Origin of the sequence: Duncaniella muricolitica, from assembly GCF_910574735.1 — a bacterium.
Lineage (GTDB): Bacteria > Bacteroidota > Bacteroidia > Bacteroidales > Muribaculaceae > Duncaniella > Duncaniella muricolitica.
Genome location: NZ_CAJTCF010000003.1, coordinates 1 through 104270, shown reverse-complemented (window position 1 = coordinate 104270; position 104270 = coordinate 1). Strand labels below are relative to the sequence as shown.

Below are 104270 nucleotides of genomic sequence, written 5' to 3'. Positions count from 1 at the left end.
CAACCCGACGCAGACCTGAAAATAATGCTCGCCGATGCATCTGAATCGCCGCCGGAAGAAACTGAAAACTGATAAGGGGGCTTGTCCTATACAAAAAGTTAGCCCAACTTCTATATTTCAAGAAGTTGGACTCGACTTTTTATGGTTTAGCGGACAGTAATAAAAAAGAAAAGACCGGCGAAGCAAAACGCCTCGTCGGTCGAAAGGGGTTGGGAAAGAAAACAGGGGGCCGCGATTTCAAAAACCTTTTCCCTTCATGCGCTCGTAGGTCTGCGAAAGACCTTTGTCGATGATGTCAATCTTGAACTGCACCATGGAGCGCAGAGGAACATCGTCAGGCACGAAAGGCACAAGAGTTTGAATAACCTCGTCGATGTTATTATAGCCAGTGTCCTCGACCTCGCCCAATAGTTTGCCACGGAAATATGCGCCGCCGCGGACAAGGTGCTTTGCCGAGAAACGAAACAGGCCGTCTTCCGGATCTTTCTTCTCGCTCTCGGTGGCCGAGTAAAAAATCAGATCAACAACACGCTCATTCAATCTCCATGCAGGGGAGAAGTCAAGTTTGAGATAACCGCGCGTCACCTCGTGGCCGCTTGCATGGTTCATGGCAAAGGCCACTTCGCTAATGGTCGCGCCGCAATCATTCTGTGCTATCGTTCCCCAAGTGTGGCGGAACGTGTAGACGCAATAGCGGTCGTCGCCTGTAATGCCTATGCTCTCGCAAATTTTCTTGATTCCGCTGTTGGCATTACTGCCGAGGCTGTCCGAATTGCGGTAACGCTTGTGGAAGCTGAACAGGAATGGGTCATCTTCGCCGGTGGCATACTTGTCAAACAACGGCAACAGGATGGACGGCACTCGCATTTCGATGTAGGCGTTATCCGCCCTGAACTTCTTGGTCTTCGCCCGACGGTAGTGTATGATGCCGTCGTGGTAGTCCGACTTCTTCAGGTGGTAGAGGTCAACTGTGTTGATACCGGCGAGACACAACACCATCATGGCCACATCGCGGCCAACTTCCTCTAACGGTGCTTTCATCTTGCTTTCAGGTATAGGCGCAGAGAAGAATGCCCGCGCTGCCTGTGGTGTGATCGCAAGTTTCTCCGGCCTGTCCGCTTCGGGTATCTTGACTTTGCCCCACGGGTTAGTCTTGATGCGGATCACGCTATTGTCGTAGTCGTTGTATTCTTCCATCGCCGCCTTGAACACCTGACGCAGACAAATGGGGTACATCTCCTTTGCCCTGCGAGTCGTTGCCAACGTCTTCAACCACTCGTTGACAAACGACGACGTGAGCTGCGAGAACATCACCGCCGTTGTGCCGGCGTAGCGTTCCAGATGATTCAACGCCATTTCATAATTTCGGGCGTTGCGCTTTTGCCCGCGCTGCACCATGCGGTCAATGTGCTGTCGGGCGTAGTCGCTGAAGCTGATGTCGGCCTCTCCCGATTTCAGGTAGGCCACGATGTCGTTCACACTCCAGCACTCGGTATCGATCTTGTTAAGAGCCTCAACAAACTCTATGATTTTTCGTGAGCAATACTGCAACACGTATGGGTCTTCAATCTCGCCTGAGCGAGAGAGGACACTATCCCTGACAAACTTGTCGGTCGGGATGTAGGCCAATTTGCGACGGTGGGCCACTCGGATATACACCGGGTAGAAACCGTCCTTTCGTTTGGCCTTGACGATAGCTTTGAAAGTTGCCATGTTCCAATTGGTTTAATGGGTTAAAAGTGGGGTGTTCTGCTCATGTTTAGGTAAATCACTGATAACTCGATTATTCCTTTGGGAAACGACTTGGGAAACGCTGGGAAACATACCCCTAAAATTCGGGAAACTTTTGGGAAACATTTCCGTATAAACTGCACGGAAATCGTGTAAAACCGTGTCAAAATAATAGGCGGTAGACCCTGAATGTCAAGAGTCTACCGCCTAATTATCTGGTTATTAGGCTGTTTGCTCAGTCCTCAATAGCAGCCTGCGCCGCCAATAGAATTAAGTGATATTGACCCACTTGTCGAGTATGTTGAATTTTTGTTAGATTTAGAATTTACGTCCCATGCGTTTTAAGTCCGTGCAAGCGTCTACAAGGAAGTAGTAAATACCTACGGCGTGCTCGTTAGCGAATGACATTGCCCACTCGCTAAACTTTTGCTCTATCCCGGTCTTGGGGTCGGTGTAATCAGTTTCCCACAGGTCGGCGAGGTCTGCATTTACCTCATTGGGGGTGTTGCCGAGTGCGTCTACCACCTCGGCAGGGTATTCTTCAATCAAACCCTTGCTCCAATCTCCAAACTCGGAGCCGGGATTGAGTAGCAGATACTCAAATGCGGCGTCTTTGAGTTCGTCCATGAGTGGCTCTGTTTCGTTATATGGGTATTCTCTGTTCATATCTTTGCTTGAATTATGCCCAAATTTGGGCGTTAGGAGCGCGTACAATCACTTTCTCCTCTATCGGTGGAGTTTATCATCTGAGCCAACAAAAGCGGCCTATTGGGCCGTTACAGCCCGTATTTGTATTTATCACGTCTATCCAACACTTTGCGCATAGTTTCAAGAGTTTTATGAAGAGCTTCTTCTTGTTCCCATGTTTCGGGAATGAGTTTCTCTCTGAATGCCTCATTTAACGCAACAATACATAGCATCAACTCTCTTTCGTTTTCTTCGTATTGTTCGATTTGAATTCTTAAATCATTTAGTTCACTCATTTGCCACGCTCAATAAGTAAGTCAATCATCTTGTCTTTCGTTCTGGACAGCTCCGCAGTGATTTCTTCATTTTTGACACGAAGTTCCTCAATTTCTTTCTTCATTGATTTACGCTCAGCCTCCCATGCTTTCTTTTCACCTTGCAGGTCTTGAATTTGTTGCTGCAAATTCTTGATTCTCTCTTTAAGAACAGCATCGCCAATTAGCACCTCAGAATCCTCTGCATAAATACCATCAGGAGAAAAGAAGTTGCCTTTTGTAGTTGCCGGTACCATCATGCTACCGATACCCGATTTTACCCATTCAACTGAGAGGTTATGTGCGTGACAAATTTTCCCAATGGTCTTATCGGTAATCTTTTGCTTCCCTTCCAACATCTTTCCGAAGTTGGAGGGGTCTATGTTTGCTTTGCTTGCAAAGGCATTTTGCGTGGCATTAAGCACTGCTATCGCCTCTTTCAAGCGTTCTACCATATCATTCATACCTTGGTATTACTGTTAATAATTATTAAAATTTCACACTTTGTTTGGTAGTACCGTGGTAATACCATATATTTGCAGTGTAATTCTAATGTCGTAGCGTTGTAACTCGCTTAGATTAAGAAGCAAAGATAACAAATTCTACTCAAAAAATACCAAGTAAGATGACAGAAAATTGCTACCTCGTGAAAAAGGTGTCTATCACAGATACTCTGCGAAACATCCCAGTAGGGAAACCTGTACTCTTTGATTGTCGGGAAGCCGGTCCTATGGCTTCAGCTAAAGCGGCTGTAAGTCGATTAAATGGTTCGGCAAACAAAGAGGTATATTCCATTTCAAGCAAAGACAACGGAGCGACTTACGAAATCCTACGTTCAGAATAACTAAAAAAGACATCAATCATGAAAAAAGTAACTATCACTCTCGCACTCGTGGCCGCGCTTCTCACCGGCTGCAAATCTAACAAGGTCGCTCTTGAACAGCTCCGCGCCGATGTGTCGTGGTCGGCTTTCTGTGCCGCTCGTGGCTACGACATCAACGACAACACTTATCCTGTCATCAATGAGTATCTCGATACTTGGTGTGGTTCGGTTGATGAAGAGGCCGCTCTCATCGAAGCAGGAGTAGAACCCTATTAAATCTCACAGCCATGAATAAGACAATTTCAATACTCCGTATCTTGATAATCTTTGCGCTCTGCGGTTTCGCATTCCTGTTTCTCTTCGGCGAAGAGCAGGACGAAAACCTGCTGACATGGACTCTCCGCTTCATCTGCGACAAGGCTCTCGCCATCGGCGCATGCTTTGTTATCGCCCGGCTCTACAAACGTTGGAGTAAGATTGACCCTTGGTTTATCGCATACGACAAAATGTGTGACGAGGTGATGGACAAACCTAACCCATCTCAACTCTAATATCAATGCCTCCAACAGTACACATACAATTCTCTGACAGGCTCGTCAGCTATGAAACATTCATGACCGACCTTACAGCACGGTTGGCACGAGTGATTAAGAGCGATGCAGCCGACCCGGAGTATATCTCCCAACGCACGGCCTATTCAATCTTCGGACGCAAGAATGTTGACCGTTGGAGGCGCACAGGAAAGGTAAAGCCCTCCAAACGTCCGGGCAAGGTTGAATACTGCATGGCAGACCTACGCCTCCTTCAGAGAACAGAACAGGATTACCTCAACCAATAAGACAGATACAATGGATTACGCAATATACAAGACCAATGACGGCAAGAATCCTCGTGTTATTTACCGCTTCACGCAGGAGGCTTGCAATCACAGGGCGAAACTCGCCGCGAAAGCGAAACTCAATGAAATGTGGCTACGCGTTACCGACAGGCTTGACTATTTCCAGAATGCCGAAGGAAATGACAACGAGTTTTCCTATGACCACCCCACAAGCATAAATACATCAGAGCGGATACGCTTTTACATAGCAAAGCTCTGACGGCTCAGCCTCTCGGTGTGTCGGTCGCACTACAGATTTTGGTTCTGTCGGAGGGGGTTCGATTCCCTCAGAGGCTACAAGTAGCGGTAGTTGCTACATGATTGATAACCTCGGAGGCTGCGCTGTCAGCCTAAGCCAAAGTGCAGCCTCCATTTTTCAATCAAGCAATCCGCAAATGTTTAACAATTTAACTCCATCAATCATGGGCAACCTACAACTGACGGTTGAGGAAATCAACCAACTCAAGCCGCTCGAAATAGTCGAGCATCCTGTCGTGCGTGAGCGCTTCATATTTATCTACGACAAACTTTGGGGCAACGGTGAAGCCGCTTATGAGCGTGAAAGTATCTACTTCAACAAGGCTCTCCGCGACAACGACAAGGGCAAACTGCAACGCGCCACACCGTTCAGCATCTTCACGGCATTCATTGACCTTGCCGTGTGTGGCCTCTCACTTGAACCCGGCACACGCGCACTCGCATACCTCATGGGGCGTAACGTCAATGTCGGCACCAAAGAAAGACCTCAATGGGAGGGTCGCTGCGTCCTCACCGTGTCGGCCTACGGCGAACTTGTGATGCGTACTCGTGACGGTCAAATACGTCATGCCGACAATCCTGTACTCGTCTACGACAATGACGAATTTTCATTCAAGGACATTGACGGTCGCAAATCTGTGTCTTACACCTGTAACCTACCTCACACCGGCCACAACATCATTGCTTGCTACCTGCGTATCACTCGCGCCGATAGTTCTATCGACTACTCAGTGATGTACCCCGAAGATTGGTGCCGCCTCGCCGGTTACTCGCAGAAGCAGAACCGAGGTGTCGCCAACGAACTCTACGGCATGGACGCTAACGGTGTTGTCCACATCGACCCCGGCTTCCTCATGGCCAAGTGTATCAAACACGCTTTCAAGTCTTACCCGAAAGTGCGCATCGGTCGCGGCACCGAACTACAATCACAACAGGTAGACGAACCGGCTCAGCTTTCCGATGAGGAAATCTACGGAGTAGACCCCGACACCGGCGAAGTCCTCGACAATGCTCCCGAACCTGCGCCTCAGCCATTCGGTAACAACGAGCCTCCACAGGGCGTAACTGTAAACACTGATGATGAGGAAGGCTTCTGAAAGCAACATCAAGCCTTGCAGTGGGTGTCCGCTTGTGCGTAACACTCTCAACGGACACTATTGCACTCGGCTTGGTATCATCACCGAATACGCTAAAACAAAACCGTGTAACCCATAAATATATCAATCATGGCAGATAACACCCAAGCATTAACAATCTTCGAGCAGAAAAACGTGCAGACCCTTGCCGAACTCGCTCCACAGTCGTACCGCGAGAACCAATTATCTCATACCCGGTGCCTTGAAGTAGGCAGCGCCCTGTTGCTCCGGGTAAAAAAGGAGGGCATGACAGACGCTCTCGATATAGAGATAGCCAAGTTCATCGAAAAAGCAAAGCTGACCGTCAAGAAGATGAACGGCAAGCGCACTCCTGTTACGCAGCTCTTTGACCAAATCCGTAAGGTCTACACCTCAATGGAGAATGATGTAGACCCCACCAAAGCAGACTCAATCCCCAATCAACTGCAAGCCCACCGCAATGCCTATGCCAAGAAAAAGCATGAGGAGGAGGATCGCCGCCGCCGCGAAGATGCCGCTCGACAGGCAAAGGAGAATGCCAAAATTCGCTATCGCGCTGATGTCAATGACGACTATGTAAGCCAGTTCAACGCTCTTGTCAATAAGAGCATCAACGAGCTTACCGACATGGATAAGCAGATAAGCCTCGACAATTACGAGATTGTCTACGATGGCATCAAGAATTTCAGTTGCGAACTTCCTGCAACATGGTGTCAGACGGTAATAAGCGGCGCACATCGTCCTGTCGAACTTACCCCGGACGAATGCCGCGCTATACAAGCCAACGTGATGGCCGGCCTCGTCAATCGCTTCAAGGAGCAATTCCCTTTTGAGGTGCAAAGCATACGCGATGATATTCTCGACCGTATGCCCTCAAAGAAAAAGGAGCTTGAGCGCATCGCCAAATCGTCAGCCGAGGAAGCCGCCCGCATCAAGGCCGAAATGGAGGCTAAGGAACGCGCTGAGGCCGCTCGTAAGGAAAAGGAACGCGCTGAGCGAGAGAAACAGGAAGCCGCTGAAAAGCAGCTTGCCGCAAAGAAACAGGAAATGGACGGTCTTTTCGGCGCACAGGTCGCTACACCTGTGGCATATCAGCCTAAGACACAGGTTAAGAAAAAGGTGGTTATCAATTCTGCCGAGGACATCATGAAGATTGTTGCTTTTTGGTGGTCACAAGAGGGCTGCACAAAGACCTTAGAAGAACTCTGCAAGGAGTTTAAGAAGCAAATCACCTTTGCCAATACCGCCGCAAACTCCAAAGACAACGCTATGTTCATCGCTGATGTCCAATACGAGGACGAGGTTAAAGCCAAGTAACCATGAGCCAAAACCCGGACGCATATTACAGCCGTACAGAGGTCAGCAACTCTGACCTCACGGCTCTAAAGAACCTCTTACACCCAGTGCCTATGCCGCCGGGTGTAAAGGAGGCCGCGTTTCGCTTCGGCAATCTCGTGGACGCGATAATCACCGAGCCGGAGCGAGTGAACTACTACCAACTGACGGTAGATGATGAGCAATACACCGATGATGAGTTTCGCCATGCAAAGGAAATGTATCGCTCCCTGCGTATGACTGCTCGGCATGACCCCTTTCTCGCAAAGGTGTTGGCTGAAGCCGAAACACAGCGCTACATGGTCAATCAAGCACAGCCGTTTGAGTATGGTGGCTTCCCTTTCACGCTCGATACGCGCTGTAAGTGGGATTGGTGGCTTGACCTCTACAAATTTGGTGGCGACCTCAAAACCTGTTCAGCCGCAACACAAAAGGAATTTGACGATGCAGTTGATTTCTTCGATTGGGACAGGAGCCGGGCATGGTATATGGACATCGCACATTCCGACTGCGATTTCATCTATGCCATCAGCAAAAAGAACTGCAACGTATTTACCACACGCATACGCAGGGACGACCCGGTGTATCTCCGTGGCAGAGATAAGTATCTTGAATTAGCATTTCAATATTGGTGCCTCGCATTATGAATAAAGTAAAAGTTATAGTTCAGTTCTCTGGAGGAAAGGACTCACAAGCCTGTCTAATAAAAGCTTGTGAAGACTTCGGGGCTAATAACGTCACGGCTGTTTTCTGTGATACCAGGTGGGAGCATGAGCAAACATATTCTCATGTAAAGGAGGTAGCATCTAAACTTGGTGTCGACCTTATAATACTCAAAAATGAGTCTGTTGATGGTATGTACGGATTGTGCAAACGAATGAAATGGTTTCCCGATTCGCAAAATCGCATGTGTACTGTGCAATTAAAAATATGGCCAATGATAGACTGGATTCTTGAACAAAATAAGCATCTTGTCATAATTCAAGGTATCCGTGCAAAAGAAAGCGCAGAACGAGCAAAATTTAATGTTGAGTGCTCGTATTTCAGTGAATATTTTGATGACACCCACAAAAAACGCTTGTATAGGAAGCGAGATGTAAAAGAGTGGTGCAAAACTCACGATGCATCAGTTTTACGCCCTATCTTTCATTGGACTGCTCAACAAGTTATCGACTACATTCTGTCTCATGGTCAACGCCCGAATCCCTTATACGAACGCGGAGCGTCAAGGGTTGGCTGTTTCCCTTGCATTTTTGCGAGACTGAGCGAAATAAAAATAGTTGCACGCGATGAACGATACAAACAACGTGTGATAGACCTTGAAAATGAAGTGAACCTATCACACGATAAAGGTAAAGAGGCATCATTCTTCTGCAAAGGGAAAATCCCAGCAAGGTTCTGCATTCAGAATAGTAATGGAGCACCAACATTCGCAGAGATTTCTGATTATGTACTTCGGAATGAAAACCAACCGACACTATGGGACGATACTGAGCCAATAATGTCTTGTGTGTCCTTGTATCATGGACTGTGTGAATAATAACAATATGAAAGAGTTAAAACATAACCTCCGAGTAGAGCCATACGAGTACCAACGTGAGGGTATTCTGTTCGGCCTCGAACGTCACCGCCTGTTAATTGGTGACGAGCCGGGGCTTGGTAAGACGTTGCAGTCTATCGGCATTGTCGATACTGCCTCAGCTTACCCCTGTTTGGTAATCTGCCCCTCCTCGCTGAAAATAAATTGGCAGCGTGAGTTTGAGAAGTTCACCGACAAAAAGGCTCTTGTGCTTGACAATGCCACTCGCACATCGTGGCCGTATCTCCTCGGCATGGGTATGTTCCATGTTGCTATTGTCAATTATGAGAGTCTGAAAAAGTTCTTTGTGTGGGACATCAAGGGCGGCAAAACATTCACGCTCAAAGATGTTGTATTCAACCGCGACATCAACATCTTCAAGTCCGTTATCATGGACGAGTCTCACCGGCTCAAAGACCCCACGGCACAGCAAACAATGTTCACTCGTGGCATTGTCGAGGGTAAGGAGTGGCGCATATTGCTCTCCGGCACCCCGGTTGTCAATCACGCGCAAGACCTCGTTGCACAACTCGCCATCATGGGGCGACTGCTCTCTGACTTCGGTGGCCGTGGCAAATTCCTTGCCGACTACGGAGAGAATGAAAATCTATCCGAGTTGTCCGACAAACTGTATGATACCTGTATGATACGGCGAGAGAAAGCAAAGGTGCTGACGCAGCTCCCCGACAAAACGCGAACCGACCTCTACGTTGAAATATCCAACCGCGATGAATACGACCTCGCTGCCGCCGACCTCGCCGCCTATCTGCGCGAATACACCGAGTGTACCGACCGCGACATCCGGCGCAAAATGCGCATGGAGGCTCTGGTAAAGTTCATGACCCTGCGCTCCCTCGCTTCCAAAGGTAAGGTAAAACAGGCAACAGACTTTATACGCAATTTCCTTGCCAATGGCAAGCCTTTGATTGTGTTCTGCTCACTCAAAGAGATTGTCAAGGCTTTGCAAAAGCAATTCCCCGATGCCGTCCGTGTCACCGGCGATGATAGCCTTGCCGAGAAACAGGCTGCTGTCGATGCGTTTCAGTCCGGCGAAGCTCAGTTGATAATCTGCTCCATCAAAGCTGCCGGTGTCGGTCTGACACTCACAGCGTCCTCTAATGTGGCCTTTGTGGAATTTCCGTGGACGTATGCCGACTGCTGTCAGTGCGAAGACCGCGCCCACCGCATCGGCCAAAAGAATAACGTGACCTGCTATTACCTCATTGGCCGTAGCACTATTGACCCGGTTCTCTACAATATCATTCACAAAAAGCGGAGCATTGCCAATCAGATAATGGCCTCCGATGATGATATACCGACCGACAAGATGTATTTCGATGAACTTGTAAAATCTTTCCTCGACTATGGTTGAAATCAGCAATTCAGATATTGAGCGCATAATGTCCTGCCTCGATATTGCCATAGAGCATTAAAGTCATTGAACGGTCTGCGCAACAGCACCCACGCTTGGGCAATAGGCCAACTTAAAGATAAAATAAATCGAAAACTTAAAAAACAACATTCAAAATCGACTAATCATGACAAAGAATGACATCGCAGTTGAACTCTGCAAGCGTATTCCCGACCTGCCGAAATCTACGGCTCTCCATGTCGTAGACGGTGTGACGGACATTCTCTCGGACGCTTTCGACCGTGGCGAAAACGTCTATCTCCGTGGCTTCGGCACGATGGAAGTTAAAACCACAAAGGAGAAAAAGGCTCGTAACATCAACGCAGGTACTACGGTTGTAGTTCCGGCACAGCGTATCGTGAAATTCAAACTCAGTAATCAACTCAAAAATCGCATGAACAATGGCACAGTGGATTGAAGTAAAAGTCCGTTACGAGAAGCTGACGGAAACAGGCAAGTCCGTAAAGGTAACCGACCCCTATCTCGTTGATGCGCTCTCCTGCACAGAGGCTGAGGCTCGTGTCGTTGAGGAGATAACTCCATTCTGCAACGACTTCAACGTTCTCAATGTCGGCAAAACCAAAATCTCTGAAATCTTTTGGAGCGAGGGCGGCGACAAGTTCTATAAGGTCAAGGTCAATTTCATAACCATAGACGAGAAAACAGCGGCAGAAAAAAGGAGTGCCTCTTATATCCTCGTGCAAGCCTCCAACTTTGCTGAAGCTCTCGCCAACTTCAACGAAGGTATGCGAGGAACACTGGCCGACTATGAGATTGAGGGTATCAACGAAACAAAGATTGTTGATGTCTACAAGTACAAAGTCCCGGAGGAGGCACAGAACACCGCTGAGGAAGTGGCCGAAAAGGTGGCCGCTGACAAAGGTGTGCAACGCGCTGCAAGGAATTTCCGCAATGCGGTGCCGGATGGTACAAAGGTATCAATGTCGGTTCACGGTGCCGACGGCACGGTTATCCCGGAAACAGTCATTGTCGATAAATCCAAACCAAAGGACGATGACGATTGACGAATTTAAGGCATTGCGCGTTGCACCGGCCACAAAAAAACGCAACAAGTATGGTGCAAAGAAGTCCGGCGGCTACGACTCCAAAAAGGAACATAGCAGAGCCAACGAACTGAAGCTGATGCAACGCGCCGGCCTTATCTCTAATCTCCGTGAGCAAGTAAAGTATGTGCTTATCCCTGCGCAACGCGACACTGCCGGCAATCTCTTGGAAAGGGAGTGTGCCTATTATGCCGATTTTGTCTACAGCAAAGACGGTAAGACCGTTGTCGAGGATACAAAGGGAGTCCGCACAAAAGAGTATAAAATCAAACGAAAATTGATGCTCCATGTCCACGGAATATCAATCGTAGAAATTTAATCAATACGGCTATGGCACGAATAGCAAAATCGGGGCTTGAGTATTTCCCTTTTGATATAGACTTCTTTCAAGACATACGCATTCGCAAGTTAATCAAGCGTCAAGGTGGTAAAGCTGTTACAGTATATGCTCTCCTGCTCTGTCTTATCTACAAGAATGGGTACTTCATGCAGTGGGACGATGAGTTGCCTTTCATTGGCTCGGAAATGTCGGGCTTTGAGGAGGCTTATGTATTGGAGGTTATTAAAAACTGCCTGACGTTGGGGTTATTCGATAAAAATATGTATGACACGGAACAGGTCTTAACATCTAAGGGTATTCAAGTGCGCTATTGCAATATTCAGCGCCTCAACAAACGTATGAGCCGGATTGATAAATACTCTTTGTTGGACGAGCCTCAGCAAAGGACTACAGCAAGCAAACCTAAAACGAAACAGCCAAAAGCGGCGAAGCCGGTCACACCACAGGCACCTGCGCAGGTTACACCCGTGCCTCCGGCTCCGACCAAAACAAATAATACGGAGTGGCTTCGTGAGTTTTTTGCCAATGGGCAGAGTGAAAACTTACAAATGCTTTGCAAGAACTTCGGATTAGGTTATGGCGAGATAGGTATATTGCGCTCATTGGCAGAGGCTGTCGTAGCTGAATGGGAGCTGTCAAAAACTCAACATAGAGATTACAGCGATTGGTCGCGTCACCTTATATCGGCCATGAGGATTAAAAACCGCGACACAGTATCAAATACAAATAACCAACCCTCAACACCTGCTCCGACTGATTACACATTTGGCGGTGGGTTTGGAGGCCAAGACGTTTGATTATGTTACAGAAGATTGGAGATAGTTTGCCGGATTGGATAACGCAACAAAACGCATATCGTCAAGAACGAGAGGAGCGTGAGTTGCAAGCCAAGATGGAGCAAGACCACGCCCGCCGTATGGCCGCTGAGCCTAAAACCGAGGAGGAGCGCCAACGCGCCGAACTCGCACGGATTGGTGTGTCGGCTGTTGATAACGTGATTAGACGTGTCATGAATGATGTGCGAAAAGCAGAACAGAAACGGCAGCTTCTTGAAATCCCGGAGGTGTATAAAGCCCACTCTCGTCTGCTTTTGCAGATAGCAAACAAGGTTCTTGCTTACCAACATCGTGAGTTTGTGATTGATGATAACAACCGTGACGTACTGCGCTTTCTCCTGCTGTATTTCAACAATTGTCCTTTGGCTGAGGAGGTCTTTCCGGGTCGTGGGTACAAGTTGCACAAACACATTATGCTTCACGGCAATGTCGGCACCGGCAAAACCCTGTTGATGGAGATATTCTCTGAATACCTGCGCTACACCGAAAACCCGAACTTCTTCCACAACCTATCGGTCACGCAAATGATAAACTACTATACTTTGCACAACAACCTCGACCGATACACATTCAATGAGGAGGAAAACAAGGGCTTCCAATGTAAGCCGGTTAATATCTGCCTCAACGACATCGGGGTTCAGACTACCACCTTTTACGGCATGGATACAAAGGTGCTGACCGATGAATTTCTCCATGCACGAAATGAAATTTGGTCGCAGTTCCACCTCAAGGCACACGTCACTACCAATCTTTCTATTGAGCAGCTCAAAGAAAAGTATAAGGACGGCTTCGGGCGACTGATTGACCGCTTCAAAACATACAACGTAATACCCATCGGTGGCAAAAGCCGAAGATAAAATAATAGTAAAATATGAATGACGAAACTCTGAACACCGCTATCGACATCAAAAAGCAGATAGCGTATGTAGAAAAAATCTTAGCAAATATTGAGAGAGGCAAATTTGTCGAAATCATGTTTGCCAATGCCGGATGTTGCTGCGCATCCTCATGCTGTGAACTACTCACTGACGAGGAAGTAGACAGGTATAGAAAGGATATTGCAGAAGCTGTCCGCATCAAGGCACAGGCTCGGCTCGAAGCTCTCCAAACTGAATACAACAACCTCTAAAATAATATCAACAATGACAGCAATTACAACTATCGCCATCATATTGGCACTCTTTCTCGGTGCGGCTATCGTAATAGCCATGCGCAAACACTATGCCGCAGAACATCTGCGCTTAAAGGTCAAGAGCCTCAACGCAAAAATACAGGGCTATCGTGGCTCTGCTAACGATTGCTTTGCACTATACAGCGTTAAGCGCATCGACAATGTAGAATGTAAGTATCACGGCTATTGGGCTGTGTGTCGCTCCTCTATCTGTGAGGGTGGCCTTTATCAAACCTGCATCAAGGTGTTCACTGATGAAGATGATGACTTCAATAAACGTGAGGCCGAGGAGCTGAGTGAAATGCTTAACTCAAAATAAATACGGCATGGACAGCAAAATGACTCCCGAATACAAGGTTATCAGTGAACAGGTTGAGAAAATTATAAAAGGGTCTAATCTTCCCGAAGTGCAGAAATATTCGCTGTTGGCCGGTTGCATGACTAAGGTCGCCCATGAATATAACGGTACTAATTTCGAGGCTATAAAAGTAAAGCTCGCTCTCGTTAGCAAGACTATGTTGAACGCGGTGGAGAAAGCAGAACAAATCTTCGGTAAATTCAAAAAATAACATTATGCAAAAGAAAAAATGTGAAATCTGTGGGGAAATGGTTCCCCAATGCGATATGTCAAAATCCTACAAACACCGCTGTAAAAAGTGTGTGGCCGACATGAACGTGCCAATCGCCATGCCGAAAAGCAGAAACAGGAAGTTCACGACAACGAGCCTCACACTCTCGACCCTGCCACACCTTACGGTAAGCCGGTATGTACCGAAGTCCCGAAGATGAACGACAAGGAGTTTGACGAAATCATTCAGCTTGCCATTCAGACCTATGGCAAAGAGGCACAAACTCGAATGTTGTTCGAGGAAATGGCCGAACTTCAGAACGCACTATGCAAACTATCTCGTGGCCGTGGTACTGTCAGCGATGTTTGCGAGGAGATTGCAGATGTAATGATTATGTGCTTCCAAATGGCACAAATCTATGGCCCAAAAAGTGTAGAACAAATGGCGAACTTCAAGATGCACCGATTGAAAGAACGACTTAACCATATTGAGAAATGAGTGTGCATAAACCAATCCTTAACGCTTGCTGTGGTGGCAAGATGTTCTACTTCGACAAGAACGACCCTCGTGTTCTGTTCCAAGACATTCGCGAGGTTAAAACAACCCTTTGCGATGGACGGAAGTTTGAAGTCAAACCCGATGTGCAAGCCGACTTCACGAGTATGCCATATCCCGACAATCATTTCAGAATGGTAGTATTTGACCCTCCGCATCTATTACGGAATGTCGGTAAGTCCAAAATGGCAGATATGTACGGAAGCCTCAATGAGAAAGCGCAGCCAACAGGTTATCAGCATATCAAGTATGGCGCACTTTATTCTGATTGGCGAGATATGTTAAGAAGAGGCTTTGCAGAATGTTTCCGAGTGCTTATGCCCGGAGGTTTCCTAATCTTCAAATGGAATGAAACCGATATTAGGGTGTCCGAAGTGTTGAAACTTACCGACCAAAAGCCAATCTTCGGGCATATATCCGGCAAACGAGCAAACACCCATTGGATTTGCTTTATGAAAGGGATATAACGATGAAGCAACTATTATACATCGACCTATTCTGCGGTGCCGGCGGTACATCTACAGGTGTCAATAGCGCACGACTGCATGATGAGCCGTGTGCAGATGTAATCGCTTGTGTCAATCATGATGCAAAGGCGATAGCCTCTCATGCGGCCAATCACCCCAACGCATTGCATTTCACGGAGGACATACGCACGTTGGAGTTATCTCCTCTGATTTCTCACATTGCAGAGTGTCGTAAAGACAACCAGGAGGCTCTTATCGTTCTGTGGGCTTCCCTCGAATGTACTAACTTCAGTAAAGCGAAAGGAGGCCAACCACGCGATGCAGACAGCCGCACACTTGCTGAGCATCTTTTTCGCTACATTGAGGCAATCGACCCCGATTATATTCAGATTGAAAATGTCGAGGAGTTTATGTCTTGGGGGTCTCTTGACGAAAATGGCCGTCCGTTGTCAAAAGACCGTGGCCGGTGCTATGTTCGGTGGATTAACAAGGTGAAACGGTATGGATACAATTACGAATACCGCATAATGAATGCCGCCGACTATGGTGCATACACTTCTCGCAAACGCTTCTTCGGGATTTTCGCAAAGTATGGTTTGCCGATAGTGTTCCCCGAACCTACGCATAGCAAAACCGGCGAGGCCGGACTGTTCAACGATACTCAGAAGTGGAAGCCTGTGCGTGATGTTCTTGACTTTGAAGATGAGGGCAAATCAATCTTTTCTCGCGAAAAGCCTCTGTCTGAAAAGACACTTGAGCGTATCTATGCTGGACTTATAAAGTTCGTGGCCGGTGGAAAATCCGCTTTCATGGTAAAGTACAACAGCGTTAATCAGAAAACAGGAAAATATGTGCCTCCCTCTCTTGATAGTCCATGCCCCACGGTAGCAACGCAAGGCCGTCTTGCACTTGCTTCGGTAGCTTTCTTGTCTAAACAGTTTGGAGGTGCGCCGGAGGGTAAGAACATATCTGTAGAAGAACCTGCAGGTACTATTACGACAATAGACCATCACGCATTTGTATCCGTTCATTATGGTAATGGGTTTAATACTTCATGCGATGCTCCTGCGGCAACACTCACAGCAAAGGATAAAATGGCACTTGTACAAGCCGAAAGATTTGTCGTTAATTATCGCTTCAACAATACGGGGCACTCCATTGAAGAACCAGCACCTACTATTTGCACAGTTGGGCAGATTGGTGTTGCTTCTTGTAAGTTCATTGCAAACGAGTATTCCGGCGGAGGTCAACTATCAAGCATTGAACAACCGAACCCAGCTGTATTAACCAATCCGAAGCAGAAACTTATTACGGTTAAGCAACATTATCTGATGAACCCTCAATTTACATCACCCGGCGGTTCTGTGGACTCTCCATGTTTCACACTTATTGCTAAGATGGACAAACGTCCGCCGTATCTTATAGCGACCGAAACAGGTGATATTATGATTGAAATTTTGGATACAGATAGTCCTATTGCAATGAAAATAAAAGAGTTTATGGTAATGTATGGAATAATCGACATCAAGATGAGAATGTTGAAGATACCCGAACTCAAAAAAATAATGGGCTTCCCTGAAGATTATGTGCTTATCGGTACACAGGCAGACCAAAAGAAATTCATCGGAAATGCTGTAGAGGTAACAATCGCTCGTGCATGGTGTGAGGCTCTATGCTGTGAATTAGAAAAACATCTTAAAAAAGAAATAGTATAAAATTAACAAACGAGTATTCTTTGAAAACTCTCCCACAACTTAAAGTGGGCACCTTAATCATTAAAACTAATTTTGCCAATGATGAAAAGTATATTGCCCAACTCGCGTAAGCACGACATATCATTCCATGCCTCCGGCAAGATTGATATATCAGCACATATCGCCAAGAAGCTGTCACTTGCTCCCGGTGATGTGATTGACATCGCGCAGGGGTGTGGCGAAATGTATCTATATGTTAAACTCCGCTCCGGCAATTATGCCGGCCGGCACGATGGTCGAGTGTGGGCGACTGCTAACGGTAAGGGAACATTCCGCACTTGCTCTAAGGCTTTGGCGACCGCCATGCTTGTGGCCGCAGGTGTCAATGATAGACTGCGCTGTCCGTGCGGTATGGAGATTGAACGTGACAACACCAAGTACATAACAATCATATACCGTTGCTCACTATGATTAAAGATATTAAATACAACGGCTACACATCTCAACCGTCCGACTACGAATGCTCGGACGGTCAGCTTGCAACATCGCTCAATCTCATCAGCGAGGACAGCCAATTGAAGCCACTTCTGCAACCGATACCAACATCTATTGGCCTGTCTGCTTCTCAAAAGGCTGTCTACATTCACGGAACATCGGCATACAAGCACTATATCCTTTTGGAAGGAAAAACGGTTAGTTGGCTCGACAACTCAACCTATGGAGATACGGCCTCAACACCAACTGTCCTACGCTCTTTCTCCGGGGTTGATATTTATCAGTTCAGCTCTATTGGTAATACCTTGCTCATTCTCTGTTCTGACGGTATGCACTATTTCCTTTGGAAAGGTGACACGTCCGGCTATTTGTATCTCGGCACCTCCATGCCCGAATGTTCACTTTCGTTTGGTTTGCAAGGTGAAATGAAACGAACAGACGAGTTTACCATAAACTACAGCATACACAAGAACAATATCTTTTCTGAGTTTGACGATACTCAGAAAACCAATATCACCAATCAAGTCTTAGCCAAGATAAACAAATTCATTGCTGAGGAGTCTACACAGAAAGGCAAATTCATATATCCTTTCTTCGTAAGATATGCGTATCGCCTGTATGACGGTTCTCTGACCCGGCATTCAGCACCTATCCTTATGATATGTAGCTCCGAGAATACACCTCGTGTATTTTGGTTCAATCTTCATGGCAAAGACGACACATATACAAGTGCTGTTCTTCGTGTCGTTGCTCCTGTGCATACTCTCGACTACGCGCTTAAATCTGACTTAAACTCGCTTAAAAATTGGAGCGACATTATTAAGTCGGTGGATATATTCATTTCCAAACCTATCTATACATATGACCAAAACGGACAATGCGAAAAGTTTATCAATGGCGGTGAGGACTTATCGAGCTTCAGCGTCTGCAAGCACACAAACCAAGCTGCAAGCACGACAACATACCCTCTGCGCTATCAGAAAAACAACTTTGGCAAACTCTATGCATTTACTTTTACCCCTAATAATCTTTCTTTGCGACCCGGAGGCGTGTTGGTGACTCCCAAACGTAGTGCAGACGCAGTTAAGGAAGATATACGCAGTTGTTCGCAATTCTATTTCCTGCATAGCATACGTGTTGAGGAACTTAAAACAGGACGTACCATTATACCGGTTAAGGAGGACTATCTACAATCGCTTGTAACTCGTGAGGTAATGACTGACGATTACGACAGCCACGATAAAATAATACCGCATCAAGCGTTTGCCTACAACTCTCGCCTTAATCTCTCAGGTGTAAAAAAGCAGTTGTTTCAAGGTTTCGATGGTTTTTCTTTATTCAATTATTCGGACGGATATGTTGCTCATTGGTCCGATGCGCCACCAACAACTATTGATAGAACTGTCGGTGTATTGGTGGCCGTCTACATCAAGCAAGACGGCAAGGACATCATTGTATATGGCACTTCCGGCTCTTGTGGGCATGAGGCTCCGTTACTGTTCTTTTATTATCCGAATGTCAATGCGTATAAGGCGGTGATTATCCGTACAGATTATTTCGATATGGCGCACCTTGTTGTCCCGTTGGAGCCTCACGGCTTTCTCAATGGCTCGTTCTACTTCGGAGGTTGGGACGAACCTGCCGGAGTTTCACAAGGTAGACCGCCGCAATCATCAATTGCAGACCGCACTATTGATGTGTTCAATAAGGTCTATACGTCCGAGGTGAATAATCCGTATATCTTCCCGTTGCTCGGCATAAATACCGTGGGCACCGGGCGCATTATGGCAATATCGACAGCGGCCAAAGCTCTCTCTGAGGGTCAGTTCGGACAATTCCCACTATACGCCTTTACTGATGAAGGCGTTTGGGCTTTGGAAGTATCATCTACCGGATCATATTCCGCTCGACAGCCTATTACGCGCGATGTTATTCTTGAAAATACTGAGCCTCTACAAATGGATAGTGCGGTTCTCTTTGCAACCGACCGAGGCATTATGCTTATATCCGGCTCACAGACTCAATGTATAACCGATGTAATCAATGCGGAGGAACCGTTCAACGTCCTGCAACTTCCCGGCATGGATAAATTACACTCCATGCTTGGCCATGATGCAGACACTTGTCTGCCGACTGCTCCGTTCTTGGATTTTATTTCCGAATGTGGTATGCTCTATGACTATGTGCATCAACGTGTGATTGTCTATAATCCCAATTACACTTACGCATACGTCTACTCTCTAAAATCAAAGGAATGGGGCATGATGTATTCCACCATTGAGGCCGGTATCAATTCTTACCCGGAGGCATTGGCTGTAGACCATAATGGGGCGCTGTTGAATTTCTCGGCCATGCAAGGAGTGGAAACAAAAGGTTTGCTCGTTACTCGTCCGCTCAAACTCGAAACACCCGACATTCTCAAAACAATGGACACGGTAATTCAGCGAGGACACTTTCAGAAAGGCAATGTGCAAGCCGTCCTCTATGGCTCTCGCGACCTCTACAATTGGCACTTGGTATGGTCGAGCAAAGACCATTACTTGCGCGGCTTCCATGGCACACCTTACAAGTATTTCCGTATCGCGTGTGTCACTTCGCTGTCAGCAACAGAGAGCCTGTTCGGAGCCTCGTTGCAGTTTACTCCACGTCAGACCAATCAACCAAGATAACATAGGTTTTAGTTTTAGGTAGAAAAGATTGTTATTAACAAGAGAGCCGGGGCGCGTGATGCGTCTCGGCTCTCGTCCTTGTCGGGATAGTTCCAGGTTGCCCCGGCAAGTAATACGTTAGAATGGGTGCGAGGGTCGCCTCAGCACTCCTGTACGGCTGTTCTTGATGCTGTTGATTTCCTCCTGCGCCTCCAACGCTTTTTCAAGCCAGTTACGCGCGGCTTCGGGGTGCGTGATGCTCAACCAATCATATATCACACGAGTTACCATAAACTCATGGATTAGTTTGTTGAGCAGGTGCAGGGTGGTTCGTGACATCGTGGCCGGCACTTTCATGACGATTTGGTAATCTTCGGGTGTCCACATTCGGTCACAAATAACTTCGTCGTCAATCGGCTCCTGCTTTGTGTAGGGATAAAGCATTTCAACGGCTGCGGCATGAACGACCCCTAAAATGCGGTTCACCCTATCGACATTGCCCTCCTCGCCGATTTCAACGAGGGTGTGCTGTGCGTGTTGGTTTTCCTCGCCCCACACATGCCCCTCGATATAGGCATAGTTCTTTATGTCGTAAAGCAACTGCGCACGATGAAACACCAACGTCACATTCTTTGTGGCCTTGCTGTCCCCGGCATCTGAATTATAGCAGTCCTCGCTGCAACCGATATGATACATGGCTTAATCGTTATAAGTGGGACGTGTCGGCCTTTCGCGCTTGTACAGGGCTTGCTTGGCTCGGTCGAGTGCATCGGTGGCAAGGTTGGAGTAGTTCTGCGCGTCATTCGGGGAGGTGATTACAAACCACTCCGAAAGAGTGCGGTCTACAATATACTCGTGGAGCATACCGCCAAGGCTGTCACATGCCGAGTTGTTGAAATTTGAGGGGAGCAAGAAAACAAGCTGTAGCTTTCCTCCGTCCTCGACCGTCTTGTTTATGCGGTTATTGGAGGTAGAACCGTCCTCATGCAAATACTCTCCGAGTTCCACTTTCAGATGGGAGAAAGCATTGCTGATGGCACGGAGTATCTGATAAGCGTGTTCATCGTCCTCACTCGCTTGCATATACGCAGTGGCACGGTAGTCCTTGCCTTCTGCGTTTCGCGCTTGGCCTGTAAGATGCGACTTGTTCATCACGTCAAACTTGATTTCTTTCGACTCAAGCGTTACTGTAATGGTCTTTTTCTGTTCCATTGTGATGTATTATTTATTAGTTTAATCATCGTAGGTGGGACGTGTCGGCTTTTTCTTATACACGGCCTTGCGGTGAATATCGTCAAGGAGAGTGCTTGCTTTGTCAGCATAATCACCGGCTTCTCCTTTGTTTGTGTAGACGTACCACTTGGCTACTATGCTCTGCACGAAATAACTGAACAGGCTGAGTCGCATACTCGGCAACAGAGCCTCGTCAAAGGATTTAGACACATCAAGCCTCAATTCGTAATGCTGCCTTTGCAAAATGGGAGGAAGTGCGGCAGAATTGGGTGCTATGGGGTCTACAGGGAGAACAGGGTCTACAGGTGGTGTGACGATAGTATCACGCACCATTCCCTCAAAAGTGACAAGGCCGATAAGTTCTTGGCAGATGTCCGCTCGGCTTTCCTCCCAAAATCTTTCAAGGTGGTTCTCATCCTCATCAACAGTAGATATGCGGTGCAGAGCATTTTCGTCATTGTCCATCTTGCCGCCGGTGTAGGCGGTGGTGACTGCAATCTCCTGCATCACATCTTCCTTATTGATTGATAGTGTTATCTCCATGTCAAAAACTGATTATTGAATAAGTTACTCCGACACCTATATACGGCTGAAAGCCCTTTGCCCCATAGCCATAACCGGCTGTTATTCCTATGTGCCAACGCTTGGGAGGCTTCCATTCTCGTTTGGTGATAATTGTTGTTGGTGCAAATACTCTGATGCTGTCGAGCCGTGGGTCTACCGGGCCGCTCACCCATGCTTCATAAGTGCTGTCGGCATAGTGTCGTTGTGTTATCGGGAGTTCCACGATTGCGCTGTCTTGGCTACATCGGGGTTCGCCTCCGGCGCCGACGCCATAAACGGTAGAGTGAATTATGCTGTCCTCACAAATACTGTCCTTGTCGTCACGTTGTCGAGGTTCGCCTCCTACACCTCCACCGAGGAAACGATATGTCGGTAGAGTATAACGGTGTGTGCCTAACGCCAACTCCGACTGCGGCATCGGTGCGTAGTACGGAATGGTGTCCACGGTCGTTTCCTTTGTTTCCGTCACGGTGCCGGGCGGCTTCTCCGTGCGGTCTTTGCCGATGATGAACCCGGCAAGGAATGCTGTCAGTCCTGCAAGTGCTAACAGGATATAGTGTTTCGTTTTCATGACTTGTTGATGTTAGAGTTTGAGGCCGTCTGCTGTGGGTTCAATGGTAGAACCTGTAGAGGGGTCTTTACTTGACGGATAAGGGTTGTCACAGTTCAGACGTTTCAAATCCATGCCGAGCCACATTACACCCTCTTGGAGTTTGGTAATGGCAAGGCTGCGCTCACGAGAGGCAGGCAGTTCCTTAACTCTTTGGACAATCTCGTCAATGTCTTTACGCAGTTGTTTATTAGCAACTATTTCCGTTTCTCTGTTCAGGATTTGATAGTGTTGATGTACTGAATGATTGAATTGACGTGCAGGGTTACTATCGCCTGTTTGCCCTCCTCGGAAAGCAGAAACTTCACCTCCTCCTCATTGTCTTGGAAAAGGTTCTCGGTCAGAACCGCCGGACAAATGGTGTCGCGTGTCATTGCGAGGGATTGAACCCAATATTTTTCGGGCGGCACACAACGGTTGCCCATAAGCCCCATGTCGGTGGCATTCTCCGTGAAGATTTGGGCAAGTCGTTTGGAGTTGGAAGATGCGTTCTTGCTGACCATGACGGAAAAGCCGGAAGCAGAATGCCATTGGCCGTCTGCCCCTGCCGCATTATTGTGTATTGACACAAGCACTACGTTCTTGGTGCCGAGTTTTTGCGCCCAACCATTGGCCTTGCGCACACGTTCTTTCAGAGGTGTATCGGTTTTCTCCGGCACAAGAAGTATAGTATCAATGCCGCGAAGCGTCAATTCCCTGCTTACGCGCTGAGCAATCTCGCGGCAATAGACGTATTCTTTCAGACGATTGTCGGGACTATGCTTGCCGCCGGTGATGGGCGGGTCGCCATGTCCGTTGTCGAGTAATACTTTCATATTCTATGTGAGTTAATGATGCGCTGAGTCGTTATTACTTGCGCTCAATAGGTCAAATATCCTCTGAGCGTCTTTTTTGTCTACTGCCGCGATGATGTCATTGAGTATTTTAGGCACATCACTCATGTGACTCTTTCGCCGGTTCGCGTGTTCAAACATACTCTTCGCTTCAACGACAATAAGCCCGGCACCGAACAGCACGGCCACAAAGGGCATGATGTAGAACGAAAAGAATATACCGAGGCAGTCCACGAGAAAGCCAATCATGATAAATCGCCAATACTCACTCATCTTGGCAATGGTAACTCTCAACTTGTGGGAGTGTACGCGCTGATGCGTCTTTTTCGCCGTGTGTACTCCGTCCCAAAGGTCGAGCATAATAGCTGCTATCACCAATATGCACACGGCAAGGAACACCCCAACGAACAGGTAGAGTTTGTTAAGTGGTACGATTGTTCCCATGTCTGTGTTGTGTTATGGTTTATTCGATGAGGTTGCTGGCGATGTCATGCCATGTGTAGTAGTTGGCAAGGAAAGCAAAGACGGCACCCACAAGGCAACCGACAATATCCCATGCCAAATCCCACACGCAGAAATGATTTCCTTTCTGTTTGCTGTCTTTTACCTCTTTGTAGATGCCGAAAGCGAAAGCCACGGCAAAGGCAATGACGGCGGCAATGATTGCCGAGGAAAAATGAATGAACGACACAAGCACACCGATAAAGGCGGCGATTACGAACTCACAGAAGACGTGGAGCTTCTTGTCGCTCCCGGTCTTGTCATTGCAAATTTTCTTTGTCATGATAATTAACATTTGGTTTATACTATGCAAAGGTAGGCCGTAGTCGGTTCTCGCTCTCGTTATCTTTTGAGTTAGACAAAAAGAGAGCCACGGCTGCGCAGTCCGTGGCTCTTAATCGCATTATATGAAATCCTAACTTAGCGTTCAAAATCCAAACGTGGCTGGGGTAAGGTCGTCTTTTTCATTCCAACCTGCGGCCAGTGTGTTATTAACGTGTTGTGCGGCGAGTTTACTGAATGCCGCAAACTCCTCCTCGCTGACAAAGGTGTAATAGATAGGCTTGCCGTTGGAGTCCTCGTTTATCTTTACCGTGCGAGGATATGCTTCTGAGGTGAGCCTCTCCATCATCATAAAGTTGCGTTGGTTTTCGTCAGACAACCATACGCGCATACCATTCCATATAAAACCGTTTATAATAGTTTCTTTGGTATGCTCGTTGATAGCTTCAACCAACACAGCCTCCACCTCCTCCCATGTAGGTTTATGGTCAAAGGTATAGCGATACTCATAAGTACCTCCATGCTCATCGGAGTATAGTCCGTAAAAGAGCGTAAAAGTTCTGCGGCCTACTTTTTGTAAGCCGTCCTGCCTTACCGGTGTGCCGTAAATCTTATTCATATGGCAAAGGTAACGCTGTATTCCGCGATTGTATCTTTATCTTTTGGGCTTATGTAAATTTTGGCAACGTCTTTCCGTCATAGTAGTCCATGACAATAGTTGTTTCAAAAGGAAATCCGTCCTCGATGTCACTTATTTGGTCGAGGATATTCTGCATCTCCTTGCTTGCCGTGAAAAACTTGTTGAACGTACCGTCCGCAATATTGCGGAAACTTACAAGGTAGCGACCATCGCCGTGTGCAGTTGTGAGGTCTGCCTCGTAATCGTGTATCTCAATCGGTGTATTCGCTATGCTACGAATTGGAACAACCTTGCCCGGAAAACGCTTTTTGCCGTCCTCCGGCTTCCATTGTGAAATGCTTGGAGCCTTCCGGTCCCGTGGAGGTCGCCTAAGCGACACTCCACTTTGTAAGGTTATTGTCATTTTTCGGCTTTCCAAACTTGCCGTGTGAGGCCTATTTGCTATTGCCGAGGCTCATACCCTTCGCGGAATGCGGTGACAATCTCGTTGTCTTGCAGGGTCACACGATTTAACCTTAGTAAGTTCAGACGAGCGCCGTAGTTCGTGTTCGAGTTCGAGCAAGCGTTATTCGCGTTCGCATAAGCGAGGCCGCTGTTCGCATTCGAATTGTTGCCCGACCGCAAAACAACGCGGCTGTGAGGGTAGTCCGCCTTTATTTCATTTTACATAAGTGGTCGCGCAATCTCCACTTTGAGTCCAAGCGCGTCCATGATACGGAAGAAAAGTCCAACTCCGGGTTCAATCGCACCTTTCTCAATACGTGAAATATAGGTTTTGTCTGTGCCTACTTTCTTGGCAAGGTCACTCTGAGTCATTCGCTCCTGTTTCCTTGCATCAAGAATAATCTGACCAACACAATAAGCGTAAGCCTCACGATGGAAAGCATCACGTTCGGGTGTACCGACCTTTCCGTATTTCTCATCAAGTATGGCATCGAAGCTGCCAATGTTACTTTTTGTCTGCATAATACTCCTTTTTTAGTTTCAAAGCCATGTTGATTTCCGACTCCGGTGCTTTTTGTGTTTTTTTCTGATAGCCATTCAGAAGCATCACTATGTTGCCTTCATCGAAAATGAAAAATGCCCGGTAAATATTGCCGTTATGCGATGCACGGATTTCATACACGCCATCACGGATGAACTTCACGAACCTTTCATTAACACGCTCTTGTATTTTGAGCATTCCAAGAACATAATCAATTTTCTTCTGCGCCCCTGCTTCAAGAGCACGGTAGAAAGAGATGAAATAGTCCTTATAAAACAATATCTTCCGTTCTGATTTCATAACGCAAAGTTACAACAAAAAGTTGATATATCAATCAACTTTGCCGAATTATTTTTCAATCACGACTCGCTTACGCGAGATTGAAAGGTGCAGAGCTGGGGCTATGCCCCAGCTCTGCACCAAACGAAAAGGACGAGCGGCGAGAAGTCGCTGTTACGAGAGTACGATTAGTCGCCCTCGGAAGGCCAGACGAGCGCCGAAGTGCGTGTACGAGTACGAGCAAGCGTAATTCGCGAACGCACAAGCGAGGCCGCTGCTCGCACCCGAACCGTGGCCCGACCGTGAAACAACGCGGCTGCGAGAATGGGTGTACCAATAACCTGCGCAGAACGAAACAATATATTGGCTTGTGTCGCCGATGGTGCGCGAGGGTAGCACATCACATTTTGCTCCGTGAACGAGGCGTACAACACAGTTACCGCCGCCGGAGGTGAGGCATTGTACGATGCGTTCCTTACCTGTAATCGGGTTGAAGATATGCGCGACACCGTCAATCGGGAATGATGCAACCTCAACGCCTTTGTTCTTGAAAAACTCTTTGAAAGAAGTCACATTGAGCGCGATGTTGTCCATCCATTCCGAGTCGCAACCAACATAGCCTTTAATACCGAGTATTGAGTTCCACACATTACCGCTACTCTGTGTGTCGGCCATGCCTATGTTATCGGCTTGGTTGAGGAGTCCGTCATGCTGTCCTCGACCGACAATGCTCTGTTCATCACTATGACCATTCAATGCCCACCACAAGATTGAAGTTTCCTTGTGCTGCTCATAATCTTGGAGCTGATAGCCTTTACCTCTGAGCCGTGCAAGGTTTTGGAAATCTTTCATGCAGTAGTTGATTGTACCTGTAGGTAGCTCTATAGCGTTACCTTCATCATCATAAAGCCAGTTTGGATTTATAGTCGATGTGCCGGTGCCTCTGCGTGAACGGCCACTGCTGATACTTCGGGGTAGGCCGAGGCCGTCAATGGTAATCGGGTATGTACCGAACACCGAACCGTTCTCAATTTCCTCGTTGAGAGCTTTAGGAGATTTAATTTCTGTCCATTCCGGCTCAATGGCTTCAATACTTTCGCTATCCACCGTGTGAACCTCGCTCTCATCAAGGTCTTTGAATGTGGTAAAGTAGAACCACTTCGCGCCCTGCGGCACTTTTTCAAATATGTAACTGCCAATTGTGAAGTCGAAGTTGGTATTACTTACTGCCATTTGGAACACTCCGACAACATTGCCGTCTGCATCAGTGAATACACAGCCCATTGTCTGATTGTTCATGCCCGGCCAACGCACCTGCTTCATGCCCTCAACATCTACGCGGTATACATTGACATTTGAGCCTTGCCCAAGGAGGTCTGCCACATTCATGCCGACAGTGGTGTCTGCATCGACATACACACCTTGACTTTCTGAATACAAAAGGTCGTCGAGGCGGTGTATGTTTCTGACGTTAGCCGTTGATAGCGGCTCGTTGTCACAACTTGACCACACATAGTATTTGTCTTGGTTCTTGTAGTCGTTTACACCCTTGTACCATCCATGCCCGAGTAAGTGCATGATGTCGTAACCGGCACCGGCCACGTCTGCAAGGTCAATCTCGCTGCCGTCAAGCATGAAATTGAAGTTGGCACGGCTGAGGCGGCGCAGTTCAAGACGCTGTGCTTTGGCATTGTAGTCTGCTCGGCAAGCCCATGTGTTTTCAAAGATGCGCAATGGGTGTCCCGACCGCTTATAGGCAGCGGAGAACAAAGCACCGGTGAGGTTATCGAGGTTGCCCCATTTTTCACCCGGTGCATCTACCACATCTGAACATTTCACCAATGAGAACTGCGAGTTGTAGAGGTCAAGCGCAGGGAAGTAGGCTTTAAGGCTGTTAAGACCTGCCACTCCGTCCACATCGTTATCTTCTATCAACTCTGCCAATATCCAACGACCTGTGAGGCCGGAGCATTGTTTGCCGATACCTTCAACGGTTTTGTCGGCGGCAATGTCGTTGCCGTTCTCATCGAGGCCGAAAGCATTGGTCGCTTTCAACGAGCGCAGAATTTCAACACTTGCGGTGATGTTCACATCGCGTAGGCCGATACTCTTGATATGTCCTGCTTCGGCTACGATGTTCTTAATCATAGCCATTGCATCAATCTTCGGGCAACCGCTAATCATGAGCTTGGTTACATTGCTCAGTCCTGCAATCGTCAGCCCTCCCGGATAAGAGAGATTAGGAAGATTGACAAGAGAGATTTCGGTCATGGTATCTGGCAGTTCCAACACGCTAACGGGCGATGTCTCAGCAACGGAGCAGTTTTGCAGAGGTGTTCCTGTTGCTCTGATTATCTCTAATCGAGGACAGGTGCTTGCATCAATGCTTGCTACGGTTGTGTTGCGCACATCAAGCTCTCGCAGGAACGGCAGAGAGCCGAGGGGCATTGAGCTGATAGGTACGGCGGAGCCGATTGAAACGTCTTGTCGGTTCTCGCTACCGATTACAATCTTCTCGGCGAGAGTCATTACTTGGAAGTTGAAGCTGCTGTCAAGGCTTATCTCACTAAGGTCTATCTCTGCAATTCGGTCGGCTTGGTAGATGTATAACAGAGCATACTCCGTGTGACTGAACTTGGTAAAGTAATGTTCCTGTCCTGCTTCGAGGAACACAACCTCGTCAAGTTGTCCGCTTGCATCGTGGCCGACACCAAAGTAGCCGGTCTTTGCGGCCACTATGCGGATACGTGCATTGCTGCTTGCGCACGATGTACGACCGCTCAATACTCCGCTGAAGAATTGGCCTGTTTGATAGTAGCCGTCACGGATGCGCCAACGCTGTTCAATGAACTGCGGCAGAGCTGTAAGCCCCAAACCTTGCAGAGCATAGAAGTATATATCATCGCTTTTGACAACGCTTTCAATATACTTGCGTTCTCCGTCATAGGAAGATATGAGCTTCTTCCAAAATTTCAGACGCTTCTCTACAAAGAAATACTGCGCACCCTCCGGAGAGAACGGTATCATGTCTACACCGTCCACGTTGGTCTTTGCTGAGCGCATTGCGGCCGCAACTGTTTCGAGTGAAAGTTGCTGATTTCCGCTGTGTGTCGCATCAAGATAGACGGTAGGCACAATTGCCACGTTGTTGAACAGGATTGAACCGTAACCGGCATACGGATTGACGTAGTTGTCGTCCGTCATACGGTTGGGGTCTGCTTCCGGGTCTACGGTGCAACCACCGTCATTGTCCTTACCGTTGCAGGTGTCGCAGTCATAGACCTTGTTGAGATACATTCTAACCGCGTGTTCGGCAGAATAGACACCATTGGTAACGCTCTGACCGTCCTCCAAGAACCACATTGGTTGCATATTCTTGGCGCGTTGGTCGGTAGCGGCAAGGTAGTCGGTAAACAGCGTGTAGGCATAGAGGCTCTGAGGTGATGCGTACTGCCACAGGTCGTTTTTCCAATTATTTACCTTTGTCGTGTTCTCGACAATCTGCCAACGGTTTTCTTTGCCATCAACAGCGGCAATCATGTCGCAGTCATGGCAGAACCTCAGCATACGGAATAGTTCGTAAGGTACTTTTCTACCATACGCAAGGTCAATCTGCAATTGGTCGTCATCGACCATGCATTCAAAGTATTGTGTCCACTTCGGGAATGTATCCGCCGAAACGTCACCGCTATTAACGAGCTTCTGAACCCAAGAGGATTTATCGGCCTCCATTTTCATCATGTCGTCAATACTCGACACACCTTTCCACCAACAGAAACCTTGATAGGACAGCAGCTCAAAGCCGACTACCGGGTTCAACACATCGCCGGTAACAACCCATTGGCCGCCGACCTGCTTCATGGAGCCGGTGCTACGTTGCCATGCTGTACCGTTGTGGCGCATAAACGCATAGTCACGTCCGCAGTATTGGCTGAGCAGGTAGACAGCATCGGTGTCTAATCCCTCAGTCGTCTTAAAACGCGCTTCAATCTGCGAGAGCGTTTCATCACGGCGACCAAAGAACTCTATGAAGTCGCCATAGTTAAGACAGCCCTTGTTATAGCCAGGGGTGTCTTTGAAACCGAGTGCAAGCTGTTCGCCTTTGTCCTCTTTCCAATTGCCCTTTGCGTGGAACCACGCATCGGTAAGCTGTTCATTGGTGGAGCGGAAAGCGGCAATTGGGTGGTTCTTGGTGGAGTGGTCCATCTTGCAACCCTCAATGTGCAGGTCGCCTTTGGTGAACGTACCGTCATAGGCTCTTTGTGCAGGTGTCTGATAGGCGCTGCCCATAGCCTTGAACGTGTTGTTCATCATGTCGCACACACCACAGTCATTGGCATTGCTACTGTCGGAGTAATCTACCTTGACGGTAATAATCTGTACCGGGATTGCATCGGGACGCACAAGCACAAAGTTCTTTGCGGCAAGGGCAATGGCTTTGCGCCCAAGTTCTGTGTTCTCGTTGGGGTTAAGAAGCGTGATGACAATCTTGTCGGCCTTATTCACCGGCTTGTTGAGATAGAAGCGGTCATTCTTGATAGGTCGTTTAGCTGATGTCGTTCCCTGTCTGCGCCATTGAACATTTGTAGCCTTGAAGTTCAGCTCCGGGTATTCGGGGTTGAAGTAGAAAAGCGTACAGGTGAATTTTGTGGAGGTGTTGGTATCTCCGTCAAACTCATCAAACACTTTCTGCGGCGCAACTACAACATAGTACGGCATACCCTTAGCTTTTAGTTTGTCGAGGCTCGGACGGTTGATTGTGTCAAGAACATCTTCGCTCTCAAACTCGGCTATCATCGCATTTACATCGGTCAGTTTGGCAAGGTAGTTATTGAATGCTTGCGACCACTCATAGTAGCTCTCGTATGCCATGACGTAGTAGAGATAAAAGTCACCCTCTCTACCGTCAAGCATGATGGGGGTATTCTGAGAGATTGCATTTTGTCCGGGGATATAACCCAAACAAGCGACCTCCTCACCATTGAGATACATCTTGATTGTGGAATACTTTTCGCTTCCTCGTTGGATTGCCCTGCTTGCAGGTTCAACGACCACGGCCATTGTGATTTTCTCCTTACTGCGGAACTTGCGCTCTTGCCGCTGATGCTTCACACCTTTGGCGCAGTATATGCCGGCCACGTTGCCTTTCACATAGAAGCCGGTGCCGGTGGCAGGGTCATAGGAGTGCATGAGCAATGCGTCCTTGTCCTTGATGTTGTCAGTAGCAAAGGAGAATTGGATTGCATTACCCGCGCTTTCGTTGGTCTGCTTGGAGTAGAGATAGTAAGGGATTGTAGCCCTCATGTTCTCCGCGATACGGAAAGCGTTTTGACCGAGATAGGAAACGAAGCCATTTGTGCGCCAATTTGCGCCGGTGACGGCCATTGTCACACCCTTGTCGGTAATCGTCTTGTCCACGTCCGCATTTGTGCGCAGGGCAAAGTCATAGCCGAATGCGGCACCGCTCTTAATCTGCACATCAATTGCGCTTCCGTCTACCGTGACAACTATCGGATGGCTATTGCCTGTGTGAACTTTGCCGTTGGCCTCAGTCCATCTGCCTTCAGCAATAAACTCGATGTTATCGCCGTTGGTATATCCCTGTATCTGATACTTAACGGAATAGGTCGAGGACGAAGCGGCATTGAACGTCTGAATTGTTTCACCGTTGGCCTTTACTGACACCTGCGTGTTTCCGCTTACACTTGCCGCTGTGTATGCGGCCACTTGTAGATTTGCGGTGTCATAGAGCGCAACAGTACTGTTCAATTCATCGTCAAAGGTCTTTGCATCGTAGTGGATAGAAACAATCGGCTCGGTTGTCTTTGAGCTATCCACACACATGATAGACGTGTAGACGTAGTTGCCGGTTACTTTTGCTTGAGGTGCGTAGCCATGAATACGGAGCAGGTAAGAGCCATGTTGCATTTTCTCACCACCGCCAAGAACATTGCTCGGATTGATGCTGATGTCCTGCGAGAATGTTTTCTGAATGTTCGCACGGCCAAGTTCGCGCCATTCTCCATCCCAAAGGATTTCAATGATAGCGTCAATACCACCACCTGTTCCACCGAGTGTATTGCGAGGGAATATGTAGAAGCTGTTAAGAGTTGTCATACCTGCACCTGCCGACACACGACACTCATGCAGGGCTTTGGAGATTTCAACAGTCACGTCTACGCAGTTCACACTAACGTCTACGCGGCGCACATTGCCCTCTTGGTCTTTTACAGCCACAACAAAGCTGCGCTGTCCGGCTCCGTCAAACCAATCAGTAAAATCAACCGAGAACTTAAAATCTTGGAGAGTGGCCGAACTACGTTCGTTGGTGAGGATTTCTGTTTTAAGCAATACACCTGTGTTGGCATCGCTCACAGAAATTTCGGTGATGTTATTGACAACTTCCTCCTCGCCCATGCGCGTTACGCTTCGGGCAGCGAAACGGCCTACAATCTTGCCTCCGGCGGCTCCATAGATTGTCTGACTCTCAAATCTGACAGCGAATGAGGTTGCATCGGTGCTTCCACCTCCACCGCCGAGAGGAACTGTAAGAGGACTACCGATTGGCTTGCGTTTGGCATTGACCGGCTGATAGGTCTTGGAATTGCCGTCCTCGCTGAAACTTTCCTCGAAGTCTACGATTATACGCTCGTATGCGCCGCCGGTACTGAAAGCGTCCGTGCCTCCATCGGTCGGCACATCGTTGGCAACGAGGTCGGTGCCGCCACCGCCGAAGTCTTTCCATGCCTCGGCATTGTCAGCACTCGCTTTGTCAAGAAGTTGCTTGGCTTCCCAAACGTGTTCACCTGCATTGATGCAATATGTGATTACAAGGCCGTCCTTGAAGTAGTCGATACCTTTGCTATCACACAGCTTACGCAAGGCGGCGACGGCGCTCAGTAGAGAATACTCGCTACTGCCGGTCTGCTCCTTGCAGAGTTCATTGATGTTGAGAATTGTTTCTTCTCCTGCACTCTGTCCGGCTACATCAAGCCAATTGTCAAGATTGGCATAACTGTCTGCATCATCGCTGAGGCCGATGTATTGGAATGTGCGCCAACCTTTGGCACTTGCGGCAAAGGTTATTTGCACACCAATACTTACAGCACCTTTCGCAATGGCATATTCGATTGCACTCTGCTTGGTGTCGTATGTCGGAGGATTGGAGGGTAGCTCATCGCCGTTGGCAAGTCGGGCGGCTGTTACGTTGTAGCAATTGCCAATAGACGAACCGTTGCCGAAGGCTTTCCAATTATCATCCGCGCCAATGCCGTTGTCTGGGTCATTGCCCACAAATTGCATAGCTTTCCAACCGACTTCACTATCAAGATATGTAACAACGCTACCAGGTTTAATTACTTCTGTAACGTTATCAAGGTATGTTGCGACATCGGAGAATGTCATACTGCCGGTTGTTTCAAACAGCTCGTTGATATTGACAAATGTGGTAATTGAAAATGCCTTTTTCAGCCGCTCGATATTTCCCGCGTTTAGTTTGCCTTTATCCCCGGGATAAGCCGTTGAGGAGGTTTCACCAAGAGCAAGGTCAGTTCCGGTAACTACCATTTTGCTACCGCTCCAACGATATGACTTGTTGTTGGTCTTGTCTACATACAACTTGTCGCTTGCAGGTATCCTGCCGTTTAACGAATTTTCGCCGAAAGAGTCTGCATTATACCAATTGCTGTAATAATTGGCTGTAATGTCTAATCTGTGAGGTTTTGCTATAAAGCAGCCTGTAACGCTGTTAAACATCACATCTACCTCTCCCGTAATTGACTGAGCTTCGGGTGTCGCAACAATAGTCACAAAACCGTCAAATTCTTTGACATCATCCATCGCACCAGGTATGAAGCGAGTTGGAATGAGGCCATTGTCGCCAATGGGGGCTATGCCTCCTGGTAGACCTTTGCTGTCAGTAATGGATTTGATTGCGGCTGCGTTCTTGGATATGGAGGAGTCATGTACATCAACACGACCTTTTAGTGTCGCGATATTGCCTGTGTTGGTGTTTATACCATTGCCGAGTGTTGTCTGCTGTGTCTTTATACCGCTGATTTCAGTGTCGTGTGCATCAACTCGCTTTTCAAGACTTTCGTGCTGACCGCGCAAAGTAGACAAATCCTCTCGGAGATTATCAACCTGTTCATTGTCCACAACAATCTCATAAAGTTTGTTGATAGGCTCACACACCCAATCACCACCACTGCCGACATACATTCTGAACAGAGCCTTGCCCTGCTGAACGGTCAGTTCGAGGTCTGCAATGTCTTTGTCCGATGCGGAAACACCGGCAAACCAACCGTCATGCGGTTGCGGGTAAGCTTCGCGCAGGGCAGCAACGGACGCAAACAATCCTTTGTTCACACCCTTGATGTTCTTTGCTTCAAGCCAACCCTCAACTATTAGGTCGTGGCCTATACGGGCATTGCCCTGAATGTTGGCATCGCCTCCGGCCGATACATTGCGCCCAACCGCAAGATCACCGTCTATTTGTTTTGTTGGAATTGAACTCATTGTAGTGCTGTTTTAGAAATTTCGGAGAGCGCCGATGATTTCTCGGACTCGCCTAATGTGAGTAATACTAATGACGCGGCAGCATAAACCACGGCTGTGTAACAGCGTTCACAGATGTCTATACCCTCATCGCGGTCTATTTTCGGATAAGGGAGATACTGCGCTCGGCGCACATACGCTCTTTCGCTTTTGCAGGAGTAGAACTCCAACGCGCGGCCTTCGGGTCGTATCGTGATTACGCAGACCGGCTTTTGTGCTGTGCCTCGCAGTGCTTTTATGCGCTGACGTTGCAATGCATATTCGGGGTCTGTGGTGCTTATTGCCGTGAATACAGCTTTCTCCCAATCGCTCATTTCAAAGACGATAAGGCGCATGAAGTCATGCGGCAACAGAACCCAACCGCTTTCGAGGTCGCCCCAATATATGGCATCGCCGAAATTGTGACCCTGTTCCAAAAGGTATGTCGGTGCGTTTGTATGCACTCTAACAACAGCTTCCAAAATCTTGCTTCTCACAATATCGTCAAGCGCAAGAGTGTCTATGTCGTCAGTCTGCAACAACTGCTCACTCGTCATATTTTGGTCGAGGCATACGCGCACATCGCGCATTACATCGTGAATGTTATATACCATAGCGTCATGTAGTTTATTCTTCTACGCTTTCGCTCTCGGTGCTTTCGCCGCCGTTAAGGGTGTCGAACTTTGCTGCGCCAACGAACTTAACACCATGCTCTGATGCGGCTTTCTGCGCGGCATCGTAGGAGCGGACTTTGTAGGAAGAAATGTTGAATTGCTCTTGCAGGTATGCCTGTGCGTCTTGGAGGCAGCTTGCTTCAACGATTGTGAGGCCGTCTGCCGCCTCATCGTTTGCGACTTCTTCGGCTGACGCTGTTGCTTCCTCGGCGGATTGTTCTGCTTCGGGGACAGGAGCCGGTGCAAGGCTTTTGGCCTCCTCGACTTTGGCCTCAACCTCGGCAGGTGCAGGCGCAGGAGCTTCGGGAGTCGGAGCGACTGTTTGGGGTTTAGGTGCCGGTGCTTTGGGCTTCGCAACATCGGGCAATGCGGTTCTGCGCAAAAGAATGATGCGACCTTCCTTGAAATAGGTGCTTTGCTCAATCACTTTCTGAATGAAAGGATTGGCCGTGGTGTACTCGGCAGGAGTAACACCATACGAAGTAAGCGCTCCGCCGGTGAAATGTACCCTTACAGTAGCGGCTCCGGCTTTAATCTGTGCGACCCAATCAACAAGTCGGGGTGCGCCATAAGTGATTTTTTCCATTGTCTTATATGGGGTTTGAGATTTGTTGAATGAAAAAAGTGGCGGTAAGGCGTTGGCCGCCCTCCGCCACTTTTCCTGTTTAATTTGATGATACGGGTTAGTCTGCGATGATTTCACCTGTGAACTCTACCCAACCGCCTGTTTCACCCTTGTACTGCCACATCTGACCGTTCTGTGCGGCGGCATTGATGCCGGGGCAGTCCTGTGTGAGCAGATATACGCGGCCTTCAACGAGGTCGGCACCGGCAGGAGCTTCTTCGCTCTCCCAAATGGTGTAGGTGGTGGCACCGGCATTTGCCTTTTCGCCCTCACCGTCAATCCAAATGTGACAAGCACCTTTGAGTGCGAGGCCGTCCCACACAACGATACCCTTGCGAGTAGCTTCTTCGCCCTCCACACGGTCGTTGAACTCGTGCTGCTGCGAGTAGATGTAGTGGACGAGGCGGTCTTCGCCTATGAGGGCGCCGGAGTTGGAATAGCCGAGAGTGTCAAGAGTAGGCTCACGCTTGATGTCGATGTCGCCGAACACGGTGTGAATGCTTGTGACAGTCCAACCGATAGGGTTCGTCTTGGTGACAATCTGAATTTCCTTGTGCTTGCTGAAGTCGATGCACTGCAATTCTTCAAGGAGGTTCTTACCTGCAAGGAGCAGGGCGGTCTTGGGAACATCTTCGCCGGTGAAATACATCTTGGCAAGGGCAATGAGCTTCTCGTAAGTCCATGAACCTGCGTGCTGCAGTTCGCGCTTGAACTGCCAACGGATACCCTCGGTGAAGTAAACCATCTGTTCGCCGAGCTTGGGCACCTTGACAGGGAGCTTGCCTTTGATACCCGTCCACAGGGTGCGATTGCCGGCACGCTTGAAATTGAGGATTGCCTGTTCTGCGATGAGGCTCTGCGTGAACGGAATGTGCTTCTTCTGTGCCTCGAAGTAGTCGGAAACAACTTGGTTCATGCCACGCTTCTGAAGATATACAATAGAGGGGCGAGGCACGATGAGGTCGGGGTCTACTTCTTTCTGCGTTTCATACATCGCATTGGCGAGAAGTTTCACCTTTGAACCGGCAGGAATAGCAGGAGTTGTGCAGAAAGCATCGGTCTCGTTTGTTTTCGGACCATTGACTGCACGAACTACGGGGTTGTCGGTGGTTGTGTCACGGCCTGTAACAAAGAGCATGAGGCTCTTGCCGGGGGTAACGGTCTTGCCATCGGGAGCATAGCCGTCCACATCGGGGACGAGAAGTGTGTGATAGTCGCGCGGAATGTTTTGGTCGCTTGCCGCAAGGGGAAGTACGAACTGAGCCTTTGAACTTGCTGCGACTGCGGTGTCCGTTGTGAGGGAGCTGCGCTGTTCGTCAATCATGAAGTGTTCAACTTCGGGGCTGTTGACCTTGACTTTCTTTGCTTTGAGCATAAGCGACATGAGTGCCGTGTCCTCGCTTTGGAAGCGGAACAGTTGGTCGTCAATGTCTGTTTCTACGAGATTGCCTGGTGCTATGCCGCCTGTTGCGCCCGCTACAGTGCTGACGGTAGTGGCTTGACCCGGTGCTTGGGACTGCACCCCGGCTGTGCCGGGAGAGGTGGGAACTGCCGCTCCCGAACCTACAGTTACGTTTTCGATTTCTGCCATAGCGTTATAAAATTAAATGTAAATTGTCTATTTATCGGTTGATACTATGTTACCCGGCTTGATGCCGCCTGTTGCTGATGCAAGATTGCTGACGGTTGTCGCGCATCCCGGAAGCTGCGTTTTCAGTCCTGCACTACCTTTGGTGGGTTGCAGAGGCTTTTCGACAAATTTGATATGTTCACCCATTATCGCGCTCCGTCTGCAATGTCAAAGATTGAACCTTTATCACGAGAGGGCGCAGGTGCATTGTTGGCTCCGCCCAAAGTCGGAGTGCCGTCACCGCGCTTAGGCTTGCGAAGCTTTGCCTCAGCTTTGGCATTCTTGCCTCTGATTTCGCCCTCCTCACTTGCGGCGGCGATGTCTGCATCGTGATTGATAGCTTTGAGAGCCATGTCGATTGTTTCGGGTTTGATGATACCGATTACAGCGTCATTCGTAACCTCCTTAATCCAATCGGCGGCAGCGTCTATCTGCTCATCGGTAAGACCGAGTTCCTGCTGTTTCTGCTCAAGCATAGCAAGGGTGGCTTTCATATTCTTTTCCCACTCCTCTTCAAGTCCTTTCTGCTTGGCCATGCGGTCGATGTATTCTTTGTTGCTTGCAGAATACTCGTCCATCTTTGCAGGGTCATCGAGCATTTCCTTTACACCGTCAATGCCGATACGGTTAATGAGTGACGTCCACGGGTCTTTGCCCTGCGCCATGTCCGTAATGAACTGAGCGCTGTGGGGGTCATTCGCAAGCATATCAGTCAGCTTGCGTTCGCGCTCCTCGTAGCCCGATAACTTGTTGTCATATTCGTCATAATCGTCACTGATTTGGCCGAATAAGGCTTCATCATCGGCATACTCTCTGTCGGGGTATTTCTTTTTCAGTCGTTCGCCAAATTGGTCACGTCTGCTCTTAACTTGCTTTTCCTCAGCCATAGTTTCAAATTGATGTTACATGGGTGTTTAATCTATGGCAAAGTTAAGGGTGTTAAATGGGTCGGCATCGTTATCTTTTGAGTTGCTATGTTGTATCTTTGTATTGAGTTTAATACCTTAAAGTGCAGCGCAATGAAGTCCTTCGGAAGTGTTTTGGCCTTTACTCGCGAACGCAATGCAGCGTTGCTAAAGGCATATCGAGAGCAGGTAGATGCAGCGAGTTTTGTTCGGTTGAACGAAATCGGCGAGAAGATTGTTAATTCTCCTTCTCCCCGGTTTTGGGTATCAGAGGAACGTGCGGCTGCGGTGGTGTCTGCTATTATGCGAGGGAAGCCGGTGTTGGAAACGATGCGCCCGACAAAACGAGAAATGTTTGAGGAGATACACCGCAGGGTAATGGCTCTAAAAGAACAGCACCCCGATTGGCACCTGTGTCAGTTGGTCTTTAATGTTGTCAATTCTCCCGCACCCAAATTCTATATGGAGGTTTCATCAGCACTTGAAAGGTTATTCAAAATCCGCAACGGCTGGTACGACAATGGAAAAGGAAATTACAGTTTCTAACATAGTCGCTGAGAATGACAAGCGCCGCGATGAGATGTTTTCGCGGTTCAATCCTATCACCGGCGAGGGTTCTGTCGGTAAACGTGTCTTTGTGCATATACAGGACTTTCCCATGCAGTCACAATGGTTACCTGCTTCAATGGCAGAAAATACACTTGTCAAGGCACTGATAAAGAACAATGGTATAGACGGCCTCCTGCGCAATGATATGGGAGTTGATGAGCCGACTCAAGAGGACAGGGAGGCCGTTATCAATACTTTTGTTAGACTCCGCTCATTGCATGATTTTCCATTTTGGGCTGCGACTTTCGTCTACATCAAAAACAAGGAGGTCGGTCAGCCCGACTGTCTTTTCCGTTTGTCATACCCTCAACGTAGGTTCGTTGAGATGCTTGAACGTATGAGGCTTGCAGAAAAGCCAATACGAATAATTCTGCTCAAAGCACGACAATGGGGAGGCTCTACAACATCACAGCTTTATATGGCATGGTTGCAACTCATTCATCGCACCGGCCTCAACTCTCTAATCATATCCAACTATAACAAAGGTTCTGAAACAATCAAGGGTATGTTCAAGAAGATGATTGAGGCTTACCCTGTGTCGATGCTCCATGAGGCAGGAGATACATACTCCGAGAACGAGGAAAAACTTGTCGGTGTAGGTCGCTCCGGCCTTACTCAGCTTGTGCCACAACGTAACGCAACAATTTCAATAGGCTCTGCCGAGTCGCCGGACTCATGTCGTGGTGGTGACTATGCTCTTGTGCATCTTTCTGAGGTCGGTTTGTGGAAAGCGACTGACGGCAAAAAGCCGGAGGATATTGTGCGCTCTGCCTGTTCGGGTGTCCTGTATCGACCTTATACGATGATTGTATATGAAAGCACGGCCAACGGTGTAGGTAATTTCTTCCATAACGAGTATGTTGCAGCCAAAGACCCGGAAATTAAATCTCAGTTTGAGCCTCTGTTTATTTCGTGGTTTGACATCGAGCTGTACCAACTTCCATTTGAGAATAAGGAGGAGTTATATAAGTTTGCTACATGGTTGTACGACAATAGGCTGAACGGCTCTGCGCCCTCAGACCGCGAGGAGTGTGGCAAGTATCTTTGGTGGTTGTGGGAGATTGGTGCTACATTGGAGGGCATTCATTGGTATGTTGAGGAACGAGCAAAGTATCACGACCACGGTTCAATGGCTTCCGAATATCCGTCTGATGATGTAGAGGCATTTGTAAACTCCGGCTCTGCTGTATTCGACAAGTATTGTGTGGAGGCTCTGCGGCCGACTACAAAGAAGCCTCCTCGCTATGTGGGCGACATATATGCGCACGGCGATGAGGGCGAGGACGCTCTGCGCGATTTGCGGTTCAAGGCCGATGCACAGGGTATGTTGTGGGTTTGGAATTTGCCCGACCCTGTTAATCCTAATGACCCGGAGGAGGTGACAAACCGCTACCTTACTGTCGTGGACGTTGGCGGTCGCTCCAATAAGGCCGACTGGTCTGTGATTGTGGTATTCGACCGTCTGTTGATGATGGACGGTGGCAAACCGTCTGTTGTCGCTCAATGGTACGGCCACATTGATATGGACTTGTTGGCATGGAAAGCTGCTCAGATAGCTGCGTTCTACGACAACTCCCTGCTCGTCATTGAAAGTAATACGCTCGAAACACACGATAAGGAGCGCAACGTGGACGGCGACCAATCCACGGCTATACTCAATCAGATAAAAGACATCTATCCAAACCTGTATGCTCGCAAGCAATCAGAGGACGCGATTGTTCAAGGCTTGCCTGTTCGTTATGGCTTCCACACTAATGTTGCCACTAAGCCGATGATTATCTCAACGCTTGTGAAGGTTATACGTGAGGGTCTTTATATTGAGCGTGACAAGCGTTGTATTGACGAGTTTTTGAACTATGAGAAGAAGCCTAACGGTTCTTTCGGAGCAAAGGCCGGTACTCATGACGACTTGCTTATGACACGAGCAATAGGCCTGCACATCTGTTTCTATGAAATGGAACTGCCGCAAGTCGTAACTCGCGGCAGCAACAATCTGAAATATGTTCCTAAAGTTGTATCGGCGGCTTCATTCTAACCTATGCGGTTTGCGCTTGTGGCTGACCTCCGCGCATGGCACCTTGCAGTTGGTTTACGGCATTCATATTTGCGCCCTGCTGTGCCTGTGCTATAAGTTGAGGTGATACACCCTCCGGCACCTGTCCGGCTTCCAACTGCTCTTTCTGCGATTGGATAGACTGCAACAACTCGTCTGCGAATGGGAAATTTCCGGCTTGTAGAAGTTGCTCCAACGAGATTGCTTGCTGTTGCCACAACTGCATAAGGAAGTCGTTTGCCATAGCGCGATAAGCAGGTGTCGCGGTACTCGGCACGATTGAAAGGTCAAACTCAACATCGCGGATTTTTCGGGGGTCATACTCAATCTGAGTGCCTACGCGACCGGCAATGTTGAATACTCTCTTTTGGTCGTAGAACTGCTGCATATTCTTAACGTCCTTATATGCGGCATCGCGCACAAACTCGCTGAACGTGTCGAGCAGGTCAAGCAACGATGTGGTTGCATTCTGTGTCTGCTGATTGTAGAGCGCCGCAGACATTCCTGCATATCCGGGTTTGCCTTGCAATGCTCCATTCACACCCGATATGTCCTCAAAGAATTTGAGTTGTAAGTTGAGCAATTCGTTAATGCCGATATTGGTAGAGTTGGCTTGAACCTGTTGAGGCAGGTCACGGTGGTTCTTTGACGGAGTGTAGACAATAACACCATCGTGGCGGCTCCACATATCTGCAAAGTCCTCCGGCGACATTCCTTTTGGAATACAGTCGCTCGGTATCATCAACACACCTTTGGCCGATGCTCTCATAATCCAATCGTAGAGGGTTATGAGGCGGTTGGTGTATCGCTGTTGGTCGATTACATCACTGACAAACGAATGTATCTCGCCGTCAATGAAAGGATATGCCTTGAAAACGTATGGGTGGCTCTTGTGGTCGTATGGTGTTTCTCCCTCTTTCAGAATATCGCCAAATGGTGTGAGGTAGTAATAATACCAAAAAGAGTCCATAAACCACTCGGCACGGATTAGTGGAATATCTTCCTGCGGCATACCTGCTGCCAACCCCTGCATGATGCGCTGTGTGTTTTCTTCCACTACCATTTCTTTATAATCCTCAAGCTCAATCTTGAATATATCGCCGTTGTTATAGTCATGACACCAATAGCGAGGTTTTGTTTCTTTGCGCCATACCTCAATCACACGGCACCGGCTTTCATCACGCGGCACAAGAAAATCCATTTCCGGGGACTGAGAGTAACCGAACTGTTCCCACGCTTGTGTCAGAACAATCTTTTCTCTTGCAGAACGGTATATCTGTGCGAGTTTCGCATAATCGGTGGGGGATTTGGCGAACTCATGACACACATCCTCGAAGCTGACATCATGTATTTCTCCTACGCAGGAACAATCCCATGTGCGGAAATCGCGCATATTGTTGTCGATGAAAAAGTTGTTGGGCTGAACATATTCCGTCCAACAATCTTCTTTGTCATTCATGCGACCGAACCATTTGCGGTGAACAATCATACCGGAGATTAAAAACTCCTCCATAGTTCGCGCATACAACTCGGTCATGCGGTTGAGCTGCATATTATATTGTAATACCGTGGACATCGTTTCAGCTAATTTCTGTTCGTCACGGTCACGCGCATAACAGGTCGGCTCTGTCGCTTGACTTCGATACACACCGATAACATTACGCACAAGTCGGCGTATGAGGTTATTCTTCAGCGGTATGTTGCCCTGCTTCATAATGTACTGCTCCTCGGTCATCTTCACTCCGTTCACACAAACTATGTCGCTCCATTGGTCGCCGTAGTTATATCGCTTATTCCGCTCTCGTTCACGGCGAAAGCGGTGCATATTTTGATATAGGGTTTGTGCTTGCAACAGAACATCAGTAGCCCTGCGCATATCATCGCCCTGCGCCTGTGCCCTTGCGATACTATCCATATCTTCAACACTCGCAGGGCGAACTTTGCTTAATCTGTTCAGTTTTATTGCCATGTCTTATTCGGTGAATGTATCGGTGGCAACCTTTAGCTCGCTGCCAACTTGTTTGCAGCAAAGTTACTCACCACCGATACATCTTGAACTTTATCTGTTGAATTACATTGCAGCCTTTTGAACCAATTCCTTTTTCAGACTGTCTGCACGCTCTCTCAATTGGACGGAGAATTCTTCATTTTGGGATTGTTTAATGGCGTTTTCGATTCTGTTTATCTGAAGCATGTAACTACGCAGCATCATATGCCGTTGTCCCTGCTCACTCTCCAGCCACTTCGAGATTTTACCTGCTGCTCCCAGCACACTATCCTGTCGTGCGTTTTCGCAAAGCTTGCGATAATATTGCTGGGAGTCCTCATACTCCGTGCGGAGCTTGAAGTATTCATTGCTGAACCTGCGCTCGACGGCTCTTTCATCGGAACTCTGCAGGAACTTGCGCACGACAGGTACATTGCGCAACTCCCTCGCGTCTTCGTTCCACAGCATGGATATGGTCTTGCCAAAGCCATTTACAGTTTTTCCAACACCGCCGGAATATGATTCAAGAAGATGCTCTACAATAGCGGGATTGATGTCACCGCTATACCAGTGCTGAGGATATGAGGTAACTCCGAACTCATCGGTTGTGGCACCGGCTTCCGACAGCATCTTGGAAACATCCACAAGTAATCCGTTAGTACCTTTGTACGCCTTGCTCCACTCCGGGTCATTCTCATTCCAAGGAGTCTTTTTGTATATGGGCTTGCCGAAGTAATCGACATTGCGTTCTACCTGCACCAGCGGCTGCACAATTGTCGGCGCGAAGTTCACCAGATTGTCGCCACCGTTGCCGGTCCAGTCTATCGGCATTATCCCGCTGAATGACTCAACCCCTTTCAGCACGGCATCCTCGGTTGTCTCCTTGCCATTCATGGTGCTGTAGGCTATTTCGCCTATCCCGTAGAATGGTCTCAGCTCATGCGCTATCGGAATCGTGAGCCACTTCTTCGTAAATGGTACATAGATGCATATGTTGTTGCGGCGCACCCATTCGGGAAGATTCCAATAGTCATCTTCCTCATCTCCGAACAGCGAGGCAAATATGGCCGATACCATCGGAACAAGGAATCCTGCCGACAAGAACGATGCCATCGCGACTGATGACTTGACCGGATTGTTCTTTACAAGACGTCCGGCATTTGCCATAGCCTGCATACATGCGTTGAAGAACACATAGAGGAAGTTGAGCTGACGTGCGCCCCATGCCCCGCTGCCTTTTCTGTTGAAGTTCACGGTTATCTCCTTTGCGTCGCTGATGCTCCGGCTGATGGTTCTGCCGCTCTGTCGGGAGGTCATGTAAACTCCGAAACGTGTTGTATCCTCGGCTGCGCGGTTCATGAACTCAACGCCGTTCCAAAAACTTCTCCACGCTTTCTTAGGCAAATGTTCGACCCCGCCCTGCGCTTCCCGGAGGAACCGCTGCATCTCTTTCTTGACTTTATCGACCGTGTTCAGCTGCGTAAAGCCGGTCTCTCCGCCATTACGCAGGAACTCCTTGAAATACCGCTCTATGTCCACATTGTCATCAAGTATGCCTTTTTCCCACTTGGATAGGAGACGAGGCAGTGAAGCCTTGGCGAGAATGTTCGTTATGTTCCATGCATACTTACGGGCATAACGCGCATCCTCTTTTATAGTTACAGCCGTACCGGCAAACATAAGGTCTCGCGAGAGATTGCCGACAATAAATTCGGGATTCCATGTCGTGAACGCCCTTGACATAAAGTTCTTGACTTCCTGTGCGAGCTGCGCTATTTTTGTCTTTTCTCCCGCATCGGGATTCAACATGCCGTTGATGGCGCGGGCCGCTCTCGGGTCTCCATTGACATAGATGCAGAATTCCTCGCCGTTTCGCTTCACCTTGACCATATGCTGCGCGGGTTCGCTTTGAACGGTATTCAGTCCGAGTTGCAGACCTGCGCAGCGTTTTGTGGCATCGCCGACAGATTCCAGCGCAAGCATGTCGGCCTCATGCTGTTTGACAATCGCATCGACTAAGTCTGCGTCCGCATCCGCAGGTATGACAGGATTGTCGGGCAACCATGAGCCGTCAGCCTGTCTGACATACCACTGCTTGTTGACGGTAAGCAGGTCGGTCTGGTGATTCAATGCGAGGTTGAGGAATCTCTGCTTCATTATGTTGCGGTTGGCTTCCATGATTGTTCGTTGCGCGTCAGTGACTATCGTGGCAAACGGGTCATCGGCGACACTGCTGCGCCCATAGGCTTTCATCAGTGCCGAACCAAGTCCGTATCCACCGCCCGTATACTCGTACACATCTGCTGCGACTGTCTCTTCCCAGCCCTTGAGCGGGATGTAGTTCTTATACTGTGTGCGGATGGTGTCATACATATCTCTGCTCAACAGTCCGCTGGTGTAGCGGGTGGTAAGCATCGCTTTTGTCGCGGCATTGACGGTCTTCCATAGCGAGGATGTGTCAACTGCCGCCTCGTAGGCTCTCACCATCTGAGCGGCCGCAATTTCCGCATCTGCCACGTCCTGTTCGCCTGTGAGGGCAGTAAGACCGGCGTAGTCGGTAGCGTCAGCCTTGTCGGAGTCTACGCCGTTGGCAATTGCCTGTGCACGCATAAACGCATTGCGTTCAAGACCATGTTTTGCCAAGACATAGTCAATCAGCTCTCCATACTTCCGCTTATGTTCTTTGCCGCTGCATATTTCCGCAATAGCATCGAACATTGGCTTCATATACTCACGCTTGTATTCCTCTTCACCGCTCTTGTTTCGGCTGCTCAGCTGATTCTCGTACTCATACGCATCTTCGTGAGACTCAATCTCGCTGCCGGTTTCATGGCTCACGGCCTCCTGCAGAACACGCAGGGAGCGCATGCCGTCCATATACGCCTCATGAAGCTGCGCGGCATGGTTTGTCCTCTTCTCGGCTCTCTTGTCGCCGGGATTCTCCTTCTTCCTGGTACGCACGCGCTCGTCATACTCCCTGCGCGCGGCTCCGTTCGAGACGGTTCGGAAACGCAAATCATCATCTGTGAGCGGATTCTCAAAATTTTTTATTACCTTTGCAGCATCTTCAAGGACTTGCCTGTCTATTTCCTGCTGAACCGGTTGTGACGCTGAGGAGAGATAGGCAAGTCCTTTTGATTTGTCTACCCATCTCAACGTATGATTGTTTACAATAGGCTCCACGATATTCTTGAAATCCCTTCCATGAAATGAGCGCACGTCATTCACCTCCAGATACGCGTCCCCGTTCTGCATCTGTCTCTTCAACTCAATAGCGACACACACGTTTTTCCCGGTTCGGTCTTTCATGTCGGTCAATACTCCGATAGTATCCTCGCTGCGTTGGAAAATAAATATCGGGGAGGCCAAGTGGTTTGGCATATTCATTATTGCGGACACATCCACATCATGCTTCTTCTCAGAGCCTTTTCGGATTACACGTTGACGCATTACGATAGGCAGGTTAGGCAGGAAGTTGCGCATCGCGCCTCGCGGATAACCAAGATGAAGAATTTCATGAGGTTTCATCTCGCCATTCTGATAGCGGGTAAGTTCTTCGTTGAATCGCTTGTTGGCCACTTCGATATTCGCATATCCCTCACGTTCCCATACGCTTTCTATTCGGTCAAGCCCTAACTCCTCACGCTTGGCCGCATCACGAGCCATGTCCACATAGTCGCCTTTGGTACGCAGCTTCTCATGGCTTCGCCACAGCATATAGCGGAGTTCGTTGTCACCGAGTTTTACCCACTTCGGGAGCTTCAACGAGCCGAGGAATTTATTGATAGCCTCTAAGACTTTGGCTTTGAGCTTCACCCAAATGCCGCGTTCGGCTTTGGTGAAGTCCTCAAAACCTTTCTCGCTCATACGACCGAACATCTCATCAACGGCCACACGGCGGTGGTGTTCATACTCTTTGCCCGGCTCGTTCACAAAGCGGCGAGTAGCGTCCTCCTCGACCTGCTGTTTCAAATCGTCTTTGAGGTGATTGTAGATTTCATCGCAGAAAGCATCGTAGTTTTCTTCTCCAATCATTTCTCGCAGACCTTTGTGTGCTACAACCTCATGGAACACCGTTTCTGCAACGTCCTCGACATTCGCATTATTGGGGAGGACAATTACAACCTCGCCGGTTGCAGGGTCGTAGAAACCCTTGCTCCTGCGCATACGCGCCTGTCGCTCGGAATTGTCGTTTGTCAGCTCTTTAGTATCAGTCACAATGCGAATGGGAGTGTTGAATTTCTTCGACATTCTTTCAGCATGGCTGCTTTTGGCTTCGGGTGAAGTCTGAGCCATCTCCTGCTGACGTGCATTGATGCGCTCAATCTCCTGGTCGGTCACATATTCAGCCTTGCCAAAATCTGCTTCGTCTGTAACTGTGCCGGTGGCCTCCTCGCTGATTGCAACACCGAGGCGCTCCAATTCGGTTCGGAGTTGAGGCTGTACGACATTGTAAGGAATAGCAATGTCGGTGCCGTCAAGCTGTGCGGCAATCATCTGTGCGACCTCACGGAAAGGCACGATGCGCACAGGGCGGTCGTAGCGAGTGAGGATTACACGGCGAGGTCTGCCGAGTTCGGCCAACTGGCCGCTAACGCTGCCGCTATGCCATGAGATTTCACCTACTGCGTCCTTAGCCATGTGTGCGCGATAACCGCTTGTCAGTTCACTCTCCGGCACCTCGACCTCAACGGTCACAAGGTTGGGGCGAATGTATGCAGCTGAGAATTGGTCGTTGAGGACTGTGCGCGAAGTATGCGCATAAGGATTGTAGGCTACGGTGAGTGTACCTTTGCCGAGTCCTTTGTCAATAACGACATAACCCTGTTCAACACCGTCACGGCCAATCTTCGTGCCTTTGATGATTTCGGGGTGTTCCTCGCTCTGTTCCGGCACTCCAAGTCTGATTTCGGGAGTTGTCTTGCCGCCTACCTTTGTCGCCATAGGAGAGTAGAGTCGGCCGTCAATAACCTGCATAGTGCGGTATGCCTTGACGGTCTTGCCCTCTGCGAACTCTGTAAGAATAGCATCGTCCTCAACCTCACGGTAACGTATTTCGCTATCCGGCGATGCTCCATACTCGCTGCCCGGCTCATACAACAGGCCGTCATCTTTGGCGCTCCTTGTGTTGTTACCCTCAACGTTTACCACATCAAGCAGTGTCGTACCACCAACCTTGTTGAGATTGTCTTTCAAGTTGCGGTATGCAACCATCTTGGAGCCTTCGTGTGTGAAGTCGCCGTAAAGTATTGCAGACTCTCCACCGAACTGAATGACACGCTCGGATATGTATCGGGCAATTTCGTCTGATTTAGTAGGTAACTTGGTGAATGGAGTGTGGATATTGCCGACAATTCTCCCTGCTCGTGAGAGTATGATAAATGACATCTTTGCTCGGTCGCCCATGCGCTGCGAGTTGAGAAATTTGGCAACATCTTCCGAACCGCGAACCAACGGCTGTGCCATGGGGTCGTAGTCCGGGGCGAAAATCTGCTTGTCTAATGTGTGGACGGTGAGCGCATTTTCTTTTTCGGGTGTGCGCTTCTCGCCTGTGCCGGAGTTGTTGTTGGTGTCGAAGGTGCCGTATTTGCCTGTCTTGAGGTTGATGATTACTCCATGTACCGGTACTTTTGATATATCGGCAATCTTTCTGAGCATCTGAACGTCCTGCGGCGAACACATGAGGTTGCCGCCCGGATGATTATGTACGAAGTAAACTTGGTCGGGCTGAATGCGGTTGTATGCGAGTGAAGCGGTAGGAATATCAACCATTGTGGCGGTGAATGTTCCCATGCCGAGTTCAACTACCGTAGGTTTACCGTCCTTAACGAGAACGACAAACGAATGTTCCTTTGCAGCATCTTCGAGAGCCGAGAATATAAACGCAACATCATCGGCGCTCTCAATCTTCTCTCCACTTGTGAAATTGAAAGAACCGCTTTCTATGAATACTCGCTCTATAAGGCTGAACTCACCGGCTTCTTTGTCTAATCGACTATTATGTCGGTTGAGGCCGGTATCACCTTGCCGTTGTAGGTCGTTGGCTCCGCTCCGCATACCGACTTCATTGCCTCCTGCATTTTCTCCGCTGAAGTCAAAGTCGAATAAGCCGCCGTAACCTTCGGCATTTTCGGAGGTGTAGTTGATTGTTTTTCCGTCTTGCGTTTCATATCTGCTTGCAAAGTTAGCATTTTCTTCTGAATATGACGCAATAGGCTCACTCGCGGCATCTTCGCTATCCTCTTCGGTCAGTTCGATGTTAGAAGCGGCCTCTACCTCTTTGTCCAATTCTGCATACTTGGCCTCCTTAGCCTCCATTTCCGCTTTCATCAAGTCCTCGTATTCACTGAGTTTTTCCTCAGCTTTGGCGAGTTCCTCGGTGAATTTGAATGGAACACCGTCACGCGCTGATATGGATTGCAGTTCTGCGTTGTTGCGCTCGATTGAACGCTCCGCAGCTTCAATGCGCCCACGGAAGTCCTCGCCGCTAACAACATCATTCAAGATTTCTGTTACAGCATTCTTAATGACATTGCCCTTTACCGGCATGGCTTCTATTCCGAGTTCGGGACACGAGTAGGTCATTTTTGCAGGAGCGGAGTAGAACAAATCGCCCTGCTGACCTTGCTTTGTTTCCCTATTGATTTCGGTGTGAACATGGAAATTGAAGCCTCCAACGGAGATAGTGATGTCGGACGTTGCCGGACGAGAGGAGTAGCCCGATTTGCGGACTTGCTCTTGCAGTTCGGCCTTGCGTTTGTTCTGCTCGGTAAAGAAGTCCTCCATTGCCTCAACTGAGGGATAAGAGAGTTTGTCAACAGTTATGTCGCCAACCGTGGCGGCCTCAACCTTTTCAAGATAAGACTTGTTTTCGGCGATGCGCTTCTCTGCCTCTTTGTTCTGCCCGGCTATCTGACGCTTGCGGTTGTGGATATAGGTTTGGTCGGCCTCCCACGATTTGCGCTGTGCAGTCAGTTTGCGAACCTCTTTCTCAATCTGATTTTTCAGCATGGCATACTCGGAGCCGGAGAGCTGTGCGGTGATGTCGCCAAACAGGTCTTGGTCCTCCTCCAATGCACGGTTTTCCATTGAGTTCTCCATGAGCTGCTTGCCATTCATGATGCTGTCGGCAATCGCACCTTTGGTTTTCAGACGCTGATAGGCTGTAACGTCAAGGCTGTCCTCCACACCGAAACGAAGTATACGAACAGGAATGCCCCATTCATTGTGCAGGTTACCCTGTCGCAGAATACGGCCAATTCGCTGAGTGTAGTCCATAGGTCGATTAGGTGCATCAAGGTGGATAAGCGTATGGAGGCGCTCTTGAATGTTCACACCTGTACCGAGTGTTAATGTACTGCCCATGATGACACGAACCTCACCGGCATTCACTCTGCTGAAGATTTCGAGCTTTTTGTTTACAGTCATCCCCGATTTCATCACGACAATCTGCTCCTCTGGCACACCTGCAGATATGAGTTTCTTGCGAATATCCTCATAGAGATTAAAGCCGGAAACCTTGTTTTGGTAGTTGTCGGCAAAGATAGCAACGGTGCCGTTGTAGTCTTTGGTTTCTTCGAGGGTGCGAAGTGTCTGACGCACGGCCTCATTGGTCTTGCTGTTGGGGTCGTCCTCCGCATCTGACTGAACGAGTCGAGCATCAACGGCGGCGGCTTTGGCAATACGGTACATCACAAGGGGAATATGACTGTTCTCTTTCTTCTCCTTGCCGCTCATATTATCGTAAGCGTCAAGTTGCTCCTTGACAAACTTCATGATAGAGCGCAGTGCGCGTGTCTGAGGCAGGAAGATGTCTTGTGCTTTGCCGCCCTCCATTTGAGGTATCTTGTCACTTACACCTCCGGCCTCGCGTGTCAGCACGGTGTCGGCCACGGTAGACCAAATGCGCACAAGTTCGGGCAGGTTTACATATCCTGCAAAGCGATTGTTCTCTTTATACTTGCCGCTTGTGGAAAACTCCAACATATGTTGCAGGTTGCCAAAGTTACGTACAAAATCATCGAAGTAATAAATGCCGTAGTCTTTCATCACATCGGCCGGCATAAGATAGCGCATGAACGTCCATATCTCTGCGGCGGTGTTGGAGATAGGTGTGCCGGTCGCAAAAACAACATTCTTGCCGCCGGTCTTTTCAAGAACGGACTGTGTTTTGAGGAACACTCCCTGCGACTTCTTACTGAAAGACGGGTCTACACCTTTCACACCGCGCTGCATGGCGGTGGCAAAGCCGAGGTGCTTGTACTCGTGAGCCTCATCGACAAGGATAGCATCAATGCCCATGCTGTCGAAGTCCTCGACATCATCAGTAGCACGGTCGAGCATTTCCCTCGCTTTAACTTCTGCATTCTGTCGGGTCACTGCGGCTTTCTTAGCGTCCTTTTCTTTCTTTTTGTCGGTGGCTCCACCGTTGGCAAGTTGGCTGATTTCGTCTTTCAGCTTCTCAATCTCACGCTCGGCGGCACGAACAATCATGCTCCTTCCGTCCGGGTCTGCATCTTTCATCTGGTCAAGCACAAGCAATTTTTCCTCAATCTTGTCTTGGATAAATTGCGTCTGACGCTCAACGCTATCGGGAATACGCTCGAATACGGATTGAGGCACGACAATCATGTCCCAATCATTGAACTTGATTTTGGCATAGAAAGCCTTGCGACCCTCTGCGTTGCGGTCTGCATCTTCAAGGGTCAGCACTTTGGCATTAGGATAGAGAGCCTTTGCACTTGCTACAAATTGGCCTACGGTGGCATTCTGCACCACAATCATAGGCTTGCGGGCAGTACCGAGGCGGCGCATCTCCATTGCTGTTGTAATGAGGGTGTATGTCTTGCCGGTGCCGACCTCGTGAGCCAACAATACAGGCTGTGTCGTTGCGCGGATTACGGCCTTTGCTTGGTGCGGACGTAGACGGAACGGACGACCGCCTACCATTGTGGCGGCTCCGCCGAAATGCTCCGGCACAAATTCATCGGGAATTGACTTAGGCACGGAGTTGTTGAACTTCTCATTGTAGACTTCCTCCATGCGCATAGACAACTCCGGGTCGTTCTGCATCTGTTCACGCGCCCAATCCTTAAAGTCCTGTCGTATCTCATCAACCTTTGTTGCGCAAGCGGTTGTGGCCGCAGCATCGGTTTCGGTTGTAGTGGTGCCGTCACTATTCTTGGTGGTCTTGCTGACGGTGATTGTCTTGTTGGTGATTGCCGCCTCAATGAGCTTGTGGCCGGGGATAAGGATACCGAGGCTTTCACTACGAATGCCCATTTCCTTATTCTTAGGCTCGTCAGTCCAATACGGTTCACTCATGTGCCATGTACCACCGGCATTAGTAAGACGGACGTTTAAGTCGGTGCGCTCCTTGACAAAACGCTCATAGAGCTTCGGGTCTACCCATGACGAGCCAAGAGTAAACTCGATAAGATGCGCAGGGATATTCATAGGCACAACGGCCTCCAATGCTTTGATGTTGGCATCGTATGCACCGTTGGCGGCTTCGTTGGCTTCTCTTGCTTGGCGCAGCTTCTCACGGACGTTGCCACTAAGGTATTCATACGACACCTCCATTTGGCCGGTTGTCGGGTTCTCGAAGCCTAATCCGCTCTCGATAATTTCCTGCTTGACATCGGCCTGTGACTTGCCTAACTGTGAGGCGAGATATTCCGGGTCGATGCGGCCATACTTGTAGAGGCTTGCAATGATACCGTCCTTGACGTTTTTCGGAGCGGGTTCGCTTTCCTTTTCAACAACACGGCGACTGAAGATGTCGGTCTTGCCGTAGGTCTTAATCTTCGTGCCGTCCTTGCTGCCTTTTTCGGAGTAGGTTTCAAGAGCCACAATGCTTGAAAAATCAACATCATTGCGCAACCATGCAAGATTGTTGTTCTTGTTTAGGTTGCCATATCGGGCTACAAAGGTGTCGTATGCGCTGTTGAGGCGGTCGAGAAGCGGTTGCAGTCCTGCATCATCGTTATGCTCCGTCTGATATTTCAGCACATCGGCCAAAGCGTTTTTAAGGTCGGTGTAATCGGCAAAGCATTGTTCTTTGGTGCGTCCCTTGATTTTGTTCTTATTGAACGTCAGAGGTACGGCACGGCCCATTCGGGCTACACACAGGTTGCCCTCGGAGTCAGTTACCATGCTGCCCTCCTTTACTCCCTCTCCCAGAGCCTCATTGATTTGTGAGGTCTGCTCGGCGGCTTTGCCCTGCTCCTTGCTCCAATCCATTTCAGCAAGATGCTGAACCCATGCCGCTAAACGTGCGGGTTGGTCGGCGGTACGAGTTGGGAATAATCCAATAGATGTAGGTCGGTAGGTGTCGCCCTGCTCAAAGCCAAAGAACATTTCACCGCCCATGTGTTCGGGGTGTTCAATGAAATAGCGATTGACGTAAAGAGGCAGGTCTTTGGTCTTACCTCGTACATCCGTGAATGTCACGGTTCTCGCAGGTGTCACGGTGCTTACGTCTATGGCGTTTGCACTCTTGCGGCCATTTACGCGCTTTCGTATTACAATGATGTCAGATGTGGCGGCGGTGCCTCCGAATGTCTGATTATTCATTCGGAATACCCCTACAACATCGGCGTTGCCCTCTTTATCGCCGATAAGCCAGTTGCGCAGCTTCTGGGATTTGTCGAGGGTGCCGCTTGACGTAATGAAGATACCTATACCTCCATCGCGCAGTTTGCGAACATTCTTTGCAATGCAGAAATCATGGATGTCGCGGAATTTCTTAGAAAGGTCGCTGTCGCCGCTTTCGTCCATAACATGAAGCCCGGTAACGAAAGGAACATTGGTAATGGCAAGGTCCACGCTGCCGTTGGCGATGCGTGTTTTCTCAAAGCCTTGGACCTCCACTTGTGCGTCCGGGTAGAGCAACGACAGGATGCCGCCGGTGGTATTGTCAATCTCCACGGCGTGAATATTACTGCGCTCGCTGATGTCAGTAGGCATTAAGCCTATGATATTGCCAATACCTGCAGAACCTTCAACAATGTTGCCTCCCTTGAATCCGAGAGCCTTTGCAATATCCCACATAGCATCAATGACAGGTGCCGGTGTGTAGTATGCGCTGTTGCGGCTCATCACGGCTGCTTCGTATTCCTCGGGGGTCAGTATCTCGCGGAGGCGTTTGTTGATAGGATTGGGCGACCAAGCATTGCCCTCATTGAAAGCGGAGCCAAGACCGCCCCAACCACTATACCTGCGGAGTATGGCCATCTCCTGCGGTGTGGCCGTGGCTCCTGTGGCAAGCAGTTTCTTTGCAAGCTCAATGGCGGCGATGTTAGCATCTATGCGCGCCTTTTCTCCTTTGGGAGCATAATCAACACCACGCTCGGCATGGTTATTGCGTGTGTTCCTGGGTGTGGTTACACCTCGCTCGCTCTGATGCTGTCCAGATACTCCTGCGCCTCTGCCGGTGTCAGACACAGAATGCTCTCCACTACGCTGAGCCACTCTTCCTCCGTCAGTTCGCTCAACTTCATGTTTTGCGCCCTCTCCCAACGGTTCATTATGTCGCGGTTGCTGTCCCCCTCGCCCGGCTGTTTCGGGGCGAGCTTGTACGTCAGTTTTCTCATGTGAATTATTTTTTGGAGTTGTTGAATTATTCTCTGCCTCACGCTGCTTTGCGAGTTCGGCCTCTACTTCCGGGGTAACGGTGAAAGGCGACTCTCCGCGCTCCAACATATCGGCCATATCCTTGACGAACTGAGCGGAGTCCTGTTTAGGCTCGGCCTCGTCAAACAGACCGCCGAATAAATCATTCATCGGCTGTTCATCGGGTATGCGTGATTTCTTTGGGGCTTTTAACTTGGCGACACGTTCAGCCATTTGCACCATATCCTCGCCCGGTTGAGGTGTAAGAGGAGTTGCAGGTTTGACCACATCTTCGGGGAGGTAATTGCGGGCCTCGCGGCGAATGGCCGTAAGCAGTTCATCATAGGTGACATTGGAGGCTGCCCAACAATTACGCCCTATGCGTTCAAATGAAACATATCCTTTTTCATCTGGCCACTCAACACGGTACATTATTCTATCCGTTTTTAGATTATCTCCTCGTCTACGTGAGTCTTGCTCTGCAACCGGTTCAAGACCGATATACATCTTGAGATGTCTGCCTTCGTTAAGTGGCAGGGTTATATAAATTTCCCCACCTGCAGGTGCAAGATTTGCTCGAACAGTTGTACCTTTCTTTACGTTCTTTCGCCCAAGAGGTGTTGTAGCACTCGTAACTTTGATGTCAATTCCAAGGTCTTTAACAATCTGTTTGGCAAGATTGGTAGCGTCTGATACAGCTTTTTTCTCTGCTGTCAGCATATAACCATAACTCTCATGGAATTTGGAGTCATCTTCCACTGCCTCATAGTAGCCGAGGAGGGCAAGTTGCTTATTGACATCCTCTATTTCTTTGTCGAGGTCACGAGAGAGTCTTTCGGCATCTTGCTCAGTTGTTGCAACTTCGAGTTCACTTTCGACTTTGCTTGCAACAGCCTCTGCTTTGTCTGCAATAGCTTCTGTATCTGCTGATGTTTCGTCAGCCTCTTTTTTTCTTTGCTCATTTCGTTGGTCTTTGAGGGTTTGAATTATTTGGTCGGTATGCTGCTGTGAGCTTTGCTCATCAACAATATGCTGAGAGGTGGCGATGATATCTTTGGCTCCGGGCTTGTCGAAATTATAAACGTCAAAAGCCTTGACTGTCTTTCGGTCGTCCATTTCCTCATCCCATCCGAGTTCTATCACCTCCTCCATGTTCTGCGCGGCGGCATAGAGAGATTTGAGGTGAGGACGCATATCATCGAAGATGTCGGGCAGCTCGTCTATCATCGCCTCGCAGTAGTCGGCAAAGGAGCGTAAACCGCCTTTCATCATAAGATATGTCATACGCGTACCCATGCGCAAGACTTCTGCATCCATTTGTTTGGGCTGTGGTTTGCCATAACCCTCGGCACTCTCCTGTACTATATCATCACCTTTGCCGAAATGGTTGCGGAGGTTGTCACGCAGGTTGTTAAACTCGTCTGCGTCCTCATCGCTAATCCATCTGCGTTTTTTCGGTTTGGTCTGTGTAGGTTCTACCGGATCGGCATGGTCGCTCAATTTGGTTTCTCCTTTAGTAGATAGGTCGGCCATGACACCTTCAACGTTGACACGATTGACAGGCGCTTTCTTTGGCTTATCGCTTGCAGGTTTTTCCATGTCTGCAAGCGACAGCGGAGCCTCGTCTGCAACCTCGTCCTCGCTCTTGCCGACAATATCCTTGGCAAAGGCTTTCGCATCGTCGGCACTACGGAGCATCCAACCGCGCGTTTCACGGTCGTACCAACCTTTGAGAGCTTTGGCTTTCGCACGTAAGGTGGACAATTCCTCTTTGGAGAAATCGCGGTCAAAGGTCACAAGGTATGTGTCAAGCGTCTTGCCCTGCTTGTTGGTGTAGGGCTTAGGCTCGACTTTATAACCCTCGCCGGTGATAGCGGCGGCAGGTTGTGTCGGTTGCTCAACAGGAGCTTCGTCTGTGATTTTGCTGACGGTGGAATAATCGGCGAACGGTTTAGTCTTGCGGTGGCTCGACTGTACCCATTTGTTGAAGTCCTCGATATTAGTTTCGGAAATTCGCAGTCCGGGGTGCGTCTGTCCCCATGTAGCATCATAGTTGGCAAGGTAGGCGCTCATGGCCTCGTCCTTATTGTTGAAGCCAAGCATAACCTTGTGTTCATCGAATGAGCCGTCTGTATTGGTTTGGTCTACGACATACACCTTGCGGCCATTCCACATATCCATGTTCTCATGCAGGAACACATCTATATGGTCGCCGTCAACACCCTCTGTACCTTTGATGTAGCCGTAGGTGTTGGCCATAGTGGTACTCCATTCCTTACCATCTGCATCAATACCTTTGCGGACGCTGCCAGCAGGGTTCTCGATTGTGATGTCAAACTCGCCAATGGTAATATGGCCTTTCTTATAATTTCCTGCCTCAGCTTGCGCCGGAGTAGGCTCGGTGTTCACCTCGGCAGATGCGGCCTCAACTGCGGCCTGTACCGTTGCAGGTGCGGCATCTGTGGATTGAGGTGTTTCGCCCTCTACTGCTTCGACTCCTGCTGTGCTGCTATCATCTGAAGCTCCTGCTCCACTGTCGGACGGTTCTGTTCCTGTCGGAGTTTGTTCTCCGCTTGCAGGTGGTTCATTGCCTCGGAGTTCCCCTCCTTGGCTAACTTGATTGCGGAGAGCCACATCAGCACCTCCATTTGCGACATCGTTGTTTCCATTCTTCGCCGGTTGATATTCAAAGTTTAATACTTGGTTAATGACTTCCGCAAGCGGATACTCGGTTGTGTCGGCCTCATCAAAGAGGGTCGCGGCCTTTTTCCCTTGTGCAAGGTCGTACATTTGATTGAAATAGGACGCGATTGTCGCTTGCGACATATCGGTTGCCTTATACATAGCGGCCAAATGCAACGCAAAGTTACTAAAATTATCGGCCGGCATATAATGCTCAAATCTATCATCAAGGGCTATCGTTTGTTTGAAAGCTTCAACGGCTTTCAAAACCTCCTCCTTTTTCTTTGCGTTGGCAAATGTGGGGTCGGACATCAGTTGATTGTAGACAATAATAGAGGCTTGGATTTCGGGTAACATCTTACCGGCGAAAGGCGAGTCCATATCACGGAATGCCGTTGCGAGGATTGCGCGTTGTGCCTTGGCCGGAAGTTTGTCAAACATTTCTTCCAACTGCTGTGATGCACCCTTGAATACTGCTTGATAGAGAACTTTCTGCAAGTCGTTCTTGGCCTCGGCTGTGAGATTGCTCTTACTATCAAACGCAGATTGGAATTGAGTATTGCTGATAGCGCCTACTTGGTTCATCCATTTCATAACCTCAGTACCGTTGCGGTCTACGAGTTGGCCGAAAGACACATCTTCTTCGCCACTGCTGAGCAACATATTGGCAAACGTCCGCATATTGTCGCCGAGTGTTTGGGCAACATTCTTAGGCTTGATACGCTCGATGCCGCCACTCTCGGTGTCCTGTGCGGTCATTTGGCCAAGACGGATAGCCTCAGCATCATCGACATCGAGCATATTGACGAGGACAGGGTTCTGCATGGCGTTCACGGCCTCTGGGTCAATGCCAAATTGCTCTGCGTTGTCAATGAGGTACTGTTTATAGGTCTGCTGCTGTTGAGGCAGGTTGCTCTGCCACAGGTAACGGAGTGCATCAGAGCGGTTGTTGCCTTGAATGACCTCGCCACGAGTATTGACAGTAGGAGCGCCGGTATATGCCGTTACGCTGCCGGTGATTTCTTTCGGACGAATACCCTCAGCCATTTCCTTTGCAGCGAACATAGATACAGCCTCAGCACGATTTTTGGGTTGTGCCTCCTCAATAAAGAACATGGGGTTGCGCTGTCCTTGCACATGGGAGGGTTGCAACTGCGAAGCCTCAATGACAGCGACACGGCCTTTGGGTAAGTCTTTCTGAGAGAACTTGACATCGACTTCATTGCCGACAACACCCTGCACAGGTTCTTGACGAGTGAACATCTGGCCGCTGAAACGGCGCACACCTCGCTTACGGGCATTTTCGGGGGTGTCCATGTGCCATTCGGGAATACCCTCCAATGCCTCGCGTTCAAGTCGTGCGGCTTCTTCTCGTGCCTCTCTCTCGGCTTTCTCAGCCTCAGCACGTTCAGCGGCAAGCCTACGAGCCTCGACCTCCTGCTGTGAGCGGATTGCACTCTGACGAGCGTTTTCAACTCCGGCCATGCGCTGCCACTGCTCATATTCGGCTTGTGCCTTTGTGAGTTCAGCGGTGTTGGCTTTCTTTGATGCAAGTATCTCAGTCGGGGTCTTGCCTTTGGGTTTGAGCTTCTGTGCTTTCTCAAAAGCCTTGCGTTTCTCCTCGACCATTGTGTCGGCAATCTCTTTGGCTGTGGCCGCATCGCCCTCAGAAAACTCAACAAGAGCGTCCCAACCTACTTCCGGGCTTTCGGCCTGTTCAAAGATAGGTTCGTTCTTCTCATTACGAGGAATGCGTTGCAGAGGTGTAGGCTCTGCCTGTGCTGTCAAGTCGGGCTGAGATACATTATCTACCTGCGGAGCTTCGTTAGTAGCAGGGGCAGGAACGACAACATTTCCATCATCGACAGATTGCTGTACGTTTTCAATAGGAATTTCAGTTTTGGGAACGGTTTCCGTGATATTTACACCTGTTTCCATAGGATTGAGGGTTGTTTCCTCAGTTTTGGGAACGGTTTCAGCGTCTACGGGAACAAGTTGTTGCTCCATAGCCCTGCGCTGTTGCTCGTACTCGTATGCCTCAAGCATACCTCTACCGAAGTCGGTCAGTCTTTCGGCATCGGTGCGCAACTCGCTTATTTTGGCAGTCAGTTCACTATCTGAAATCCCCTGCGTTTCATCTATACCAAAAGAATATCCCTTGTCATAGTCCTCAACATTGGCTACACCTTCTTGGGTCGGCCTGTTGGGGTCTACGGGTTGAGGTTCGGCAGGTTGAGGCTGTTTCACTTCCTGCGGCTCATCGGGAGTGTATTCAGAGAGAATGTTGTCAAGTTCATGCTCTGATGCGTAGTGGAGATGTTGCAGGTCGCCCTCAACATAATACTCGTGGTTGCCGTTTTCATCGACAAAGCCGGTAAGGACACCGCGTGTTTCCGTGCCGTCAGAGTTGCGTATCTTGATTTGGCCTGTTGTGTACTTTGGTTGAGGCTCGGCCGGTGTTTCGGCTTCGGGTGCAACATTATCTTGCGGCACTTCAACCTCAGCAGGATAGCCCTCATAAGACAGAATAGCATCGGGGGACACCATTTCAACCTTACCTGTTTCGAGGTCACGAACGACAATAGAGGCATCGCTACGTTCATTGTCAATCATTGTGCCGTCCTCCATCATAACGACACGGCCACTCAATACCTCAACAGGGCGGTCTTGGTATTTCATGACGGCACGGCCAACAGGCTTCTGTTCGCCTCCGGGCTGATGCGGGTCGTATTCGGGTGTTGTGGGATTATCGAAACGAGGGTCAATAGGTGCATCGTTTGTGGGTGTCGTTGCTTCGGGTTCGTCAGTCAGAAGTTTCTGATTGGTGATGTCCTCGGCTTCTGCGTCCTCAACAGTATTACGCTCTTTGGCATTTTTGGGGATAAGCTCATCAAGATATTCATCAATGGCGGTTTGCTCAGCTATTGTGCGGCGGTTGGCCTCTTTGCGGATTGCATTGTCGATGTCCACACCATATTTGTCATTGATGCGGCCTCTCATGTTGTCGGTAACACTTGTTTCCTCAAATTCGCCCATTGCCTCAGTTACCTTCCGGAGAATGTTCTGCTGAGCCTCGTCAAACTGCTTGTCGCCGCCACGAAGGTTGTTGCGCCGTGCTTCTTCACAGGTACGGTAAACCTCAACCATATCCCAACCGTTTTCAGCGGCAACGGTGCGGCAAGCCTCCTGCAAACGGTTCTCAAAGTCGGCAGTCTGTTGATAGCGTTCGCCGATTTCTATGTGGTTCAGCTCTGTTTGACGTTTGATGCGCTCCAATTCAAGGTCTGCGGCCTTGCGGCTCTTGAACGAACGAGAAGTGATTACACCATTGGCACCCTGCGACTCTACAATAAAGCCTCCCTCGCCGTCCTCGATGAGTTCACCTTTCATAACGGTAGACTCAGGGAGCTTGCGCCCGGTGGCATAGTAATACATCTTGGCTCTTGCAGCCTCGCTGATACGAGGGTCGGTTACCATGTCTGTAAGACGGCTGACGATTTCGGGAGCATTTGCGGTAATAAGTTCACCTTTTGTCGCATCGCCGGTACGCTCTGCGCTCTCAACGAGTTCACGCAGGTCGCCATAGCCATGTTTGCTAAGTTCTGCCGCCTCGTCCTTTGTAAGTGACAATCCACCGTCAGAGGGAGCGTCCATGCGCTGACGCAGACGGCTCTCGAAGTCTAAGCGGTTCTTGCGGCCATTGGTCGGGCTGTCAAACGAGGCTTTGAGGTCGCCGAGGACGTTGCCGGCACTCTTTATCATGTGCTTGGCCTTGAAGCCAACCATCATAGCCATGTTGTCAGTCCACACGTCCATAGCATCGCGATTGCCCTCAATCCATTCGGGAACGGAGAAGATTGTACCCTCAAGCATTGTGGCGCCGGAGTAGACTCCTGCACGTTCCATTACCTTTAAGCCGGTGCTTGATGTGCTGCGCACAAGTTTGTCGGCCACATTACCCGATACAGGAGTAAGCCAACCGATAGCACCACCCATGAGAAAACCATGCGCAGCTTGACCTGCAACAGCGGAGGCAGAGTAGCCCTCGTTGAGGTATCGGCCAGTATCGTCCTGTCCGACAATGTGACCGCCATGCGCAAATTGGGTTTCCATTTCTTTAATGCCCTCAAATGTGCCAAAGTTGGCAGCACCTCCGGCGATACCACCGATAACGCGACCTGTCATTGAGGTTGCAAACTGACGTGTAGCGGCATTGGTGACTGCGGCAGTAGCTCCGCGACCTGCGAGGACACGACCACCGGCCCACATTGCACCACGAGTTGCCATACCTCCGACACCTGCGGACATCCATGTAGTCGGGTCAAGAGCGAAGCCTGTAACCGTACCTGCAACATCAAGTATTTTGTGACCGTCTTGGCGATATTGTTCATTCGCTGCCTCATACGCGGCCATATCGCCTGTTTTCTTCACACGATTAACCGCTATGCCTTTGGCGATATTCGTAACTAAATTCATATCGCCAACCTTGCGCATGAAGTATTCAAGATTGCTCTTAGGTAAGTTCTTTTCTACAGCAAGGTGATACATTCGCAAATCTGACTGCTGTCGGGCAAACTCTTTGGCTTTTCCATACAGCACAAGGTCATCAACACCGGGATTGCGGCGGCGCAGCATCTGATAGCAATCGTCTATAAGAGATTTCTGACCCTCCTCGCCAAGATTGTTCCACGCATTATCCATTAGGACATTCATGTCATGGGTAGTCAATCTATCGGTGAAGTTGTCAACGGTTTCCACTTGCTTAAAGGCAACCGCATCAGTACTGTTCATCGCAAAATTCTGCACATTGAAATTGGCTGCTTCGCGATTGCGCTCTGCCTTTGCATTGTAGGCGCTCTCTGCGGCCGACCATGCCTGTTCTGCTGCGTTTTCCCCCTCGGCAGGATTATGACGTTGCCACAGATACGAAAGTTTTTCGTCAAACTCACGCTGTAAACGCTGTTCCTTTGAACGCTTACCTGCTTCCGTGTTGTTTTCCCACCAATTATGATACTCGGTGTTAGCGTGGCTCTGCTCCATTCGGGTGCCGACACGCTCACCCTGTGTAGTGTAATAGTGGGTTTCCATTTTGCCGGTCTGAGGATTAAACTCACGCTCACCCATAAATGCACCGGGGCGATTGCCTTTCTCGATACCCTCCATACGCTGCTTGAACTCCTCGCCCTGCTTTTTAAGTCGGGCATTAGCTTCGTCCATCTGCATTTGGAAAGCTCGTTGTTGCATAGGAGTAGGCTTCCAACCCTCCGGCTGTGCCGGTTGAGAGGAAGTCTGAACTGTGGGCTGTACCGATGCTTGCTGAGCCGTGTTGTCGGTCACAGGCTTAACGGTCGATGTCGTCTGCTGAGGTTGTGCCTGTGCTTGAGGTTGCGCAGGTGGAGGAGTGACAGCGCCGATGTCCTGTGAAAACGTATCGAAGTCGGGGAGAGAGTAAGCCCCCTGCATTTGGAAAGCTCGTTGTTGCATAGGAGTAGGCTTCCAACCCTCCGGCTGTGCCGGTTGAGAGGAAGTCTGAACTGTGGGCTGTACCGATGCTTGCTGAGCCGTGTTGTCGGTCACAGGCTTAACGGTCGATGTCGTCTGCTGAGGTTGTGCCTGTGCTTGAGGTTGCGCAGGTGGAGGAGTGACAGCGCCGATGTCCTGCGAAAACGTATCGAAGTCGGGGAGAGAGTAAGCCTGTTGCATATTATTGTAGAACCGCTTGCGCTTCTCCTCGTCCCTCATGTCCTGTTGGAATGTATCAAAGTCGGGCAATGAAAAATGTTTCAAGCCATTCTGATACAATCTGCGTAAATTGTCGTTGGGATTAGCCATATTATATGATAATGATGTCGGGTTAATAACCTGCTGGTTTATTGCCTACCTCCAAACCTGCAACCTGCTTGATTGCGTTCTGCGTGGCCGGAGAGCTTTCTACATTCGCACCGATGGCGATAAGCATAGCCTCTGTTGTCGGTTGCTTGTAGCCAACTACGACGCCATCTCGCACAATTGGATCACCCTGTACCTTCTCGCGAACCTCCGGGGATAGAGTGTGATAAATGCGCGATACGGTCTGAGCGTTGAGTTTGTCGAGCGTCAATGTCACATTGCCGTTGCCCGAACCGAGGTTGAAAGTCATTTGACCCTCTTTCAAAGAATGGGCAAGGCGCTGTGACTCCATGTTGATACGCGCTCTCTCGTTGGCCGCACTGACATTGAACTGACGAACACTCTCCTTGAACTGACGCTCCCAACGCTGACCTTCTTCTTCGTGCCATTCTCCCTGTCGGTCGAAGTTGGCTTGCCATTGACGCACACGCTCGTCATAATCCTTATTACGGAATGCAACATCATCGGCACGGTCTTGGCGACCTGCGTCAAATGCTCGGTCTTGTCGGGCGAGGGTCTGTTCAGTCTGCCATGCCTGTAAGCCTCGCTGTTTGTCGGCATCTTTCATCTTGCCGATAGTGAGAGCATATTGCAGATACTTATCGGCATCGGCATCGCGCTGCGCCTTTTCCTTGTCGAAACGCTCCTTAGCCTTAGCCGACATTCCCTCTTTGGGATTATACATATTCGGGGCATAGTGATGAGTGAAGATAAGGTTGGCAACAGATTGAGCTGCGTCCGACACTCCGCTGATAATGCCCTCTATCTTTTGCTTACGGCGCAACTTCTTCAGTTCCTCCTCCGACAAAGGCTTAAATTCGGCCATGCGCTTTTCAAGCTGCGGTATAAGCTCCTCATAACTGCTTGCCGAGTATTCAGCCGGGATAGTCGTTGATATTGGGGTCGAGGTCGTAACCTTTGTGGAGGTAACAGAAGATGAACTACCACCTGCCGGGGGCGGAGTGCCACCACCGGCAGGTGCCGAACCCGCAGGAGCAGCCGGCTGTTCATTGCTGACAACTGTTGTCCGAGGGGCTATAATGGGTTTGTTAGAGTCTACCATAGTTAGAATACGCTTGCCATTGCAGAACCGGCTTGTGCTACACCTTGCACTGCTTGCGCGGTGTTCTGAGCCTTTGCCTGTTCAAGATTATTAAGTTTGTCGTTGAGTTCCTGCTTTGTCTGCATATACTGCGACTCGATTTGGTCTTTACGGCGCTCACCATTAACAGCTATCTGCGATGTTGCATCTGCGAGAGCTTGATTATTGGCTGCTTTAGCCGCCGCAATACTTTCCTCACTACTCCCCATGACCGCCGCTGAACCTGCGGCAGCTTGGTTTCGTTGTCGAATATTCTCATTAGTCATAGTAAGGATACGTTGTGCATCTGCACGTTGTGTCGCGTCCTCATTATATCGGCGGTCATACCAATTTTGGTTTTCTTTCATCTGACCCTCGATATTTCGCTGGACCTTTTTCATTGCCTTTGAAGCGCTGATACCACCGAAAATACTTGCTCCGATACCTAACGCTCCTCCGATTGCGCTGCCTACCATATCTGTACGTTTTTATAGATTACTTACTTGTAGCTTGTTTAGCAAGGTCGATAATGCCTAAATTGGCTACATCCTTTTCTTGCTCTTCCTTATCGGCACCGGGCGCTGTGGGTGTATCTGTTGTAGCTTCTTCTTTCTCCGGCTCTTTGACCTTTTCCTTCTCTACAACTTTTTCTTTCACGACTTTCTGAGGCGCAGACGAGCCGCCATCAGTCCAACTCCCTTGATTGGCAGTAAGCTCCATTTGAGTTTTCATGCCATCATGAAGTCTATCCATAGCTTTGTCGCCCTGTCGCTCTTTCTCTTGTATAAGTTGTAGAGCGGATGAGATGATACCTCCACCTTGACCGCCCATGCCTCCTGCTGCTTGCATCATTGTTTGGGAGAATTAAAAAGTTATAATTATGGAGCAAAGGTAAACCCATACCTTTGTATCGTAACTTTAACTTATTAGTCACATGGCACAAGGAAGAAAAACAGGTGGCCGACAGAAAGGCACACCCAACAAACCAAACCCGCTCAAAGAGCGCCTGCGCGCCCATTCCACCGCCTACTTTGAGCCGAAGGTTCAGACCAATGCGGACGGCTCTCCGCGCACGCTGGAGTTCAGGGATAAGGATGGATTATTGTATAACACGGTCGTATTGGCAGACGCGGACGGAAATCCGCTCGTCATTTCCGATTTCGACTTAGACATGATGATGATGGAACCCAAAGACCGCGCAACAATACAGGAGAAGCTGCTGCGCTACCATACGCCGCAGATGCAGTCCGTATCAGCAGAGGTGTCGCTGGCCGGAGAAATCACCACAACGATTGAGCAGCGTCTTAAAGACCTCGCCGCTGACAACGACAACTGACCGCCTCCATCTATTTTCATCTACTTTTAGATTCCATGCCGGGCCCCGCAGCTCGGCATTATTCATTTCCGAAATTGTTTCCCCATTTATTGCTATTTCTTCCCCAATTATATATATTCTTTCGGAAGATTGGTGCATTTCTTCCCCAACAATTCTTATTTCTTCCGAAGTTATTCCCATTCTTTCCGAAATAATCCCTATTCTTTCCGAAATTAATGGCATAAATTCCCTTTTTGATTTTTTATTGCAAAAACGTTGAAAAACAAGGTGTTTTTTACTCCTCAAAAACGGCACTTTTTGACCATTTTTCGGGCAAAATTCCTTCCCCATTTATTAGAATAACTTCCGAAGTTATTGCTATTTCTTCCGAAGTTATTCTAATTCTTTCGGAAGTTATTGCTATAAATTCCGAAAACTTCGGAAGAAAAGGGCATTTCTTCCGAAACCTTTCTTTTGATAAAAGAAAAAGAAATATATAAAATATTTCTATAAAAGGGAATATATCTCGTCGATACGCGCGCGTACATATACGCGAGGAAATTTTTTCTTTTTTTTGAGGCTTCGCCAATCAGATGGCAGGAGGGAGAAAAAGAAAAAGTTGCGCGAAAAAGAAAAAGAGCCACGCCGATGACGGCGAGGCTCAAAAGATAAAGTTCAAAAGTCTGTGGAGCAGGTTACCTTTGCCGTTGAAATTTCAAATTCATCAAGTCATGACATTTTCAGAAATCAAAACCATTGTCGGCACGTCCGATGTGAAAATCAAGTCTTCTTCATTCCGCTATTCGGAACTCTACGCTCTTGTAGAGAAAGTCGCTACATACGAGAAGGGTATTCTTACCATTGTCGTTGAAGACGGAACCCTAAATTATTCAGAAATCAATACGCTGTCCACGAAAGGAGGACGATATGTGTCATTTGACCTTACCGGATATTAAAACCCTTTGCCCTTCTGGTGCTCGTAAACGTATACTTTGCCATTGTCGAGGTTGACAATCTTGAACTGCACCATCGAGCGGTCTGGGATGTCGGCAGGGAATTTCGCAACCAACGCCTGTGTGACCTCCTCGATGTTTGAATAGCCGATGTCCTCAAAGTTGGCCAGACACTTGCCTTGAAAAAATGCCGCCGCACGGATGAGCATCTTTGGCGAAAGACGGAACAGCCCTTCTTCCTCCGGCTTCTCCTGCGCCACGCGCCGCGAGGTCGCATCGCTGAAGAAGATAAAATCAATTACTTTCTCGTTCAACTCCCATGCCGGTGTGAAGTCGGGGCGCACATATCCGCGAGTGATTGTGTAACCGTGCGAGTGGTTCATCGCAAAGCCAACCTCCGCGAGTGTGGCCCCGCAGTCGTTCTGCGCTGTGGTCGCCCATGTGTGACGGAACGTATAGACACAGTAACGTTTTTTCGGGTCGGTCATTCCCATTTCCTCACAGATTTTCTTGATGCCTGTGTTCACATTGGCGCAAAAACTGTCTGAGGTTGAGAAGCGGTCGCAGAACCGAAACAGCCTGTCGGTGTGTTCACCGGCTCTGTATTTCTCAAACAGAGGTTTGATTACCTCCGGCACTCGCATTTCGATGTATGCGTCATCGGTTCGGGTCCGGGTTGTCTTGGCTCGTTTGTAGTGGATTATGCCGCCGTGGTAGTCTTCTTTGCACAGGTTGAAAATGTCAATCGTGTTCATGCCGGCCAAACATAGTGACATCATGGCCACATCACGGCCTAACTCCGGCAGGGGGTCAATCATCTTCGACTCCGGCAGCGGTGCCGCAAAGAATGCCCTGCAAGCCTCAGCGGTGATTGCTTTCTTATTAGGCCTGTCGGCAGCAGGTATCTTAACTTTACCCCACGGATTGGTCTTTACCCGGATTATGCCGTTGTCGTAGTCGTTCAGTTCATCAATGGCCGCACGGAAAATCTGACGGATGCAAATCGGGTACATCTCTTTGGCTCTCGCGGTGCCGCTCAGAGTGGCGACCCACTTGTTTACGTTTATCGAGGTGAGCTGCGCGAACTTTACTTTGGTCGTACCGAAGTATCGCTCCATGTGTTGGAGTGCGAGTTGGTAATTTTTCGCGTTGCGCTCCTGCCCTCGGTCAATCATACGGTCAATGTGCTTTCGGGCATAGTCCGAGAATACCAAATCCTCGTTCAAATTCTTCAGAAACTCTGCAACTTGTCTCGCGTTCCACGCAGAAATATCTTGGCGATTTAACGCATCGAGCCAATTAACGATTTGCGTAGATAACGGTTTGAGGACAAACGGGTCGATAACTTCCATCGAGGATGACAAGCCTTTTCCGCTTACTACTTTGTCAGTCGGTAAATATACCGATTTGCCATTGTGAGCGACCCGGATATAAACCGAGTAGCACCCGTCCTTTCTTTTGCGCTGCTTGTTTACGCAGACTGTCAGTATTGCCATATTATTTTCTTGTTTAGAATTATATCATGCAATTATTTCTGTTGAATTCATGTTGAATCGACCGTTTGATAGACGTGTGGATTTTGTTGAATTTTCGCGGTTCAATCGTACACACTATCGTGTTCAAATGCACATACCCCTTAAAAATACTTTAGGCGGTATGCTCTTGTTTATCAGAACATACCGCCTAAGTGGCTTATTTTAAGTATCTATCTCTTAGTCTTCGATGGCAGCCTGCGCCGCTGCTACGCGGGCGATGGGCACGCGGAAGGGGGAGCAGGATACGTAGTTCATGCCGAGCTTGGCGCAGAACTTGACTGATGAGGGTTCGCCGCCGTGCTCGCCGCAGATGCCTACCTTGAGGTCGGGGTTGGTGGCGCGTCCTTTCTCTACACCCATCTTCACGAGCTGGCCTACACCTTCCTGGTCGAGTACTTCGAAGGGGTCGGTCTTGATGATGCCGTGCTCTTTGTAGAATTTGAGGAATTTGGGCGCGTCGTCACGCGAGAAGCCGAATGTCATCTGGGTGAGGTCGTTGGTACCGAAAGAGAAGAACTCGGCTACCTCGGCAATCTGGTTGGCAACGAGGGCTGCACGAGGTACCTCAATCATTGTGCCTACTTTGTAGGCTACGCTGTGGCCTGTTTCCTCAAATACTTTGGTGGCTGTGGCGTGGATGATGTTGGCCTGGTTCTGAATCTCCTTGAGTGAGCCTACGAGGGGAATCATGATTTCGGGATGTACGTCAATGCCGCGGGCCTTGACTGCGAGGGCAGCTTCGATGATGGCGCGTGACTGCATTTCGGTAATTTCGGGGTATGTGATGCCGAGACGGCAGCCGCGGTGTCCGAGCATGGGGTTGAACTCTTCGAGTGAGTCAACTTTGGCTTTTACTTCTTCGAGTGTGATGCCCATCTGCTCGGCGAGCTCTTTCTGAGTGGCTGTCTGATGGGGTACGAACTCGTGCAACGGGGGATCGAGGAGACGTATGGTGACTCCGTAGCCGTCCATAGCTTCGAAGATGCCTTCAAAGTCGCCGCGCTGCATGGGGAGGAGTTTGGCGAGTGCGAGACGACGGCCTTCGACGTCGCTTGCGAGAATCATTTCGCGTACGGCTTTGATGCGGTCGCCTTCGAAGAACATGTGTTCGGTGCGGCAGAGACCGATGCCCTGTGCGCCGAATGCGCGTGCCTGCTTGGCGTCGCGGGGGGTATCGGCGTTGGTGCGTACGAGTGTCTTGGTGTATTTTGCGGCAAAGTTCATTACCTGACCGAAGTCGCCTCCGAGTTCGGGCATAACTGTGGGCACCTGGCCGTCATATACTTCACCGGTCGAGCCGTTGAGTGAAATCCAGTCGCCTTCTTTGTATGTCTTGCCGGCCATTTCTACGGTCTTGGCTTTGTAGTCTACGCGGATTTCACCTGCGCCTGATACGCAGCATTTGCCCATACCGCGAGCTACTACGGCTGCGTGAGAGGTCATGCCGCCACGCATGGTGAGGATGCCCTGTGCTACGGCCATACCGCGGAGGTCTTCGGGTGAGGTCTCGATACGTACGAGTATGACTTTGCGTTTTTTCTCTGACCAGGCTTCGGCTTCTTCGGCTGAGAATACTATCTGGCCGGTGGCTGCACCGGGTGATGCGGGAAGGCCTTTGGCAACGACGTTGGCGCGCTTGAGGGCTGCTTTGTCGAAGACGGGATGGAGGAGCTCGTCGAGTTTCTGGGGCTCCATGCGGTTGAGCACGGTCTTCTCGTCGATTTCGCCTTCACGGAAGAGGTCCATGGCTATCTTGACCATGGCTGCGCCTGTGCGCTTGCCGTTACGGGTCTGGAGCATCCAGAGCTTGCCGTCCTGGATGGTGAACTCCATGTCCTGCATGTCTTTGTAGTAGGCTTCGAGCTTATGTGCGATGGCGATAAGTTCGGCAGCGCATACGGGCATTGACTCTTCGAGCGAGGGATATTTCTCGGCACGGGTCTCTTCGCTGATGCCCTGGAGGACGGCCCAGCGACGTGAGCCTTCGATTGTGATCTGCTGGGGTGTACGGATACCGGCTACGACGTCTTCGCCCTGGGCATTGATGAGGTATTCGCCGTTAAACATGTTTTCGCCGGTGGCTGCATCGCGGCTGAATGCCACGCCGGTGGCAGAGTTGTTGCCCATGTTGCCGTAGACCATAGCCTGTACGTTGACGGCTGTACCCCATTCTTCGGGTATCTGGTTCATGCGGCGGTAGAGGATGGCGCGCTCGTTCATCCAACTGTCAAACACGGCGCAGATGCCGCCCCAGAGCTGTTCCCATGCGTTGTCGGGGAAGTCTTTGCCGGTAAATTCCTTCACGGCGGCCTTGAAGAGCTTAACGAGGTCCTGGAGGTCTTCTACATCGAGCTCGGTGTCAAGCTTGACGCCCTTGGCCTCTTTTTTCTTGTCCATGATTTCCTCGAAGGGGTCGATGTCGGTCTTCGATTTGGGCTTCATGCCGAGCACTACGTCACCGTACATCTGTACGAAACGACGGTAGCTGTCCCATGCGAAGCGGGGATTGCCGCTCTTTTCGGCGAGCGATGCTACGGTGGCGTCGTTCATGCCGAGGTTGAGCACTGTGTCCATCATGCCGGGCATGGATGCGCGGGCTCCCGAGCGCACTGATACAAGGAGGGGGTTGGTGGGATCGTTGAATTTCTTGCCGGTAAGCTCCTCAACGTGGGCTATAGCGGCTTCTACTTCTTTGGTAAGGTTCTTGACCACTTCGTCGCGACCATACTGAGTATATTCGGTACATACTTCGGTGGTAATGGTGAAGCCCGGAGGTACAGGCATGCCCAGCAGGTTCATCTCAGCAAGGTTGGCACCTTTGCCGCCAAGGAGATTGCGCATTGAGGCATTACCCTCGGCTTTACCATCTCCAAATGTATAAACTCTTTTCATTTTGTGGTGGTTAAAAAATGTATATTAGATATTGATATTATAAACTGTGTATCGGGTGTTGTAGCAAGGAAATTTCTGAATTACCTTGCAAAGATAAAAAATTTTTGTTCAGAAATCAAGGTATTTGGTCTTCTTTTGCTGAAATTATACTTTTTACATGAGATTTGGATGTTTCAGGTCATGGAGTGGTATGTGGCGAGACCTATGATTGGGGTGGCTGTGATGTTGCCAATGTGGCCGCCTTTATCATTGACGGCTTTTTCGATATGATGCCTGAAGTGAAGTGCGATGGAGCCGACGAGGTGGATCGGAAGTTCTGGAAACGCCGTGTAGTTCATGAGATTGTATGTCACATAGCGTGAAAATTCGTCGTAAAGAAATGTCGATATTTCGGGAATATGGGCGTTTTCGGCTATGAACGGGGCAAATGATGCAAGAAAGGCGTTGGGGCGCGGGGTGCGGTATACGCGGGTGATTATGTCAGGTATGTCGAGGTGAAATCTTGCCTCAAACAGTTGTTTAAGACGGGTCGGAAACTGGTTTTTGAGTAGCATGCCGAGAAAGCGTCGTCCTAATACGGCTCCGCTCCCCTCGTCGCCGAGTATGTAGCCGAGGGGAGAGACGTTGGCTGTAATCTCTTTACCGTCATATAGGCATGAGTTAGAGCCGGTCCCGAGTATGCCCACTATGCCGGGGGTGTCTCCACATACAGCTCTCGCGGCTCCGAGCATGTCGCTGTTGATGTGTATCTCGGCCTGTGGAAATATGCCGGCCAACTGTGAGCCGACTCTAAGGCATGCCTGTGGAGTGGCGCATCCGGCACCATAATAGTGGATTTGTCTGGCCATGGTATGTGACGGGTCCATGGCGGGATGTGACGATATGAGTGTACGGAGTTCGTCGTCTCCGCCTGTCAGAGCATTATATCCGTTGGCCAGATCGAGATGCAGGGTAGGGGAGTCTGACGAGATGATGGCGACCGAGGTCTTGGTGCTTCCGCAATCAAAAATTATTTTCATTGGTAAAGATAATATTTTGTTGAGGCTTCTTTAAACCGTGATGCGTCTTTATCCCAAAATTCTTTCATGTCGGCCACTTTATAATGGGTGGAAAAGAGTCGTCTGACTTCTGGAGAGCCGCACACCTGGTCAAACATCTTGAGCCGGGATGCCTGGGCTGATGTGAAGGCCTTGTGGTTGGGATATAGGGCCGCCAGTTCCTGCATAATATAAAATTGTATAATTGACAGTGGTGCTGTGGCTCGCTCGCGGACATAGATCTGTATGCCTCCGAGGTTTTCGCCTTTGAACATCGTGTAGAAAGGTTTGAAATAAATAGGTCTGAACTCCACTCCGTCAAGACCTATAGCGTTGAGGCGGTCGGAGAGTGCGGTTGCGTCAATCCATGGAGCACCTGTGAGGCTAAACGGCAGTGTGTAGCCGACTCCGATGGATACATAGTCCAATTCTCCCATGATGCCGGTGGCAGGATAAAGCAGTGCCGCGTCGGTAGTGGGTATGTGGGGTGACGGGAGCACCCACGGCATGCCTGTGTCGGCAAATGTCATGTCACGATGCCACCCTTCCATCGGGATTACTGTCAAGTCGACTTTTTTTTGCCCTGTAAGTCCGTTGGCGTTGAGATATGTGGCCAGCTCGCCCGGTGTGAGCCCGTAGATATAAGGGATGGGGTATTGTCCGACAAACGATTCACGGCCTTTCTCCACAATGTTACCTTCGACACGTCGGCCTCCGAGCGGGTTGGGGCGGTCGAGCACGATAAATTCTTTGCCGTCGCGAGCGGCGGCCTCCATGGCGAGTCCCATTGTGGAAATGAATGTGTAGCTGCGGCATCCGATGTCCTGGATGTCATAGACGAGCACGTCGATGTCGCGAAGCATTTCGGGGGTGGGCTTGCGTGTGCGGCCGTGCAGTGAGTACACGGGTATGCCCGTCTTCTTGTCGACATCATTGGCTACAGAGGCTCCGGCCACATGGTTGCCGCGCACACCGTGTTCCGGCGCAAATAGTGCGGTGAGTTTTACATCGGGAGCTTCGGCCAGAATATCGATGGTAGAGCGCATGTCGTTGTCAATTCCTGTGGGGTTGGTAATCAGTCCGACCCGCTTTCCGGCCAGTTGCCTGAATCCGTTGTCACGCAGGACTTCTATGCCGGGTTTTACTACCATCTGTACAGTTGACGCAGTAACTGGCGGGGTGACATTATGTTCGGTCGTCACGTCAGAGGGTTGATTGGAGCATGACATGGCGGTCATGAGAAGCGAAAGGCCCAGAAGGGATGTCAACATTTTCATAAACGTTTTTGTATGTCGGGTTATTCCGATTATAACCGCGACACAAGGTGGATGGTTCAATTTTTCTTACCGAAAGCGGGATTGATTTTAAGCAAGTGTGACACCGCGATGGTGGCTATGCAGCATATCATTGTCCATATGAAGAAGTAGCGGTAGCCGATGGTGTCCTGTATCCATCCGGCGGCCATGCCGGGGAGCATCATGCCGAGGGCCATAAAGCCTGTGCATATGCTGTAATGGGCCGTGGAGAATTTGCCCTCGGAAAAATATATGAGATATAGCATATAGGCGGTAAAGCCGAATCCGTAGCCGAACTGTTCGATAAATACACAGGCGTTAATGGTAAGTAGACCCGGTGATGTGGCCCAACTGAGATAGACAAACGTAAGACATGTCAGCGACATGCTCCATGCCATTGGTCTGAGCCAATAGTTGAGACCACGGCGCGCGGCTACGAGACCGCCGGCGATGCCTCCGAGTGTGAGACCTATTATGCCTATGGTGCCGTATACGATGCCTACTTCCGAGGTTGACAGGCCGAGTCCGCCGGCCGATACTGGGTCGAGGAGAAACGGGTTGATGAGTTTGACGAGCTGAGCTTCGGGAAGTCGGTAGAGAAGCATAAAGAGTATGGCTGTCCCTGCCTGTTTTTTACGGAAGAATGCTGCGAATACATGGACAAATTCGTCAAGTATTTCCTTTGTGTCGTGTCTGGTGGCCGAGCTGTTGTTTTCTACTTTCGGGAGAGCCCATGTGTGGTAGAGGGCGAAAGACAGAAACAAACCCGAGAGCAACACAAACACTGCGCTCCATGCGAGCGGAATATTATCTGTGTGCTCTTCGATGATTCCGGCCACCACCACAAGCGCGCCTTGGCCTATTACGGAGGCTATGCGGTAGAACGTGGAACGGATGCCTACATAGAATGATTGCTCGTGGGGTGTGAGTGCGAGCATATAATAACCGTCTGCGGCAATGTCATGTGTCGCTGATATGAAGGCGACAAGCCAGAATATGGCCAGTGTGAGACTGAAAAAAATGGTGTGGGCAGTGTAAAGGCGATGCCGGCAAATGTCAGAGCTACAAGCCACTGTGTGGCCAGCACCCAGCGACGCTTGGTGGAGAAGATGTCGACAAAAGGACTCCAGAACGGTTTGATGACCCATGGCAGATAGAGCCAGCCGGTGTAGAGGGCTATGTCGGTGTTGGAGATGCCGAGGCGTTTGTACATTATGACCGACAGCGTCATCACGGCGATGTAAGGTATGCCTTGGGCGAAATAGAGGGTCGGGACCCAGGCCCAGGGCGAGCGTTTGGCCGGTCGGGTGGTTGGGATAGTCTTGTCCATAGGTCAGTAGATTTTTACTATTGATGCTCCGGGATAATAATGTTGTAATATTTCCTCGTGGCTGTGGCCCTTTTCGCCCATCACGGCCGCGCCTATCTGACACAGGCCCACTCCGTGGCCCCATCCGGCCCCGTGCAGAGTGAAAGCATCGGGCAGTGTGCTGTCTGAGTCGAAGTGTCGCTCGACCACGAAGGCCGAGCTAAGCAGGTGTGACTCGGATAGGGTGCGTCGTATCATAAGTTCCTTGCCTATGACCACCGAGCGTAATGTGCCGACTATCTGGAGCTTTACAATGCGGCCCGAGCTGCCACGCTGCAAGGGGATGAGGTCGATGACTTCTCCAACACCAAGGCCCGAGCGTGACTCTATTAGTGCCGACAGTTGTTGACGAGAATAGTGCTGTGTCCATCGGTAAAAGTCGTTGCGCTCGAGATCATATCTGTTGAGCACTTGCGACAATGTGTGGCGGTCGGCACTGTTGCAGAACGATGTTGGTGATGCCATAATCCATTTGCCGGCTTCCTCCTCGTTGGTCAGGTCGGGATATTTTGTGGACTCTATATAGTCACGCCGCGGGATGAGGTAGGGGTGAGGTGTGTCATCCCAGCATGATTCAAATCGCTCGAACACGCCTCCGCAACATTTGGAGAAGCGTGCGTCACACAGTTTATCGGCATGCATGAGCACCAAGCCTCGGGTGTCGGCCACAGCTCCGGCCGCAATGCAGCCTGACACGCGTCCTATGCCCTGATAACGCTGGCAGTGATCGTCGGCGCATACGTCAAACAGCGAATGGTCTTCATGGTCCCACCAGCGTATTATCTCCTCGTTGTCGGTCGAGGCGGAGAGAGGTTTGCGGTAGGATGCGGAGTTTTTGCTTTGCATCTGTTTGAGCAACCAAGATCTTGATATTACCGAATGGGCGCGCAGAAGCGGGATTGACGAGGTGTCTTTCATCTCGCTTGATATGACTGATATGAGATAATCTTCAACTTTGACCACGTTGATGGCGATAATCTTTCCGTTGTCGATTATGAGTTTAAGCGAGCCTCGGAAACGTTGGTTCTCTTTTCGCTCCCAGTGGAAGTCTACACCAATGGTGACTCCTTCCAGCTCGAAGGTGTCGCCATCGTAGGAGGAAGGCGTAAATTCTATGGTCGTGTATACTCTGTTATTCCATAGGATACCAAGCCCCGACTCCGCAATCTCCACAGAGTGATGTCCGGTGACAACTTTTTCATCGGAAGTGGAGAAGATGCCTGTCAACTCGAAGTCTACGGTTGTGCCTGACAGGATGCCTATGGTTACATAAGGTTCTTTCATTCGGATATTGTCTTTATGAATCCTGTAATTTCGGCGGTAGTATAACCAACCTCGTCATATATAAGTTGTATTGTCTGTTCGTCAAGTCGGTCATAGTCTTCATGGCGAGAGGTGATGAATTTGCCCATCATCTCAAGCGAGGCCGGGCTGATGAGCATCCGGTCGCTTTCGCTGCCATAGCATGACGGTCGGTGACTCTTGCGGGGGATGATGACTATGCGGGTTGTCTTTCCCATCTTAAAGGCCACGACATTCATCATTGGTTCGTGCCCTTCACCCTTTGGCATTGAAGATGTGACGAGATCAAACATAGGCATTATGTCGGCATCATCTTTTATCTCAAGGATGAAGTGACCGTAGGCAGCCATGTTGGGCTTGGGAATATAGAGACGGCTTTTCCCGATATGGCAGATTTCAGTCATGTATTGGGCGGTGCGCATGAAGTTGGCACTTTCATGGATGTCGACAGCCTGAAAGTGCATGTGGTCGGGTGCGGATGCTCCGCATTTCGGACCGTTATAAAAAATGCAGCAGTCAGGAAGAATGCGTGTGAGCCTGGCCATGTCAAGTATGCGTTCGCCAAGGTGCTGAGGAGTGTGGTCGCGGTTTACGATAGTGAAATGTATGTCAGACGCCGGATAGGGATTCACCAGTATCTTGTAATCTCCCCAGTTGACATGGCTCTGCTCTGCCGGACGGGCGTTGTCACACAGGAAGCATGGCCGTCGGCCGTCGGCTATTGCTTTAAGGTCGGCCGAAAGTGATGCTTTGCGATAGTTAAGGAGTATTTTGCTCCCCTCCCAGAAGACGTCGGAGAAAAATATTTTATCATATGGCGATTCGTCATAGATGGCATAGTTGTCACTGAGCAGCTTCCATTCGTTAAGCTGGCTGTCGAAGAGTGTGTTAATGTCATCCTGAATGGGGATCAGCGTGTTTTTTTTAGCCATTCTATGCGGGTTTTGAGTTCGAGAGTACGTATTGAATCCTTGTAGTAGTTGTTTTGGTTGATTCGGTCACGGCTGAGGGAATGGTCGGTGTTGTCCTCCCAGCGTCGGCACAGATAGAGTGATTCATATATGCGGCCTATGTGGTATTGCCGGCTTATGGCAAGCCCCATTGCATAGTCTTCACCATAACATGTGTCGGGAAACTCGATGTTGCGGGCTATCGGTGTGTAAAATGCACGGGGAGCCCCGAGTCCGTTGATGCGCAGGGCGTTGTTGGCCCCGTTTTCGTCGGTCCATTCGGCATGGTCGATGAGTCCCGGAGGGAGTATGTTGCGGTTGAAATCTGTGAGGGTATATGACCCGATGACCATGGCGCACTGCTCGGAAAGGAATTTGTCGACAACCTTTTGGAGTGTCTTGGGCGAGATGTACAGATCGTCACTGTCAAGTTGCACGGCAAAACGTCCGCAATGTTCTGACTGAAGTGCCAGATTCCAGCACCCTCCGATGCCGATATAAGGGTAGGGGAGTGAAGAGGTGTCGATTATGTGTAGACGGGGTGAGCCGGACGCGATTTCGGTAAGAATTTCGGATGTCGCGTCAGAGCTGCGGTTGTCGACGACGATTATATTGAAGTCAAAGTCGGTCTGTTGGCCGAGGGCTGAATGTACGGCGTCGGAAATGGTACGTTCACGGTTTCTGACAGGTATGATTACACTTGCTTCCACAGGAAAGGTCCCTTCCGATACATTGATTTTGTTTCGTCGGAATGGTGGGATATAGCCTCCGATTTTGATGAGATGGTCGGTGACAGCTTGCTCCAGTTCTATTTGTGATTCACGGTTTTTAGGGTCGACGTAGGCAAAGTGGGCGGCTTCGCCGTCAATATCCGTAGCTTTTCTGCTTGTGCTGTACAGCGGCTCCGGACAATAGGCCGGCATTCCCATTCGGGTAAGGCCGAGTCGCAGGCTATACCACCCGGCAGCTTCATACTCTTTGTCAGTATTATCGAGAATCTCTCTCATGCACCGTGTGCGTATCATGACAACTTTCCCAAAATCAAAGTCATCGCGTAAAGCTCCTGCCTGAAAAGGTATAAGCCGATGTAACGCACCGTTGTCAATATAATCACTATAGGCAAACGGAGAGTCTGACATATCAAGTATCTGTCGCATGCGGTCATAGCCGCCGAGATTGAATTCGATAAGTTCATCAGTCAGATTTACGAGTGTATATTTGTCGTCTGATATTATTTTACGGAGTGAATATGTTGATAGGCGGGAGTGGGGGGTATTTGCTTTTTCCATTGCAAGAGGTGTGATTGGGTGGATGGTTGAGATGGTGGTGGTTAAGGATGACAAATGTATTGGCCTCTAAGATTTTCTGCGGCGGGTGCGACGGGTTTCGGGCTCGTTGAGTTTTGCCGGGTCTCTCATGAATAGTGGCATGCCGTTGACGGTATATGCCTCGGATGAGAGCGAAATTTCTTCAGGGGCTATGAGTGTTCCGGCAAATACTTTTATGGAGTCTTGAGCCGACAGGTGTCGGGGCTGTAATGTCAGAAAGGCCATGATCTGCTTCATAAGCTTGAGTCTGTCGGACGGGTCGGTTATGGTCTCGAACGGGAATCCGAGCACAACAGCCTTGTGGGTAGTCGATGACATGGCCGTGCCGGCAGGATAGTCATTTTCACAATAACGCAGGATGACGGCTCCGTCTGACGGCTGGGCCGGTATAAACGATTCGGGCGATTCGACAGCATAACATTCGGATGACAGTTGCTGATTAAAGCCGAACTTAAGATGTCCGTTAAATTGGGCATATTTCGAGTTGACTTCCTTTACCATACCGGTGACAGTGGCTTTTGACTGTCGCCAGTCGATGCCGAGGACACTGTGGCCAAACGCCCTGTCGGCTTGTGATACGGATGGCATGCTGAAAGGATTGTCAAAAAGATCTTGGCCTATGTAGCTGCCGCTGACAAGGAGTGCGCTACCTGCATCGGAAAGCTCGGTGAGACGTTGCTTGAGCTCGGCCGTGAATGGCTTGTAGCGGGTAGCTGACGATGCCCCGGCTGTAATCTCTTTCTGCTTGCCGAGTATGAGATCTATGATGCGCGGAGAGTCGGTCGATTTGACAAAGGCATCAAAGCTTTGGGAGATGAATGAGTGTCCGGCACTTTTGATAGCAGTCCCATGGACATATGCAAAGTCAAAAGTGTTGCCGGCTATAACCATTGTCTCATGCGTTGCACGGCTTGCGCCATGACCCGGAGCATCGTTGGATTTCCACGGTTCACCGAGGCGAAACTCGGTCTGCGCTCCTGTGAAAAGTACATCGCTGATGTAGGGAACGCCAAGGTCGTCCTCATAATCAAATCCTACATTTCCGTCGCGATACACCTCTGACGGACCTGACACGCGTGTGAAACCGTTGACGATTGTGACTTGTGGCATTTCTCCCGACATATGGCATAGAGCGAGCACTTCCGATGGAAAGCTGCGTCCTCCGTCATTGGCCGCGACAATCATATAGCTGTATATACGGCTGTCCTCGGGCGCGACAGTGATAGAGCAGTCGTCGATAATGGCGAGCTCTGTAAAGGCTCCGTCATCTACGCGCTCATAGACGATATAATATTCGGCTTTGGCGGTCGGTTCGAGCGGGTCGGGGGTAGGGGACCAGCTAAGTGTATAGTCTCCGTCTGATCCTGCGATAGAAAACTCCTTGACAGGTAAGGGCGCGACAATATAGGGTGTGCCTTCGGTCTGATGCAGATATTTTAGCATACCTTTATATATGGCGCGGCATACGTGAAACCTGAAATTAGGATCGAGCCCATAACGCATGTCGGCAAAATTCTGATGGCTCAGAAGTTCAAGGAGCATTGCCGGGACCTGTGGCTCGCGGGCTTCGTGATATTGCTTGTCACGTAGTTTGCGTCGTGTCCAGTTTGGATCATATAGACTCCAGATATCATCTATTATCTGATTGGTGACCGTATTGGCGTATGTCAGAGCCGTTTTTCGGCTTTTGCCATTTCCGAGAGTCCCTCCGGCTGTGGAGACAATGGGCAGTGTGCCGACGGTGGTTACATCGTCATCGGTTGTGCCAGCATCGGTGTGTAGTGCAAACGACAGGTCGACCGGAATACCGAGTCCGTTGTGCCCCGGAAGCGATTTTGAGCCTCCAGCAAGATAGTTGACCCACATTCCTCGTGACTTGTAGTCATCTTCATAATCGTTTTCACCTCCTGTTATGGAATAAACGCTTGACGGTATGCCGGCCCATTGGAGCCAGTAACGTGCTCCTTCGGTGAAGCGCGGATAGCCGCTTGTCGAAGCTGTGTCACCTGAGCCGCGTTGGATATTGCCTTGACCTCCGCCTATCTTGATAGCATCGGCTGTCACTACTTTGCCGTCCTCTTCCGAGACGTTCAGCAACTCTACTACGGGTGATGAGCCTTTGGCAAATGGAAATGTACCGAGATATACCCATGTGCCGCCACCCATGGTCTGGTTGACCTGAAACTCTTCGACACCACGCAATGATTTAACTCTATAACGGGCGTCACGCGCGCTTTCAGGAAGAGAGGCATAGCTGACATAGAGGGCATATTCGCCTTGCTCGGGAATGTCGGCTGTCCATATGGCTGATGAAGCCTTGTCAATATCCTTGATTGTCGGGATTTTGCGCAGGGACCCATGCATAAACGGGTTGGATGTGCCTGTAAATATGTCGGACTTATAGGCAAATCCACGCTTGTTTTCAGCGGTCGACCATGCCTTGCTTCCATTCTTTTCTGAATAACCGTTTTGGGCCAAGCCTCCGTCTGCATCAACGATTACCTCGATATTTGATGTATCTCGCTCGCGCGGCATCAAGACATAAGCCCCGGCATTTTCAAGCATAGGCACAAGATACGGATAAACATAGCTAACGGAGTACAGGTCTTCGACAGTACCCATGAGTCGTCCTCGCTGCCATTGCCAGCGGTCCTCGTTTGCGTCGTAATACCGGCCATGGCTTGCCCACAGCGCAATGTTTTTGCCGTCAAGTCCGGCCGGAGCTTCGGGAGTGTCAAGACGTACGACAAACGGACCCGAGGTACGTGGCTCAGCCTTTACAGTCTTGCTCGTCTTGGCTTGACGGGCTGTCTTCTTAGGTTTGCGCGTGGCCGCCGGACTTGTAATGGCCGTCACGAGCAATATTATGATGAGGGTTACGTAATGTTTCATTGGATTGGGTGACGTGTACGTCGCGAGTTGTTATATTATATATAGGTGAAAACAATTCGCGGACGTTTTTGGGACTCGCCGTTGACATAATTTTCACAACTGACGGTCATGATGCCAAAAATCGTGAAAATATATTTGACTGATTATATGTTTAGGGCGATGGGGAGCAGGCTTAGTAGCCTTTGCGGTATTTTTCATCATTCTCATCCTCAAGGATTGAGAGATATGACGCATAGCGGGACTGGGCTATAAGATTGTCGTCAAGAGCTTGTTTGACGGCACATCCTGGCTCGTGGGTATGTGTGCAGTTGCTGTAACGACACTCGGCTCCATAGCGGAATATTTCAGGGAAATAGTGGCCTACTTCATGTTTGTCAAACTCAAGAGTGCCGAACCCCTTTACTCCGGGAGTATCGATGATATATGTACCTTCGGGCATATCAGGGACGGCAAACATCTCTGAGAAAGTCGTTGTATGCATACCCGTATCATGTATATATGATATTTCTGCAGTCGCTAAGTCGGCACCCGGTATAAGGTCATTTATGAGAGTGGATTTTCCCACACCCGAATTTCCGGAGAAAAGAGTGACTTTGCCCGAGAGAGTCTCCCTAAGCTGTTCGATGCCGTCGCCGGTGAGAGCCGAAAGCACACACACCTTATATCCGATAGATTCGTAAAGATACTTCACAGCCTCAAGATACTCAAGAGCCTCGGGATCATCGGCAAGCAGGTCAACCTTATTTATGACAATAACAGCCGGGACACGATAAGCCTCGGCCGTAGCAAGAAAGCGGTCAATGAAAGTCGTGGAAGTGGTAGGGTGAAACAGTGTAACCACAAGGCACACCTGGTCAAGATTGGCCGCAAGAATGTGAGCTTGCTTTGACAGATTGCTTGAGCGACGTATTATATAATTACGACGAGGTTCCACCGATATTATATATGGTGTGTCACTCCCGCCGGCTGTCTCGGTAAGAGAAACGATATCGCCAACAGCCACAGGATTTGTGGTGCGAATACCTTTCAGACGGAAATTTCCTTTTATTTTGCACGAGAGATCCCGTCCGTCTTCGGTACGGACCAAATAATTGCTCCCGGTATTTTTGATAACAATTCCTTTCATAAGGTACAAATTTAGGCAATTCCAATAAAATACCCCTATGTTTTGGGGCCTAAAAGCAGAAAATTTAGAAAAAATCACGAAAATTTTGCAAAATACTTGCAGGATTCAAAAATATGCCTTACCTTTGCACTGCTTTTAAGGAAAAACGCTTCTGAGCCTTAAACAAGCTCAACAAACATAGAGCAGATATCCTCCAAAAGCAGGATTCGCTAGCTCAGCTGGTAGAGCACAACACTTTTAATGTTGGGGTCCTGGGTTCGAGCCCCAGGCGGATCACTAAAGGGTCACTTTTCAGTGGCCCTTTTTTCGTGTCCGTAAGTGACTGATGTGCAAGTGTTAGCAATTTTATAAAATCTTGATTTAGAAAGATTTAGCACAAACCGTATTTCCTGCCGATAGCCAAAGTTAGCATTTGTTAGTTCGGAATTAGCACATTATCTTTGGTACAGATTTCGTGAATGTACCACAAAAAAGTACCACAAATGTACCAGCTTTTCCAACAAATATCAGCCGTTGTCTCCTGCCCCGGTCTTGCCATAGCGACCGGAGCCTGTTTAGAGTGCCAACTCTCTGATATTTGCTATTTTGTGCTAAATGTTTCCAAAAGATTCGGGGCGTGCAACAGCCTCGTTGTTGGATGCGTTGAAATGGTATGTGGTACACGTGTGGTACATTTCCCGGAATTTGTGGTACACGCTTTTTCGTGTACCACATCACGAGAAATTTGAATGTATCATTCTTAAAATCTTTTACTTATGGCAGGAATACCACAGATCAAGATTGTTTTCGACCGCCGCAAGAAGGCATCGGCCGTCAACCCCGGCACCGTGGAGATTGAGGTGTCGTACAACCGTGAGCGCGTCCGTCTCTCCACCGGCGTGGCTGTACTCAAGCAGCAGTGGAACGGCAAGGAGGTGGTCAACCACCCTCAGGCCGACCATCTGAACGAGCAGATACGCCGTGTCTATGACGGTCTGCATGAGAAGATGTCGTCCATAGCCTCGACAAAGGGCGAATACGACCTGTCGCTTCTCAAAAAGGTCAAGAAAACGAAGTTGCAGGGTTCGTCGGCAAGTTTTCTCGACTGGCTGGAGGAACGTATCGACATGCGCCCGGTCACGGAGTCAACACGCAAGCAGCACAAGGTGATGCTCAAATGCCTGCGCGACTTCGGGCTGATACGCTTCTTCAGCGACCTCACCCCAAAGAACATCAGATTATGGGACGATTTCATACGCAAGCGTGTGACAGCCCAGGCATCGGTTCACGGCTATCACAAACGCCTCAAACCCTATATCGTGGAGGCGATACAGTTTGAGAAGCTGGAGTCCAACCCATACGACGGCATGAGGATTTCGCGTGGAAAATCGGAGGGCATAAAATTCCTTACCGAAGAGGAACGTGATCGCGTGGAAGCCCTTGAACTCTACGGCATGACCGAGAAAGTGCGCGATATGTTTATCTTCTCATGCTACACAGGGCTGGCGTACTCCGACCTTGTGAAGATCAAGAAGTCGGACGTGTTCAGGCAGGGCGAGGACTACTGCATACGAGACAAGCGTATGAAAACCGGTATGCCCTATACGATTGTGCTGTTGCCTAAGGCGATAGCCATATTGAAAAAGTACAACTACAACCTCAATCTGATGAGCAACCAGAAATGCAACGACCAGTTGAAGATAATCGCCAACCTTGCCAGTCTGCACATCAACCTGACAATGCACGTAGGCCGCCACACGTTTGCAACGTGGGCGTTGACAAAAGGCGTGGGTATCGAGACTGTGAGCAAGATGCTCGCCCACTCCAACGTGGCAATGACCGAGAAATACGCCCATGTGCTTCAGACGAGCGTCATACAGGGCTTCGGTAAACTTAAATAATCTCTACCTTAACATGGGTGCAGCCGTCACTTCTTCCGGGAGGTGGCGGCTTTCTCTTTTGCAGACAGTTCAGAGCGTAGCCGTTCTATCTCCTTCGCCTGTTCATCAATCCTCTTTTCCAGACGTTCAAGCCGGTTATTCATCGGCCCCATGAAGGCCGTCATGTTCTTTATGATCTCAGCCATGTCAGCGAGGATATATGAGAAGCGGTCCATCTGCGGCGGCTCCGGATCCGCTTCCGGCTGTCGTGGAACTGTCTCCTGTATCATGTTCCCATTCCCGTTCCATATCCAATCGAAACTCAGGGGCTGGTATATGCTGCACAGGCTTTTGACAAAGCGTTCCGTCACTTTGGATTTGCCGGTTATCACCTGTGACACGACACTGGGATTGTAGCCCATCTTTTCCGCAATGACACGGTTGGAGTTGAACAGCCTGTTGTCTTTCAGCCATTCCATCGCCTGTCTCACCCTATTTCTTATGTTGTCCATAAACTCATGTTTATATTTTATAATAAATTTGATTAGGTATTTCCAATAATAACACTTCAAACAATCATTTAGTACAATTAGTTTGTTAGTGTTAATGCAACTACCTAATTTAGATTAATTATTTCTAATTGCAAAGATAATCATTTTTCTAAACATAGCTAATGGTTGCTAAAAGAAAAAATGTCAAACAGCTTATAAAACGGATACGACTATGAGTGAAGACAGACGCATAACAATGAGGCTCACAAGGATTGAGAACACCCTTGAAGAGATAAAGCGGAACATCACCGCACCGGTGCCTCCCGACAGAAAGATAACCGTGCGTGAGGCGGCGGAGATCATGCACTGTTCAGACCAGCGTGTACGCGACGCGATACATGACGGCTCCCTGAAAGCGGAGCGTAACGGGCGGCGTTTTTTCCTCTCTCTTTACGATGTGAGGGAGCGTGCCGGATACGCAACACTTGAAAAAAAACGGCAGACCTGATTCATTTAATCTTAAAGGACGAAATTATGACTACACAACAGATCAAAGAGATTGACTCCAAGTGTCTTAACGACTATCTCGCCACGCTACCCCATACTGACCACCGTTTTTTCGTGACAGCGGTAGTAAGAGCCTGCGGAGAAGGCATCAAACGCAAGACATTCTATAACTGGAAAGCCGGATGCTGCTGCATACCCTCCTTCTGCAAGAAAGAGATAGAGAGGATTGCCGGATGTGTGGTGTTCCCGAAGGAACTATATGTGACAGACCGCGATGTTGACACTCCAAGCGGAAAAGCCTGAGGCATACGCACAACTCCAATATATATGTACCCCAAGAATATAAACAGCCGAAATGAACCGTTCATGGATACCCGTAATGCACTATCTCCGCGACGTGGAATGGCTCTACTCCGAGAGCCGGATGGTACATCTCTGGCTGGAGATACTTTTCCGCGTGCATAGAGCCAAAGGCACATATCCCATAAAAGGCACGACAATAGACATCCTGCCCGGTCAGTTCGTGGCCTCGACACGAAAACTGGCCGCCTCAATCGGAGCGGACAAAGATACAGTAGGAAGATACATGAGGATTTTTGAGGCGCAGAAGTGGATACGGCGACTTGAAATAGGCAACGCGACATTATACACGGTGCTTGTCATGGATCAGATACCCGGCTTTTCAATCATGGCTCCATCGGATACAACGGCTATCGGGGCTTCTTCAGAAGCTCAATCCCCCACAAATGGGGACACTTCTTCCGACACTGTTGGGGACACCTTTGGGGACATATATTATATAGATAATAATATAAATAAAAATTCTCTCTCCCCCGCGCGTGAAGGAGAAGTTTTTGAAATTTTTTCAAAGGATACGGCTTCGCTCGACGAAATAGCCGGAGCCTTGCACTGCGAAAGGAAGATACTTGAAAATATGCTTCCTGACTTTTTTCAGGAGTGCAGGATCAAGAAAAAGAATCATCAGACCGTGCAGGAGTGCAAGGATCATTTTTTCAACTGGGCCCGCGCCCGATTAGAACGAGAACGGAACAATGGCATACCCAAAGAAAATAAACCCGGCGGAAGCCGTCAGGGAAATCAGAGAGGCCGCAGAACGCCGATCAAACCGAACTGTGGACTTATCGAGGATTAGCGAATACAAGACACTTTTCATGCAGTGTGCCGTTGCTGTCTGCCCGGGCTTCACAGTGAGGGAAGAAATGAAACCGGCATACAACGACATCGTTCACTGGGCGGTGATGGACTATGACGGCAACCTTGATCCGGACAAGGGGCTTCTTATTTGGGGCGACATAGGTACGGGCAAATCCACCATGCTGAAAATCATCAGGGAGTTCTGCTCCCTTGTGAGGCCGCACATCGAGGGCAACCGGTATTATTTCCGGATAGACAACGTGATTGATGTATGCGCCGCTTACGCCGATGAGTCAATATACGGAGGCTACCGGGGCATCAGGCAGTATATCGACAGTCCAAGACAGGCGTTTGACGAACTTGGCAGCGAGACATTGCCGACAGGAAGGTACGGCAACTTCGAGAATGTTATGCAGTACATCTTCCAGTCACGCTACGACAACCGCTACCACCAGTTCACCCATGCCACCACCAACTTCACAATCGACCAGATACAGGAGGCCTATGGCGAGAGGATATATGACCGCTTCAAGGAGATGTTCAATTTCGTCGCCTTGCGAGGAAAGACATTCAGGATAAACACTCAAAAGAACATGGAAAAATGAAAGACAACGTACAACCTACACCCATAGATTGGGAACAGCGGAAATATGACCTTGCGGTCGCGCTGTATTATCACGACATTCGGTTGTCGGATGTCGTGACTCCGGAGAACCGTCTTACAAGGTGGCCAGCGCATATCAGCCTCTCCGCAGAGATGGCAGTGGAAGCCGCCGAAGTTTTCATAAACGCATACCGCCGGCAGGCGGTGATGGAAAGTGGGGAGAAAAGCCATGCGCCCTGATTTTCACAGGATAGTCCCCGATTTGCTATATTCGGTGATGGCGGCAAGAAAATTGCTCGGCATAAGCCATACAACGATTTACGAATACATGAGGCAATCGCCCCCGGTACTCCCATACCGCCGCTCGGAAAACGGCTGGCACAGGCTGATACTCGGAAGCGACATAATTTTCCTGCTCGACCACCCGCAGGTCAAGCGGGGAAGAAAACGGAAGAACCGATAAAACGGCACTGTCAGTTCCAGAGATACCACGGCGAGGGGCGCGGAGCGGCGAAGGCTTCGGAGAGGTCGATGGCGAGTAGCCATGCCCGGGTGCGTATGCCGTCCATGTCGGAGAGTGTTTGGGCATATCGGCTCTCTCCGGCACCCGAAATCCGGCACCACTGCCGCGCGAAGATGTCGGGTTGGAAAGCGTCGATGAACGACAGTATGTCGTCCACCAGCGAAGTCGGTTTGCTACCGGTCATGTCGGCTGAGAAGCAGAACGGCACTCCGCTCTCGGTATTCCGCCGGAAATCGAAAGAGGTGATGTTTCCGTCTCTCACATTGGCGGTCACACTCCAGCCGCATTGTGCGGCAACTTGGATTATGGTTTGTAAAATCATGTCAGTACACGTTTATGTCTGCCACGTCCGGCATGGAGGTGGCAGACCGAATTTTTCGGTAATGTCAGCCGTGGCACAACACCACGGCTGACGTGTTCGGTCAATCATAAAGGCGGTTCAAGAAGTCTTGAAGCCTCTCATCGCTTATTTGCCCTATGGGGCATGGGGTGAAATACGGCATTTGTATCACTCGGATAATGCCGAAGCCTTGTTTGCGATAGTCAAGTTCGACATCGGCAAGTTCTTTGAGCGACACATAGCCGTATTCATCTTCGCCGAGTCCGACCACTATGCAGTAAAGGATTGTATCGTCTCCCTCTTTGCCTCCTTCAAGCACAAACCAACAGATATTTCCGATAGTGAATATCGCCACGCACACGGCATTTCTCTCCTTGCCGTCCTGCGAGTACAGAGGATAGTCCTTTATGGCTTCCTCAAATTTCGGTGTCAACAGTCTGTTCATAGTCAGTCAAATTCAATTTCATCTTCGTAAAGTTCAATCCTCGCGCCACTGCTTACCTCGATGATGAAGCGGTAGCCGTTCAGTCCTACGATTGTGCCACGGTGGTAGCCTCGCCACGGTGTCAGCAACTCGCACTGGCGTCCGTATTCGGGAAAATCGGTGTCGTTCATACGCTTTTATCCTTTAGTTCCTTATATTCGGGGTCATAGATTTCATCGCCGTTCATCAGTGTGTCGTACATCATCGCCGCTCTCCGGGCTGTCGTTTCGTTCCGCTCGTCATAATAGCCGGTGCGGTAGTTGACAGCGAGCTGACGGATATAAGCCACGCACACCTTGAAAGCCTGCGACTGCAAATAGCGGTGTATTGTGGCGAGTGCCTTTCCTGTGTTGGTTGCGGATTGCATTTTGCCGTTGACAAAGTTGTCAAACGCCACGACAAATTCCTTGTCGTTGTTGGATATTGCTATTCCGTTATAATTTTCCATGTTCTTATGATTTAGATTGTTGCCTGATTGTAGATTGAGGGTTCGGAGGTCACGTTGTAGATGTAGTTGCCACAGCGTACCAAAAGGCAGTTCTCGCCATAGTAGAGTTTTTTCATGCCCCTAATGGAGCCGGAGCGGTGGAAATTTGGGAACTGCCCGATATTGAGCCGTTTGCCCTCTGCTACTTTCATTCTTTTTACTCGCATAGTCATTTGATGTTTGAGCGTTTGAGTTAATTTTCTCCCTTTTGTTTGAAGCTCTTTGAGCTTCTCCGGCAGGGCTGGCCGTTTTTCGTGCTGTTCCACGACTGCGGCCATAAAGGGAGGATAAGGCAAGTGTGTAGTCAGCGGCAAGCGAGGGATACCCAAATTGTTTGAGGCACGAGAAGAATTTGTGGAGGCTCACGAGTGCGGACGCCGACCACAAGCGTAGCGTCACTTGACGGTCCTCCCGGACGCAGTAACTTCGCACGCCAAAACGCCTGTCCCTGCCGAGGCTCAAAATCTTCAAGGGAAAGAACCGGCCACCTTTGACCGTTGCCGTTTCAAAGTGCCAGCCTTGAAGCGGCCACAGTCATCGTTTGCAGACAGATATTCCAAAGAGAGGCGACAACGCGAGAGTCGAGCGAAGGCTTGCCCTCGCTTTGCTCTGGCGTTGTCGCCGCCTCCGGCTTCAGCCGGGCATCATATCCAAAATCAGAACTGCCCGAAGCTGAATCGGTGTGCAGCACGGAATCAGTCGGGCAACCGATAAACAGCACAAGGCGATGTGCCGTGTTTGTGGATCCGCGGGCCACTGACACGGCTTATCGCCTGAATTATCACATCATTTGGACGCAAGCGGTGGTGATAAGGTTGTGTGAGGTAATACGCCCGGCGCACTGCCTCACGCTCCTGTCGCCACAGCGTCTTATATTAATTCCCTGACCGCTCCATTATTTTGATGACATTGATTTTTGGAACATGAATAAAAGTTTATCTTTTTCGTTCATGCGGATATTATCAGAATAACCGCCTTTTGTTATTTGATACCCGCATGGCTTAACCATAAAAACACCTAAGCCCTTAGTGTATGAACTTACTTCTGAGGCATAGTCTTTACTTGTATTTAATGGAACTTTCCCTTTAATATGACACCACTCATTATTGCAACTGATGTCTTCAATCTCAGACATCATTTTTTGCAAATCTGTAATAGCTTTGGAACTCGCCTCCTGGGGTATCTGCAACTCAAAACAGAGCATCGGTTCGAGAATGTCCACACCTGACTGTTGCAAAGCCAGCCTGAAGACATAGGGGGTCAGCTGTCTGAAATCAGCAGGTGTGCTTACCGGGCTATAATACTCGGCTTGAGTGAAAGTTACTTTCAGATCTGTAACTTCCCAACCATGTAACCCCGATTGGCAAGACATACGAATCCCTTCAAAAACGGCGTTTTGAAAAGAATGGTTCAGATAACCATAGGAGATGTCACTTTCGATTTGCAACCCTGTCCCTAACGGTAAGGGTTCGAGAGTCAGCCCTATTGTGGCCCAGTAAGGGTTGGGTGGTACTTCAATCTGAATAATCTTATTGACCTTTTTTACAGGTCGTTCTTTGTAGATAGTCTTGATCTCATCAAAATGGACCTTGACGGAAAACCGTTCTTCCAGCAATGTCTGTATGATTTCCTTTTGGGTCAAACCATATAACGAGATTTCCAATTCATCGCTATATGAGTTTATGGAAAAGGACAAAGACGGGTCTTCAATCCACAATGTATTCAGAGCGGATATAACCTTGCTTCTCTCTTCGGGCTTGTCTGGCCGGACGGAGGATTTGAGGGCGGGATGCTGATGGGATAATCCTTGAATCAAACAAGGCTTAACACCTAAATAATCTCCGATTCGAAAATCTTCCATATCCTCTACAATCGCGATATCATTGGCACCCACTTCATCAAAATTTATCTCTCTGCCCTGATAAATAGTCTTTAGATTTTTAATCTTGATGGATTTTTCCGAATCGTTGATTCTTACGACGTCTCGAAGTCTCAGACTTCCGTCAATTATTTTTAGAAAACTTCTTTTATGTCCTTTGGGATCATGCTCTATCTTATAGAGATAAGCTGAAAGTCTGTTTGAGACTGATTCCGGAGGAAGTATAAAAGAAGTGATGGCGTCCATCAACTCATTGATGCCGATATTGAACATTGCTGATCCATGTAGCACCGGATAGACTTTGGCTTTTGCCACAAGAGCGATTATCGTATTCCAATAATCAGCCGGTGAAATTTCGCTATCCGACAAATATCGTTCTAATATATCGTCGTCATGGTTGCATACAAATTCTTTGTATTCTTCCTTTATATATGTTTGGGAGCAAACCGGATAAACCGATCCATCGGTAACAGTTTGCATAAACAGGACATCTTGAGACAGATTTGCTTTTATATCCAGATACAAACGCTCCAAATTCACACCGGCACGGTCAATCTTATTGATAAATATAATTGTCGGGATTTGCAGCTTATGTAAAGTATTGAACAGCAACTTTGTCTGCGCCTGTATGCCTTCCTTTGCGGATAAGATGAGGACTGCCCCATCAAGCATTTTGAATGTCCGCTCCACTTCCGCAATAAAATCCATGTGTCCCGGAGTGTCAATGATATTGCATTTCACTCCATTCCAGATAATAGATGTCGTAGAAGCCCGGACAGTAATTCCTCTACGTTTCTCTATATCCATAGAGTCTGTTATGGTGTCACCATTATCCACGCGGCCGCACTTTTCCGTTGCTCCGCTGGCAAACAGCAGATTCTCGGTTACGGAAGTTTTTCCTGCATCAATGTGAGCAAGAATTCCTAAATTTATAATATTCATTTGGATTAAGCAATAATATACTGCATTAGATGCGTTGTCGGAACGCACCTTTTAATACCTCCTCGTAGCATGAGAGAGCTACAGGATTCCTAACTCGTGTTGGTATGTATATTATTACTGCCGCATGGTGACCACAAAATTAGTTATTTTTTTCCACCCCAACAAATTATAGCCGGAATTATTTCGCAGATTATTTCCGCAGATAACAGCTAATCATGCTAAGACTATAAGTTCCCTACTCACGCCTGGTACTTTATAGTTTTCCATAGAGGCGGCTTTTGTGAGGTGACGAGCAAAAGCCGCCCCGCGTAGTTGCAGGACGGCTTGGTGGTCGTTATGACATTCCGGGACTGGAAACCATTTGGATTTTCAGTCAAACCATTCGGGGTTGCTCTCTCTGAGTATTGCGACAAGTTCGTTGTCGGGGAGCTTCAAATCATTTTCGGAGGTATAGTAGAAGATTTCTTCATCGACACGCTCCGCTTCCTTGTCGGCGAAGCCGTTGCATTTGTCGGTGATTGGATAAGGCATAAGTGCGTCAAGCAATTCCAGTCCACCGATAATAAGGCTCTCGCCCTCGTTGCTTGTCACGATACGGCAGGTATAGTCCGTACTCTTGTAGTTGATTTCAGTCGTTGTCATATCTTGATTGTTTTTGCCACTGCGCCATTGGTGCTGACGCAGTGGCTATTGATTATTCCGTTGATTAAAAGGTCATTACATGGCAGTCAGTGACCTCGGCAGGTAGTCCGAAAGCAGGGAAATGAGAGAAATATGGGTTGCTCTCTCCCTCTGCTTCGGAAGCGGTGGTGACGGTCTGCACTTTGTTGTCGGCATACCATTTGTCAATCATCGCAATTTCATCGTCAGTCAACCCTGTCGGGTCTCCGTTGATTAGATAGCATAACGCCCATGTTGGGATAGGCTCGATAAAGAACTCCATGACTGTATGTTTTTAGTTGTGATACCCTAATATTGCTCCGATGTATAGTCTATCGCCCTTTTTCAGTCGGGCGATAATATCCATTAGGTCAGCGGAGCGTTCAGCCGTGCCTGTACCTCCATAGAACTCGGTCACGAAAAGAGCGTCAACGCCAAGCGGATTGATAATGGCTTTTTTCAGTTGCCCTATTGGTCCGTTCCATTTCATCACGTTTGCAGGGGTAAGTTCGGCAGAGATAGCCTTGATGTTGTCGAAATGGGATTTCCGCCAAATTGCGAAGCCACCATTGTAGGTAAGGGCGTTTTCATCGGTGGACGTAAACATACCTTTCGGCAGGATATGTTCAAGAAGAAAACGGATGTCGAATTTGCGTCCGTCCTCGGAGTTTTCGCACACATAGGATATAGAGGCGTTTTCTCCTGCCACAATACGGTCGATGTTCAGATAGTCGTTCTCGGCTATCGGCTCGGTGCTGATTTGATAAATAGTGCTGTGCATAGTCTTTTTGATGTTTGAGCGTTTTATACTACGGTTTAATTCTTGTGGTCTTGCCAATTTTTGTGTCGGGGTGAACCGGAAACTCCCAGTTTACTTCATCATCAGGAAGTGAGGAATGTATGTCACTGCCTATAACCAATCCGCAGTGTTTTTCAACATACTCCCTTGCCTGTGCCGCGTTTTCAGCCTCTATGTCGAAGAAGCCACTGAATATGTACTCTGTTCTGACTCTGAATTGTGCCATTGTTTTTTGAGTTTTGAGTTAATTTTCTCCCTTTTGTTTGAAGCTCTTTGAGCTTCTCCGGCAGGGCTGGCCGTTTTTCGTGCAGTCCCACAACTGCGGCCATAAGGGAGGATAAGGCAAGTGTGTAGTCTGCGGCAAGCGAGGGATACCCATTTTTTTCGGAATTGAGGGAGAAATAAACGATTGAGTGAGAGCAGAACAAAATTTATTTTGGTATGCCGAGCGTGAGTTTATTGCGCAATGCGAAAAAATGTGGAGGCTCACGAGTGCGGACGCCGACCACAAGCGTAGCGTCACTTGACGTTCCTCCCGGACGCAGTAACTTCGCACGCCAAAACGCCAGTCCCTGCCGAGGCTCAAAATCTTCAAGGGAAAGAACCGGCCACCGTTGACCCTTGCCGTTTCAAAGTGCCAGCCTTGAAGCGGCGCAGTCATCGTTTGCAGACCGTATTCCAAAGAGAGGCTACAACGCGAGAGTCGAGCGAAGGCTTGCCCTCGCTTTGCTCTGGCGTTGTCGCCGCCTCCGGCTTCAGCCGGGCATCATATACAAAATCAGAACTGCCCGAAGCTGAATCGGTGTGAGACACGGAATCAGTAGGGCAACCGGTAAACAGCACAAGGCGATGTGCCGTGCCTGTGGATCCGCGGGCCACTGACACGGCTTATCACTTGAATCATCACATCATTTGGGGAGCAAGCGGTGGTGATAAGGTTGTGTGAGGCAATACGCCCGGCGCACTGCCTCACGCTCCTGTAGCCACGGCTTGCAAACCTATCAGTTACCACTCATAGCAACAAAATATTAATTTTTTCTGAGCCACCACGTTTAAATGTTAAGATTTTTAATCAGAAACGATATTGGATTGAAGCGAGGATGTTGCGTGGGCGAATTTGGAATGAGTGTTCCGATCGGGAGAGTGTTCCGTATGTCACATATTGATAGTGCCGTTTGTCAAGGAGATTATTGGCGGTAAGAGAAAGACGCACTTTGCTGCTTACGTGCCAAACGGCTGAAGCGTCCAGAAGCACGAGGTTTTCGACATTGCCTTCCGGGAATTTGGTGAGGAAATGCTCTGCTCCCAAAGTGAATTGCCAGCGGTCATGCGGCATAATTGTTGTGTAAAGTTTTTGGTTGAATGAGTGGGTGTCGTTATCAATTTCTCCAATTTTCAGACGAGAGTAGCCGTAATTGGCATCATAGTTCACAGAAAGCCATTTGCAAAGACTTCCCTTGAAATATGGTTTGACCGAGATTGTCTGCTGACTGTAATCTTCCACGATGTTGTCACGCATTGAAGATGCTGAACTCGTAGATGCATTTATTTCCACGCCAATTACCATGCGGCTATGTCCGAGCCCTTTGCTTATTCCGCCGCTTACGTTCCAGAAATGACTTCCCGAAAGCCTATTTGCGTATGTTGACACAATGAAATCATCAATAAACAGTTGGTTTGACATAAAAGAGCAGCGGCTGTAATTGTATGTCAGCGAGGCATTGCCAAAGAAGGATGTCAGAGGATTGCGGTATTTATAGCTTGCCGAAGCGACAACATTTTGCGAATATTTGTCAATATCGCTTGCAATAAAAAGATTGCGATAGTCTGACATTACCGGTACACTGATATTCATATAAGCCTGGGGTGAGCTGAGCTGATAAGAAATTGATGCTGAAACCTCGCTCTTTGCCGAAGTTTTCTTGCGTACATAAAATCGTGGTAAGATGTTGATATAATCATGCTGGCCATTGACGCTATGGTGTAGCCATTTTATGGGTATCTTGGCGGACAGCAGCCATCCATTACGTTCATAGTCGAGTTGCGGAGTAGCGTACAGATTGGAAAGGAATGTGTTGAAATATCTCGAATTGTCGAAATCCCCCATTCCAATCAGGAAAAGATTCAGACGATGATAATTCAAATCGACACCGCCGTTGATGTAGAATTTCCAAAAACGACCCAACTTGCCCCAACGTGATTCGGTGGTGCTCCGGAAATCAGTAGTGCCAACGTTTTGGACTGCATACTCCTCGCCATTTACAAAGAGTCTATCGGGGCGATGAGCAAATGAATTGCGCGAGGTCAGCTCAAACAATTTCTTGTCATTGCGCTTTACAAGTTTCAGGTCGTTGTTGGCAGAAAAATTGCGGCGACGGATACGCTGGTCAAGGTCAAAAGAGCCGGTTATGTTGGAATTGGCTTTTTCCCACACACCTTCAACCGTGAATTTATCCTTCAGGAAATAACCACGCTTGTTAATCTGCATATTGAATTGAGCCGAAACATCATGGCTCTGCGTGCGCAAGCTATTGTTCTGAATGAATTCAGGAATTGCTTGGCTGAAGTAATCCGTCCTTAATCCGGATTTGTAGTCAAGCCTGTCGCCCACATAATTCAGTTTGAAACGCATTGAGGTATCGCCACGCTTCCATGCCGTGATTGAGTTGGCAAGCCACGACAGGTTGTCGCGTGTCCGCTTCTCATTGAGCGGGGCGTTGACAATGTCGGCAGCTATATACTCCGGCCACAAGGACTCGGAATAACCGGTGAACGACATATCGCTGAAATCATGTTCTGTAATCTGCTCGTCTGGGTTCCAGCCCGTGTTACCACCGCGAATGGTCAGTATATTCTGAACCTTAGGGGCAATGCGCATGGCGTATAGAGAACCGTCGTATAGCCACGGTTGCACACCTGTTCCGGCTTTGGCCACGCCGACTGTCTTACCTTTCGCTCCTTCGTTGAGCTTGATATTGATGCCGGCCTCTTCGGGGAATTCAATACCTTCCAAAGCCTTTACTGGCTGATGATTTTCCATCACCTCCACCGACTTCACATCCTTGTGGGAGATATTGTTGGTGGCGAGCCCATACTGACCTCCAAGGAAATCATCGCCGTCAATATAGAATTTATTGATTGGCTTCCCCTGATACTTGATTGTTCCATCGTCCTCGACTTTTATACCCGGCAACCGCTTTATCACGTCAATGATAGCATTGTCGGAGGCGTTTGCATAGCGCGAGACATTGAACACCAGTGTGTCCCCCTTTGCATAGATGTCGGGGGCCTGTACAATCACGTCTTTCAACTGCGTTGCTTTCGGCCACATCTCCACACCCTTTGCAAAGTCGTGGTTCTTTGACAATTTCAATGACTCATATCCCATACAGCGGAATGAAATAGAATCTATCGAGTCAGATATTTTGATTTTGAAAACGCCATCCGCATTCGAAGAAGCAAACGCCGTGGCTTTTCCTTGCTTATTCAGAGCCTGCACCACCGCACCCACTATGGGTTGGCCATTTTCTCCGTCTATGATTGTTCCGGAGGCCGTTTCCGGGACTGCCGCCGAAGCCGACAGCAGCCCAAGAAACAGGCAAAGTATGAAAAAACTGTATCTGTTCATTTTCTCCAATCGCGTTCAATGTAATCAAATGGCAGTTCGATAGGATCGTAAGCGTCCAGCACGGGACTGCCCTCTTCGTCATAAACGTCTATATGTCCATGTCCTCCCTCCTCATAGTAAGCGTAAGGATTTATGTCATAGCGATGCTTTGCATCATAATATTTTGCGCGTGATGTCGTGTTGTAAGGAACTTTATACATCGTTATCGGTCTGTCTGCTTTTGACTTTAAGCCGATACATTCAAAATTATAATGTCCGTCTTTGTCGGACGCCTTCATAATCAGCCCCGGCAGACCATACAGTTTCCACGGCCCCTCCATCAGAGGAATCTCCTCGGAATAGAATGCCATCCATTCTCGTCCACGAAAATTGCAGACAGCTGAATGACATTCATATCCAAGCACATTGGTAACGCTGTCGGTTAGCTCCCATTCAAGTTCCGGCATATCGTCCTCATAACAGAACCAATCCATACAGATTTTTTCAGTATGGGTCAGTTTGCCCTGGGGATAATTCTTGAAGATAGTCATGAATTCTCCGTTGGAGAGTTTTCCGTCCATGGCGGCCTCTGCCACCTGTTCCGGAGTTATGTTCATCAGGAGCGAATCTACTGTAAGATTCTTGTAGCTGGAGAATTTGGAGAGACCGTCGGGGCCGATCTGCAGAAGCATCTGGTCTGTTGTGTAGTTGTCTTCAAGTTGGCCGGTAGTGTCATTGCACCATGAATAATCGTAAACGAATTCCATTGTCTCGGGTGCGATAGTCTCGGTTTCGGGAACTTTGCTCTGGAATATTCCGAGAGTACGGCGCATAACTTTGCCCGAAGCGGCCATTGCAAGTGTCATGATGGCCATAAAGATGATTGCTGTTTTCTTCATATCTTTTGTGGTTTAAGTTTCACGATGCAAAGTTACTGCCGCCATTACCCTTTAGACGAAAATAATCATTACTCAAACATTATGGAATTATTACTAAATTATTACTGTCGTCCAATTATCCATCATTTCAGACGTTTATATCATAGATAATGGCTAATTTTGCATCATGGAAAAGAAAATAAAGACGCTCTACATACTCTCGATTGTTGCCATACTTGCTTTCCTTGGAATGCAAGCATATTGGTTGTATGGTCGATATGAGTACTCTCTGACTGAATATGAGAACAGAACGGGACTATTAGTAATAGAAGCCTTGAAAGAGTATAGCAAAGCACGTGCTCGCGGTTCTGCAACACAGGGGGATACAGTAAAGGTGCAGTCGCGATTCCAAATGAGTCATAGTTTGGATTCCATAGGTAAATCAATTCGGAAGGTCACCGTAAGGACAAATGTTATAAATGGTCGAAAACTTTTGGGCATTGCGGAGAATCGCAAACTCACTCCCGAAGAAATGAAAAGACTTGAGGAAATGGTCATGGACTCCCTTGAAATGGTTGATGCCAAGATTGCAACTATCGATGCCTCATCTGCTCCGTCTGACGGTATTGCGTGGAATGCCATGAAAAATTTTGAAAGTGAGGTTCAATCTCCTTTTACAAAAGAGGGTATTGATTCAATCCTCAGAAAGCACAATCTTATTGCAGAAATCGCTCTGATTTTGCAGGACAGCGTTACATGGGAACCCACCACTATACGTCATTCATCTGTAATATCGCCCAAATTCAAGGTCACAACCCCTTATTCCGAACTTGAAAGAAAGGCGGTAGTGATAGAATGTGAGATTCCCTCATCGGAGATATTATGCAATATGGGATGGACGTTAGCTCTGGCCGTTGTTCTCTCGTTGTTCCTTATTCATTGCCTCTTATGGCAGATCAAGACCATAGTCAAGCTGACTCGACTTGACAAGATGCGCAACTCGTTTATCACTACAATGATTCACGAACTGAAACGACCAATTTCAACATTGAAGATGTGTGTTTCCGGAATTGACAATGACAAACTGATGGAAGATAACCAATTGCGTCATGAACTCACCGGAGAGATACGTATGGCTCTTGATAACCTTTCGGCATATTTCTCCAAGTTACGTGACATAACATTCAATAACGTAGAGCAGATTCCTCTCAATGTATCCTCATTCAACCTTACTGTGCTTGTTGACAGTGTTATAAAATCAATCACAGTGCCAAGTACTAAGGATGTTGTGTTTGAAAATGCTGTTCCGGAAAATTTTGAGATTTCTGCCGATTGCTCACATCTCATTAATATCCTTACGAATTTGATTGAGAACGCAATAAAATACTCAAGCGATAAGGTGACGATAAAAATAAATGCTGTCAGCACTTCGGACGGTTGCCAGATTATTGTCAAGGATAATGGCAACGGTATCGCGGCCGATGATATAAACAGAATCTTCAACCGTTTCTATCGGGGCAAAGCATCTGCTTCCGACATCCCAGGAATGGGACTTGGTCTTGCATACGTCAAACTCCTGACGGATGCTCATGGTGGCGAAATATCTGTGGAAAGCACCGTGGGTGTCGGCTCATCATTCTCAATAAAACTACCGCAATGAAAAAAATACTGCTCGTTGACGATGATTTGAAAAACTCCATGCTTCTCAAACGCTTCATAGAGGCTGAGGGGTATGAGGTTGTATATGCCTCTAATGGCAAAGTGGGATTGGAACTATACCGAGACGTCCATCCCGATTTGATACTTCTCGACATAAATATGCCGGAGATGAACGGTTTTGAGGTCGCACAGACCATACGTGAAACCGATCGTCGCATAATAATATTTTTCCTCACAGACCGTACCGACAAGGTTGACCGCCTATATGGCTTCAAACTAAAGGGCAACGACTATATACCTAAGCCATTCTATCCTGAAGAGTTGATAGCCAAGATAAATGAACGATTTGAAAGCGACATAACCTCACAGGATATTGAGTATCTATTGGGTAATACATTGTTCCGACCAAATCTTGCATCATTGACATATAAAGGCGAAACGCACTCTCTTTCTGTGCGCCAAACGGAGATTCTTGCAATCCTCGCTAAAAATGTCGGTAAGGTTGTTGACCGCGACACTATTCTCAACACCGTGTGGGGCGACAGCAGTTACGCCAACTCCCTTGCTCTCAACGTGCAGATAACCTATATCCGAAAACTCCTCACCGATCCTTCTATAACGATAACTTCTCTGAAGAAGAAAGGATATATTCTAACAATCAACTAATCCACAAAATATGAATAAGAGAATCACTGAAATATTTTGTCTAATCACTATATTGATTGCAATGCCGGCTTTAGCACAAGATAAAAGTGAAGAAAACTTTAATTTTGCCAATAGCAAAGTTTCATTCAGTGGTCTTGTAACCTCGTCGGACTCTTACCAGTTGGAAGCATCGTACCACTATATGTTCAACCGTTACATTGGACTTGGTGGAGCATTCGGATATTGGAGCGTATGGTATGAAGATGGCTGGGCCGCAGAAAAAGACTGGGAAATAGAGAGCGACGATAATAAACCGTCAAATTTTTATTTGCGCCCATCGATTGTGCTTAAATCACCGGCGTTAAAGATTAAACAGGTTGATTTGGGGTTATATGCAGAACCCGGCATTATGCTAAACATTCCGTATCAACGTATCAATATACGACAATATATCAATTGGCCTGATTATGATTATAAATACGTGAGCACATCCAAAGGTCAATGGTTTGCCATAGATTTGCGTGTGGGTATTTTTGTGAATTTTGGACCTTGCGGATTCAGTGCTGGATATATAATGTCAAATTTGGATGTTTACAGCCAATATCGACAACTTTCCTATAAAGGCACTTCCTTCAGCAAATACTATCCGAAGAAATCATTCATGCAAGGAGCATATCTTACCGCATCATATTACTTTTGATAAATACTGTTAAACATCATATAATGCTAAAATAGCCAGCTTCCGGCGCGAGTCGGGGGCTTTGTCGTTTTCCAAAGAGGCGGCTTTTGGGAGGGGACGAGCAAATGCCGCCCCGCGCCTCTCGGCATGGGGTGGCTTGCTCAAACATAGGGGCTTATCGCTTTATGCAACAGCTTCTTCGCAGTACCTTTCTTCTTCGGTTAGTATCGTCTCGGCTTCTTCTTCCGTTGGTTCGTATTGGATAGCCTCGGTCTCTGACTCGGAAGTGTCAGGAGTGGCTTCTTCCGTGGTCGGTTCTACCTCCGGCATAGGTTCTTCTTCGGGTGAGTTCTCGGCTTCGGGTGCAACCTCGGTCTCTGCCTCGGAAGTGTCGGGAGTGGCTTCTTCCGTGGTGGTTTCTGCCTCCGGCACGATTTCTTCTTCGGGTGCGTCCTCGGCTTCCGGCTCGGTTGGTTCGGGTTCGGTATCTTTGGCGAGTAGAGCCTTGCGTTCCTCTATACGTTGGTGTCGCTTCTCATAAACATCGTTGTACTCGGCTTCGATGTTGGCGAGTTCTTCCGGCATATGCTTCTTGGCAAATGAGAGCAGGAGGTCGGCGATAGCGTTGTCACGATACGCACCCTTGAAATTGTCAATCAGAAAATCCCTGCGGATTATTGCCTTTGTCTTGGCGTTGAGATTGGCGAGGATTGTCATTTTCTCGCTGTCGTTGAGTGCGCTGTGAGATTTGCGGTCGGTCAGTCCGACGGCTTCGTAATGCTCTTTGCGGAGCGATGAGAGCAGGAAGAAATATATCATCTTGTCCTCGTCCTGCGAGAATTTAGTCTCGGTGATGTCGGCTTCGAGGATTTTCTTCTTCGTGTCCTCGATTGTACGCTCCACGGCTATCTCCTTGTTGCGTTTGTCCTTTGCCTCCAACTTGGCGATTTCGGCTTTCGGATTGTTGCCGTTCTCGCTCGGATTGGCAGTTACAGCCATATATCCGAGCGTCACATCATTGCGCCCGATTGTGATGTAGAGTGAGATTTCTCCTGCCTCGGCTTTTGCCGTGATGTCGGCACACTTTTCCCTATGTGCCTCCATTCTGCCCTCGTATGCCTTTACAGCCTCGGCATATTCTTCCTCGGTGTCGAAGCGGTCGGATTGTGGTACGGCAGGTTCGCAGGGGTAAGGTGTCAGATAGCCACTGAGTTTTTCTATGTCATAGCCCATTTCAGTCAGCAGTGCGTTTACCCTCTCGTTTAGGTCATATTCGGAGTGGCAGAAATTGGCGGTGGGGTGTTCGTTCAGCATTTCAACCGCCTTGTCAGTGAGATAGCCGATGTGCTTCTCTCGGAGACAAGAGGGATTGGAGCAGTTGCCCTCACAGCCGTCCTCGCAGAACAGCAGAAGATTTATGGTATTGAAAGGGCATGAGGCACACGCCGATTTGTCGAAGCAGTAACGGCTTAGGTCGGTGGTGTAGTTCTTTTCTATGAGCCGAGCCACATTGGAGGCGTTCATTCCTCGCCAATTATTGTAGGTCACACCGTCTTTGAGGTGCGAGTTGTAAACATCGGTCTGTATGTCAACTCCGTAACGGCTTATCTCGGTAGCCACTGCCACCGTGATTTCTTCGGTGTCAATCAGCCGTGCGATTTCGGGTATGAGGGTTGTGAGTTTTATTCGGGTGCGGATATAGGTCTCGCTCTTGCCTATCTGCGTGGCGAGTGTGGCATAGTCGTAGCGTCCGCTGTCGATTGCAGCCTTTAACGTCTCGGCTTCTTCCATAGGCGTGATGTCCTGGCGGTGCAGGTTCTCCGCAATAGCCTTTTGTTCGGCTTCATCATCGGAAAGGTCGGTATAGACGGTTGCCTTGATGTCCTCTTTCCCTGCTATGAGGGAGGCGCGGTATCTTCGCTCGCCATACACGATTTCGTAGCGGTCGGTGCCGGCGATTGGTCGCACACCTATCGCGTGGAGAATACCTTGACGGCTGATAGAGTCAGCGAGTTCGGTGAGGCTCTGCTCGTCGAAATTCTTACGGGGGTTGTAGTTGCTCGGCTGAATGAGAGCGAGAGAGATTGTGGCTTCCTGTACGTTTGCGGTGTTGGTCTGAATTGCTGTTGCTTCCATAATTTGAGTGTTTTAGATGTTTGAGTTTTTTGTTTTTTTCCCTTTTGTTTGAAGCCTTGTGGCTTCTCGCATCCGGGGGATTTTTTCGATACAATCAAGACGGCGGGCGGTGACGCAAGGCAAGTGTGGCAAGTGAAAAAATACGGAATACCCGATTTGGCGCAAATCGTGGAAGGCTGCCGGATTTTTTCATGCAGCCAAGCCGGAGGCGGTCGCTTGCCGGCGTCACCGCCCGCCGTTACTTCGTAGCGAAAAACCAACGGACGCAGAAGCCGCAAGTAATCAAAGATAAGTTACCGCCTCCAGTACCTTTTTATTCATAAATCATCATCTGTCAGGATATAACGGTGATTTTTATGCGTGCAAACCACCCTAATGTCAAATATTCTTATTAACTTTGCGATAGGCTCTTATGCCGATCCGACAGCAATGCCTCCCGACCGAGCAAAAATAATTGGCATCTCCCGTCATCGCCTCTCCACCGACAGGAAGCGATTATCTTTTTATGTGCTTTTGATAATGACTGTCTGTTGTCACAGCCTATGGATTTAACCAATAATATCTCTATAATGACAGCGAGACGTAAATACATACGGATTATATGTTGGTCGTTAGTCGTGATTTTGATAATCATGGCCGGTATTGTCGGGGTTATGGTTATCTTTTTTTCAACGTCTGCATCTTATCACCACGGCCAAGATGAATATTTCTCAAAGGTGGACTATCATTTGGAAGGTTCAGTAGAATCATATCGAAATGTCGGGGGTTCCTATTATCTGATTGAGTTTACGCCCACTACCTTTGAAATAAGCAAAAACAAAATTAATAATGGAGATAGCCATGTCGGAGTATATTCTTCAGATTCGTCTTCTGTGATGATTATTGCATCAACACCTTTGTCATTAAAAGATGATATGGAATATGTTGAAATTAGTTCAAGGAATAGACATATAATATTTAATGATTCTATTTGCAACACTTTAAGGACTGCCGGGACATATGAACATATTTTGCCCAGCTCGCTTAACGGTAAGTTTATTAAATTTTGAATAAATGAAAGCGTCACATATATTCACATATATAATTGAGCGGTTGAAGAGTGAGGATTTCCTTATGGATTTCAAGTTCAGAAAACGAGACAACTGTTTCATCTGGCATGAAAATGGCATTGGTAGTATGATTGAGTTGGATCATTGGATAAGAGATAATATGCTGACAATATATCCAATATATATGGTGCGCTTTGATATATTGAAAAAATGGTTTGAGGCGTATAGTTTCAAGACGTTGCGGGACCAACGAGATAATCCATCGGTTGGCTTTAGCGGTAATATGCTTGAAAGACAGGACAAATTTATTTTTACGGAGTCCACTATTGATACGGAATATTGTAAACTATGTGACACTATCAAGGAGTGTGCTGAGATAGTGTTTAGTCATTATGCCAACTTACAGAATATGTATGATCGCAGAATTGTACCTATATTGGAAGGCAAGCAACAATTACCGGATATTGGTGCAGATTGGGCGTTTGAATATTTGACATTAACACGTATTATTTCTCCGAAAGATTATGAAATAGTAAAGGATGTTATTATAAAGCAAATTGAGTGGATGAATAAACGACAAGAGCCGAATATAGTAGAGTATTATCCACCAATACTTCGGTTATTTTTTGAGAATTTGTTAACGGCTCCGAGGAGCCAAGTGTTTAATCCGTTAAAAATCTGATGTTTAGCATGAAAATTTAACACTAAAAATTT

The 104270-nt window shown here is 48.8% G+C and carries 88 protein-coding genes, 1 tRNA gene and 1 pseudogene; 39 read left to right on the top strand and 51 right to left on the bottom strand.

Features of this window, described 5'->3' with window-relative positions; all coding sequences use genetic code 11:
- Positions 1-237: 237 nt before the first annotated feature.
- The 4 genes from QGT73_RS01340 to QGT73_RS01325 form a co-directional block, all read right to left on the bottom strand.
- Entirely contained in the window at positions 238-1713 is a 1476-nt protein-coding gene (locus QGT73_RS01340; RefSeq protein ID WP_280121097.1) for a tyrosine-type recombinase/integrase, read from the bottom strand.
- Between the two features lie 336 nt (positions 1714-2049).
- Positions 2050-2397, bottom strand: a complete 348-nt coding sequence (locus tag QGT73_RS01335) for a hypothetical protein (RefSeq protein WP_136408587.1) — start codon at positions 2395-2397, stop codon at positions 2050-2052.
- Between the two features lie 110 nt (positions 2398-2507).
- Entirely contained in the window at positions 2508-2714 is a 207-nt protein-coding gene (locus tag QGT73_RS01330) for a hypothetical protein (RefSeq protein WP_136408588.1), read from the bottom strand.
- Positions 2711-3196 (bottom strand): helix-turn-helix domain-containing protein, encoded by a 486-nt coding sequence (locus QGT73_RS01325; RefSeq protein WP_137426206.1) that lies wholly within the window; start codon positions 3194-3196, stop codon positions 2711-2713. The genes QGT73_RS01330 and QGT73_RS01325 overlap by 4 nt, the downstream gene beginning before the upstream one ends.
- Positions 3197-3594: 398 nt before the next feature.
- Here QGT73_RS01325 and QGT73_RS01320 point away from each other — a divergent pair, with 398 nt between their 5' ends.
- The 22 genes from QGT73_RS01320 (at position 3595) to QGT73_RS01215 (ending at position 19990) form a co-directional block, all read left to right on the top strand.
- Positions 3595-3831: a hypothetical protein gene (locus QGT73_RS01320; protein WP_136408590.1), complete on the top strand. Its 237-nt coding sequence runs from the start codon at positions 3595-3597 to the stop codon at positions 3829-3831.
- Between the two features lie 11 nt (positions 3832-3842).
- Positions 3843-4106 (top strand): hypothetical protein, encoded by a 264-nt coding sequence (locus tag QGT73_RS01315; protein ID WP_136408591.1) that lies wholly within the window; start codon positions 3843-3845, stop codon positions 4104-4106.
- A 5-nt stretch (positions 4107-4111) separates the two neighbouring features.
- The gene (locus QGT73_RS01310) at positions 4112-4393 is read left to right on the top strand and encodes a hypothetical protein (RefSeq protein WP_123398063.1); all 282 of its coding nucleotides are present in this window, start codon (positions 4112-4114) and stop codon (positions 4391-4393) included.
- Positions 4394-4403: 10 nt separating this feature from the next.
- Positions 4404-4652 (top strand): hypothetical protein, encoded by a 249-nt coding sequence (locus QGT73_RS01305; RefSeq protein ID WP_123398062.1) that lies wholly within the window; start codon positions 4404-4406, stop codon positions 4650-4652.
- 202 nt (positions 4653-4854) lie between these two features.
- On the top strand, positions 4855-5787 hold the full coding sequence (locus tag QGT73_RS01300; protein ID WP_123398061.1) for a recombinase RecT: 933 nt from the start codon (positions 4855-4857) through the stop codon (positions 5785-5787).
- A 129-nt stretch (positions 5788-5916) separates the two neighbouring features.
- On the top strand, positions 5917-7122 hold the full coding sequence (locus tag QGT73_RS01295) for a cell envelope integrity TolA family protein (RefSeq protein WP_123611049.1): 1206 nt from the start codon (positions 5917-5919) through the stop codon (positions 7120-7122).
- Between the two features lie 2 nt (positions 7123-7124).
- Positions 7125-7787, top strand: a complete 663-nt coding sequence (locus tag QGT73_RS01290; protein WP_123611048.1) for a PD-(D/E)XK nuclease-like domain-containing protein — start codon at positions 7125-7127, stop codon at positions 7785-7787.
- Positions 7784-8680: a phosphoadenosine phosphosulfate reductase domain-containing protein gene (locus QGT73_RS01285; protein ID WP_123611047.1), complete on the top strand. Its 897-nt coding sequence runs from the start codon at positions 7784-7786 to the stop codon at positions 8678-8680. The genes QGT73_RS01290 and QGT73_RS01285 overlap by 4 nt, the downstream gene beginning before the upstream one ends.
- Before the next feature lie 7 nt (positions 8681-8687).
- Positions 8688-10091 (top strand): DEAD/DEAH box helicase, encoded by a 1404-nt coding sequence (locus QGT73_RS01280; protein ID WP_280121096.1) that lies wholly within the window; start codon positions 8688-8690, stop codon positions 10089-10091.
- Positions 10092-10257: 166 nt separating this feature from the next.
- On the top strand, positions 10258-10548 hold the full coding sequence (locus QGT73_RS01275) for an HU family DNA-binding protein (protein ID WP_123611045.1): 291 nt from the start codon (positions 10258-10260) through the stop codon (positions 10546-10548).
- Positions 10532-11155 (top strand): DUF4494 domain-containing protein, encoded by a 624-nt coding sequence (locus QGT73_RS01270; RefSeq protein WP_123611044.1) that lies wholly within the window; start codon positions 10532-10534, stop codon positions 11153-11155. Before QGT73_RS01275 ends, QGT73_RS01270 begins: the two co-directional genes overlap by 17 nt.
- Positions 11145-11513 carry a DUF1064 domain-containing protein gene (locus QGT73_RS01265; protein ID WP_123398054.1) on the top strand — a complete coding sequence of 123 codons (369 nt, stop codon included), beginning with the start codon at positions 11145-11147 and terminating at the stop codon, positions 11511-11513. Before QGT73_RS01270 ends, QGT73_RS01265 begins: the two co-directional genes overlap by 11 nt.
- An 11-nt stretch (positions 11514-11524) precedes the next feature.
- Complete coding sequence (locus QGT73_RS01260; RefSeq protein WP_280121095.1) at positions 11525-12331, top strand: DUF4373 domain-containing protein; 807 nt, start codon at positions 11525-11527, stop codon at positions 12329-12331.
- A gap of 2 nt (positions 12332-12333) precedes the next feature.
- Positions 12334-13227 (top strand): ATP-binding protein, encoded by an 894-nt coding sequence (locus tag QGT73_RS01255; protein WP_240740270.1) that lies wholly within the window; start codon positions 12334-12336, stop codon positions 13225-13227.
- Between the two features lie 14 nt (positions 13228-13241).
- Positions 13242-13499: a hypothetical protein gene (locus QGT73_RS01250; RefSeq protein ID WP_136408598.1), complete on the top strand. Its 258-nt coding sequence runs from the start codon at positions 13242-13244 to the stop codon at positions 13497-13499.
- 13 nt (positions 13500-13512) lie between these two features.
- A complete protein-coding gene (locus tag QGT73_RS01245) occupies positions 13513-13860 on the top strand; it encodes a hypothetical protein (RefSeq protein ID WP_280121094.1) in 348 nt (115 codons plus the stop codon).
- A 7-nt stretch (positions 13861-13867) separates the two neighbouring features.
- On the top strand, positions 13868-14110 hold the full coding sequence (locus QGT73_RS01240) for a hypothetical protein (RefSeq protein WP_136408600.1): 243 nt from the start codon (positions 13868-13870) through the stop codon (positions 14108-14110).
- Positions 14111-14197: 87 nt separating this feature from the next.
- The gene (locus QGT73_RS01235; protein ID WP_280121093.1) at positions 14198-14608 is read left to right on the top strand and encodes a nucleoside triphosphate pyrophosphohydrolase family protein; all 411 of its coding nucleotides are present in this window, start codon (positions 14198-14200) and stop codon (positions 14606-14608) included.
- A 41-nt stretch (positions 14609-14649) separates the two neighbouring features.
- Positions 14650-15132 (top strand): TRM11 family methyltransferase, encoded by a 483-nt coding sequence (locus tag QGT73_RS01230; RefSeq protein ID WP_280121092.1) that lies wholly within the window; start codon positions 14650-14652, stop codon positions 15130-15132.
- Between the two features lie 2 nt (positions 15133-15134).
- Positions 15135-16847: a DNA cytosine methyltransferase gene (locus QGT73_RS01225; protein ID WP_280120800.1), complete on the top strand. Its 1713-nt coding sequence runs from the start codon at positions 15135-15137 to the stop codon at positions 16845-16847.
- A gap of 78 nt (positions 16848-16925) precedes the next feature.
- Complete coding sequence (locus QGT73_RS01220; RefSeq protein ID WP_280120801.1) at positions 16926-17297, top strand: class I SAM-dependent methyltransferase; 372 nt, start codon at positions 16926-16928, stop codon at positions 17295-17297.
- Complete coding sequence (locus QGT73_RS01215) at positions 17294-19990, top strand: hypothetical protein (RefSeq protein WP_280121091.1); 2697 nt, start codon at positions 17294-17296, stop codon at positions 19988-19990. The genes QGT73_RS01220 and QGT73_RS01215 overlap by 4 nt, the downstream gene beginning before the upstream one ends.
- A 117-nt stretch (positions 19991-20107) precedes the next feature.
- Here QGT73_RS01215 and QGT73_RS01210 read toward each other — a convergent pair whose 3' ends face one another.
- From QGT73_RS01210 to QGT73_RS01130, 18 genes are all read right to left on the bottom strand, one after another.
- Positions 20108-20665, bottom strand: a complete 558-nt coding sequence (locus QGT73_RS01210) for a hypothetical protein (protein ID WP_280120803.1) — start codon at positions 20663-20665, stop codon at positions 20108-20110.
- Between the two features lie 3 nt (positions 20666-20668).
- Positions 20669-21181, bottom strand: coding sequence for a hypothetical protein (locus QGT73_RS01205; protein ID WP_136408605.1), 513 nt, complete (start codon positions 21179-21181; stop codon positions 20669-20671).
- Positions 21182-21202: 21 nt separating this feature from the next.
- A complete protein-coding gene (locus tag QGT73_RS01200) occupies positions 21203-21745 on the bottom strand; it encodes a hypothetical protein (protein ID WP_280120804.1) in 543 nt (180 codons plus the stop codon).
- Position 21746: 1 nt separating this feature from the next.
- A complete protein-coding gene (locus tag QGT73_RS01195; RefSeq protein ID WP_280121090.1) occupies positions 21747-22337 on the bottom strand; it encodes a DUF6808 domain-containing protein in 591 nt (196 codons plus the stop codon).
- A gap of 12 nt (positions 22338-22349) precedes the next feature.
- Positions 22350-22547: an Acb2/Tad1 domain-containing protein gene (locus QGT73_RS17455; RefSeq protein WP_482771131.1), complete on the bottom strand. Its 198-nt coding sequence runs from the start codon at positions 22545-22547 to the stop codon at positions 22350-22352.
- Positions 22548-22591: 44 nt separating this feature from the next.
- Positions 22592-23191, bottom strand: a complete 600-nt coding sequence (locus tag QGT73_RS01190; protein ID WP_123398039.1) for an N-acetylmuramoyl-L-alanine amidase — start codon at positions 23189-23191, stop codon at positions 22592-22594.
- Positions 23192-23203: 12 nt separating this feature from the next.
- Positions 23204-23653: a phage holin family protein gene (locus tag QGT73_RS01185; RefSeq protein ID WP_280121089.1), complete on the bottom strand. Its 450-nt coding sequence runs from the start codon at positions 23651-23653 to the stop codon at positions 23204-23206.
- A 19-nt stretch (positions 23654-23672) separates the two neighbouring features.
- Positions 23673-23993, bottom strand: coding sequence for a DUF2279 domain-containing protein (locus tag QGT73_RS01180; RefSeq protein ID WP_280120841.1), 321 nt, complete (start codon positions 23991-23993; stop codon positions 23673-23675).
- A gap of 144 nt (positions 23994-24137) precedes the next feature.
- Complete coding sequence (locus QGT73_RS01175) at positions 24138-24611, bottom strand: hypothetical protein (protein WP_223301156.1); 474 nt, start codon at positions 24609-24611, stop codon at positions 24138-24140.
- Positions 24612-24660: 49 nt separating this feature from the next.
- A complete protein-coding gene (locus QGT73_RS01170) occupies positions 24661-25035 on the bottom strand; it encodes a hypothetical protein (RefSeq protein WP_123398035.1) in 375 nt (124 codons plus the stop codon).
- 260 nt (positions 25036-25295) lie between these two features.
- A complete protein-coding gene (locus QGT73_RS01165) occupies positions 25296-25598 on the bottom strand; it encodes a helix-turn-helix transcriptional regulator (protein WP_104404450.1) in 303 nt (100 codons plus the stop codon).
- Complete coding sequence (locus QGT73_RS01160; protein WP_123398033.1) at positions 25582-25917, bottom strand: type II toxin-antitoxin system RelE/ParE family toxin; 336 nt, start codon at positions 25915-25917, stop codon at positions 25582-25584. Before QGT73_RS01160 ends, QGT73_RS01165 begins: the two co-directional genes overlap by 17 nt.
- 153 nt (positions 25918-26070) lie before the next feature.
- Complete coding sequence (locus QGT73_RS01155; RefSeq protein WP_280121088.1) at positions 26071-34413, bottom strand: hypothetical protein; 8343 nt, start codon at positions 34411-34413, stop codon at positions 26071-26073.
- The gene (locus tag QGT73_RS01150) at positions 34410-35045 is read right to left on the bottom strand and encodes a hypothetical protein (protein WP_123398031.1); all 636 of its coding nucleotides are present in this window, start codon (positions 35043-35045) and stop codon (positions 34410-34412) included. The genes QGT73_RS01155 and QGT73_RS01150 overlap by 4 nt, the downstream gene beginning before the upstream one ends.
- Before the next feature lie 13 nt (positions 35046-35058).
- A complete protein-coding gene (locus QGT73_RS01145) occupies positions 35059-35691 on the bottom strand; it encodes a hypothetical protein (protein WP_280121087.1) in 633 nt (210 codons plus the stop codon).
- A 97-nt stretch (positions 35692-35788) separates the two neighbouring features.
- Entirely contained in the window at positions 35789-37321 is a 1533-nt protein-coding gene (locus QGT73_RS01140) for a hypothetical protein (protein ID WP_280121086.1), read from the bottom strand.
- 27 nt (positions 37322-37348) lie between these two features.
- Positions 37349-37507 carry a hypothetical protein gene (locus QGT73_RS01135; protein WP_168182050.1) on the bottom strand — a complete coding sequence of 53 codons (159 nt, stop codon included), beginning with the start codon at positions 37505-37507 and terminating at the stop codon, positions 37349-37351.
- Positions 37507-38247 carry a hypothetical protein gene (locus QGT73_RS01130; RefSeq protein ID WP_123398028.1) on the bottom strand — a complete coding sequence of 247 codons (741 nt, stop codon included), beginning with the start codon at positions 38245-38247 and terminating at the stop codon, positions 37507-37509. Before QGT73_RS01130 ends, QGT73_RS01135 begins: the two co-directional genes overlap by 1 nt.
- Before the next feature lie 132 nt (positions 38248-38379).
- Here QGT73_RS01130 and QGT73_RS01125 point away from each other — a divergent pair, with 132 nt between their 5' ends.
- Positions 38380-38811: a hypothetical protein gene (locus tag QGT73_RS01125; protein ID WP_123398027.1), complete on the top strand. Its 432-nt coding sequence runs from the start codon at positions 38380-38382 to the stop codon at positions 38809-38811.
- On the top strand, positions 38786-40909 hold the full coding sequence (locus QGT73_RS01120; protein ID WP_136408611.1) for a terminase large subunit: 2124 nt from the start codon (positions 38786-38788) through the stop codon (positions 40907-40909). Before QGT73_RS01125 ends, QGT73_RS01120 begins: the two co-directional genes overlap by 26 nt.
- A gap of 1 nt (position 40910) precedes the next feature.
- Here QGT73_RS01120 and QGT73_RS01115 read toward each other — a convergent pair whose 3' ends face one another.
- From QGT73_RS01115 to QGT73_RS01095, 5 genes are all read right to left on the bottom strand, one after another.
- Positions 40911-42842 carry a portal protein gene (locus tag QGT73_RS01115; RefSeq protein WP_280121085.1) on the bottom strand — a complete coding sequence of 644 codons (1932 nt, stop codon included), beginning with the start codon at positions 42840-42842 and terminating at the stop codon, positions 40911-40913.
- 156 nt (positions 42843-42998) lie between these two features.
- Entirely contained in the window at positions 42999-63041 is a 20043-nt protein-coding gene (locus QGT73_RS01110) for an LPD38 domain-containing protein (RefSeq protein WP_280121084.1), read from the bottom strand.
- Between the two features lie 22 nt (positions 63042-63063).
- Positions 63064-64161, bottom strand: coding sequence for a hypothetical protein (locus tag QGT73_RS01105; RefSeq protein WP_280121083.1), 1098 nt, complete (start codon positions 64159-64161; stop codon positions 63064-63066).
- A gap of 2 nt (positions 64162-64163) precedes the next feature.
- The gene (locus tag QGT73_RS01100; RefSeq protein WP_280121082.1) at positions 64164-64655 is read right to left on the bottom strand and encodes a hypothetical protein; all 492 of its coding nucleotides are present in this window, start codon (positions 64653-64655) and stop codon (positions 64164-64166) included.
- A gap of 19 nt (positions 64656-64674) precedes the next feature.
- Positions 64675-65031 (bottom strand): hypothetical protein, encoded by a 357-nt coding sequence (locus QGT73_RS01095; protein WP_280121081.1) that lies wholly within the window; start codon positions 65029-65031, stop codon positions 64675-64677.
- Positions 65032-65113: 82 nt separating this feature from the next.
- Between QGT73_RS01095 and QGT73_RS01090 the strand changes: the two genes are divergently transcribed.
- Positions 65114-65515 carry a hypothetical protein gene (locus QGT73_RS01090; RefSeq protein WP_280120572.1) on the top strand — a complete coding sequence of 134 codons (402 nt, stop codon included), beginning with the start codon at positions 65114-65116 and terminating at the stop codon, positions 65513-65515.
- 710 nt (positions 65516-66225) lie between these two features.
- A complete protein-coding gene (locus QGT73_RS01085) occupies positions 66226-66450 on the top strand; it encodes a hypothetical protein (RefSeq protein ID WP_280120571.1) in 225 nt (74 codons plus the stop codon).
- On the opposite strand, the gene QGT73_RS01080 is transcribed toward QGT73_RS01085, so the two are convergent.
- The 10 genes and pseudogenes from QGT73_RS01080 to rsgA all read right to left on the bottom strand — a co-directional run bounded on the left by QGT73_RS01080 (position 66447) and on the right by rsgA (position 82173).
- A complete protein-coding gene (locus tag QGT73_RS01080; protein WP_280121080.1) occupies positions 66447-67943 on the bottom strand; it encodes a phage integrase SAM-like domain-containing protein in 1497 nt (498 codons plus the stop codon). The two genes, QGT73_RS01085 and QGT73_RS01080, sit on opposite strands and share 4 nt — an antisense overlap.
- A gap of 216 nt (positions 67944-68159) precedes the next feature.
- Positions 68160-70874: a pyruvate, phosphate dikinase gene (gene ppdK, locus QGT73_RS01075; protein WP_280121079.1), complete on the bottom strand. Its 2715-nt coding sequence runs from the start codon at positions 70872-70874 to the stop codon at positions 68160-68162.
- A 173-nt stretch (positions 70875-71047) separates the two neighbouring features.
- Positions 71048-71893, bottom strand: a complete 846-nt coding sequence (locus QGT73_RS01070; protein WP_280121078.1) for an ATPase — start codon at positions 71891-71893, stop codon at positions 71048-71050.
- Positions 71890-73062, bottom strand: a complete 1173-nt coding sequence (locus tag QGT73_RS01065) for an exo-beta-N-acetylmuramidase NamZ family protein (protein WP_425278370.1) — start codon at positions 73060-73062, stop codon at positions 71890-71892. The genes QGT73_RS01070 and QGT73_RS01065 overlap by 4 nt, the downstream gene beginning before the upstream one ends.
- Before the next feature lie 182 nt (positions 73063-73244).
- Positions 73245-74536: pseudogene (locus tag QGT73_RS01060) on the bottom strand (MFS transporter).
- Between the two features lie 3 nt (positions 74537-74539).
- Positions 74540-75859: a SpoIID/LytB domain-containing protein gene (locus tag QGT73_RS01055; protein WP_280121076.1), complete on the bottom strand. Its 1320-nt coding sequence runs from the start codon at positions 75857-75859 to the stop codon at positions 74540-74542.
- A complete protein-coding gene (locus QGT73_RS01050; RefSeq protein ID WP_280121075.1) occupies positions 75856-76809 on the bottom strand; it encodes a DUF4922 domain-containing protein in 954 nt (317 codons plus the stop codon). The genes QGT73_RS01055 and QGT73_RS01050 overlap by 4 nt, the downstream gene beginning before the upstream one ends.
- On the bottom strand, positions 76788-78116 hold the full coding sequence (locus tag QGT73_RS01045; RefSeq protein ID WP_280121074.1) for a glycosyltransferase family 2 protein: 1329 nt from the start codon (positions 78114-78116) through the stop codon (positions 76788-76790). The genes QGT73_RS01050 and QGT73_RS01045 overlap by 22 nt, the downstream gene beginning before the upstream one ends.
- Before the next feature lie 66 nt (positions 78117-78182).
- Entirely contained in the window at positions 78183-81047 is a 2865-nt protein-coding gene (locus QGT73_RS01040) for a golvesin C-terminal-like domain-containing protein (RefSeq protein ID WP_280121073.1), read from the bottom strand.
- 172 nt (positions 81048-81219) lie between these two features.
- On the bottom strand, positions 81220-82173 hold the full coding sequence (rsgA, locus tag QGT73_RS01035) for a ribosome small subunit-dependent GTPase A (protein WP_280121072.1): 954 nt from the start codon (positions 82171-82173) through the stop codon (positions 81220-81222).
- Between the two features lie 203 nt (positions 82174-82376).
- Here rsgA and QGT73_RS01030 point away from each other — a divergent pair.
- Together QGT73_RS01030 and QGT73_RS01025 are read left to right on the top strand one after the other, a co-directional pair.
- A tRNA-Lys gene (locus tag QGT73_RS01030) sits at positions 82377-82449 on the top strand.
- Between the two features lie 479 nt (positions 82450-82928).
- The gene (locus QGT73_RS01025) at positions 82929-84053 is read left to right on the top strand and encodes a site-specific integrase (protein WP_016278654.1); all 1125 of its coding nucleotides are present in this window, start codon (positions 82929-82931) and stop codon (positions 84051-84053) included.
- 26 nt (positions 84054-84079) lie between these two features.
- Here the strand turns inward: QGT73_RS01025 and QGT73_RS01020 are convergent, their stop codons facing one another.
- Positions 84080-84544, bottom strand: coding sequence for a TMF family protein (locus tag QGT73_RS01020; protein ID WP_016278655.1), 465 nt, complete (start codon positions 84542-84544; stop codon positions 84080-84082).
- 211 nt (positions 84545-84755) lie between these two features.
- On the opposite strand from QGT73_RS01020, the gene QGT73_RS01015 reads away from it, so the two are divergent.
- The 6 genes from QGT73_RS01015 (at position 84756) to QGT73_RS00990 (ending at position 87252) form a co-directional block, all read left to right on the top strand.
- Entirely contained in the window at positions 84756-85031 is a 276-nt protein-coding gene (locus QGT73_RS01015; RefSeq protein WP_016278656.1) for an excisionase family DNA-binding protein, read from the top strand.
- 26 nt (positions 85032-85057) lie between these two features.
- Positions 85058-85333 (top strand): hypothetical protein, encoded by a 276-nt coding sequence (locus QGT73_RS01010; protein WP_016278657.1) that lies wholly within the window; start codon positions 85058-85060, stop codon positions 85331-85333.
- Positions 85334-85385: 52 nt separating this feature from the next.
- Positions 85386-86183: a DUF7833 domain-containing protein gene (locus QGT73_RS01005; RefSeq protein ID WP_016278658.1), complete on the top strand. Its 798-nt coding sequence runs from the start codon at positions 85386-85388 to the stop codon at positions 86181-86183.
- A gap of 67 nt (positions 86184-86250) precedes the next feature.
- Positions 86251-86790, top strand: coding sequence for a P-loop NTPase family protein (locus QGT73_RS01000; RefSeq protein ID WP_050582547.1), 540 nt, complete (start codon positions 86251-86253; stop codon positions 86788-86790).
- Positions 86787-87029 (top strand): hypothetical protein, encoded by a 243-nt coding sequence (locus QGT73_RS00995; protein WP_016278660.1) that lies wholly within the window; start codon positions 86787-86789, stop codon positions 87027-87029. The genes QGT73_RS01000 and QGT73_RS00995 overlap by 4 nt, the downstream gene beginning before the upstream one ends.
- Positions 87019-87252, top strand: a complete 234-nt coding sequence (locus tag QGT73_RS00990; RefSeq protein ID WP_135469636.1) for a hypothetical protein — start codon at positions 87019-87021, stop codon at positions 87250-87252. The genes QGT73_RS00995 and QGT73_RS00990 overlap by 11 nt, the downstream gene beginning before the upstream one ends.
- Before the next feature lie 10 nt (positions 87253-87262).
- Here the strand turns inward: QGT73_RS00990 and QGT73_RS00985 are convergent, their stop codons facing one another.
- The 12 genes from QGT73_RS00985 to QGT73_RS00930 form a co-directional block, all read right to left on the bottom strand.
- Positions 87263-87634: a hypothetical protein gene (locus QGT73_RS00985; protein ID WP_016278661.1), complete on the bottom strand. Its 372-nt coding sequence runs from the start codon at positions 87632-87634 to the stop codon at positions 87263-87265.
- Positions 87635-87734: 100 nt separating this feature from the next.
- Complete coding sequence (locus QGT73_RS00980) at positions 87735-88097, bottom strand: DUF2958 domain-containing protein (RefSeq protein WP_016278662.1); 363 nt, start codon at positions 88095-88097, stop codon at positions 87735-87737.
- A gap of 2 nt (positions 88098-88099) precedes the next feature.
- Complete coding sequence (locus tag QGT73_RS00975) at positions 88100-88267, bottom strand: hypothetical protein (protein WP_016278663.1); 168 nt, start codon at positions 88265-88267, stop codon at positions 88100-88102.
- The gene (locus tag QGT73_RS00970) at positions 88264-88584 is read right to left on the bottom strand and encodes a hypothetical protein (RefSeq protein WP_016278664.1); all 321 of its coding nucleotides are present in this window, start codon (positions 88582-88584) and stop codon (positions 88264-88266) included. Before QGT73_RS00970 ends, QGT73_RS00975 begins: the two co-directional genes overlap by 4 nt.
- Positions 88585-88595: 11 nt before the next feature.
- Positions 88596-88790, bottom strand: coding sequence for a hypothetical protein (locus QGT73_RS00965; protein ID WP_032941567.1), 195 nt, complete (start codon positions 88788-88790; stop codon positions 88596-88598).
- 728 nt (positions 88791-89518) lie between these two features.
- Positions 89519-91444, bottom strand: coding sequence for a tetracycline resistance ribosomal protection protein Tet(Q) (gene tet(Q), locus QGT73_RS00960; protein ID WP_016278665.1), 1926 nt, complete (start codon positions 91442-91444; stop codon positions 89519-89521).
- 369 nt (positions 91445-91813) lie between these two features.
- Positions 91814-92086: a hypothetical protein gene (locus QGT73_RS00955; protein ID WP_016278666.1), complete on the bottom strand. Its 273-nt coding sequence runs from the start codon at positions 92084-92086 to the stop codon at positions 91814-91816.
- Positions 92087-92150: 64 nt separating this feature from the next.
- A complete protein-coding gene (locus tag QGT73_RS00950; protein ID WP_016278667.1) occupies positions 92151-92387 on the bottom strand; it encodes a DUF6926 domain-containing protein in 237 nt (78 codons plus the stop codon).
- A gap of 12 nt (positions 92388-92399) precedes the next feature.
- Entirely contained in the window at positions 92400-92885 is a 486-nt protein-coding gene (locus QGT73_RS00945) for a hypothetical protein (protein ID WP_016278668.1), read from the bottom strand.
- A 28-nt stretch (positions 92886-92913) separates the two neighbouring features.
- Positions 92914-93129, bottom strand: a complete 216-nt coding sequence (locus tag QGT73_RS00940; RefSeq protein ID WP_016278669.1) for a hypothetical protein — start codon at positions 93127-93129, stop codon at positions 92914-92916.
- An 846-nt stretch (positions 93130-93975) separates the two neighbouring features.
- Positions 93976-96531, bottom strand: coding sequence for a peptidase associated domain and porin domain-containing protein (locus QGT73_RS00935; protein ID WP_016278670.1), 2556 nt, complete (start codon positions 96529-96531; stop codon positions 93976-93978).
- Positions 96528-97409, bottom strand: coding sequence for a GLPGLI family protein (locus QGT73_RS00930; RefSeq protein ID WP_016278671.1), 882 nt, complete (start codon positions 97407-97409; stop codon positions 96528-96530). Before QGT73_RS00930 ends, QGT73_RS00935 begins: the two co-directional genes overlap by 4 nt.
- Before the next feature lie 166 nt (positions 97410-97575).
- Here QGT73_RS00930 and QGT73_RS00925 point away from each other — a divergent pair, with 166 nt between their 5' ends.
- The 3 genes from QGT73_RS00925 to QGT73_RS00915 are packed head-to-tail and all read left to right on the top strand — an operon-like array spanning position 97576 to position 100392.
- Positions 97576-99048, top strand: coding sequence for a sensor histidine kinase (locus QGT73_RS00925; RefSeq protein ID WP_016278672.1), 1473 nt, complete (start codon positions 97576-97578; stop codon positions 99046-99048).
- Entirely contained in the window at positions 99045-99713 is a 669-nt protein-coding gene (locus QGT73_RS00920) for a response regulator transcription factor (RefSeq protein ID WP_016278673.1), read from the top strand. The genes QGT73_RS00925 and QGT73_RS00920 overlap by 4 nt, the downstream gene beginning before the upstream one ends.
- A gap of 10 nt (positions 99714-99723) precedes the next feature.
- Positions 99724-100392 carry a hypothetical protein gene (locus QGT73_RS00915; protein WP_016278674.1) on the top strand — a complete coding sequence of 223 codons (669 nt, stop codon included), beginning with the start codon at positions 99724-99726 and terminating at the stop codon, positions 100390-100392.
- A 162-nt stretch (positions 100393-100554) separates the two neighbouring features.
- On the opposite strand, the gene QGT73_RS00910 is transcribed toward QGT73_RS00915, so the two are convergent.
- A complete protein-coding gene (locus tag QGT73_RS00910; RefSeq protein ID WP_016278675.1) occupies positions 100555-102507 on the bottom strand; it encodes a ParB/RepB/Spo0J family partition protein in 1953 nt (650 codons plus the stop codon).
- A 632-nt stretch (positions 102508-103139) separates the two neighbouring features.
- Here QGT73_RS00910 and QGT73_RS00905 point away from each other — a divergent pair.
- Together QGT73_RS00905 and QGT73_RS00900 are read left to right on the top strand one after the other, a co-directional pair.
- A complete protein-coding gene (locus QGT73_RS00905; RefSeq protein ID WP_032941559.1) occupies positions 103140-103556 on the top strand; it encodes a hypothetical protein in 417 nt (138 codons plus the stop codon).
- A 64-nt stretch (positions 103557-103620) separates the two neighbouring features.
- Positions 103621-104238, top strand: a complete 618-nt coding sequence (locus QGT73_RS00900; protein WP_280121071.1) for a hypothetical protein — start codon at positions 103621-103623, stop codon at positions 104236-104238.
- Positions 104239-104270 lie beyond the last annotated feature (32 nt).

Bases quoted from the DNA above. Each gene is read 5' to 3' on its own strand.
- QGT73_RS01340 (WP_280121097.1), bottom strand. From the start codon at position 1,713: ATGGCAACTTTCAAAGCTATCGTCAAGGCCAAACGAAAGGACGGTTTC.
- QGT73_RS01335 (WP_136408587.1), bottom strand. From the start codon at position 2,397: ATGAACAGAGAATACCCATATAACGAAACAGAGCCACTCATGGACGAA.
- QGT73_RS01330 (WP_136408588.1), bottom strand. From the start codon at position 2,714: ATGAGTGAACTAAATGATTTAAGAATTCAAATCGAACAATACGAAGAA.
- QGT73_RS01325 (WP_137426206.1), bottom strand. From the start codon at position 3,196: ATGAATGATATGGTAGAACGCTTGAAAGAGGCGATAGCAGTGCTTAAT.
- QGT73_RS01320 (WP_136408590.1), top strand. From the start codon at position 3,595: ATGAAAAAAGTAACTATCACTCTCGCACTCGTGGCCGCGCTTCTCACC.
- QGT73_RS01315 (WP_136408591.1), top strand. From the start codon at position 3,843: ATGAATAAGACAATTTCAATACTCCGTATCTTGATAATCTTTGCGCTC.
- QGT73_RS01310 (WP_123398063.1), top strand. From the start codon at position 4,112: ATGCCTCCAACAGTACACATACAATTCTCTGACAGGCTCGTCAGCTAT.
- QGT73_RS01305 (WP_123398062.1), top strand. From the start codon at position 4,404: ATGGATTACGCAATATACAAGACCAATGACGGCAAGAATCCTCGTGTT.
- QGT73_RS01300 (WP_123398061.1), top strand. From the start codon at position 4,855: ATGGGCAACCTACAACTGACGGTTGAGGAAATCAACCAACTCAAGCCG.
- QGT73_RS01295 (WP_123611049.1), top strand. From the start codon at position 5,917: ATGGCAGATAACACCCAAGCATTAACAATCTTCGAGCAGAAAAACGTG.
- QGT73_RS01290 (WP_123611048.1), top strand. From the start codon at position 7,125: ATGAGCCAAAACCCGGACGCATATTACAGCCGTACAGAGGTCAGCAAC.
- QGT73_RS01285 (WP_123611047.1), top strand. From the start codon at position 7,784: ATGAATAAAGTAAAAGTTATAGTTCAGTTCTCTGGAGGAAAGGACTCA.
- QGT73_RS01280 (WP_280121096.1), top strand. From the start codon at position 8,688: ATGAAAGAGTTAAAACATAACCTCCGAGTAGAGCCATACGAGTACCAA.
- QGT73_RS01275 (WP_123611045.1), top strand. From the start codon at position 10,258: ATGACAAAGAATGACATCGCAGTTGAACTCTGCAAGCGTATTCCCGAC.
- QGT73_RS01270 (WP_123611044.1), top strand. From the start codon at position 10,532: ATGGCACAGTGGATTGAAGTAAAAGTCCGTTACGAGAAGCTGACGGAA.
- QGT73_RS01265 (WP_123398054.1), top strand. From the start codon at position 11,145: ATGACGATTGACGAATTTAAGGCATTGCGCGTTGCACCGGCCACAAAA.
- QGT73_RS01260 (WP_280121095.1), top strand. From the start codon at position 11,525: ATGGCACGAATAGCAAAATCGGGGCTTGAGTATTTCCCTTTTGATATA.
- QGT73_RS01255 (WP_240740270.1), top strand. From the start codon at position 12,334: ATGTTACAGAAGATTGGAGATAGTTTGCCGGATTGGATAACGCAACAA.
- QGT73_RS01250 (WP_136408598.1), top strand. From the start codon at position 13,242: ATGAATGACGAAACTCTGAACACCGCTATCGACATCAAAAAGCAGATA.
- QGT73_RS01245 (WP_280121094.1), top strand. From the start codon at position 13,513: ATGACAGCAATTACAACTATCGCCATCATATTGGCACTCTTTCTCGGT.
- QGT73_RS01240 (WP_136408600.1), top strand. From the start codon at position 13,868: ATGGACAGCAAAATGACTCCCGAATACAAGGTTATCAGTGAACAGGTT.
- QGT73_RS01230 (WP_280121092.1), top strand. From the start codon at position 14,650: ATGTTCTACTTCGACAAGAACGACCCTCGTGTTCTGTTCCAAGACATT.
- QGT73_RS01225 (WP_280120800.1), top strand. From the start codon at position 15,135: ATGAAGCAACTATTATACATCGACCTATTCTGCGGTGCCGGCGGTACA.
- QGT73_RS01220 (WP_280120801.1), top strand. From the start codon at position 16,926: ATGATGAAAAGTATATTGCCCAACTCGCGTAAGCACGACATATCATTC.
- QGT73_RS01215 (WP_280121091.1), top strand. From the start codon at position 17,294: ATGATTAAAGATATTAAATACAACGGCTACACATCTCAACCGTCCGAC.
- QGT73_RS01210 (WP_280120803.1), bottom strand. From the start codon at position 20,665: ATGTATCATATCGGTTGCAGCGAGGACTGCTATAATTCAGATGCCGGG.
- QGT73_RS01205 (WP_136408605.1), bottom strand. From the start codon at position 21,181: ATGGAACAGAAAAAGACCATTACAGTAACGCTTGAGTCGAAAGAAATC.
- QGT73_RS01200 (WP_280120804.1), bottom strand. From the start codon at position 21,745: ATGGAGATAACACTATCAATCAATAAGGAAGATGTGATGCAGGAGATT.
- QGT73_RS01195 (WP_280121090.1), bottom strand. From the start codon at position 22,337: ATGAAAACGAAACACTATATCCTGTTAGCACTTGCAGGACTGACAGCA.
- QGT73_RS01190 (WP_123398039.1), bottom strand. From the start codon at position 23,191: ATGAAAGTATTACTCGACAACGGACATGGCGACCCGCCCATCACCGGC.
- QGT73_RS01185 (WP_280121089.1), bottom strand. From the start codon at position 23,653: ATGGGAACAATCGTACCACTTAACAAACTCTACCTGTTCGTTGGGGTG.
- QGT73_RS01180 (WP_280120841.1), bottom strand. From the start codon at position 23,993: ATGACAAAGAAAATTTGCAATGACAAGACCGGGAGCGACAAGAAGCTC.
- QGT73_RS01175 (WP_223301156.1), bottom strand. From the start codon at position 24,611: ATGAATAAGATTTACGGCACACCGGTAAGGCAGGACGGCTTACAAAAA.
- QGT73_RS01170 (WP_123398035.1), bottom strand. From the start codon at position 25,035: ATGACAATAACCTTACAAAGTGGAGTGTCGCTTAGGCGACCTCCACGG.
- QGT73_RS01165 (WP_104404450.1), bottom strand. From the start codon at position 25,598: ATGCAGACAAAAAGTAACATTGGCAGCTTCGATGCCATACTTGATGAG.
- QGT73_RS01160 (WP_123398033.1), bottom strand. From the start codon at position 25,917: ATGAAATCAGAACGGAAGATATTGTTTTATAAGGACTATTTCATCTCT.
- QGT73_RS01155 (WP_280121088.1), bottom strand. From the start codon at position 34,413: ATGAGTTCAATTCCAACAAAACAAATAGACGGTGATCTTGCGGTTGGG.
- QGT73_RS01150 (WP_123398031.1), bottom strand. From the start codon at position 35,045: ATGGTATATAACATTCACGATGTAATGCGCGATGTGCGCGTATGCCTC.
- QGT73_RS01145 (WP_280121087.1), bottom strand. From the start codon at position 35,691: ATGGAAAAAATCACTTATGGCGCACCCCGACTTGTTGATTGGGTCGCA.
- QGT73_RS01140 (WP_280121086.1), bottom strand. From the start codon at position 37,321: ATGGCAGAAATCGAAAACGTAACTGTAGGTTCGGGAGCGGCAGTTCCC.
- QGT73_RS01135 (WP_168182050.1), bottom strand. From the start codon at position 37,507: ATGGGTGAACATATCAAATTTGTCGAAAAGCCTCTGCAACCCACCAAA.
- QGT73_RS01130 (WP_123398028.1), bottom strand. From the start codon at position 38,247: ATGGCTGAGGAAAAGCAAGTTAAGAGCAGACGTGACCAATTTGGCGAA.
- QGT73_RS01125 (WP_123398027.1), top strand. From the start codon at position 38,380: ATGAAGTCCTTCGGAAGTGTTTTGGCCTTTACTCGCGAACGCAATGCA.
- QGT73_RS01120 (WP_136408611.1), top strand. From the start codon at position 38,786: ATGGAAAAGGAAATTACAGTTTCTAACATAGTCGCTGAGAATGACAAG.
- QGT73_RS01115 (WP_280121085.1), bottom strand. From the start codon at position 42,842: ATGGATAGTATCGCAAGGGCACAGGCGCAGGGCGATGATATGCGCAGG.
- QGT73_RS01110 (WP_280121084.1), bottom strand. From the start codon at position 63,041: ATGGCTAATCCCAACGACAATTTACGCAGATTGTATCAGAATGGCTTG.
- QGT73_RS01105 (WP_280121083.1), bottom strand. From the start codon at position 64,161: ATGGTAGACTCTAACAAACCCATTATAGCCCCTCGGACAACAGTTGTC.
- QGT73_RS01100 (WP_280121082.1), bottom strand. From the start codon at position 64,655: ATGGTAGGCAGCGCAATCGGAGGAGCGTTAGGTATCGGAGCAAGTATT.
- QGT73_RS01095 (WP_280121081.1), bottom strand. From the start codon at position 65,031: ATGATGCAAGCAGCAGGAGGCATGGGCGGTCAAGGTGGAGGTATCATC.
- QGT73_RS01090 (WP_280120572.1), top strand. From the start codon at position 65,114: ATGGCACAAGGAAGAAAAACAGGTGGCCGACAGAAAGGCACACCCAAC.
- QGT73_RS01085 (WP_280120571.1), top strand. From the start codon at position 66,226: ATGACATTTTCAGAAATCAAAACCATTGTCGGCACGTCCGATGTGAAA.
- QGT73_RS01080 (WP_280121080.1), bottom strand. From the start codon at position 67,943: ATGGCAATACTGACAGTCTGCGTAAACAAGCAGCGCAAAAGAAAGGAC.
- ppdK (WP_280121079.1), bottom strand. From the start codon at position 70,874: ATGAAAAGAGTTTATACATTTGGAGATGGTAAAGCCGAGGGTAATGCC.
- QGT73_RS01070 (WP_280121078.1), bottom strand. From the start codon at position 71,893: ATGAAAATAATTTTTGATTGCGGAAGCACCAAGACCTCGGTCGCCATC.
- QGT73_RS01065 (WP_425278370.1), bottom strand. From the start codon at position 73,062: ATGGTAGTAAAACCCGGCATAGAAGTCCTGCGTGACAACGGATTCAGG.
- QGT73_RS01055 (WP_280121076.1), bottom strand. From the start codon at position 75,859: ATGAAAGAACCTTATGTAACCATAGGCATCCTGTCAGGCACAACCGTA.
- QGT73_RS01050 (WP_280121075.1), bottom strand. From the start codon at position 76,809: ATGGCTAAAAAAAACACGCTGATCCCCATTCAGGATGACATTAACACA.
- QGT73_RS01045 (WP_280121074.1), bottom strand. From the start codon at position 78,116: ATGGAAAAAGCAAATACCCCCCACTCCCGCCTATCAACATATTCACTC.
- QGT73_RS01040 (WP_280121073.1), bottom strand. From the start codon at position 81,047: ATGAAACATTACGTAACCCTCATCATAATATTGCTCGTGACGGCCATT.
- rsgA (WP_280121072.1), bottom strand. From the start codon at position 82,173: ATGAAAGGAATTGTTATCAAAAATACCGGGAGCAATTATTTGGTCCGT.
- QGT73_RS01025 (WP_016278654.1), top strand. From the start codon at position 82,929: ATGGCAGGAATACCACAGATCAAGATTGTTTTCGACCGCCGCAAGAAG.
- QGT73_RS01020 (WP_016278655.1), bottom strand. From the start codon at position 84,544: ATGGACAACATAAGAAATAGGGTGAGACAGGCGATGGAATGGCTGAAA.
- QGT73_RS01015 (WP_016278656.1), top strand. From the start codon at position 84,756: ATGAGTGAAGACAGACGCATAACAATGAGGCTCACAAGGATTGAGAAC.
- QGT73_RS01010 (WP_016278657.1), top strand. From the start codon at position 85,058: ATGACTACACAACAGATCAAAGAGATTGACTCCAAGTGTCTTAACGAC.
- QGT73_RS01005 (WP_016278658.1), top strand. From the start codon at position 85,386: ATGAACCGTTCATGGATACCCGTAATGCACTATCTCCGCGACGTGGAA.
- QGT73_RS01000 (WP_050582547.1), top strand. From the start codon at position 86,251: ATGAAACCGGCATACAACGACATCGTTCACTGGGCGGTGATGGACTAT.
- QGT73_RS00995 (WP_016278660.1), top strand. From the start codon at position 86,787: ATGAAAGACAACGTACAACCTACACCCATAGATTGGGAACAGCGGAAA.
- QGT73_RS00990 (WP_135469636.1), top strand. From the start codon at position 87,019: ATGCGCCCTGATTTTCACAGGATAGTCCCCGATTTGCTATATTCGGTG.
- QGT73_RS00985 (WP_016278661.1), bottom strand. From the start codon at position 87,634: ATGATTTTACAAACCATAATCCAAGTTGCCGCACAATGCGGCTGGAGT.
- QGT73_RS00980 (WP_016278662.1), bottom strand. From the start codon at position 88,097: ATGAACAGACTGTTGACACCGAAATTTGAGGAAGCCATAAAGGACTAT.
- QGT73_RS00975 (WP_016278663.1), bottom strand. From the start codon at position 88,267: ATGAACGACACCGATTTTCCCGAATACGGACGCCAGTGCGAGTTGCTG.
- QGT73_RS00970 (WP_016278664.1), bottom strand. From the start codon at position 88,584: ATGGAAAATTATAACGGAATAGCAATATCCAACAACGACAAGGAATTT.
- QGT73_RS00965 (WP_032941567.1), bottom strand. From the start codon at position 88,790: ATGCGAGTAAAAAGAATGAAAGTAGCAGAGGGCAAACGGCTCAATATC.
- QGT73_RS00955 (WP_016278666.1), bottom strand. From the start codon at position 92,086: ATGACAACGACTGAAATCAACTACAAGAGTACGGACTATACCTGCCGT.
- QGT73_RS00950 (WP_016278667.1), bottom strand. From the start codon at position 92,387: ATGGAGTTCTTTATCGAGCCTATCCCAACATGGGCGTTATGCTATCTA.
- QGT73_RS00945 (WP_016278668.1), bottom strand. From the start codon at position 92,885: ATGCACAGCACTATTTATCAAATCAGCACCGAGCCGATAGCCGAGAAC.
- QGT73_RS00940 (WP_016278669.1), bottom strand. From the start codon at position 93,129: ATGGCACAATTCAGAGTCAGAACAGAGTACATATTCAGTGGCTTCTTC.
- QGT73_RS00935 (WP_016278670.1), bottom strand. From the start codon at position 96,531: ATGAACAGATACAGTTTTTTCATACTTTGCCTGTTTCTTGGGCTGCTG.
- QGT73_RS00930 (WP_016278671.1), bottom strand. From the start codon at position 97,409: ATGAAGAAAACAGCAATCATCTTTATGGCCATCATGACACTTGCAATG.
- QGT73_RS00925 (WP_016278672.1), top strand. From the start codon at position 97,576: ATGGAAAAGAAAATAAAGACGCTCTACATACTCTCGATTGTTGCCATA.
- QGT73_RS00920 (WP_016278673.1), top strand. From the start codon at position 99,045: ATGAAAAAAATACTGCTCGTTGACGATGATTTGAAAAACTCCATGCTT.
- QGT73_RS00915 (WP_016278674.1), top strand. From the start codon at position 99,724: ATGAATAAGAGAATCACTGAAATATTTTGTCTAATCACTATATTGATT.
- QGT73_RS00910 (WP_016278675.1), bottom strand. From the start codon at position 102,507: ATGGAAGCAACAGCAATTCAGACCAACACCGCAAACGTACAGGAAGCC.
- QGT73_RS00905 (WP_032941559.1), top strand. From the start codon at position 103,140: ATGGCCGGTATTGTCGGGGTTATGGTTATCTTTTTTTCAACGTCTGCA.
- QGT73_RS00900 (WP_280121071.1), top strand. From the start codon at position 103,621: ATGGATTTCAAGTTCAGAAAACGAGACAACTGTTTCATCTGGCATGAA.